This is a genomic window from Amycolatopsis sp. 2-15 (genome assembly GCF_030285625.1).
GTDB classification, from domain to species: Bacteria; Actinomycetota; Actinomycetes; order Mycobacteriales; family Pseudonocardiaceae; genus Amycolatopsis; species Amycolatopsis carbonis.
The window spans coordinates 4,312,501-4,425,627 of sequence record NZ_CP127294.1 but is presented as its reverse complement, the minus strand read 5'-3'; the positions used below and the strand labels follow the sequence as shown (position 1 = coordinate 4,425,627).

Annotated in this window: 104 protein-coding genes, 3 tRNA genes, 2 rRNA genes and 4 pseudogenes (2 of these 113 cut by a window edge); 52 read left to right on the top strand and 61 right to left on the bottom strand. The window is 70.1% G+C overall.

Annotation, left to right across the window (positions count from 1 at the left end):
* Positions 1-1,307: the 3' portion of an aspartate--tRNA(Asn) ligase gene (gene aspS, locus QRX50_RS21945; RefSeq protein ID WP_285973783.1), read on the top strand. The gene continues 76 nt to the left of window position 1, outside the view; the window shows 1,307 of its 1,383 coding nt (coding positions 77-1,383); the start codon falls outside the window, past its left edge; the stop codon is at positions 1,305-1,307.
* Positions 1,308-1,312: 5 nt separating this feature from the next.
* Here aspS and QRX50_RS21940 read toward each other — a convergent pair whose 3' ends face one another.
* Both QRX50_RS21940 and QRX50_RS21935 read right to left on the bottom strand, forming a co-directional pair.
* Positions 1,313-1,990 (bottom strand): MMPL family transporter, encoded by a 678-nt coding sequence (locus QRX50_RS21940; RefSeq protein WP_285973782.1) that lies wholly within the window; start codon positions 1,988-1,990, stop codon positions 1,313-1,315.
* Between the two features lie 108 nt (positions 1,991-2,098).
* Complete coding sequence (locus QRX50_RS21935; protein WP_285973781.1) at positions 2,099-2,551, bottom strand: MarR family winged helix-turn-helix transcriptional regulator; 453 nt, start codon at positions 2,549-2,551, stop codon at positions 2,099-2,101.
* A 154-nt stretch (positions 2,552-2,705) separates the two neighbouring features.
* On the opposite strand from QRX50_RS21935, the gene QRX50_RS21930 reads away from it, so the two are divergent.
* From QRX50_RS21930 to QRX50_RS49620, 3 genes and pseudogenes are all read left to right on the top strand, one after another.
* On the top strand, positions 2,706-3,476 hold the full coding sequence (locus tag QRX50_RS21930) for an SDR family NAD(P)-dependent oxidoreductase (RefSeq protein ID WP_285973780.1): 771 nt from the start codon (positions 2,706-2,708) through the stop codon (positions 3,474-3,476).
* 27 nt (positions 3,477-3,503) lie between these two features.
* On the top strand, positions 3,504-4,337 hold the full coding sequence (locus QRX50_RS21925) for an aldo/keto reductase (protein ID WP_285973779.1): 834 nt from the start codon (positions 3,504-3,506) through the stop codon (positions 4,335-4,337).
* An 81-nt stretch (positions 4,338-4,418) separates the two neighbouring features.
* Positions 4,419-4,763 (top strand): annotated as a pseudogene (locus QRX50_RS49620) (GNAT family N-acetyltransferase); the annotation flags it as partial.
* A gap of 130 nt (positions 4,764-4,893) precedes the next feature.
* Here QRX50_RS49620 and QRX50_RS21920 read toward each other — a convergent pair.
* The 4 genes from QRX50_RS21920 to QRX50_RS21905 all read right to left on the bottom strand — a co-directional run bounded on the left by QRX50_RS21920 (position 4,894) and on the right by QRX50_RS21905 (position 9,380).
* Positions 4,894-5,709: an SAM-dependent methyltransferase gene (locus tag QRX50_RS21920; RefSeq protein WP_285973778.1), complete on the bottom strand. Its 816-nt coding sequence runs from the start codon at positions 5,707-5,709 to the stop codon at positions 4,894-4,896.
* A gap of 96 nt (positions 5,710-5,805) precedes the next feature.
* Positions 5,806-6,906, bottom strand: coding sequence for a WD40/YVTN/BNR-like repeat-containing protein (locus tag QRX50_RS21915; RefSeq protein ID WP_285973777.1), 1,101 nt, complete (start codon positions 6,904-6,906; stop codon positions 5,806-5,808).
* Positions 6,907-7,218: 312 nt separating this feature from the next.
* Positions 7,219-7,779, bottom strand: coding sequence for a type 1 glutamine amidotransferase domain-containing protein (locus QRX50_RS21910; protein WP_285973776.1), 561 nt, complete (start codon positions 7,777-7,779; stop codon positions 7,219-7,221).
* Between the two features lie 59 nt (positions 7,780-7,838).
* Positions 7,839-9,380, bottom strand: coding sequence for a PP2C family protein-serine/threonine phosphatase (locus QRX50_RS21905; RefSeq protein WP_285973775.1), 1,542 nt, complete (start codon positions 9,378-9,380; stop codon positions 7,839-7,841).
* A 154-nt stretch (positions 9,381-9,534) separates the two neighbouring features.
* Here QRX50_RS21905 and QRX50_RS21900 point away from each other — a divergent pair, with 154 nt between their 5' ends.
* Positions 9,535-14,256, top strand: coding sequence for a HAMP domain-containing protein (locus QRX50_RS21900; protein WP_285974525.1), 4,722 nt, complete (start codon positions 9,535-9,537; stop codon positions 14,254-14,256).
* On the opposite strand, the gene QRX50_RS21895 is transcribed toward QRX50_RS21900, so the two are convergent.
* Positions 14,208-14,281, bottom strand: a tRNA-Gly gene (locus QRX50_RS21895). The two genes, QRX50_RS21900 and QRX50_RS21895, sit on opposite strands and share 49 nt — an antisense overlap.
* A gap of 120 nt (positions 14,282-14,401) precedes the next feature.
* Between QRX50_RS21895 and QRX50_RS21890 the strand changes: the two genes are divergently transcribed.
* A tRNA-Pro gene (locus tag QRX50_RS21890) sits at positions 14,402-14,475 on the top strand.
* A 100-nt stretch (positions 14,476-14,575) separates the two neighbouring features.
* Here the strand turns inward: QRX50_RS21890 and QRX50_RS21885 are convergent.
* Complete coding sequence (locus QRX50_RS21885; protein ID WP_285973774.1) at positions 14,576-15,118, bottom strand: tyrosine-type recombinase/integrase; 543 nt, start codon at positions 15,116-15,118, stop codon at positions 14,576-14,578.
* Positions 15,119-15,284: 166 nt separating this feature from the next.
* Here QRX50_RS21885 and QRX50_RS21880 point away from each other — a divergent pair, with 166 nt between their 5' ends.
* Positions 15,285-15,575: a hypothetical protein gene (locus tag QRX50_RS21880; protein WP_285973773.1), complete on the top strand. Its 291-nt coding sequence runs from the start codon at positions 15,285-15,287 to the stop codon at positions 15,573-15,575.
* Between the two features lie 47 nt (positions 15,576-15,622).
* On the opposite strand, the pseudogene QRX50_RS49615 reads toward QRX50_RS21880, so the two are convergent.
* Positions 15,623-15,781 (bottom strand): annotated as a pseudogene (locus QRX50_RS49615) (hypothetical protein); the annotation flags it as partial.
* 551 nt (positions 15,782-16,332) lie between these two features.
* Between QRX50_RS49615 and QRX50_RS21870 the strand changes: the two are divergent.
* From QRX50_RS21870 to QRX50_RS21850, 4 genes are all read left to right on the top strand, one after another.
* Complete coding sequence (locus QRX50_RS21870; RefSeq protein WP_285973772.1) at positions 16,333-16,464, top strand: hypothetical protein; 132 nt, start codon at positions 16,333-16,335, stop codon at positions 16,462-16,464.
* A 1,318-nt stretch (positions 16,465-17,782) separates the two neighbouring features.
* The gene (locus tag QRX50_RS21860; RefSeq protein ID WP_285973770.1) at positions 17,783-19,138 is read left to right on the top strand and encodes a purple acid phosphatase family protein; all 1,356 of its coding nucleotides are present in this window, start codon (positions 17,783-17,785) and stop codon (positions 19,136-19,138) included.
* Positions 19,139-20,881: 1,743 nt separating this feature from the next.
* Positions 20,882-21,562, top strand: a complete 681-nt coding sequence (locus tag QRX50_RS21855; protein WP_285973769.1) for a hypothetical protein — start codon at positions 20,882-20,884, stop codon at positions 21,560-21,562.
* A gap of 144 nt (positions 21,563-21,706) precedes the next feature.
* Entirely contained in the window at positions 21,707-21,838 is a 132-nt protein-coding gene (locus tag QRX50_RS21850) for a hypothetical protein (RefSeq protein ID WP_285973768.1), read from the top strand.
* A gap of 558 nt (positions 21,839-22,396) precedes the next feature.
* On the opposite strand, the gene QRX50_RS21845 is transcribed toward QRX50_RS21850, so the two are convergent.
* Together QRX50_RS21845 and QRX50_RS21840 are read right to left on the bottom strand one after the other, a co-directional pair.
* On the bottom strand, positions 22,397-22,840 hold the full coding sequence (locus QRX50_RS21845) for a hypothetical protein (RefSeq protein ID WP_285973767.1): 444 nt from the start codon (positions 22,838-22,840) through the stop codon (positions 22,397-22,399).
* A gap of 302 nt (positions 22,841-23,142) precedes the next feature.
* Positions 23,143-23,811: a class I SAM-dependent methyltransferase gene (locus QRX50_RS21840; RefSeq protein ID WP_285973766.1), complete on the bottom strand. Its 669-nt coding sequence runs from the start codon at positions 23,809-23,811 to the stop codon at positions 23,143-23,145.
* A gap of 1,334 nt (positions 23,812-25,145) precedes the next feature.
* Here QRX50_RS21840 and QRX50_RS21835 point away from each other — a divergent pair.
* The 3 genes from QRX50_RS21835 to QRX50_RS21825 all read left to right on the top strand — a co-directional run bounded on the left by QRX50_RS21835 (position 25,146) and on the right by QRX50_RS21825 (position 29,389).
* A complete protein-coding gene (locus tag QRX50_RS21835; RefSeq protein ID WP_285973765.1) occupies positions 25,146-27,878 on the top strand; it encodes an ATP-binding protein in 2,733 nt (910 codons plus the stop codon).
* 253 nt (positions 27,879-28,131) lie between these two features.
* A complete protein-coding gene (locus QRX50_RS21830) occupies positions 28,132-28,311 on the top strand; it encodes a hypothetical protein (protein ID WP_285973764.1) in 180 nt (59 codons plus the stop codon).
* Positions 28,312-28,963: 652 nt separating this feature from the next.
* Positions 28,964-29,389 (top strand): ATP-dependent DNA ligase, encoded by a 426-nt coding sequence (locus tag QRX50_RS21825; RefSeq protein WP_285973763.1) that lies wholly within the window; start codon positions 28,964-28,966, stop codon positions 29,387-29,389.
* Positions 29,390-29,447: 58 nt separating this feature from the next.
* Here the strand turns inward: QRX50_RS21825 and QRX50_RS21820 are convergent, their stop codons facing one another.
* Together QRX50_RS21820 and QRX50_RS21815 are read right to left on the bottom strand one after the other, a co-directional pair.
* Entirely contained in the window at positions 29,448-29,849 is a 402-nt protein-coding gene (locus QRX50_RS21820) for a hypothetical protein (protein ID WP_285973762.1), read from the bottom strand.
* The gene (locus tag QRX50_RS21815) at positions 29,843-30,052 is read right to left on the bottom strand and encodes a hypothetical protein (RefSeq protein WP_285973761.1); all 210 of its coding nucleotides are present in this window, start codon (positions 30,050-30,052) and stop codon (positions 29,843-29,845) included. Before QRX50_RS21815 ends, QRX50_RS21820 begins: the two co-directional genes overlap by 7 nt.
* A gap of 4 nt (positions 30,053-30,056) precedes the next feature.
* Here QRX50_RS21815 and QRX50_RS21810 point away from each other — a divergent pair, with 4 nt between their 5' ends.
* The 3 genes from QRX50_RS21810 to QRX50_RS21800 all read left to right on the top strand — a co-directional run bounded on the left by QRX50_RS21810 (position 30,057) and on the right by QRX50_RS21800 (position 32,554).
* A complete protein-coding gene (locus QRX50_RS21810) occupies positions 30,057-30,473 on the top strand; it encodes a hypothetical protein (protein WP_285973760.1) in 417 nt (138 codons plus the stop codon).
* A 273-nt stretch (positions 30,474-30,746) separates the two neighbouring features.
* Complete coding sequence (locus QRX50_RS21805) at positions 30,747-31,961, top strand: acyl-CoA dehydrogenase family protein (protein WP_285973759.1); 1,215 nt, start codon at positions 30,747-30,749, stop codon at positions 31,959-31,961.
* Positions 31,962-31,987: 26 nt separating this feature from the next.
* Complete coding sequence (locus QRX50_RS21800) at positions 31,988-32,554, top strand: flavin reductase family protein (protein ID WP_285973758.1); 567 nt, start codon at positions 31,988-31,990, stop codon at positions 32,552-32,554.
* Between the two features lie 91 nt (positions 32,555-32,645).
* Here QRX50_RS21800 and QRX50_RS21795 read toward each other — a convergent pair whose 3' ends face one another.
* The 5 genes from QRX50_RS21795 to QRX50_RS21775 all read right to left on the bottom strand — a co-directional run bounded on the left by QRX50_RS21795 (position 32,646) and on the right by QRX50_RS21775 (position 36,971).
* Positions 32,646-33,683, bottom strand: coding sequence for a maleylacetate reductase (locus QRX50_RS21795; protein WP_285973757.1), 1,038 nt, complete (start codon positions 33,681-33,683; stop codon positions 32,646-32,648).
* Between the two features lie 32 nt (positions 33,684-33,715).
* On the bottom strand, positions 33,716-34,573 hold the full coding sequence (locus QRX50_RS21790) for a dioxygenase family protein (protein ID WP_285973756.1): 858 nt from the start codon (positions 34,571-34,573) through the stop codon (positions 33,716-33,718).
* Positions 34,573-34,884 (bottom strand): antibiotic biosynthesis monooxygenase family protein, encoded by a 312-nt coding sequence (locus QRX50_RS21785; RefSeq protein ID WP_285973755.1) that lies wholly within the window; start codon positions 34,882-34,884, stop codon positions 34,573-34,575. The genes QRX50_RS21790 and QRX50_RS21785 overlap by 1 nt, the downstream gene beginning before the upstream one ends.
* 139 nt (positions 34,885-35,023) lie before the next feature.
* On the bottom strand, positions 35,024-36,052 hold the full coding sequence (locus QRX50_RS21780; protein WP_285973754.1) for a helix-turn-helix transcriptional regulator: 1,029 nt from the start codon (positions 36,050-36,052) through the stop codon (positions 35,024-35,026).
* 256 nt (positions 36,053-36,308) lie between these two features.
* Entirely contained in the window at positions 36,309-36,971 is a 663-nt protein-coding gene (locus tag QRX50_RS21775) for a peroxiredoxin-like family protein (RefSeq protein ID WP_285973753.1), read from the bottom strand.
* 126 nt (positions 36,972-37,097) lie between these two features.
* On the opposite strand from QRX50_RS21775, the gene QRX50_RS21770 reads away from it, so the two are divergent.
* Positions 37,098-37,730, top strand: coding sequence for a TetR/AcrR family transcriptional regulator (locus QRX50_RS21770; protein ID WP_285973752.1), 633 nt, complete (start codon positions 37,098-37,100; stop codon positions 37,728-37,730).
* A 135-nt stretch (positions 37,731-37,865) separates the two neighbouring features.
* Here the strand turns inward: QRX50_RS21770 and QRX50_RS21765 are convergent, their stop codons facing one another.
* The gene (locus QRX50_RS21765; protein ID WP_285973751.1) at positions 37,866-38,258 is read right to left on the bottom strand and encodes a hypothetical protein; all 393 of its coding nucleotides are present in this window, start codon (positions 38,256-38,258) and stop codon (positions 37,866-37,868) included.
* 82 nt (positions 38,259-38,340) lie between these two features.
* Between QRX50_RS21765 and QRX50_RS21760 the strand changes: the two genes are divergently transcribed.
* The gene (locus tag QRX50_RS21760) at positions 38,341-39,039 is read left to right on the top strand and encodes an alpha/beta fold hydrolase (RefSeq protein WP_285973750.1); all 699 of its coding nucleotides are present in this window, start codon (positions 38,341-38,343) and stop codon (positions 39,037-39,039) included.
* A gap of 69 nt (positions 39,040-39,108) precedes the next feature.
* Here QRX50_RS21760 and QRX50_RS21755 read toward each other — a convergent pair whose 3' ends face one another.
* The 3 genes from QRX50_RS21755 to QRX50_RS21745 all read right to left on the bottom strand — a co-directional run bounded on the left by QRX50_RS21755 (position 39,109) and on the right by QRX50_RS21745 (position 43,379).
* Positions 39,109-40,677, bottom strand: coding sequence for a cytochrome c biogenesis protein CcdA (locus QRX50_RS21755; RefSeq protein ID WP_285974523.1), 1,569 nt, complete (start codon positions 40,675-40,677; stop codon positions 39,109-39,111).
* A gap of 80 nt (positions 40,678-40,757) precedes the next feature.
* A complete protein-coding gene (locus QRX50_RS21750; RefSeq protein ID WP_285973749.1) occupies positions 40,758-41,942 on the bottom strand; it encodes an LLM class flavin-dependent oxidoreductase in 1,185 nt (394 codons plus the stop codon).
* A gap of 528 nt (positions 41,943-42,470) precedes the next feature.
* Positions 42,471-43,379, bottom strand: a complete 909-nt coding sequence (locus tag QRX50_RS21745; RefSeq protein WP_285973748.1) for a MerR family transcriptional regulator — start codon at positions 43,377-43,379, stop codon at positions 42,471-42,473.
* A 41-nt stretch (positions 43,380-43,420) separates the two neighbouring features.
* Between QRX50_RS21745 and QRX50_RS21740 the strand changes: the two genes are divergently transcribed.
* Positions 43,421-44,146 carry a maleylpyruvate isomerase family mycothiol-dependent enzyme gene (locus tag QRX50_RS21740; RefSeq protein WP_285973747.1) on the top strand — a complete coding sequence of 242 codons (726 nt, stop codon included), beginning with the start codon at positions 43,421-43,423 and terminating at the stop codon, positions 44,144-44,146.
* Here QRX50_RS21740 and QRX50_RS21735 read toward each other — a convergent pair.
* Both QRX50_RS21735 and QRX50_RS21730 read right to left on the bottom strand, forming a co-directional pair.
* Positions 44,112-45,485: an NtaA/DmoA family FMN-dependent monooxygenase gene (locus QRX50_RS21735; RefSeq protein ID WP_285973746.1), complete on the bottom strand. Its 1,374-nt coding sequence runs from the start codon at positions 45,483-45,485 to the stop codon at positions 44,112-44,114. The genes QRX50_RS21740 and QRX50_RS21735 overlap by 35 nt on opposite strands.
* On the bottom strand, positions 45,478-46,605 hold the full coding sequence (locus tag QRX50_RS21730; protein ID WP_285973745.1) for an acyl-CoA dehydrogenase family protein: 1,128 nt from the start codon (positions 46,603-46,605) through the stop codon (positions 45,478-45,480). Before QRX50_RS21730 ends, QRX50_RS21735 begins: the two co-directional genes overlap by 8 nt.
* Before the next feature lie 89 nt (positions 46,606-46,694).
* Here QRX50_RS21730 and QRX50_RS21725 point away from each other — a divergent pair, with 89 nt between their 5' ends.
* Positions 46,695-47,324: a DUF6000 family protein gene (locus QRX50_RS21725; protein ID WP_285973744.1), complete on the top strand. Its 630-nt coding sequence runs from the start codon at positions 46,695-46,697 to the stop codon at positions 47,322-47,324.
* Positions 47,325-47,522: 198 nt separating this feature from the next.
* Here the strand turns inward: QRX50_RS21725 and QRX50_RS21720 are convergent, their stop codons facing one another.
* From QRX50_RS21720 to QRX50_RS21710, 3 genes are all read right to left on the bottom strand, one after another.
* Positions 47,523-47,675, bottom strand: a complete 153-nt coding sequence (locus tag QRX50_RS21720) for a hypothetical protein (RefSeq protein WP_285973743.1) — start codon at positions 47,673-47,675, stop codon at positions 47,523-47,525.
* Between the two features lie 147 nt (positions 47,676-47,822).
* On the bottom strand, positions 47,823-48,263 hold the full coding sequence (locus QRX50_RS21715) for a nuclear transport factor 2 family protein (protein ID WP_285973742.1): 441 nt from the start codon (positions 48,261-48,263) through the stop codon (positions 47,823-47,825).
* Position 48,264: 1 nt separating this feature from the next.
* Complete coding sequence (locus QRX50_RS21710; protein WP_285973741.1) at positions 48,265-49,149, bottom strand: TIGR03619 family F420-dependent LLM class oxidoreductase; 885 nt, start codon at positions 49,147-49,149, stop codon at positions 48,265-48,267.
* A 142-nt stretch (positions 49,150-49,291) separates the two neighbouring features.
* Here QRX50_RS21710 and QRX50_RS21705 point away from each other — a divergent pair, with 142 nt between their 5' ends.
* The gene (locus QRX50_RS21705; RefSeq protein WP_285973740.1) at positions 49,292-50,101 is read left to right on the top strand and encodes a hypothetical protein; all 810 of its coding nucleotides are present in this window, start codon (positions 49,292-49,294) and stop codon (positions 50,099-50,101) included.
* Between the two features lie 130 nt (positions 50,102-50,231).
* On the opposite strand, the gene QRX50_RS21700 is transcribed toward QRX50_RS21705, so the two are convergent.
* Positions 50,232-50,996, bottom strand: a complete 765-nt coding sequence (locus QRX50_RS21700; RefSeq protein ID WP_285973739.1) for an SDR family NAD(P)-dependent oxidoreductase — start codon at positions 50,994-50,996, stop codon at positions 50,232-50,234.
* 70 nt (positions 50,997-51,066) lie between these two features.
* Between QRX50_RS21700 and QRX50_RS21695 the strand changes: the two genes are divergently transcribed.
* A complete protein-coding gene (locus QRX50_RS21695; protein WP_285973738.1) occupies positions 51,067-51,636 on the top strand; it encodes a TetR/AcrR family transcriptional regulator in 570 nt (189 codons plus the stop codon).
* 1 nt (position 51,637) lies between these two features.
* Here QRX50_RS21695 and QRX50_RS21690 read toward each other — a convergent pair whose 3' ends face one another.
* Positions 51,638-52,447 carry an Fpg/Nei family DNA glycosylase gene (locus tag QRX50_RS21690; RefSeq protein WP_285973737.1) on the bottom strand — a complete coding sequence of 270 codons (810 nt, stop codon included), beginning with the start codon at positions 52,445-52,447 and terminating at the stop codon, positions 51,638-51,640.
* On the bottom strand, positions 52,447-52,920 hold the full coding sequence (locus QRX50_RS21685; RefSeq protein WP_285973736.1) for a ribose-5-phosphate isomerase: 474 nt from the start codon (positions 52,918-52,920) through the stop codon (positions 52,447-52,449). Before QRX50_RS21685 ends, QRX50_RS21690 begins: the two co-directional genes overlap by 1 nt.
* 45 nt (positions 52,921-52,965) lie before the next feature.
* Between QRX50_RS21685 and QRX50_RS21680 the strand changes: the two genes are divergently transcribed.
* A complete protein-coding gene (locus QRX50_RS21680; protein ID WP_285973735.1) occupies positions 52,966-53,712 on the top strand; it encodes a 2-phosphosulfolactate phosphatase in 747 nt (248 codons plus the stop codon).
* Positions 53,709-54,512 carry an MBL fold metallo-hydrolase gene (locus QRX50_RS21675; RefSeq protein ID WP_285973734.1) on the top strand — a complete coding sequence of 268 codons (804 nt, stop codon included), beginning with the start codon at positions 53,709-53,711 and terminating at the stop codon, positions 54,510-54,512. The genes QRX50_RS21680 and QRX50_RS21675 overlap by 4 nt, the downstream gene beginning before the upstream one ends.
* Positions 54,513-54,516: 4 nt before the next feature.
* On the opposite strand, the gene QRX50_RS21670 is transcribed toward QRX50_RS21675, so the two are convergent.
* Positions 54,517-55,137, bottom strand: coding sequence for a mycothiol-dependent nitroreductase Rv2466c family protein (locus tag QRX50_RS21670; RefSeq protein ID WP_285973733.1), 621 nt, complete (start codon positions 55,135-55,137; stop codon positions 54,517-54,519).
* Positions 55,138-55,320: 183 nt separating this feature from the next.
* Between QRX50_RS21670 and pepN the strand changes: the two genes are divergently transcribed.
* On the top strand, positions 55,321-57,897 hold the full coding sequence (pepN, locus tag QRX50_RS21665) for an aminopeptidase N (protein ID WP_285973732.1): 2,577 nt from the start codon (positions 55,321-55,323) through the stop codon (positions 57,895-57,897).
* A gap of 99 nt (positions 57,898-57,996) precedes the next feature.
* Here pepN and QRX50_RS21660 read toward each other — a convergent pair whose 3' ends face one another.
* Positions 57,997-58,491 carry a DUF5130 family protein gene (locus QRX50_RS21660; RefSeq protein WP_285973731.1) on the bottom strand — a complete coding sequence of 165 codons (495 nt, stop codon included), beginning with the start codon at positions 58,489-58,491 and terminating at the stop codon, positions 57,997-57,999.
* The gene (gene ctaJ / locus QRX50_RS21655; RefSeq protein WP_285973730.1) at positions 58,478-58,732 is read right to left on the bottom strand and encodes an aa3-type cytochrome oxidase subunit CtaJ; all 255 of its coding nucleotides are present in this window, start codon (positions 58,730-58,732) and stop codon (positions 58,478-58,480) included. The genes QRX50_RS21660 and ctaJ overlap by 14 nt, the downstream gene beginning before the upstream one ends.
* A 285-nt stretch (positions 58,733-59,017) precedes the next feature.
* Here ctaJ and QRX50_RS21650 point away from each other — a divergent pair, with 285 nt between their 5' ends.
* Positions 59,018-59,407 carry a hypothetical protein gene (locus tag QRX50_RS21650; RefSeq protein WP_285973729.1) on the top strand — a complete coding sequence of 130 codons (390 nt, stop codon included), beginning with the start codon at positions 59,018-59,020 and terminating at the stop codon, positions 59,405-59,407.
* Between the two features lie 170 nt (positions 59,408-59,577).
* Here QRX50_RS21650 and QRX50_RS49605 read toward each other — a convergent pair whose 3' ends face one another.
* Positions 59,578-60,030: an HNH endonuclease gene (locus tag QRX50_RS49605; RefSeq protein WP_220246993.1), complete on the bottom strand. Its 453-nt coding sequence runs from the start codon at positions 60,028-60,030 to the stop codon at positions 59,578-59,580.
* Between the two features lie 398 nt (positions 60,031-60,428).
* On the opposite strand from QRX50_RS49605, the gene QRX50_RS21640 reads away from it, so the two are divergent.
* Genes QRX50_RS21640 through QRX50_RS21630 form a run of 3 tightly spaced genes read left to right on the top strand, consistent with a single transcriptional unit; the run spans position 60,429 to position 63,430 of the window.
* Positions 60,429-61,409, top strand: a complete 981-nt coding sequence (locus QRX50_RS21640; RefSeq protein WP_285973728.1) for a mechanosensitive ion channel family protein — start codon at positions 60,429-60,431, stop codon at positions 61,407-61,409.
* A 33-nt stretch (positions 61,410-61,442) separates the two neighbouring features.
* Positions 61,443-61,832 carry a globin gene (locus QRX50_RS21635; protein ID WP_285973727.1) on the top strand — a complete coding sequence of 130 codons (390 nt, stop codon included), beginning with the start codon at positions 61,443-61,445 and terminating at the stop codon, positions 61,830-61,832.
* The gene (locus QRX50_RS21630) at positions 61,832-63,430 is read left to right on the top strand and encodes a glycoside hydrolase family 13 protein (RefSeq protein WP_285973726.1); all 1,599 of its coding nucleotides are present in this window, start codon (positions 61,832-61,834) and stop codon (positions 63,428-63,430) included. The genes QRX50_RS21635 and QRX50_RS21630 overlap by 1 nt, the downstream gene beginning before the upstream one ends.
* A gap of 36 nt (positions 63,431-63,466) precedes the next feature.
* Here the strand turns inward: QRX50_RS21630 and QRX50_RS21625 are convergent, their stop codons facing one another.
* On the bottom strand, positions 63,467-63,655 hold the full coding sequence (locus QRX50_RS21625; protein WP_220242999.1) for a hypothetical protein: 189 nt from the start codon (positions 63,653-63,655) through the stop codon (positions 63,467-63,469).
* Positions 63,656-64,114: 459 nt separating this feature from the next.
* On the opposite strand from QRX50_RS21625, the gene QRX50_RS21620 reads away from it, so the two are divergent.
* Complete coding sequence (locus QRX50_RS21620) at positions 64,115-64,318, top strand: cold-shock protein (RefSeq protein ID WP_220243000.1); 204 nt, start codon at positions 64,115-64,117, stop codon at positions 64,316-64,318.
* A gap of 359 nt (positions 64,319-64,677) precedes the next feature.
* The gene (locus tag QRX50_RS21615; RefSeq protein ID WP_285973725.1) at positions 64,678-65,574 is read left to right on the top strand and encodes an acyl-CoA desaturase; all 897 of its coding nucleotides are present in this window, start codon (positions 64,678-64,680) and stop codon (positions 65,572-65,574) included.
* Here QRX50_RS21615 and QRX50_RS21610 read toward each other — a convergent pair.
* The 9 genes from QRX50_RS21610 to QRX50_RS21570 form a co-directional block, all read right to left on the bottom strand.
* Positions 65,561-65,962, bottom strand: a complete 402-nt coding sequence (locus QRX50_RS21610) for a DUF6292 family protein (protein WP_285973724.1) — start codon at positions 65,960-65,962, stop codon at positions 65,561-65,563. The two genes, QRX50_RS21615 and QRX50_RS21610, sit on opposite strands and share 14 nt — an antisense overlap.
* 232 nt (positions 65,963-66,194) lie before the next feature.
* Positions 66,195-66,464 (bottom strand): hypothetical protein, encoded by a 270-nt coding sequence (locus tag QRX50_RS21605; protein WP_285973723.1) that lies wholly within the window; start codon positions 66,462-66,464, stop codon positions 66,195-66,197.
* Positions 66,465-66,632: 168 nt separating this feature from the next.
* Positions 66,633-67,046, bottom strand: a complete 414-nt coding sequence (locus tag QRX50_RS21600; RefSeq protein WP_285973722.1) for an acyl-CoA thioesterase — start codon at positions 67,044-67,046, stop codon at positions 66,633-66,635.
* Between the two features lie 135 nt (positions 67,047-67,181).
* Complete coding sequence (locus QRX50_RS21595) at positions 67,182-67,826, bottom strand: DUF8010 domain-containing protein (RefSeq protein WP_285973721.1); 645 nt, start codon at positions 67,824-67,826, stop codon at positions 67,182-67,184.
* Complete coding sequence (locus QRX50_RS21590; RefSeq protein WP_285973720.1) at positions 67,819-68,241, bottom strand: acyl-CoA thioesterase; 423 nt, start codon at positions 68,239-68,241, stop codon at positions 67,819-67,821. Before QRX50_RS21590 ends, QRX50_RS21595 begins: the two co-directional genes overlap by 8 nt.
* Complete coding sequence (locus tag QRX50_RS21585) at positions 68,238-73,223, bottom strand: NAD-glutamate dehydrogenase (protein WP_285973719.1); 4,986 nt, start codon at positions 73,221-73,223, stop codon at positions 68,238-68,240. Before QRX50_RS21585 ends, QRX50_RS21590 begins: the two co-directional genes overlap by 4 nt.
* A 481-nt stretch (positions 73,224-73,704) precedes the next feature.
* The gene (locus QRX50_RS21580) at positions 73,705-76,344 is read right to left on the bottom strand and encodes a hypothetical protein (protein ID WP_285973718.1); all 2,640 of its coding nucleotides are present in this window, start codon (positions 76,342-76,344) and stop codon (positions 73,705-73,707) included.
* Between the two features lie 14 nt (positions 76,345-76,358).
* A complete protein-coding gene (gene ettA / locus QRX50_RS21575) occupies positions 76,359-78,035 on the bottom strand; it encodes an energy-dependent translational throttle protein EttA (RefSeq protein ID WP_285973717.1) in 1,677 nt (558 codons plus the stop codon).
* Positions 78,036-78,135: 100 nt separating this feature from the next.
* On the bottom strand, positions 78,136-80,154 hold the full coding sequence (locus QRX50_RS21570; protein ID WP_285973716.1) for a bifunctional copper resistance protein CopD/cytochrome c oxidase assembly protein: 2,019 nt from the start codon (positions 80,152-80,154) through the stop codon (positions 78,136-78,138).
* 63 nt (positions 80,155-80,217) lie between these two features.
* On the opposite strand from QRX50_RS21570, the gene QRX50_RS21565 reads away from it, so the two are divergent.
* A complete protein-coding gene (locus tag QRX50_RS21565; RefSeq protein WP_285973715.1) occupies positions 80,218-80,856 on the top strand; it encodes a histidine phosphatase family protein in 639 nt (212 codons plus the stop codon).
* Here QRX50_RS21565 and QRX50_RS21560 read toward each other — a convergent pair.
* Positions 80,830-82,011 carry an MFS transporter gene (locus tag QRX50_RS21560; RefSeq protein WP_285973714.1) on the bottom strand — a complete coding sequence of 394 codons (1,182 nt, stop codon included), beginning with the start codon at positions 82,009-82,011 and terminating at the stop codon, positions 80,830-80,832. The genes QRX50_RS21565 and QRX50_RS21560 overlap by 27 nt on opposite strands.
* Positions 82,012-82,094: 83 nt before the next feature.
* Between QRX50_RS21560 and QRX50_RS21555 the strand changes: the two genes are divergently transcribed.
* The 6 genes from QRX50_RS21555 (at position 82,095) to QRX50_RS21530 (ending at position 87,880) form a co-directional block, all read left to right on the top strand.
* A complete protein-coding gene (locus QRX50_RS21555) occupies positions 82,095-83,162 on the top strand; it encodes a LacI family DNA-binding transcriptional regulator (RefSeq protein WP_285973713.1) in 1,068 nt (355 codons plus the stop codon).
* Positions 83,163-83,330: 168 nt separating this feature from the next.
* Entirely contained in the window at positions 83,331-83,909 is a 579-nt protein-coding gene (locus QRX50_RS21550) for a peptidase inhibitor family I36 protein (protein ID WP_434533301.1), read from the top strand.
* A 1,947-nt stretch (positions 83,910-85,856) separates the two neighbouring features.
* Positions 85,857-85,933: transfer RNA gene (locus tag QRX50_RS21545), tRNA-Arg, on the top strand.
* Between the two features lie 281 nt (positions 85,934-86,214).
* Positions 86,215-86,511 (top strand): hypothetical protein, encoded by a 297-nt coding sequence (locus tag QRX50_RS21540; RefSeq protein ID WP_285973712.1) that lies wholly within the window; start codon positions 86,215-86,217, stop codon positions 86,509-86,511.
* 48 nt (positions 86,512-86,559) lie between these two features.
* Entirely contained in the window at positions 86,560-86,916 is a 357-nt protein-coding gene (locus QRX50_RS21535; protein WP_285973711.1) for a nitroreductase/quinone reductase family protein, read from the top strand.
* 103 nt (positions 86,917-87,019) lie between these two features.
* Positions 87,020-87,880, top strand: coding sequence for an alpha/beta fold hydrolase (locus QRX50_RS21530; protein WP_285973710.1), 861 nt, complete (start codon positions 87,020-87,022; stop codon positions 87,878-87,880).
* A 76-nt stretch (positions 87,881-87,956) separates the two neighbouring features.
* Here the strand turns inward: QRX50_RS21530 and QRX50_RS21525 are convergent, their stop codons facing one another.
* Positions 87,957-88,535: a TetR/AcrR family transcriptional regulator gene (locus QRX50_RS21525; RefSeq protein WP_285973709.1), complete on the bottom strand. Its 579-nt coding sequence runs from the start codon at positions 88,533-88,535 to the stop codon at positions 87,957-87,959.
* A 195-nt stretch (positions 88,536-88,730) separates the two neighbouring features.
* Between QRX50_RS21525 and QRX50_RS21520 the strand changes: the two genes are divergently transcribed.
* Positions 88,731-88,976: a hypothetical protein gene (locus tag QRX50_RS21520; RefSeq protein WP_285973708.1), complete on the top strand. Its 246-nt coding sequence runs from the start codon at positions 88,731-88,733 to the stop codon at positions 88,974-88,976.
* A 10-nt stretch (positions 88,977-88,986) separates the two neighbouring features.
* On the opposite strand, the gene QRX50_RS21515 is transcribed toward QRX50_RS21520, so the two are convergent.
* On the bottom strand, positions 88,987-89,601 hold the full coding sequence (locus QRX50_RS21515; protein WP_285973707.1) for an MBL fold metallo-hydrolase: 615 nt from the start codon (positions 89,599-89,601) through the stop codon (positions 88,987-88,989).
* A gap of 53 nt (positions 89,602-89,654) precedes the next feature.
* Positions 89,655-90,245, bottom strand: a complete 591-nt coding sequence (locus QRX50_RS21510; protein WP_285973706.1) for a TetR/AcrR family transcriptional regulator — start codon at positions 90,243-90,245, stop codon at positions 89,655-89,657.
* Between the two features lie 138 nt (positions 90,246-90,383).
* On the opposite strand from QRX50_RS21510, the gene QRX50_RS21505 reads away from it, so the two are divergent.
* The 4 genes from QRX50_RS21505 to QRX50_RS21490 all read left to right on the top strand — a co-directional run bounded on the left by QRX50_RS21505 (position 90,384) and on the right by QRX50_RS21490 (position 93,221).
* Complete coding sequence (locus QRX50_RS21505; protein ID WP_285973705.1) at positions 90,384-91,568, top strand: sialidase family protein; 1,185 nt, start codon at positions 90,384-90,386, stop codon at positions 91,566-91,568.
* 68 nt (positions 91,569-91,636) lie between these two features.
* Positions 91,637-92,377, top strand: coding sequence for a thioesterase II family protein (locus QRX50_RS21500; RefSeq protein WP_285973704.1), 741 nt, complete (start codon positions 91,637-91,639; stop codon positions 92,375-92,377).
* A 10-nt stretch (positions 92,378-92,387) separates the two neighbouring features.
* The gene (locus QRX50_RS21495; protein WP_285973703.1) at positions 92,388-92,855 is read left to right on the top strand and encodes a nitroreductase family deazaflavin-dependent oxidoreductase; all 468 of its coding nucleotides are present in this window, start codon (positions 92,388-92,390) and stop codon (positions 92,853-92,855) included.
* Positions 92,856-92,888: 33 nt separating this feature from the next.
* A complete protein-coding gene (locus tag QRX50_RS21490; protein ID WP_285973702.1) occupies positions 92,889-93,221 on the top strand; it encodes a YciI family protein in 333 nt (110 codons plus the stop codon).
* Positions 93,222-93,224: 3 nt separating this feature from the next.
* On the opposite strand, the gene QRX50_RS21485 is transcribed toward QRX50_RS21490, so the two are convergent.
* The 5 genes from QRX50_RS21485 to QRX50_RS21465 all read right to left on the bottom strand — a co-directional run bounded on the left by QRX50_RS21485 (position 93,225) and on the right by QRX50_RS21465 (position 97,127).
* Positions 93,225-94,142, bottom strand: a complete 918-nt coding sequence (locus QRX50_RS21485) for a sigma-70 family RNA polymerase sigma factor (RefSeq protein WP_285973701.1) — start codon at positions 94,140-94,142, stop codon at positions 93,225-93,227.
* 1 nt (position 94,143) lies between these two features.
* Positions 94,144-94,533 (bottom strand): SgcJ/EcaC family oxidoreductase, encoded by a 390-nt coding sequence (locus QRX50_RS21480; protein WP_285973700.1) that lies wholly within the window; start codon positions 94,531-94,533, stop codon positions 94,144-94,146.
* A gap of 59 nt (positions 94,534-94,592) precedes the next feature.
* Positions 94,593-95,822, bottom strand: a complete 1,230-nt coding sequence (locus tag QRX50_RS21475; protein ID WP_285973699.1) for an RNA polymerase sigma factor — start codon at positions 95,820-95,822, stop codon at positions 94,593-94,595.
* The gene (locus tag QRX50_RS21470) at positions 95,822-96,205 is read right to left on the bottom strand and encodes a YciI family protein (RefSeq protein WP_285973698.1); all 384 of its coding nucleotides are present in this window, start codon (positions 96,203-96,205) and stop codon (positions 95,822-95,824) included. Before QRX50_RS21470 ends, QRX50_RS21475 begins: the two co-directional genes overlap by 1 nt.
* Positions 96,206-96,383: 178 nt before the next feature.
* Positions 96,384-97,127: a TetR/AcrR family transcriptional regulator gene (locus QRX50_RS21465; protein ID WP_285973697.1), complete on the bottom strand. Its 744-nt coding sequence runs from the start codon at positions 97,125-97,127 to the stop codon at positions 96,384-96,386.
* A 97-nt stretch (positions 97,128-97,224) separates the two neighbouring features.
* Between QRX50_RS21465 and QRX50_RS21460 the strand changes: the two genes are divergently transcribed.
* Positions 97,225-98,769, top strand: a complete 1,545-nt coding sequence (locus tag QRX50_RS21460; protein ID WP_285973696.1) for an FAD-dependent monooxygenase — start codon at positions 97,225-97,227, stop codon at positions 98,767-98,769.
* 606 nt (positions 98,770-99,375) lie between these two features.
* Here the strand turns inward: QRX50_RS21460 and QRX50_RS21455 are convergent.
* A pseudogene (locus QRX50_RS21455) lies at positions 99,376-100,745 on the bottom strand (FAD-dependent monooxygenase).
* Positions 100,746-100,845: 100 nt separating this feature from the next.
* Between QRX50_RS21455 and QRX50_RS21450 the strand changes: the two are divergent.
* On the top strand, positions 100,846-101,406 hold the full coding sequence (locus QRX50_RS21450; RefSeq protein WP_285973695.1) for a TetR/AcrR family transcriptional regulator: 561 nt from the start codon (positions 100,846-100,848) through the stop codon (positions 101,404-101,406).
* A 2-nt stretch (positions 101,407-101,408) separates the two neighbouring features.
* Here the strand turns inward: QRX50_RS21450 and QRX50_RS21445 are convergent, their stop codons facing one another.
* The gene (locus QRX50_RS21445; RefSeq protein ID WP_220243032.1) at positions 101,409-102,029 is read right to left on the bottom strand and encodes an L-threonylcarbamoyladenylate synthase; all 621 of its coding nucleotides are present in this window, start codon (positions 102,027-102,029) and stop codon (positions 101,409-101,411) included.
* A gap of 73 nt (positions 102,030-102,102) precedes the next feature.
* Here QRX50_RS21445 and QRX50_RS21440 point away from each other — a divergent pair, with 73 nt between their 5' ends.
* From QRX50_RS21440 to QRX50_RS21425, 4 genes are all read left to right on the top strand, one after another.
* Positions 102,103-102,822 carry an MgtC/SapB family protein gene (locus tag QRX50_RS21440; RefSeq protein ID WP_285973694.1) on the top strand — a complete coding sequence of 240 codons (720 nt, stop codon included), beginning with the start codon at positions 102,103-102,105 and terminating at the stop codon, positions 102,820-102,822.
* Positions 102,823-102,941: 119 nt separating this feature from the next.
* Complete coding sequence (locus QRX50_RS21435) at positions 102,942-103,931, top strand: DivIVA domain-containing protein (protein ID WP_285973693.1); 990 nt, start codon at positions 102,942-102,944, stop codon at positions 103,929-103,931.
* 127 nt (positions 103,932-104,058) lie between these two features.
* Positions 104,059-104,775, top strand: a complete 717-nt coding sequence (locus QRX50_RS21430; RefSeq protein WP_285973692.1) for a CPBP family intramembrane glutamic endopeptidase — start codon at positions 104,059-104,061, stop codon at positions 104,773-104,775.
* Positions 104,776-104,853: 78 nt separating this feature from the next.
* Positions 104,854-105,135 (top strand): metal-sensitive transcriptional regulator, encoded by a 282-nt coding sequence (locus QRX50_RS21425; protein WP_220243036.1) that lies wholly within the window; start codon positions 104,854-104,856, stop codon positions 105,133-105,135.
* A gap of 61 nt (positions 105,136-105,196) precedes the next feature.
* Here the strand turns inward: QRX50_RS21425 and QRX50_RS21420 are convergent, their stop codons facing one another.
* Positions 105,197-107,431: a heavy metal translocating P-type ATPase gene (locus QRX50_RS21420; protein WP_285973691.1), complete on the bottom strand. Its 2,235-nt coding sequence runs from the start codon at positions 107,429-107,431 to the stop codon at positions 105,197-105,199.
* Positions 107,432-107,437: 6 nt separating this feature from the next.
* On the bottom strand, positions 107,438-107,644 hold the full coding sequence (locus QRX50_RS21415) for a heavy-metal-associated domain-containing protein (protein ID WP_285973690.1): 207 nt from the start codon (positions 107,642-107,644) through the stop codon (positions 107,438-107,440).
* Positions 107,645-107,756: 112 nt separating this feature from the next.
* Between QRX50_RS21415 and cobF the strand changes: the two genes are divergently transcribed.
* Positions 107,757-108,521, top strand: a complete 765-nt coding sequence (gene cobF / locus QRX50_RS21410) for a precorrin-6A synthase (deacetylating) (protein ID WP_285973689.1) — start codon at positions 107,757-107,759, stop codon at positions 108,519-108,521.
* 132 nt (positions 108,522-108,653) lie between these two features.
* On the opposite strand, the gene QRX50_RS50390 is transcribed toward cobF, so the two are convergent.
* On the bottom strand, positions 108,654-108,887 hold the full coding sequence (locus tag QRX50_RS50390) for an SbtR family transcriptional regulator (protein WP_434533300.1): 234 nt from the start codon (positions 108,885-108,887) through the stop codon (positions 108,654-108,656).
* Positions 108,824-109,057, bottom strand: a complete 234-nt coding sequence (locus tag QRX50_RS50385) for a TetR/AcrR family transcriptional regulator (RefSeq protein ID WP_434533355.1) — start codon at positions 109,055-109,057, stop codon at positions 108,824-108,826. Before QRX50_RS50385 ends, QRX50_RS50390 begins: the two co-directional genes overlap by 64 nt.
* A 200-nt stretch (positions 109,058-109,257) precedes the next feature.
* Between QRX50_RS50385 and QRX50_RS21400 the strand changes: the two are divergent.
* Positions 109,258-110,209, top strand: a pseudogene (locus QRX50_RS21400) (NADP-dependent oxidoreductase).
* 86 nt (positions 110,210-110,295) lie between these two features.
* Here QRX50_RS21400 and rrf read toward each other — a convergent pair.
* Together rrf and QRX50_RS21390 are read right to left on the bottom strand one after the other, a co-directional pair.
* Positions 110,296-110,412 (bottom strand): 5S ribosomal RNA (rrf, locus tag QRX50_RS21395).
* A 56-nt stretch (positions 110,413-110,468) separates the two neighbouring features.
* Positions 110,469-113,127: ribosomal RNA gene (locus QRX50_RS21390) — 23S ribosomal RNA — on the bottom strand (it continues 459 nt past the right edge of the window).

Genomic DNA, 113,127 nt, shown 5'->3' with positions numbered 1-113,127 from the left:
GCCGGCGCGCCCTGAAATCCGTGCCGTTCCTGGTGATCCGGGACCGGACGGGGCTGGCTCAGGTGGTGTTCAGTGCGCCGCCTCACCCCGGCCCGAACACGCCCCCGCCCTCCCAGGGGGGCGTCCCCGAGTCAATTCTATCGCCCACCCCCGACAAAAACGGGCACCAAGCCGAAATGCGCCCGAGTTGCCCACAACTCGGCGCGGGTGTGGACAAGTTTTCCGACGGCACCGAAATCGCGCAGCTGAGCGAAGAAACCGTTGTCGAGGTCACCGGACGAGTCGTAGCCAACAAACAGGCACCCGGCGGCATCGAGATCGTGGAAGCGACCATCGAAGTCCTTGCCACACCTGAGAAACGGCCGCCATTCGACCTCTACCGGCCGACGATTCCCGCCGCGTTGCCCACGGTGCTGGACAACGCGGCCGTCGCACTCAGGCATCCCGAGCTGAAGCGGCGCCACGAGATCGCGGCCCGAAGCGTCGCGGCGTTCCGGCGCGCCCTCGACCACCGCGGCTTCACCGAGGTTCACACACCCAAAATCGTGGCCACCAGCACGGAATCCGGCGCCAACGTCTTCCAACTCGACTACTTCGGCAAACCCGCCTACCTCGCCCAGTCACCGCAGTTCTTCAAACAGGCGTTGGTCGGCGTCTTCGAACGCTTCTACGAAGTCGGCCCGGTCTTCCGCGCCGAACCCCACGACACCGCGCGCCACCTCGCGCAGTACACGAGCCTCGACGCGGAACTCGGTTTCATCACCGACCATCGCGACGTGATGGCTGTGCTGCGGGACGTCATCGCCGAGATGGCCACCGCGGTCGGGCCCGAAGCGCCGGCCGTCCCCGCCGCGATCCCGACCATCTCCTACCCCGCAGCACAGGAGATCCTGCACAGCACCGAACCCGACCTCTCCCCCGAGGACGAACGCCGGCTCGGCGAATGGGCGCTGGACAACCACAACTCGGAATTCCTCTACGTCACCGGCTACCCCATGACCAAACGCCCCTTCTACACCCACCCCGACCCGAGCGCGCCGGAGCTGTCCAACAGCTTCGACCTCCTCTTCCGCGGCCTGGAACTGGTCACCGGCGGCCAACGGCTGCACCACCACGCCGATTACCTCGCCGCCCTAGGCCCGGAAGCGGAGCAGTACCGCGACTACCTGGCAACGTTCGCGCACGGCATGCCACCCCACGGCGGCTTCGCCATCGGCCTCGAACGCTGGGTCGCGCGGGTCCTGAAGGTACCCAACATCCGCGGCACGACGCTGTTCCCCCGCGACCTGCACCGACTGCGGCCGTAAGAGACCTAAGTGGACGGTGCCGACTCCGGCGAAGGCGAAGGAGTCACCGGCTTCGGCACCCCCTCAGGCTCAGGCTCGAGGTGCGGCAACAGCCGATCCAGCCAAGGCGGGATGCCCACAGACTCCGAGCGCAGGTCGCCGCTGCCGGGTTCGGCCGCCTTGCCGAGCGCGCCGCTGTAGTCGACCTGGACGCCGGTCGCGCGGACGGGGTCGGTGGCCTTGTCGATGCCGTCGACGAGATCGCCGCCGAGCGCGGCGGGCTTGTCGTCGAACTGGATGTTGGCGAAGGCGACGCGGCCGTCGGGCGCGGTGGTGCCCGGCGCGAGCGGATCGGACAGCGACACGACGTGGGGCACGGCACGAACCTGCGCCGCGGCCTGCTCGATGGCCGCGCTCTGGCCGCTCAGCGTGCCGGAGTCGATGGTGAAGACCAGACGTGCGCTGTTGGATCCGCCGACGATGCCGTGCTCGGCGAGCACGGTGCTGCCGCTTCCGGATTCGGCGTCGGGCAGGCTGAAGTCGTCACTGTATGTGCCGCCCACGAGGTTGTTGGCCACTGTCGAGCCGGCCAGCACGAGGATCCAGATCACGATCACCGGCCACGGGTGCCCGGCGCACCAGCGGCCGAGGCGCTCGAGGATTCCGGCGGGTGATTCTTCCGTGGTACGAGCGTTTTCCGTCATTTCGCCACTTGGCTTCCGGAAGTTTTCCCGGTTCAGCCTCACGCGGCGAATGGTGTAGGCCTAGGGCCGAAGGTCCTCGGACGGCCCCGGCCGGATGGTGACGGTGTGTTACTGCTTCGCGAAGGCGAGTGAACCCAGCGCGCCGACGAGGGGCGCCAGCTCCGGCAGCTCCTCGGCCTCGGCGAGCGCGGCCGACAGCGTGGCGTCGTGAGTCGGGCGGGCCTCGTCGAGCAGCTCGCGGCCGGCGACGGTCACCTCGGTGTAGATGCCGCGCCGGTCCGTCGGGCAGAGGTAACGCGACAGCAGGCCGCGATCCTCGAGCCGCGTCACCAGGCGGGTGGTGGCCGACTGGCTCAGCACCACGGCGTTGGCCAGCTGGTTCATCCGCAGGTGGAAGCCGTCCTGGCGGGCGAGCACGTCGAGCACGGTGTACTCGCTCACCGACAGCTCGTGGTCGCGCTCGAGCGCGCGCTGCAGCCGGTCTTCGATGCGCGCGTGCAACGCGGCCAGAGTGCGCCAGCCCTGCGCCCGGGCCTCCACGGCGTCGTCAGCCAGTGACACGGTTCACCCCTTCTCGCCGACACCCGCGGTTGCGGGCAGTTCACCCTTCGGGCACTATCGAGCGTGTGCAAATAACCGCGTGTGCAAGTATTGCTGACGCTCGTAATCGTCTGGTGTCACTGTACTCGCGAACGCAGGAAGGGGTATCCACCCGATGAACATCGACCTGAGCGGGCGCACCGCCCTGGTCACCGGGTCCACCGCCGGCATCGGCGAGGCCGCGGCCGCCGCGCTCGCCGCCGCGGGCGCCGACGTGGTGGTGAACGGTCGTGACGCCGACCGCGTCGACGAGGTCGCGAAGCGCCTGGGCGTGCGCGGGATCGCCGCCGACGTCGGCACGGCCGAGGGCGTGGCCGAGATCGTCGAGCAGCTGCCGGACGTGGACGTGCTGGTGAACAACGCGGGCGTCTTCTCGCCGATCCCGGTGTTCGAGATCAGCGACGCCGAATGGCTGCGGATCTACCAGGTCAACGTGCTCTCGGGCGTGCGCCTCACGCGGCACTACGCACCCAGGATGGTGAATCGCGGGTGGGGCCGGGTGATCTTCGTCAGCAGTGAATCGGCGGTTCAGCCGCCGACCGAGATGGTCCACTACGGTATGACGAAGACGGCCCAGCTGGCGTTGTCCCGCGGGATGGCGCAGGAGGTGGCCGGCACGGGCGTCACCGTCAACAGCGTGCTGCCCGGACCCACGCTCACCGAGGGCGTGCGCGAGTTCGTGCGCAGCCTGTACCCGGACCTCGACTTCGCCGAGGCCGAGCGGCGGTTCATGGCCCAGGACCGTCCGACCTCCCTGCTGGGCCGCCTGATCCGCCCGGAGGAGGTGGCGAACCTCATCACCTACGTCGCCTCCGACCAGGCCGCCGCGACCACCGGGGGCGCTCTGCGCGTCGACGGCGGGGTCGCGTCGGCGATCATTCCCTGAGTTTCTTTGCTACCGAAGGGTTTTGAGTTGACCAACGTTCCAGTCACCAAGTTGAACAACGGCGTCGAGATGCCGCAGCTCGGCTTCGGCGTCTTCCAGGTACCGCCCGCCGAGACGAAGACCGCGGTCAAGACCGCACTGGGCGCCGGCTACCGCAGCATCGACACCGCCACCGCGTACGGCAACGAAGCCGCCGTCGGCGAGGCGCTCGCCGAATCCGGCATCACCCGCGACGAACTGTTCATCACCACCAAACTGTGGAACAGCGACCAGGGCTACGACCAGACGCTGCGCGCCTTCGACGCCAGCGTCGCCGCCCTCGGGCTCGAGCAGCTCGACCTCTACCTCATCCACTGGCCGCTGCCCGCCCGCGACAAGTACGTCGCCACGTGGAAGGCGCTGGAGAAGCTGTACGCCGACGGCCGCGTGCGCGCCATCGGCGTGTCCAACTTCCAGCCGTCGCACTTGCGCCGCATCCTCGACGAGGGCAGCGTGGTGCCGGCCGTGAACCAGATCGAGCTGTCGCCGTACCTCGTTCAGCAGGAGCTGCGCGCCTTCCACGCCGACCACGGCATCGCCACGGAAGCCTGGAGCCCGCTCGCCAAGGGCGGCGACCTCCTGGGCGAGCAGGCCGTCGCCGAGGTGGCCTCGCGCCACGGTAAGACGCCTGCCCAGGTGGTGCTGCGCTGGCACCTGCAGCTGGGCAACGTGGTCATCCCGAAATCCGTCACACCCTCACGCGTGGCCGAGAACATCGACGTCTTCGGCTTCACCCTCACCGACGACGACCTCGCCGCCCTCTCGGCCCTCGACCGCGGCCTGCGCACGGGGCCGGACCCGGACACGTTCGACGTGGCGTGAGGTCGCCTTGACGTTGGCATGAAGTGAAACGGGCGGCTTCCCTCGTGGGGAGCCGCCCGTTTTTCTGTTCTACGGTGCGGTATGGAGATCGAGCTGCGGGACTGGCTGCCCGAGGACGCGGCGTGGTACGTCGCGCAGGTGCAGGACCCGGACACGCTGCGTTTCACCACGGAGCGGGCGACGCTGACGATCGCGGAGTTCCGGCGTGCACTGGAAGCGTTGCACCGCAACGAGAACGCGCTCGGCTTCGTCGCCATCGCCGCCGAGTCCGGCGAGCGGCTGGCCAACCTCGCCGCGGAGCGCGGCGGTGCCGTCGCCGAGGTCAGCTACTGGGTGGCAGCCCCCGCGCGACGCCGCGGAGTCGCGCGCCGCGCGCTCGCCGATTTGTGCCGGAGGGTGAGCGCCGTGTGGCCCGGCACCGAGATCCGCCTCTGGACGCACGCGGACAACGTCGCTTCGCAGCGAGCGGCCGAGCACGCCGGTTTCAGCCGAGTCGAAGGCCCGCCCACGAAAGAGGTCGGCGGCCAGGCCTGGCCGGTTTTCCACTACCGCCGGCTCACGGCTTCCTGGCCACTCCACCCAACGTCAGATAGTTCAAATCCCCCAACGGACTCATCCGCGGGCCGTCCGGCCACCACTCGTGCAGCATCCCCAGGCCCGGCTCCAGCAGCTCCAGCCCCGCGAAAAACGACTCGATCTCCTCCCGCGACCGGTGCACCGTGCCGAGCCCGGTGCCCTGGAACGTCGAGTCGATCAGGTGCGCCAGGGCCTGCCGAGGGGGGTCGGCCGGGGGTTGGTGGTGGTGGGTGAGCAGGAGGTACGAGCCGGGGGCCAGCTGGTCGACGTAGCTGCGCACGATGAACTGCGCGCGGTCGAGGTTGTCGATGTGGTGGACGATCGAGCAGAGGAGCAGGGCCATCGGGCGGTCGAAGTCGAGGTGGCGGTAGACGATGGGGTCGCCCAGGGTGGCGCCCGGGTCGGTGAGGTCGGCGCCGGAGACGTGGGTGCGGTCGTTGGTCTCCAGGACGGCGCGGCCGTGGACCTGGACGACCGGGTCGTTGTCGACGTACACGACGCGCGCGGCGGGGTTGTGGCGTTGGGCGACCTCGTGGGTGTTCTCCGCCGTGGGCATGCCGGAGCCCAGGTCGAGGAACTGGTCGATGCCGCGGTCGGCGGCGAGGTGACGGACCACGCGCATGAGCCATTCGCGGTGCTCGCGCGCCATGATCTGGGAGCCGGGGGCGACGGCGAGCAGGCGCTGGAGCATCACGCGGTCGGCTTCGTAGTGGTCGCAGCCGCCGAGGAGGGCGTCGGACAGGCGGGCCAGGCTGGGCCGGTCGTGGTCGAAGCGCGTCGAGGTCCCCGAAACCACCACTGCCCCCTTCGCACCACGGACAGTGCACAGCCTACGACACCGCGTTCACCGCGTGAACCCACTCCCGGCAGCCTGCCCCACCTGCAGTAATCCTCAGGAGAACGAGAGTTCTGCCCACGTGTTCCCGGCGTCGGTCGTCCGATACACAGCGGAGCCGCTTTCGGCGTCCGGCAGGCCGTCGACGACCACGCCGACGCCGTCGCCCACGAAAGCCAGATCCGAGAGCCCGACGCCGCGCTCGGACAGCACCGTGGTGGTCCACGTGCGGCCGCCGTCGGTGGTGTGGTGGAGGAAGCCGTCGCCGCCGCCCTCGGCCGCGACGGTCGCGGTGTCGGCGGTCGCGGCGCTGAAGCCCTGCGTGATGCCGACGGCCGGCGCGTCGGCCGTGCCGCTGAACGTGCCGCCCAGCTTCGGCGCGCGCCACATCCGCCGCTGCGACGAACCCGGCTGCGGTGAACCCGGGCTGCTGCTGCACAACGCGATCACCTGCCCGGCCCGCACGCCGCCCAGCGACGCCGTGGTCCCGGACGGGCACGGCGGCGAAGCGGGCGTGAACACCACCCCGTCACGCGAAGTCCAGTACTCCTCGGTGCGGTAGTCGGCGCCCAGCGCGATCTGCAGACCTCCCCCGGTGGCCACGTCGCCGTAGGTGATGCCGCCCGTGACCTCGAACCCCGGCAGCGGCGCCAGCACGGGCCCGCCCGCCAGGCCCGAATACACGGACGTGGTGTTGCCGTAGGAGCTGCTCGTGACCACGGCGAAAATCCGGCCGCCAGTCTCGGCCAGCGCGGACACGTAACGCTGACCGCCACCGGCCACCAGCACCGTGAACCAGTGCCGCCCGCCGTCGCGGGTGGCGAGGATGCGGGAGCCGTCGGTGACGTACAGGTGCTGGGCGCTAACGGCAACGAGCCGGACGTGGTTGTGGTTGTCCGGCAACGACATCGGCGGCGCGCCCAGCCGCCGCCAGCGCGCGCCGCCGTCGGTCGTGGCGAGCAGAACCGGGCACCAGCCCGGTTCGCCGCAGTCGGTGTAGCCGAGCACGAAGCCGTGCGCCGGCCCGGTCCAGCTCGTGGACGCGGGCGCGAAGCCGGCGGGAACAGCAGAAACATCAGCAGCAACAGCAGAGGCGGGGACGAGGGCCAGCACGGCGAGTGCGGCCGCGACGACGGCGGCGCACCGGGTGGGTTTCATGATCGGCAGGACGTGCGGCCCTCACCGAGGTTGCCCGCCTTCCCCCGGACAGCCCGGAATTCAGCCCTTCGGCTTCCGCGGCGACGGAGGCGCGGGCGGCCCCGGAGGTTCCGGCTGGGGAACCTGAACCTCTTTCACGGCCTTGTCCCCGGCGGGGGCGGGCGCGTCGAAGTGGTCCCGGCACCAACGGCCATACCGCCTCGAATGCACTGTCATCACGTCACCTCCTCCCGGACTGCTCGGCGCGGACCCCACCAGGGTCCCCCGCCGACCGGAAGTGCGCCAGTGCTTTGCGCGGCTCGGTGACGAGCCTCAGCCGACCGGGTGGCGCCCCTCGGCGAACTCCTCGATCACCTTCGCGCAGAAGGCCGGCAGGTCGTCCGGGTTCCGGCTGGACACGAGACCGTTGTCCACCACCACTTCTTCGTCGACCACGGTGCCGCCCGCGTTGCGGATGTCCGTGCGCACGCTGGGAAACGACGTCAGGGTGCGCCCGCGGACCACGTCGGCCTCCACGAGCGTCCACGGGCCGTGGCAGATCACGCCGACGGGTTTGCCGGCGCGCACGAAATCGCCCGCGAACCGCACGGCCGCCGGGTCGCGGCGCAGGTTGTCGGGGTTCATCGTGCCGCCGGGCAGCAGGAGGGCGTCGTAGTCGTCCGCGGAGACGTCGGCGACGAGCCGGTCGACCGGGAACGTGGCGCCCTTGTCGATGTCGCCGTTCATGGCCTGGATCTCGCCTTCCGAGAGGGAGACCAGGTCCACGGTCGCGCCTTCGGCGGTGACCGCCTTGCGCGGCTGTTCGAGCTCCACCTGCTCGACGCCGTCGGCGGCCAGGATGGCCACCTTGCGGCCCTGGAGTGCGTTCGCCATCGGGTTTCCTCCATCCGGGTCCAACTGACTCACCCCCGGCTACCCGCGTGGCCGACCGCTCAATCCGCGCGCGGCGCGGCTTCGATCGCGAGCACGGCGATGTCGTCGTGGCCGGAGTTGCCCAGCCACGCGCGCACGGCCTCGCGCAGCCGCGCCACGACCTTGTGCGCGGGCAGCCCGACGCAGTCGGCGAGGACGCTGTGGAAGCGCTCGTCGCCGAACAGCTCGGCCGATTCCGTGCGGTTGCGCGCTTCCGTGACGCCGTCGGTGTAGAGCAGGCAGACGTCGCCCTCGTCCAGGTGCACCGTCGCCTCGGCGAAGCGGGCCTGCGGCGAGATCCCGACGAGCGTGCCCGGCACGCTCACCTCCTCGACCCCGCCGTCGCGGCGCAGCACGAGTGGCGCCGGATGTCCGCCCGAGGCGAGCGTGACGTCGAGCCCCGATTCCGTCGGCGCGACCGAGCCGAGCACGAGCGTCGCGAAGCGGTTGGAGCCGCCGGCGATGAGCAGTTCGTTGAGCAGGCGCAGCATCGTGCGCCCGTCGCGTTCCACGAGCTGCAGCGCGGCCAGCGAATGCCGCACGCGGCCCGTGAGCGCGGCCGCCTCGGCGCCCTTGCCGCAGATGTCGCCGACCACCACAAACGCGCTGCCGTCCTCGCGCGCGAGGACGTCGTAGAAGTCGCCGCCCACCCCGAGAACACCGCCGGCCGGCTCGTACCAGAGCTCGAAGTTGGCGCCCTCGACCTCGGCCGGCGGGGTCGGCTTCAGCGTGGTCTCCAGGCCGCGCGTGGCTTCTTCCTGACGCGCGTAGCGCTGCGCGTTGGCCAGCGCCGTGCCAGCGGCCGTGGCGAACGCCTCGATCGCGCGCGGTTGCCCGGCGCCGAACGCCGGTTCCGTGCGCCGCCCGATCAGCACCGCACCGGTGACCCCGCCCTCGTCGACGCCCAGCGACACCACCGAAACCTCGGCGTGGCCGGAGAACCGCTCGGCCACCACGGCGGGCATCGTGGCCACCTCGGCGGCGGGCACCACGCGCACCTCGGGCGGGCCGACGGCCACGAACGTCTCGGCCACGGCCGGCGCGTGCTGCGCCGGCACCCGCCGGATGCGGCCGTGGCCGGGCGCGCCGTGGTCCTCGCAGCTCCACCACTCCCAGCGGCCACGGGTGGTGGGCAGCAGCACGAACACGCAGTCGCCCAGCGCCGACGCGGCCAGCTCGGCGATCACGCGCGCCGTGCCATGGCGGCCTCGGGCCGCGGCGAGTTTCGGACCGGCCTCGGCGAGGAACTCCTCAGGGCGACGAGGACTGTCGTCGACCACCGTCCACACGCGCCAGCCCTCCGGCAGCGCGCGCACGTGCGCGGCGCGGCGGACGTCGCCGAGGTCGACGCGGCCGGTGGTCTCCGTCACGGCGTCGAGCACGGGCGGCCCCTCGGCCGCGAGCGTGCGCGCGGCCGCGTTGGCCCAGCGCACAGCTCCGGCCGGGTCCTGCACGAACACCGGGTCCCGCACGTCTTCGAGCACCGAACGCCAGAAACCCCCGTACTCGGGCAGCTCGGCGCCGGGTGGCAGGGCCGACGCCGGAGCGGGCCGTGACACCATGCACGAACCTCCTGCCTCCGGGTCGACCGACTTGTCGTCAGTACAAGGTTGGCACAGCGTGAGCGGGCGGACTGGCTCGAAGTGTAGGGCGAACCGTGGCACGCTGGGTCGACGACCATGGCTGGCACACGCGTGGTGGAGAGGGTCGGCACACATGACAACCGGTTCCGAGCGGGACGAGATCACCGGTGGCAACGGCATCGCCGCCGGTGAGGCGGCCGCGCTGGAGCGGCTCCTGGCCGCCGTCCGTGACCTCGGCGAAGGCAACTTCCGCCGTCGGCTCGTGGCGAGCGGAGACGGGATCGCCGCTCAGCTCGCGGGCGCGTTCAACGACATCGCCGAGCGCAACCAGAAGCTCGTGACGGAACTCATGCGCGTGCGCGGCGCCGTCGGGCAGGAGGGCCAGCTCACCGAGCGCGTGCGCGCCGAGATCGGCCCCGGTGGTTGGACCACCGCCGTCGAGACGGTCAACGGGCTGATCGAGGACGTCAGCAAGCCCGTGGTGGAGCTCGACCGGGTGCTCGGCGCCGTGGCCGAGGGCGACCTCTCGCAACCGATGGCGCTGCAGCTGGACGGAAAGCCGCTGCAGGGCCAGTACGCCGACCTCGCGAAGACTGTCAACGGCCTGCTCGCACAGCTTTCGCGCTTCGCCGCCGAAGTGATCCGGCTGTCGCGCGAGATCGCCGGCGAGGGCCGCCTCGGCGGCCAGGCCGAGGTCCCCGGCGTCGCGGGCACCTGGCGCGACCTCACCGACTCCGTGAACTTCCTCGCCGACAACCTCACCGAGCAGGTCCGCAACATCGCCCAGGTCACCACGGCCGTGGCGCGCGGCGACCTGACCAAGAAGATCGACGTCGACGCCCGCGGCGAGATCCTCGAACTCAAGACCACCATCAACACGATGGTCGACCAGCTCTCGGCCTTCGCCGACGAGGTCACCCGCGTCTCGCGCGAAGTCGGCAGCGAGGGCCGCCTCGGCGGCCAGGCGCGCGTGCCGGGCGTCGCCGGCACCTGGCGCGACCTCACCGACTCGGTGAACCTGATGGCCGACAACCTCACCGACCAGGTCCGCAACATCTCGCAGGTCGCCACGGCGGTCGCGGCGGGCGACCTGACCAAGAAGATCGACGTCGACGCCCGCGGCGAGATCCTGCAGCTCAAGACCACGCTGAACACGATGGTCGACCAGCTCTCCGCGTTCGCAGACGAGGTCACCCGCGTCGCGCGCGAAGTCGGCAGCGACGGCCGGCTCGGCGGCCAGGCCGAGGTCCCCGGTGCGGCCGGCACCTGGCGCGGGCTCACCGACTCGGTGAACCAGATGGCCGACAACCTCACCGACCAGGTCCGCAACATCTCCCACGTGACCACCGCCGTGGCGAAGGGCGACCTGACGCAGAAGATCACCGTCGACGCCCGCGGCGAGATCCTCGAGCTCAAGACGACGATGAACACGATGGTCGACCAGCTGTCGGCCTTCGCCGACGAGGTCACCCGCGTCGCGCGCGAAGTCGGCACCGAGGGCATGCTGGGCGGCCAGGCGCAGGTACCCGGCGTCGCCGGCATCTGGCGCGACCTCACCGGATCCGTGAACTTCATGGCCAACAACCTCACCGCGCAGGTCCGCAACATCGCGCAGGTGGCCACGGCCGTCGCGCGCGGCGACCTGACCAAGAAGATCGCGGTGGACGCGCGCGGCGAGATCCTGGAACTCAAGACCACGCTGAACACGATGGTCGACCAGCTCTCCGCGTTCGCCGACGAGGTCACCCGAGTGGCCCGTGAGGTCGGCACCGAGGGCAAGCTGGGTGGTCAGGCGGCCGTGCCGGGTGTGGCCGGCACCTGGAAGGACCTGACGGACAACGTCAACTTCATGGCCAACAACCTCACCGACCAGGTGCGCAACATCTCGCAGGTCACCTCCGCGGTGGCGAAGGGCGACCTGACGCAGAAGATCAGCGTCGACGCGCGCGGCGAGATCCTGGAGCTCAAGAACACGCTGAACACGATGGTGGACCAGCTTTCCGCGTTCGCGGACGAGGTCACGCGCGTGTCCCGCGAGGTCGGCACCGAGGGCAAGCTCGGCGGCCAGGCCCGCGTGCCCGGCGTGGCCGGCACGTGGAAGGACCTCACCGACAACGTCAACGGCATGGCCGACAACCTCACCGAGCAGGTCCGCAGCATCGCCACCATGGCGAGCGCGGTGGCCAACGGCGACCTGTCGAAGAAGATCTCCATCGACGCCGCCGGTGAGGTCGCGGCGCTGGCGGCCACGCTGAACAGCATGGTCGAGACGCTGCGCGCGTTCGCCGACGAGGTCACGCGCGTGGCGCGCGAGGTCGGCACGGAAGGCATCCTCGGCGGTCAGGCGCGCGTGCCCGGCGTGGCCGGCACGTGGAAGGACCTGACCGAGAACGTCAACTTCATGGCGCACAACCTGACCAGCCAGGTGCGCAACATCTCGCAGGTGACCACGGCGGTGGCGCGAGGGGACCTCTCGCGCAAGATCGACGTCGACGCGCGCGGCGAGATCCTGGAGCTCAAGACCACGATGAACACGATGGTCGACCAGCTCTCCGCGTTCGCCTCGGAGGTCACGCGCGTGGCGCGCGAGGTCGGCACCGAGGGCAAGCTGGGTGGTCAGGCCGAGGTCGAAGGCGTGTCCGGCACGTGGAAGCGGCTCACCGAGAGCGTGAACCAGCTGGCCGGCAACCTCACCACCCAGGTGCGCGCGATCGGCCAGGTCGCCACGGCCGTGACCGCGGGCGATCTGACCCGCCACATCACCGTGGACGCGTCCGGTGAGCTGGCGGACCTCAAGGACAACATCAACCAGATGATCGCGAACCTGAAGTCGACGACTTCGGCGAACCGCGAGCAGGACTGGCTGAAGACCAACCTCGCGCGCCTCGGCGGGCGGATGCAGGGCCACCGCGACCTCGCGTCCGTGGCCACGCTCATCCTGTCCGAGCTGGCGCCGCTGGTGAGCGCACAGCAAGGCGCGTTTTTCCTGGCCCACGACGACGGCAGCGACCCCGGCCGCAAGGTGCTCGACTGCATCGCCGCCTACGGGCTCGCGCAGTCGCGCGCCGGCCTGCGGTTCACGCTCGGCGAGTCGCTGATCGGGCAGGCCGCCGTCGACCGGCAGACGATCCTTGTCCGTGAGGCGCCGCCGGAGTACGCGCTGGTGTCCTCAGGCCTCGGCTCGGCGCCGCCGGTGAACGTGATCGTGCTGCCCGTGCTGTTCCAGGGCGAAGTACTCGGGGTGCTGGAACTGGCGTCGGTCAACGAGTTCTCCGCCGTGCACCTGGATCTGCTGGAGCAGCTGCGCCACACCATCGGCGTCAACGTGAACACGATCCTGTCGAACTCGCGTACCGAGGCGCTGCTGACCGAATCGCAGCGGCTGGCCCAGGAACTGCGCGCGCGTTCGGAACAACTGCAGGCGCAGCAGGGCGAGCTGCGGCGCTCCAACACGGAGCTGGCCGAGAAGGCGGCGCTGCTGGCCCAGCAGAACCGCGACATCGAGGTCAAGAACATCGAGATCGAGCAGGCGCGCCAGGAGCTGGAGGAGCGCGCCGGGCAGCTCACCGTGGCGTCGCAGTACAAGACCGAGTTCATGGCGAACATGTCGCACGAGCTGCGCACCCCGCTCAACAGCGCGCTGATCCTCGCGAAGCTGCTGTCGGAGAACCCGGAGGGCAACCTCACGGAGAAGCAGATCCAGTTCGCCAAGACGATCTGGGCGGCGGGCAGCGATCTGCAGCAGCTGATCAACGACATCCTCGACCTCGCGAAGGTCGAGGCCGGGCGCATGGACCTGCAGATGTCCGACGTGACGCTGCCGGAGCTGGTCAACTACGTCGAATCCCTGTGCCGCCCGCTCACGTCGGACAAGGGGCTGGAGTTCGCGGTCCGCATCGATCCGCCCGTGCCCGGCAGCGTGCACACCGACGAACACCGGTTGCAGCAGGTGCTGCGCAACTTGCTGTCCAACGCCGCCAAGTTCACCGACGAGGGCGGCGTGCGGCTGCACATCCGCATGGCCTCGGCCGAGGAGGTCGAGCAGGAGGCGCTGCAGTCGGCGGCGGGGATCATCGCGTTCGCCGTGGAGGACACCGGCATCGGCATCCCCGAGGAGAAGCTGGCGATCATCTTCGACGCGTTCCGCCAGGCCGACGGCACCACCAGCCGCAAGTACGGCGGCACCGGCCTCGGGCTCTCGATCAGCCAGCAGCTCACGGAACTCATCGGCGGCGAGCTGCGCGTGCGCAGCGAACCGGGCAAGGGCAGCACGTTCACGCTGTACCTGCCCGTGGGCGCAGCGAACCTCATCGCGCCCGCCATCCCCGTGCGGCCCAAGCCGAAGCTGCCGGTCCTGCCGAGCACGATCACCGTGACCGAACCGGACAGCGCCCCGAAGCGTTTCAACGGCGAGAAGGTCCTCATCGTCGACGACGACCTGCGCAACGTCTTCGCCCTCGCGGCAGTGCTCGAACAGGCCGGCCTGGAGGTGATCTACGCCGACACGGGCGTCGCGGGCATCCGCGCCCTGGAACGCCACGAGGACACGGCGCTGGTGCTGATGGACGTGATGATGCCCGAGCTCGACGGCAACGCCACCATCGCGGCCATCCGCGCCGAGGCGGCCCACGAAGATCTGCCCGTGATTGCCGTCACAGCCAAGGCCACCGCCGAGGACCGCGCACGCACCCTCGCCTCGGGCGCCGACGAATACATCACCAAGCCGGTGGACACCGACCTGCTCCTGGACGTGATCGCCACCCGCCTCGAGGCCGACGCGGCCTCGTCTTCGCAGGTGAACGGATATGGAGCGGGTGACGGGAATCGAACCCGCGTAGCTAGTTTGGAAGACTAGGGCTCTACCATTGAGCTACACCCGCAGCGCCTCGTGGGGACCCAGTGGACCCGGAGGCGCGCTCAGCTTAGCGTGAGGGCTAGGCTGGTGCCGCACACCCCCTCCGGACCCCGGCTCGGCTCGGGTTTCGGCGGGTGGCGGGCATCGGGATGTGGCGCAGCTTGGTAGCGCATTCGCTTTGGGAGCGAAGGGTCGCAGGTTCAAATCCTGTCATCCCGACTCAGGCAATTGGTGTGACCAGCGAAAACGGCGGGGCTTCTCCGAGAGGAGAAGCCCCGCCGTCTCAGTTTCCGTCTCAGTACAAGCCGTTATACGGCGTTCAGACCACCGCGCGCAGCCCGGGCGGGTCGTCGCCATCGGAGTCGCGGCCGGACGATTTCGCGGCATCGAGGAGTTGCTGGAGCTGGTCGATCAGCGAGGCTGCGTCAGCAAGCGCCGCAGGGGGCGCCTGCTGTGGCGCTTCGCTCAAGAGGAAGTTGCCGACCTGGTCGGCGATTCCCGTGGCGACCTCCGTCGGCACGTGGACGTATCGCTTCGCCACTGCCGCATCGCCCCAGCCCATCACCTCCATGATCGCGGGCAGCGGCACCCGCAAGACGAGCAGCATCGTCGCTGCCGTGTGACGAGCATCGTGCAATCGGGCGTCGCGAACCTGAGCCTCGGCCAGCAACGTCTTCCACTCATCGTGATACGCCCGCGGATCCAGCGGCCGGCCGGTTGGCTGCGCGAACACCCAGCCCCCTTCCTGCCATTCGGTGCCGGCAAACTCGCGTTCCTGGTCCTGCTTCACCTTGTGCTTGCGCAGCAGCTCGAGGAGCGGTCCGGGAATGCCGACCGTGCGGCGGCCGGCTTTCGACTTCACGTCCACCTCCCGCAACCCGCCGCCATGACGTTCCGGACGAGAGCTGGCGTGCCGTACGCAGTCCGGCGGGCACTTCGCATGCCGGGTGCACCCGAGCGGGCACGGCTTCATTTTGTGGAGTCGCCCGCCGCAATTGTGCCGGGTCGTCGCAGCCGTGCTTCCACTTGTGGCGTTGAAGCTGTCGGGGCGTGCGGAGCAAACCGGCGTCCAGATCGATCCGCGACCACTTCAGCCCGAGCGCCTCACCGCGACGCAGGCCGAGCGCGAGAGCAATCACGAAGCGTATGCCGTTTCGCCGATTGCGGGCCGCTGCGAGTACCCGCCTGGCCTCCACCGCGGCCAGTGGAACGATCTCGTCCTCGTCAAGTCGTGGCGCCCTCGCCAGTTTCGCCGGATTGACAGCCAGGCGTCCGCGGTCGACCGCGACCGTGAGCCGGCCTTGGCCATCTTGACGTAGAGCTTCTCCAGGTGCTCAGGCTCCAGCTTGCGGAGCCGGTGCGCCCCAAGTCCGGGGATCAGGTCCTTGTAAACCGCAACCCGATACCCGGTCAGCGTGCTTTCCCGCACGGAAGGGGCTGCCACGTTCTCCACCCAGTGGCTCAGCCACTGCTCGACCGTCCATGCCTGCGAATCCTCCCGCTTCAGCGATAAGGCGCTCGACATACGCCGTCGGCTCATTGGCTGGCACTCGCCTGTGGCGGCCGACCAGGACGCTTGGCACAACCTCGGCCTTAATGAGGGCGAACATGGTGGTACGACTGACTGCGAGCCAATCAGCGGCCTGCTCGACCGTCAGCATCCGCCGCGGGCCAGCCGGGCCTTGACCCGAGCTCACCTCAGTCGCCATATGCAACTACCCGTGTTCTGCGTTCGACATGAAAAGAATCGTGCTTCAGATCCGAAGGACGGCGCCGGCCAATTGCAAGTTCATTTCTTCACTCTATTTTCATAATTTGCGCGCGTCGCACGTTTCGCTGACATTGCACAAAGAGGCTCTAATCACCGTAGCCGCCAGTCCTGGTCGCGCAAGAAGGGCCGCGACCAAGCGGTACGCCGGAAAGGGCGACGTACCCAGCTGCGCGGGGCTCGGATGAGCGCTAGCCTCACGGCCGCGGCGGGTCCGCCGAACACGATGAGCGCCACTTCACAGAGAAGACCGTGCATGGAGATCGAGACCAGAAGAGGCAGCCAACCGGCTGGCGATTAGCCGCAGTGTGATCTACGAGCCACTGAGGTCAGGTCAGCTTGAATCGGTGACCATCGGTCGCAATCGACGCGTGCCGGTTCTCGCCGTCGACGACTTCGTAGCGCGACTTCGCAGGGAGCAGCATGAACCGCCCCAGTAGATTGCTGACGGTCATGGAGGTACGCGACGAGTTACCCGTAGCCCGGAGCACCTTCTACGAGTGGCGCATGAAGAGGCGTGGGCCGAGGTGCATCAAGCTTCCGAACGGGGAGTTCCGGATCCGACGCGCCGACCCCGATCGCTGGATCGACGAGCGGGAGGAAGACGTAAAGTGGTGAGCACCGCCTTGCAAAAGCGCTGGTCAATACCAACTCCGACGTCCGCTGCTGATCAGCCGACCCGGCGGTTGCCTGAACTGGCTCTGATGCCCCCACCCGACGGGGTTTCGCAGTCATCATGACGGTCATTGATCAACTTCGACTCTCTGCGGCCTACCGCGACGCTCCATCCGACGATGATGATGGGCCCCTGCGGCCAGCGAGAACTCGGCGATCGTCTTCCAACAGCATCTGCAGCGCGAGCAGTAGCGAGCGTGCGGGGACAATTGGGTAGGAATCCGCGCGGATCCAGTCCTGCACGTCGACGTCCACCCGCGCGAGGTAGGCGTCGTCACGAGCCACGCACTCCGGCGGTGTAGCGGTCGTCGCGGTCACTGCGGGCAGCGATGTAGACGTCGCGAATGGTCATGCCGTCATCTGGTGAACCGCCGCGTGGCCGGACGCGCGGAATCAGCGGGAGTGGCTCGACACCTGCTACGCCCTGGGCAGGGCTCCACAGGAGCTGATCGTCGGTTCTGCGGGCGAGATCGAGGGTAGGGCCTCCGACGGGCCGAGGGGGAGGATGCCCGCCGGAGGCGCAGGAAAGGTAACAATCGGACCGGGCGTCCCGGCGGGTGGAGGGACCAGCCGTCGACGGAGTTGGAGTTCACGCCGGCGTTATCGCCATGGCAATGCATTCGCCGCAGACACAGCATCTGGTTGACCACGTAAACGATGTCGAGGACTTGGCCGGACCGAGTGTTGAAGGGATTCGCCGTGGTCGGCGAGGAAGCTGCCGCGGCCGGTGCCTGGTATGGGGTCGCTGGGAGTTTCGCGCCGGTCTTCGTGCGCCGTCTGGCTGTTGACAGCGACGGTGTTCGTGTCGACGATCCGACCTCGACACAAGGTGTTCACGGCGGTGGTTCTTTTCAGGCCACGGCCTCATGAGGTGCGATGTTGACGACCCCGGCGACTCGGACCGGGGAGACATTCCGGAGGCTGTGCGTGCCTGGTTGTGATGTGACCCGTCGAGACATTCTTCGCTGGAGCGCGATCGCGGCTGCAGCCATACCGCTGGCAAGCGTGGTCGATCCCGCTCGAAGCTCCGCGTCCACCGGCGCTGCCGGGACCGGTGAAGTCGTGCCGGTCAACCTGGAACTGGTGACACTGACGGAAGACCGGGCCGTGGTGACCTGGTACACCGGCGAAGCCGGCACGAACGATGGCACGGGCAGAATGGTGCCGCTGCCCGCTGACGGTGAGGTCTGGTACGGCACCAACCCCCGCCGGCTCAACCGCGTCGTCGGCCAGAGTGGTCCACTTACCCCCTACCACCACGTCGAGCTGACCGACTTGGAGCCGGGGCAGACGTACTACTACCAGGCGCGTTCCCGTGGGAAGCTGGCCGCTCCCATGGTGTTCACGCTCATCGCCGGCAACGCCGTCGGCACCAGCGACTACGGCCTCGGCACGCCGGGCGGCCCGTTCTCGTTCACCACGCCGCAGCCGCCGCCGGGGCGCTACCTCTTCTCCGTGGTGCTGTGCAACGACCTGCACATGGGCGAGACGCAGGCGGGGCTCGTCGGCGGGGACCCGTCGGTCATCCCGATCGTCCAGGTCCCGGGCGAGCCGCCGTATCCCGAGGTCATGCTGGAATCCCTGGTGCGCGACGTCCGGAGCTTCGACCCGACGTACCTCCTGGCCGCTGGTGACATTTCCGCCGAGGCGGTACCCGGCGACCTCAGCCGAGCCGGTCAGTTGCTGGACCGGTTCGGCAAGTACCGCGAGGACTACTTCGTCACGCGCGGCAACCACGACCGGGCGCACGTCGGTGACCCATACGCGAACTGCCGGGTCGGTCGCTGGCAGGGCAACGACTGCTTCCAGGACCGCTATTTCGCCGACGACGAGGTCGCCTTCTACTCGACCGATCTCTCCGGTCTGCACGTGATCGGACTCGACACCTACGACAAGGCCGGTGGCGGAGGCGACGCGGGTGCGCTGGCGGCGGAGCAGTACGCCTGGTTCATGAAGGACCTGGCCGAGCACAAGGAGCAGCCGACCCTCGTGTTCGGTCACCACCCGCTCGTCGTCCAGGAGTCGTCGAAGCCGATCAAGTCGAGCAGTTCACTGGACGCCGCCCAGGCCGCGTCGATCCTGGAGACCTACGCGAAGACTCCGGGCGTCTTCCTGCACCACGCGGGACACACTCACCGCAACCACCACACGGTCAGCCCGACCGCACCGCGGGTGACCCTGCAGGAGGTCGCCGCGGCCAAGGAGTACCCGGGAGGTTTCTCGATCCTCCGGCTGCACAGCGAGGGGTTCGCGCTGAACTTCCACAAGTCGCGCAGCGACCTGGCCCGCGAGTGGAGCGAGCGCAGCCGTCAGGAGCTCGCAGGCAGCTGGGGTCAGTTCGCGTTGGGGAACAACGTGGTGGACCGCAACATCGTCAAGAAGGTCGATCTCTCCGGCCTCCGGCGGCCCGAACGCGCCGGGGCCCGCTCGCGCGGTTGATGCGTCCTGCGGGATATGTGCTACAGCCGGCCCCGCTCGCACGTCCGCGATCTCGACCGCTTCGGCCGGGTAAGGGTTCCGCTCTTCCCGATCACCAACGAAAGATTTCTCGATCGACCTCGCGGACGTCCGGGGCCGGCGGATCCGGCTGGCCGCGCACCTGTACGACTGACTCGACCGGACTTGATCGCACTACCAGAACGGCAGCGTGGCGCTTCCCGCGATCTTGTCCACGTCGCGCAACGCAGGGCAGGTGGTCAAGCAGACGCCGTCGCTACTGCAGGCCTCGACGCGACATTGTTTGACCAGGTGAGCGGCGTTCGACGACGTTGCGGCTCCGGTAGTCAACAGGAGGGTTTCTCATTGTCTCAACCAGACGTGCGCCCGAAAGGATTCGGATCCCGACCTTCTGATCCGTAGTTCTAACGCTGGCCTGGGGATACGCGGAACCCCTGGTCGCCGCAGGCAGCAGTTACACCAAACTGGGCGTGTCCGGCATCGATGGGCAGCAGTTCGTGCACCAGAGCGTGGACCAAGATCAACCTCTGCCGGCGGTCCCGACCGCGATGCTACCGACGCGCGAGCAACCCCCTCAAGGTGTCTCTTCTCCGGTCGCTGCCGATAACGTTTTAGCGCGTGACGACAGAAGATGGCATCCACGAAAAGCTGACCTCTGTCGAACGTGAGTTGGTCGATCATGTCGAGCATGGCGAAGTTCTCGACCTGACTGCGAACGGACCCAAGGGCAAACTTGCCACGCAACCGTGGGGAGAAGAGCGGACGATTCGCGCATGGGTCGTGCGTGACATCGTCCGTGGTCGCCTCGCTCCCGACGCGGACCCGCACGGGCTACGTCTACGAGGGGCCCGCATCGCCGGCCGCCTGGACCTCGACAACATCACCAGCCCAGTTGCCCTCACGCTGACCGACTGCTGGCTGGAAGAGGGATGCTCAGCCAACGCCAGCGACCTGCCAGTCCTTGCCATTCCTGAATGCCGACTCGAACATCCCAGTAACCCACCGCTCACCGCCAACGGGGCGGTTACAACCACGCTCAACTTGAATCGAACAACAGTGCAAGCCCACAGCGCGCGCGGTGGTGTAAGCTTGATCACAGCTCAAATTGGTGAAGTCACTTGTGTTGGGGCCACCCTACGCAACGACTCAGGTCCGGCGCTGAGGGCAGACGGACTCCGCACCAGCGGTGCGGTGTTCCTATGCGTGGGATTCTCAGCAACCGGTGACGGAATACTCGGGGCGGTACGTCTACCCGCCGCCCATATCAGTGGGCCGTTTGATTGCCACGGGGCGACCCTACGCAACGACTCGGGCCCCGCCCTGATGGCCAATAACCTCCGAACCGATGGTCCCGTATTCCTAAACCGCGCATTCTCAGCGACCGGCGCCGGAGGCGGCGGGACAGCGGATCTAGCGGGTGCCCACATTGGTGGCCAGCTGGCCTGCGGCGGAGCGACGCTCCGCAACGACACAGGCCCCGCACTGATGGCCAATCACCTTCGGACCGACAGCTCTCTACTTCTGCGCGGCGGATTCTCAGCGACCGGCGCAGGAAAGGACGGAGCAGTACATCTACGCATGGTCCGCGTTGGTGGCCAACTGGAGTGTCACGGAGCGACGCTCCACAACGACACAGGCCCTGCCCTGGCTGCCGGCAAACTCCAGACCAACGGGCCCTTGTTTCTCGAGTGCGGCTTGTCGGCGAGCGGGGGCGGAGAGGGCCCGGTGCTGGATCTGACCGACCTTCGAGTCGGAGGGGCATTCTTTTTCGATCCGACGTTGTTACAGCACGTCGACGACATGCATGCTCGGCTGAAAGTCGACGGATTGGACTACACGGGGTTGCCGCGGGGTATCTCGTCCGACGCGTGGCTGAGGTTGCTGAGCGAGGCCACTCCGGCGTACGCAGCCCAACCGTACCGGCAGCTGGCCGCGGCGCATCGGGCGGCGGGGCATGACCGAGAAGCTCGGCGCGTGCTGATCGAGCAACGACGGGACCAGATCCGACGACGTGCGCTGACTGGACGAGCCGCGCGTACGTGGGCCCGTCTCACCGGGCTCCTCCTCGGCTACGGCTACCAGCCCTGGCGAGCGCTCGTGGGCCTGCTCGCCACGCTCATCCTCGCTGCCCTATTCACCACGAGTTTGGGAGCCCATGGCGGACTAGCGCGAACCCAAACGCCATCGACCCCGACACCAGCTGCGTGCACGTTTGTCGAACGCGTCGGAGTCGGACTCGACCTCGGCACACCGTTGATCTCAACCGGAACGCGCACACGCTGCGACACCACCAACAGCGCCACCGGCCAGACGCTCACCGTGCTGGGCTGGGGACTCCGGCTGCTCGCGTGGGGCTTCGCCACCCTCTTCATCGCAGGATTTACCGGCGCGGTCCGCAAGACATGACCCAGGTAGAAATAGGCTTCCGGCGTCCCAACCACTGACCCTTCACCTTGCAAAAGTGGGGGTCCGTCCCTTTCAGGCGCGCCTGTTACTGGTCAGACGGATCCGACGGTTGTCTGGACTGGCTCTGATGTCCCTGGCCGCCGCGTGCTCGCAGTCATCATGGCTGTCATTGATCAACTAAGTGGCCACCTGGGTAGCCGCACCCTCTCCGCTGAGAAGCTCGACCGCATCGCGAACCTCGACGTGCTCGGCCTCGCGACGGCACCTGCGATGTGATGTCGCACTGGTTCCGAACGAGAACATCGTTATCCGACGGAGACCTGCTTACCGTGGCTTCTCCCGCCGTTTTTTCAAGGAGAACCATGATCTGCATTGACTGCGCGACACAAGGCATGAGCGAACCGGCCGTCGGGGTCTGTGTGCACTGCGGCGCCGCCACCTGCCTTGTGCACGTGGCCATCCAGACGTTGTCGGCCTCGGCGCCGGGCGTCGTGGCACCTCGCCAGGCCCGGCGCATGATCACCTGCGCCCACTGCGGCGAACCCCGAACCACTCCAACCCGCGCCCGGCACAAGGCCACTGTGATCGACCGGTAAGTCTCGTCATGCCAGAACGACGGGAGCCGCTGCCGTCCAACCGGACACCGGCGGCTCCCGTCGTTCTGGCATGACACAAGAACACCTGACCGCCCAATCCGTAGTTCTAACGCTGACCTGGGGATACACGGAACGCCTGATCGCGACAGGCCGGAGTTGCGCGAACTGGGCACCTGTGAGCAGCAGTTCGTGGACCAGAGTGTGGACCAAGATCCAGAAGCTGAACGTACGTCTAGTGCTACGCCTCGGCGTGTGATCCAAGCCTCCGCAGTTCGTCCATACAGAGTCGCCCAAACTCACTGACAGTCCACTCATTGCCAAACATCAGGCCGCCCTCACCCTGCCCCGTGATCATGCCGAGCGTCTCCAACCGCGCAAATATCGCGTCGAGAACGTGGCCAACCTCCGGCAACTCGTCGGCGATGGCACGGTTCTGACCTGCAGCTTCACGCTTCTGCCAGGCCTGCCCAGCGACCATGTGCAGAAGAACCTTTAGATCCGAGGGGTCGAGCACGGCAACGCTCGAAAAGATCCGGTCCTTCTCGTCGACGACAGCCGTATCTGTTGCCAGCACACCCTCCGCCGCGATGCGCCCATAGAACCGCACCCGCTCCTCGTCGACCGTCCGCTGAGCAACTTCGAGCGCGCGACCGAGGAGCTCGAGCTTCCGGTCGTCATCCATCGCGGTGGCCAACAGTGCTCTGAGTTCTGGCCGGTCGCGCGCAGCGCCGCCTCGACCCGTGCTCGTCGTCGCACTACCAGACGTGTGAATGCCATCTCGGCGGTCTTACCCAGCCCTGCCGCAGCGCCTCCGATGGCGGCGGCAGACATCGGATCCATACCCGCGTACATCGCCATGGTTTCGCCGGCTCATTGGCGACGTTGCTAACGACGTCACCGGCAGCGATGCGCATTACGCTGGCGTTCCCCGTGAGTCCCCGCGTGCGCCCCGTTGATCGGCACGCGGGGGCGCGCGAGTCCGCGCTACTCGCCGCTAGCCTCCGGCAGTGCCGGGCGTCGCGCGGCGAGCAGCACCTGCGGGCGCTGCGGTGGCTGCGCAGGCATCCGCAGGTCGGCGATCAACTCCAGACCGGCGTCGGCCAGCATTCCGGCCAGCTCTTCGGGGCGGTACAGGTGAGTCGTCCAGGACACCGGCAGGCCGCCGTAGCCCTTGGTCCGCGGCACGTCGCCGTCGCCGACATGCGTGCCAACAAGGGCCTGACCACCGGGCACGAGCGCCTCAGCGAAGGTCTTCAGCACACCGGGTAGCTCCTCACGCGGAAGGTTGAACAGCGACCACCAGCCGAGCACGCCGCCGAGCGATGCCGGCGCGAGGTCGAGTTCGGTCGCCGAAGCGACAGAAAACCGCAGGTCGGGGTAAAGCCGCCGGGCGTGCTCGACCATGCGCGGAGACAGGTCGACACCCGCAGCGTCCAGCCCGAGCTCGGTGAGGTGCGCAGTGATGGTGCCCGGGCCGCAGCCGACGTCCAGGACCGGGCCGAGCCCGCGGACGGACTCGGCGAAGGCGGCAAGCGCGGCCCGTAGCCACGGCACCTCCTCCAACCGACCCACACCAAGCTCCACATAGACGTCGGCGACCCGGTCATAGGACTCACGGACCGGCAGAAGATCGGATGGCTGCACGGAGGGCACCCTATCGAGGCATGACAAACGCGAGCAGAGACGCTTGCCAGCCCCGAAGGGAGCAGAGATTCAAGGGCGCACGGCCTCGTACGCTCTTGAGAACCGGCCTTGAACCGGGGTTTTCGGTCAAGGGCGCAAGAGCGCACGGAGTCACAGGGCCCGTGCGCCCTTGCCTCACCCGGACTCCCGACCTGGCAACGTCGGCGCGGGGAAGTGGCGGGGAGCCGTCGCGCCGGAGAAGGATCTGCTTCCCCGGCTCCCCTCCCCCGCTCCGCTGTTGCCACCTGCGGTTTCTACACGGAAGGGGAGAAGGGGAACGAGGGGAACGGCCTCCCGCGGTCCCCGGTATCGGGTGGTTTCGCGGTCAGGGACGGACAGGTGGCCCTCCCCTCTCCCCTCGCGGTGAACCCGATCGCACCCCGCCGGCCACGTCGGCACAACTTCCGGCGGAAGGACGCGCACATCCCGGATGACGTGCACTTCCACGACCTCCGCCACAGCGGCAACGAGCTGGCCGCCGAAGGTGGCGCGACGGCGCGTGAGCTGATGGCCCGGATGGGCCACTCGACCACGCGGGCCGCGCTGCGGTACCAGCGTGCACAGCGCGAGCGTGACCACACGATCGCCGACTCGATGAGCCGCAACATCGAGTCCGCGCGCAAGCGCACGCAGGGCAAGCGCGCCCGTCGGCGGGGGCGCGGCTGGGGCGAGGGGCACGCAGGGGCAAGGCGGGAGGTACGGCCGCCTGATATGGCAAGGCCAGGTAAGAGGAAATGCCCTCTGACCTGGCCTTCGTCATGTCTACAGTGGAGTGGAGCTGAGGGGAATCGAACCCTGACCCCCGCCTTGCAAAAGCGCCGGCCAACACCATCCCCGGCGTCCTCTGCTGGTCAGACTGACCCTGCTGTTGTCTCCGCTGCCTCGCTGGATGGTGCAGACGTCGTTTCGCAGTCATCATGACCGTCATTGATCAACTTCGCCTCGTCGTGCTCGACACCCGCACGAACTTGGCTGCGCCGGCGCTGCCGGCCGCAGCACTGAGTAAGACCGCTGCGTCGACCGATTGGCCGGCACCGAACTGCCCCACGACAGCATCGAACTCGTCGACGGCGACGTCCCCTGCTCCCCCTGCCTGCTGCAGTTCATCCCCCGGGGCCCGCGGCCCCAACCCGGTGGAGCAGAGCTGGCGCGAATGGTGAGCCCTGCGACTGCGCGCGGAGATGTGAAAGCACACGGCGGGAATACGAGGGACGGAGTTATATTCAAGGGCCCACTGAGGTCGCCCCGGGGTCTGTCTGATCAGGCCGGCGTGGTGGCGGAGGAGCTGGGGGCGGTGGTGCGAGATGCTGCGAAACCGACACAGCGAGCGGGTTGAGTTCGACCGGTTGGTCGACGCCGTGCGGGCGGGCCAGAGCCGGGTCCTGGTGGTGCGCGGCGAGCCGGGTGTGGGCAAGACGGCCTTGCTGGAGTACGTCGCCGAGGTCGCCCGGGGGTGTCGGGTGGTGCGCGCGGCCGGAATCGAGTCGGAGACGGAGCTGGCCTTCGCGGGCCTGCACCAGGTGTGCGCGCCGATGCTGGATCGGCTGGCGTGGTTGCCGGACCCGCAGCGGGTCGCGCTGGAAACGGTTCTGGGGCTGGGCACCAGCGCGAGCCCGCCGGATCGGTTCCTGGTCGGGTTGGCCGTGCTGAGCCTGCTGGCGGAGGCCGCCCGCAGGCGGCCGCTGATGTGCCTGGTGGACGACGCGCAGTGGCTGGATCAGGCCTCGGTGCAGACGCTGGCGTTCGTGGCGCGGCGGCTGTCGGCCGAGTCGGTGGGCGTGGTCTTCGCCCTGCGAGAGTCGCACGAGACCGGAGAGCTGACGGGGCTTCCGGAGCTGGTGATCGGTGGTCTTCGCGACGAGGACGCGCGGGAGTTGCTGGACTCGGCGCTGCAAGGACCGCTGGACCCGCAGGTGCGGGACCGGCTCCTGGCCGAGACACGGGGCAATCCGCTGGCGCTGTTGGAGCTTCCAAGCGGGCTGAGCCTAGCCGAGCTGGCGGGTGGGTTCGGGCTGCCGAGCATCAAGGGGCTACCGAGCCGGGTCGAGGAGAGTTTCCACCGGCGGCTGGCGCTGCTGCCGCCCGAGACGCGGTTGCTGCTGCTGGTCGCGGCCGCCGAGCAGAGTGGCGAGCCGGTGCTGTTGTGGCGCGCGGCCGAGCGCCTCGGCACCGGAATCGCAGCGGCGGCGCCGGCGGAGGAGACGGGCCTGGTCACGTTCGGTCCGCGGGTGTGGTTCCGGCATCCGCTGGTGCGCTCGACCGTCTACCGGGGCGCCTCTCCGGAGGATCGGCGCCGCGTGCACGCCGCGCTGGGCGCGGTCACCGACCCGGAGCGGGAACCGGATCGACGGGCGTGGCACCGCGCCCACGCGGCCGCGGGGCCCGACGAGGAGGTCGCGGCCGAGCTGGAACGCTCGGCCGGGCGGGCCCAGGCCCGCGGGGGCGTGGCCGCGGCCGCGGCGTTCCTGGAACGGGCCACCGAACTGACCCTCGACCCGGTCCTGCGCGCCGAGCGAGCACTCGCCGCCGCGCAGGCCAAGCACCAGGCCGGCGCGCCGGATGCGGCGCTGGGACTGCTGGCCACTGCTGAGGCGGGCCCGCCCGACGAATTCCGCCGTGCCCGGTGCGAGCTGCTGCGTGCCCAGATCGCGTTGGTCAATAGGCGCGGCCGCGACGCTCCGCCGCTGCTGCTGAGGGCGGCCGTCCGGCTCGCGCCACTCGACGCGCGGCTGGCCCGCGACACCTTCCTTGGGGCACTGGAGGCGGCGGCTTTCGCCGGCCCGCTGGCCAGAGGCGGGGGAATCCGGGAGGTCGCCGAAGCCGCGCGGGGCGCGCCCCCGGCCCCGCAGCCGCCACGCCCCCTCGACCTGCTGCTCGACGGTCTGACCCTGCAGGTCACGGAGGGTTACGCGGCCGCCGTGTCGCCGCTGAAGCGAGCGCTTGACGCATTCCGCAGCCCGGACCTCGCCCCCGAGGACGGCCTTCGCTGGACGTGGTTCGCCCTGGTCACCGCCCGCAACCTGTGGGATGACGAGACATTCGACCTGCTCACGCGCCAGCACGTCCGGATCGCCCGAGACACCGGCACGCTCGCCGAGCTTCCCCTCGCCCTGCAAACGCGCGTGTGCGCACAAGTGGTCGCCGGCGAGCTGACCGCGGTCGCGCCGTTGCTCGAGGAGAGCGCATCGGCCGCCGAGGCGACCGGAACCGAGCTCCCACCCTACGGCGGCCTGCTGCTCAAGGCCTGGCAAGGGCGGGAAACCGAGTTCCACAACCTGAGCGAACCGGTCGTCGCGGGCGCGGCCGCGCGGGGCGAGGGCATTGCGCTGGCCGCTACGGCGTGGACGAGCGTGGTGCTGTACTTGGGGCTGGCCCGCTACGACAACGCGCTCAGGGCAGCCCAGCGGCTCATCGAGTCGGACAACCCGGGCCAGCGGTTCGTTTCCCAATGGGGTGCGGCAGAGCTGATCGAGGCGGCCGTCCGGACCGGGGCACGCGACGCCGCTGCCGAGACGTGGGCCTGGTTCTCGCCGCTGCTGCGGGCCGCCGGCACCGACTGGGCATTGGGCGTCGAGGCCCGCTCACGCGCGCTGCTCGCCGACGGGCCGGCCGCGGAGGACGCCTACCGCGACGCCATCGACCATCTCGGCCGCACCCTCGTCCGACCCGACCTGGCCCGGGCGCACCTGCTCTACGGCGAATGGCTGCGCCGGGAACGCCGCCGTCGCGACGCCAAAGACCAGCTGCGTGCCGCGCACAACCTGTACTCGACGATGGGCATGACCGGCTTCGCCGAGCGCGCCGCCCGCGAGCTGGAAGCGACTGGCGAAACCATCCGCACCCACGCCACCGAGACCAGCAGCGACCTCACCGCCCAGGAAGCCCAGATCGCCCACCTCGTCCAGAACGGCCACACCAACCCCGACATCGCCGAACGGCTGTTCCTCAGCCCCCGCACCATCGAACAGCACCTCACCCGCATCTACGACAAGCTCATGACACCACCGAAACCGCCGTCTCCTCCGGCGCCACCGTGACCGTCCTTGCCGCCGGCGACGGGGTCGGCGATCTTCTTCCGGTGCCAGGTTCAGGCCCCGCTTCTTGCCTATTCCCAGCGCCGTGCCGATCTCCGCGCCGGATCGGCCTGATCCACACGCGCGGGGCTTATACCCCCACTGACGCTGCGTACGTAACTCTTCCGTAGTTCTTCCGAAGCGAACCCCGAGGCCGCCAGCCACTCTGAATGGGTACGAAACACCCGCGCACGAGGAAGGAAAAGCGACGAACACCTTGAGTGAGCTCGGCGCGCTGCACCTGACCCGCCCAGGTACCGCCGCCGGGCCGGACACCTGGGCCGCCTGGCACGAGCGCCGCGCGCTCGTGCTGGACGCCCTGGCCGCCGAAGGCAGCACGCTCGCAGCTGCCTCCGCCGCGGCGGCACACCGCAAGGCAACCGAACTTAGGAAGTAATCGGCTGAAACCGGACGGAGCCATGGGCGGCGGCCCGAGGACCGTGCGTCGCACGGGCGGCGCGCGAGGGCGCTGCCGGTCAAGCAGTCGGCCGGCAGCGCCACCTCCACAGTTCTCAGCGACGGTTGCCACGGTCGCAGCCGGGCTGATCATTCGCGGCGCTGCGCACGATGGACGTCTCCCAGATCGACATCGCCCGATCCACATCGTCGACGGCGCCGACACCTCCTCCGCCCCGTAGGCCAGGTCCGCGGTGGGTGCCCCAGGGCCACCTCATCCTCGCTCTGGGCCACCCGCCGCGCGGCCGACCAGCCACCGCCAGCCTCGGGCGCGATCTGCGCGCCGCGACCGCGGCGCCCTGCCCCCTGACGACTGTCTGCACTGGTAGACGATCGTCGTTTGTGGACTGCCGGATCGCGGATTGGCGTTCGTCCTCGGGCCGGCGCCCCCGCCAACCATGGCATGGGCGGTACCCGCCCGGCGGTGCCGCAAAACCACCCGTCAGGGCTGGTGACCTGCACGTTTCCACCGGCGCCGGGCGGCCTGGCGGGTTAGGCTCGCGCCTAGTACTGCCGGGCGACCGGCAAGCCGGGGAGGTCGATGGCCACGCGCGCGGGACGACCGGTCTCTGGTGCCCGGCTATGTGGAGCCGATGCCGGCCATTGCGGACGGCGGTCGACTGCGCGACGACCCGAAGTACAGCTACGAGTTCAAGTGGGACGGCTACCGCTCCATCATGCGGGTCGCGGCCGACGGCACGACGGTGCTGACCAGCCGCAACAACAACGACTTCACCGGCCGGTTCCCCGAGCTCGCTGGTGCCCTGGCCGACGCGCTGCGCGGCCGGCGGGCAGTGCTGGACGGGGAGATCGTCGCCCTCGACGACGCGGGGCGGCCGGACTTCGGGCTGCTGAAGAACCGCGGCACCAACGCCGCCGCGGTCGCCTACTTCGTGTTCGACGTCCCCACACGACATGCGCTCGTGCTGTGTGACGTTCGCGGCTTTCCCGTCGCGGGCCGCAGAGGGTGCGCTAGCCACCCGTTGAGCGCACACGTGATTGTGACTGTGCACGCCTAGTTGTCACCAAGCGGCGTGAGCGACGCCGCGGTTTGGTCGTTCGTGTGCGGGATGGTTGTCACCGGATGTGCACGACTTCTGTCACCAGCTCCTGGGGCCGCCCGGCGAACGTCGTCGCGGTGAAGTCCACGTGCTCGGCGAACGACGTGCCGCTGAACCACGCACAGTCCAGGAACTTCGCCCCGTGGCAGCGGAAGTTGCCGATCAGGCGGCCGCTGCCGTGCTGGCGGCGGTGAAGTACTCGGCCGCCGGCCGGCGCGGTGGCGTTGGCGAGCTGGTCGCGAAACGCCGCGTACGCCCGGTCCTGGTCACGGTTGTGCGCCAGCTGCCCGATCACGGCGATCTGCACGACCAGGCACAGCATCAGCGCGCCGACGATCGACAGCGCCTGCCCGGTCACCCACACCGCCGCGGATTTCCCCGTCGGCGGTGCGGCGGTGACCATCTCGATGGTCACCATGTGCGGCGGGCGTCCGCCCTGCGGCGCCGGACCGCGATGAGCGCCACGGCGCCCAGCCCGATCAGCACGGCCGCGGCCAGAACGAAGAACCCGAGGTCGAAGCCGGTGTAAGCCAGCGTGCGACCGGGCACGGAGGTGCCGAGGTTCTCCCCCGCGCCGCCACCCGAGCCGGGCGTGCCGGTGTCACCGGGCGGGACGGTCACCGAAGTGTCGCTTGTGGACGTGCTCGACGACGCGTCGGTGGCCGAGGTCGTCCGGGTGTCGGAGACCGGACCCGAGGACGTCGTCGTGACGGTCGTCGAAGTCGGCGTGGTGGTGGTTCTGGGCGAGGTCGTCGACGTCCGCGGGGTGGTGGTCGTCGACGTGGGCGAGCTCGTCGACGTGCGGGTCGAAGTCGAGGTTGAGGTACCCGTGTACGCCGCAGGGAACACCGCGGCAGCTGTTTCGCCCTCGGAAGGGCGAGTTGTCATGCAGAGCTGCCAGCACGCGCTCCCGCAGGGGAAGTTCGCCGGGCACAACGTCGCTGCCGATCTTCTCGGTGAGGAGCTCGTGCGGTTCGAGCCGGTCCCGTACGTCACCTGTCTTTCTCTGGGACCGGCGGGCGCGGTGGTGACCTCGGGCTAGGACCGCGACGTGCGGATGACCGAGCACATCGCGAAGGAACTCAAGCGCACGATCAACGAACAGTGGATTTACCCGCGAGGCCAGGGCGCTTTTTCGCGGGCGTCCCACGGCCACCTTGGCGGCCACCCTGAGCCTCGTTGCGCATTCCGGCCGGCGGGTACGTGGAGCGGCTGGGCCGGTTCCGTTGCTCCTCCTAACTTCGTCGTCACGACCCGGTCCACGGTGGACCGGTGGTGACACGGTGGTCACCGCGCAGAACGGATAGAGGAAGCCATGACACTCACCAGCAATGCCGCTGAGTCCTCAGCGACCGCAGCCGGCCTGGAACGCGAACTCGTCGGGCGGGCGACCGAGCTCGTGCCGATGATCCGGGAGCACGCGGCGGAGTCGTCCGCCAACCGGGCCGTGGTGCCGCAGGTGATGAAGGCCCTGGAGGACGCGGAATTGTTCAAGCTCTTCGTCCCGAAGCGCTTCGGTGGCCACGGCGTCGGAATGCGGACCACGATGGAGGTCCTGTCGGAGATCGGCCGTGGTGACGGCTCGACGGCGTGGGCCGCGTCTTTGCTGAACGTGTGTACCTGGTTCGCCACGACCTTCTCGCTCCAGGCGCAGCACGATGTCTTCGGCGAGAACCCGAACGCGAAGGTCTCGGGCATCTTCACCCCGGGTTCGAAGGCCGAACGCGTCGACGGCGGTTACCTCCTCAGTGGACGGTGGCCCTACTCCTCGGGCTCGTTCGCGGCCGACTGGGCGGCACTCGGGATCGCGTTGTCGGTCGAACCCGGCCAGGACCCGAGGGCGCTGGCGCTCGTGCCGAAGGAAGCGTGGACGATCGACCCGACCTGGTACGTCGCGGGCATGCAGGGCTCCGGCAGCGACACGATCGTCGTGGAAGACCACTTCGTGCCCGATCACCGGATCCAGCCGTTCGCGGACATGCAGCAGGCCCGGTACCTGACCCCGTACCAGGCCGAAGAGCAGAACTCCAACATGGCCTTCATCGCGGTCGCCGCACTGGTTCTCATCTCACCGCAGCTGGGCCTCGCCCGGCACGCGCTGGAGATCACGCGCAAGAAGCTCGGGGGCAAGCCAGTCGCCTACACCGTGTACCGGGAGGCACGGAACTCCCCCGCGCACCAGCTCGGCGTGGCGAAGGCGGCGACGAACATCAACCTCGCCCACCTTCTCGCGAGGGCGGCCGCCGACGAGATCGATGCCTGGGCCGCCGACCGTCGTCTGCCCGACATCGAGACCCGCGCACGAATCCGGAACGACACGGGCGTCGTCGCGGAGCTGGTGAACTCGGGGATCGACTCGCTGATGACGGCCAACGGCGCCGGCTCGTTCGCGGACGTCAACGTGCTGAACCGGATCTGGCGCGACGCGGCCATCGGCGCCCGGCACGCCTACGTCACCCCCGAGGTCGGCAAAGAGGTCTACGGCCGGGTCCTGCTGGGCACCGAAGACGCGCTCACGATGGACATCTGACGCCGACCCACCTTCCAGGAGATCCCATGGACGCACGAACTGTGCCGCCGGACGGGCCCGCGCACTCCGGTCCCGGCGAACCGCCGGCGACCGGGGTGTCGGTCGAGGAGCTGAAAGCGGCCTTCCGCAACCATCCGGCCGGGGTCGCGGTCATCACCGCCGACGCGGGTGACGGGCCGGTCGCGATGACTTCGAGCTCGGTCGCGTCGGTGAGTGCCGACCCGCCCCTGATCATGTTTTCGGCGTCTGCCCGGTCCTCCAGCACGCCCACGATCCTGCGGGCGAAGACGGTGGTGATCCACCTGCTGGCCGCGGAGCAGCTCAGCCTCGCGAAACTCGCGGCCACCAGCGGGGTGGACCGGTTCGACGGCACGATCCCGTGGAGCCGCCTGCCCACCGGCGAGCCGCACTACCACGGCGTTCCGGTGCGGATCAGGGCTCGCGTTGTGAGCACCGTGGCGGCGGGAAGCTCCACGGTCGTCGTGGCGCAGGCTCTCCAGGCCGACCTCTCGGTCACGGCACAGGCACGAGGAGCGCTCGTGTACCACGACCGTGCGTGGCACGAGCTGAGCGGTCGCTCTCGCGTGGCTTGACACCCCGGAGATGACACCTGCTGCGAAAGAAGTGCTGGGCACCGTGGTTGCGGTGCCCAGCACTTTCGTGTTCGAAGCCGTGCGGCGAACCTCATCCTGAAGCCTGGACTGGCGTGCCCCTCAGCGCTGCGAGCAAGAGGCCGCGGACCTCATCCGGCCACAGCCGGCGCGGGTTCGCGTACGGCTGCGAGAAGACCTGCCGCATCACTTCGTCGAGGTCGCTTTCCGCGAGTCCCAGCTCGCCCAGTGACGGGGCGGCGCCGGCGAGCGCGCCGAGGCGTGCCAGTTCCGATGCGGGCGCCGCCACGCCGAGGGCGCGGGACATCGCGGCATCGGCCGCCGGCGCGGCCGGCAGATTGAATGCGGCCACGTACGGCATCAGGATGCTGTGGGTTTCCGCGTGCGGCAGGTCGAAGGTGCCGCCGAGGATGTGACACAGCTTGTGGTGCAGCGACATCGTGGTCTGGCCCAGGCAGAGGCCGCACAGCCAGGAGCCGCGAAGCGCCAGCGTGCGTGCGGGGAGATCGCCCGGTTCGTCGATCAGGATCGGCAGCGCTGTCGCTAGGGCTCGGGTGCCCTCCTCGGCCATCAGTGACGTGACCGGCGACGCGTCCGGGGCATACAGGGCCTCCATCGCGTGCGCGATGGCGTTGAGGCCGCTGAGTCCCGATACTCGCGGCGGCAGCCGCCGCGTCAGCTCCGGGTCGTAGACGACGCTGCGCGGCAGAACCCCGATGTCGCGTCCGGTGCGTTTCCGGCCGTCTTCGGTGATTCCCCAGATCGGGGTCATCTCCGAGCCCGAGTACGTGGTCGGGACCACGATCACGGGTAAACCGGTCCGTCGGGCGACGGCCTTGCCCAGCCCGATGACGGAGCCGCCGCCGATCGCGACGCAACCGTCCGCGCCGAGGCGGCCGACCTCCTCGCACGCCGCCCGCACCACCGATGCCGGGACGTGCATGCGGGCGTCTTCGAAGTGTCCGGCGACCCGGCGCCCAAGGAGCGTGGACACCAGCTTCACGTCCTCGGCACGTCCGGGCGTGCCGACGACGACGAGGCGGTCAAGGCCGAACCGATCCGCCTCGGCCGGCAGCTCGGCCACCCGGCCCGCACCGAACACCACGCGCACGGGTAGCGGCTCGTAGGTGAAACCGGGCGTGCTCACGGCTTCCTCTGCAGCACGAAGTCGACCTCGGCGTGGGTGAAGGGCGCGGCCACGCCGAACCGCTTCGCGGTCGCTTCGTCGCGCTTCACCGCGAAATCGGTGAGCAGACTGCGTTTCACCGCGAACACGGCGTCGGACTCGACGTAGGGGCTGTTCCTGACGAACGCGTGCGTGGTGACTTCTTCGTGGCCTTCGGCCCGGACGATGAAGTGGACGTGCGCGGGCCGGAACGGATGGCGGTTCGCCTTCTCCAGCAGCACGCCCACCGGACCGTCGGTCGGAATCGGATAGTGGCTCGGGACCACCGAACGGAACCAGTACCGCCCTTCGGCGTCCGCGTGGAAGAGGCCCCGCCCGTTCCCGGCGGGCTGCACGTCCGGCTGCTGGACGTCGTAGAACCCCTCCTCGTTGCACTGCCAGACATCGATCTCCGCGCCGGGGAGCGGAGTGCCGTCGCTGCCGAGGACACGGCCGGACACCACACACTGATCGGGGCCGTTCATCAGATCGATCGAGTCGCCCAGCGCACGAGCGGGCGACTCGGTCAGATGAAACGGCCCGAGGACCGTGCTTTCGGTTCCTTCCTGCTGGCCGTTGAGCGTCTCCACCATCATCGACACCCCGAGCACGTCCGAGAACAGGATGACCTCTTGCCGGGTGTCGGTGCACGTCTTTCCCAGCGCGGTAACGAATTCGACCGCGGCGTTCCACTCCGCCATGGTCGGCTTCACCTCGCGCACGAAGTCGTGCAGGTGCCGCACCGCGCTCTCCATGATCTCCCGCAACCGGCGGTCAGGAGTGTCCCGAAAGCTGTCGATCACCGCCGAAGTCGCCGTCTCCCAGGAGAAGTCCATCAGGCCGCGCCCCGAACGGAACGGTCGGTGCTCTCGAAGTGGCGGACCTCGGGCTCGTCGGCGAAGAAGCCCGCGACGTGTTCGGCGAACCGTTTGCCCGCGTCGCTCGCGGGAAAAGCCACCAGGTGGTCCTCGAGCCGCTCCCAGCCGACGCGGAGCAGATACGTCGAGCGATGCTCCGCGTCGCGGAAGAGTTCCACGCTCGTGCAGCCCTGCGCTTGCGCGAGCAGGGACCTGGCTGCGCGGAACGCCTCTTCGAAGTCGCTCTCGCGTCCGCCGGCGATCCGCAGGTAAGCCTGCTCCACCACCATTGTCACTCCATTCCGTCCGGCGGGCTTCGGCCACCCGCGCGCGTCGACCGTAGGACAGCCGTCGGTTGCGGCGTGCCCTGATCGCGACGGCGCAGGACGGATCGCGAAACCTTTGCCGGGAACGGAACAGCGGCCCGGTCTACCGCGCGTTCCGCAGCGTGGCCGACGGTGTTTCGCCGAACTGCTCGCGGTAGGCGCGGGAGAAACGCCCGAGGTTCGAGAACCCCCAGCGGTTGGCGATGTCGCTCACGGAACCCGAGCTCGCCCGCAGGTCCTGCCGTGCGCGTTCGAGGCGGACGCGCCGCAGATAGGTCATCGGGGTCATACCCAGGTGTTCCTGGAAGCCCTGCTGCACTCGCCGGCCGCTGACGCCGGCGTGGCGGGCCAGGTCGGCGAGCGACCAGGACCGCTCCGGCTCCGCGTCGAGGACGTCCAGCACTCGCTTGATCGTGCGCGGACGGGCCGGTGGCCGCGGTTCGTACAGCTCGGCCGAGTAGTTGTGGAGGTGGGCGAGCACCAGGCCGTCGACGACCATGGATTCCAGGTGCTCGCGATGCCGCTCCGAGCGGTGGACCAGGCTTTCCGGATCGGCCAGCTCGGACAGCAGGAGCTTCACTGTGGACAACCAGCTTCGCCCGGCGCCCGACGTGAGGGAGAAATCGAGATCGAACCCGACGGAGGTGCCCACCGGGTGACCGAGGAGGCCCTCCAGCTCCGCCTCCAGAGCCCGGGTGGAGATCTTGACGCAGATCTGTTCGGCGTCGGCCGCCCAGCGCGGCAGGTACGTGTGCTCCGACGGGGTGAACACCGCGGCGTGCCCCGGTGTCGCGATCATCCCGCGCGGCCCGCAGTGCGACTCGATGGCCCCGAACGTCGGGATGTTGACGTGGTAGGCACCCAGAGCCCCCGGGTCGACGCTGGTTTCGGTTCCGAAACAGACGTACCCGACGGTGAGGTGCTTCAGCTCCGCCGCGCTGAGGTGGGAGCTCGGGAGCACCGGGGCGGCGTGTTCCCGCACTTCGACTTTCGCGGGGTAGAAGACGCTGTTCAGATTCTCGCGGAAGACCTCGAACCCAGTCGCCCGGCACAGCTGGCGCAGACTCCACCGCCCCGAGTCGTCACCTTCGACTCGCGGGGCCGGATCGGTCTTCGCCGCTGTGTGGTCCATCGGCGCGCTCCTTTGCGCTGGTCATCGGCCGGAGGCACTCGCCATCGTAGGTCACGCCCAGGGCGCCGCTGTCCTCGTCGCGCAGCGTTCGGCCCAAAAGCGAAACCCGCGCTTCGCGAACCGGACACCCGGACGGCGCGCACGAAGCGGGTCTTCCCCCGCGCACAGGACGCGGCGAACACCCCAGGGTCCCTCGTGCTTCGTGATACGTCCGGTGGAAAGTGCGCCACGCACCGCGCGGCGCACTTTCCGCCGTTCAGAGCAGTTCGAGAGCCGCGACGATCGCCGACGTCTCGGTGCGCGTGGTGTAGTCGGGGTGGACGTCGATCCAGCGGATGGTGCCCTCGGCGTCGACCAGGACGACGGTGGGCATCGGGATGCCGCGGGTGCCGTCGGCGTTGAGGTCGGCCAGGTCGAGGCCCAGGGACTGCTGCGCGGCGCGGACCTCGTCGGTCGGGGCGGTGAGCACGCCCAGGCCCGCGGCGATCTGGTTGCCCGGGTCGGACAGCACCGTGAAGGTGAGCTCGTTCTTCTCCGCCATGGTCAGCGAGCCGTCCGGCTTCTGCGGGCTGACGGCCACGAGCTCGACGCCGCGGCCGGCGAGCGCGGGCACGAGCTGCTCCTGGTAGGCGCGCAGCGCGACGTTGCAGAACGGGCACCAGGCGCCCCGGTAGGTCACGACGACGGCAGGCTTGCCGGCGCGCGCCGCGGCCAGCGTGGTGGCGGTGCCGTGCGCGTCGAGCAGGTCGCCGTCGGGCATCGCCGCGCCGGCGGACAGCACGCCCGCGGGCATGCCGGCCGCGACGAGCCCGGCCTGCTCATCGCCGAACGCCGTCGCGACGTCGGCCGGCAGCTGCCCGGCCATGCCCGCCTGGAGTACCTCGACCCGCTCGGCGATGGTGGTGTTGATGGTCGTCACATCAAACCTTTCGACGTCCTGGGAGTGCCGGGACAACCGGCGAGAACTGGATTGCTCAATCCAGTAGTACTCACGCCGGACTGGATAGTCAAATCCAGTCTGCGAGGATCTCCGTAGACTGGGGGCATGAGCGAGACGGCGGCCGCAGCGACGACTCGGCTGACCGCGCGCGGGCTCGCCACCCGGGAGCGGATCGTGACCGCGGCGGCGCAGCTGATGTTCGAGCGCGGCGTGGCGGGCACCAGCACCCCGGACGTGCGCGACGCCGCTGGGGTCAGCTCTTCGCAGATCTACCACTACTTCGCGGACAAAGGCGCCCTGACCAGGGCCGTCATCGAGCTGCAGACGACCAGGATCATCGGGGGCCAGAGCGAGCTGCTGTCCCGGCTCGACAGCTTCGCCGCCCTGCGCGCGTGGCGCGACGCGATCGTGGGGATCCAGCACGACCTGCAGTGCCAGGGCGGCTGCCCCCTGGCGACCCTCTCGGGCGAGCTAGCCGAACACGACGCCGCCGCGCGCGCCGCCATCGCCCGCAGCTTCACACTCTGGGCCGAAGCGATCCGCAACGGGCTCCAGCACATGATCGAGCACGGCGTGCTGCGCGAGGACGCCGACGCGCACCACCTGTCGCTCGCCATACTGGCCGCACTGCAGGGCGGGCTCGTCCTCGCCCAGGCGCAGCGCAACACCGAGGGCCTCGAAGCCGGTCTCGACGCGATGATCGAGCTCGTCGAGCACTACGCCACGGCGCGGAAGTAGCCAGAACCGCCCACAGTGGACTGTCTGTGGGCTGGGTGGAACCCCAACCGGAATCCCTTCGCGGAAAACATTTCGGCAGTGTACGGCTTACCATCGCCTTACGAATTTTCGTGGGCCTCGACTGGTTCAGCAACGTCATCGCGAAAATACTCGGCCAGAACCACTTCGACTGGGATTCTTCGATTTCAACCTCGTGAACCAGGACACCGCATTCTCCAGCAGGCCGTAAGCAGCACGCACATCGCGCCGCTGCACTGGTTCTACGGCAGCGTCGTCCTGCCGAACTTCGGCTTCTTCGAAGGGTTCCTGCCCCTGGCGGAACTCGGCGTGGCCCTCGGCCCCACCTTCGGGCTGCTGACGCGCATCGCGGTCATCGGCGGCCTGCTGGCCGCTGTGACCGAGATCAGACCCGCCGGCTTCCGGCGCCGCGCCGACCGGCGGATCGCCCGGGTGCACGGCCTGACCCGAACCCATCGACAATTCCTTCCGATAGCGCAGAAACTCCACATGGACCGAGTCGGCGGCCACCCGCCTTCCCCGGAATAGCCCCGAAATCGGCTAGGTTGCAGTCGATCACCACGTTTCGAATCCCCCGAGCCGAGGAGCACGAATGTCTTCCGACCCCACCGTTGTACTGGCCCACGGCGCTTGGGCCGACGGTTCCAGCTGGAGCAAGGTGATCGACCAGCTTGAACAAACCGGCGTGCGGGTTCTCGCGGCGTCGTTGCCGCTCACGACGTTGGCCGGCGACACAGAAGCGCTGGACCGCGCACTGGAGCACGTGGGCGGCCCGGTCGTGCTGGTCGGGCACGCTTACGCCGGCGGTGTCCTCGGCGGGGTGACGGCGCCGAACGTCAAAGCTCTGGTCTACGTCGCCGCGCTGGCCCCGGACGAAGGCGAGACCGTCGGCGACGTCTTCGGCCGAGGCACGCCCCATCCGCAAGCCCCGGCGCTGGCCCCCGATTCACACGGCTTGATCTGGCTGCCCGACGAAGCCTTCGCCGCCGCCTTCGCGCCGAACGCCACGGCCGAAGAACAGGTGCGCCTGCGGGCGTTGCAGCGGCCGATTTCCGGCGCCTGCATCACGGTCCCGGTGAACCGGCCACGGTGGCGCGGCGTGCCCTCGTGGTACTTGGTCACCGAACAGGACCGCATGATCCCGGCCGAAAACCAGCGGTTCATGGCCGAGCGCATGGGCGCCGAGATCCGCGTGCACGACGTCGACCACACGCCATCGGTGACGGCCCCCGGCGTGGTTTCCGACCTGCTCCGCGAAGTGGTCGCGAAGGTCAAGGCGAACCAGGCGTAGCCGCTCGAGGTCACCACCGGCCGCCCGGTCCCGCGCGGCCGGTGGTGACCTTTCGACCGTGCTCGAACCTCAGCCGAACGTGAACGAGTACGCCTGAAGGCCCGGGCTCAGCTTCAGCGTCACCGTGCCCTGTTGGGGCGTCGGGGTCTGGACGACGGCGTGGATGTCCGGGCTGCCGGAGACCGGGATCGTCTTCGTGACACCGCCGGCGGTCACCGTGACGGTGCCCGTGCCACCGACGTCGAGGTAGACCGTGGAGGCGTCGTAGGTGAGCGTGAGGGAGGCGTCGTCGCCGGCGGTGAGGTATTCGGGGGTCGTGGTCCACTTGCCCTGGAGGTCGACGGGGGCGCCGCCGGCGCCGCCGCGCTCGGATCCGAGATAGGTTTCCGGGCTCTGCAACGGGTTCGTGGGGGTGTCGTCGGCGACGTCGGTGCGCGGGGGCAGCGTCTGGGCCGGGTTGGCGGTGGTCAGCAGTTCGCGGATGAGCGACTCGGTGCCGTCGTAGTCACCCTCGCCGATGGAGACGTGGCGGACGTGCCCGGTGGCGTCGGCGAGGTACTCGGCGGGCCAGGACTCGTTCTTGAACGCGTTCCAGGTGGCGTAGTCGTTGTCGATCGCCACGGGATAGGTGATGTGCTGGCGGGCGGCGCCGGCCGCGACGTTGGCGGGCACGTGCTCGAACGCGTACTCCGGCGTGTGGACGCCGACGATCTCCAGGCCCGCGTCGTGGTAGCGCTGGTACCACGCCTCGACGTGCGGGATGGCGCGCTGGCAGTTGATGCACGAGTAGGCCCAGAAGTCGTAGAGCACGAATTTCCCTTGCAGCGCCGCCGGTTTCCCGCCGGGCGTGTTCAGCCACTGGTTGATCCCGACCAGCTGGGGCGCGGTACCGCAGTCCTGCAGCTCGTCGGACGGGTCGCACGCCTGCAGGCCGCCGCCCACCTTGTCCGCGCCGAGGGCCTGGTTCAGCCCCGCGGTGTAGTCGGGGATGGCGCGCTGCAGCGCGTCGGTGACGTTGAACGTGAGCGCGACGGCCAGGCCGATCACCACGATCCCCGCGGCGATGCGGACCTGCCGCTGCCGGTCGCGGAACGCCTTCACCCGCTCGGCGACGCGGTTGCCGGCCATCGCGAAGAACAGCAGCGGAATCGCCGTGCCGACGGCGAACGCGATGGTGAGCGCGACCGTCGACGCGCCGATCGTGTGCGTCGCGCCGGCCACGGTGATGGCCGCGAGCACCGGCCCCGCGCACGGCACGTAGACGGTGCCGAGCGCAAGCCCGAGCACGAACGCACCGCGGTCGCCGGGCACGGATTTGCGGCCCAGGCGGACAAACGGGCGTTCCAGGAGGTCTTGCACGCGCGGGAACATCATCGCGACGCCGAGCACCACCAGCACCACGAGCCCCGCCCAGCGCAGCACGTCGCCGGGCAGGTGCAGCGCCGCCAGCACGAGCGTGCCCAGCAGCGTGACGAGGCTGAAGCTCAACGCCAGCCCCGCGACGATGAGGAACGGCCGGCGACGCGTGGGTGCGGCCACCACGCCGCTCGCCCCGCCCGTCATGAACAACACCGGCAGAACCGGGAGAACGCAGGGCGAAATGCCGGTGATCAGCCCGCCCACCAGGCCGATCAGCACCAACGTGATCAGGGTGACCTCCTCTGTCTTCGCACAGAGTAGGCCGGGTCCGGCCGCGGCGGCCGGTCCCGCGTGGACAGTCAGGGATTCGTAACACTCTTGCGCAGCCCGGCCTCTTCCAGCAGCGGCACGATCTGGGTGCCGAAGAAGTCGAGTTCGGGCTGGTAGTCGTAGAACGTCAGCTGAACGCCGTCGATGCCCGTTTCGTGCAGCCGGTGCAGCTTGTCCGCGACCTCCTCGGGCGAGCCGACGATGTGCAGGTGCCCGCCGACCGCGCGGCCACGGGCGGAGTGCTCGAGCCACGACTGGCTGTCGCCCGCGGTGTGGCGGTCGGTGAACGCGCCGATCGCGCCGAGGTCGGCGTGGTCCATGATCGCCTGGTAGCGCGCGTGCGCCTCAGCGCTGGTGGGCGCCGAGACGACCGTGGGATTGATCACCACACGCACTTCGCGGCCCTGATCCCGCGCCGCCTGCTTGACCTTTTCCACGTGCGCCGGCAACGCCTCCAGCGCGCGGTCGATGTTCTCGCCCGCCGGGCTGGAGATGAACACGAGGTCGGAGTTGCGGCCCGCGAACGCGAAGCCCGCCGGGGAGCCGCTGGCGGACACCAGGATCGGGCGCCCGTACTTCGGCCGCGGCGAGGCGTAGGCCTCCTGCAGCGAGTAGTGCTCGCCGTGGAACGTGAGGTTGTCCTCGCCCGCCCAGAGATCCTTGCACACGGCGACGAACTCGTCGGCCATCGCGTAGCGCTTGTCGTGCTCGGGCTTGAGCTGGCCGAACATCGCGGGCTCGGTGTCGGCGTACCCGGTGACGATGTTCGCGCCGAAGCGCCCACCCGAGATGTGGTCGGCCGTCGCGAGGAACTTGGCCAGGTGCAAGGGGTGCCACGGCCCGTAGAGCACGTGCACCGTGCCCAGCAACAGGATCGACTCCGTCGCCGACGCGAGCGCGATCGCCGAGACGAACGGGTCGAGGAAGTTCTCGCGGTAGTGCGTCTCCCCGCCGAACCCGCCCTTGGGCAGCCACTGCGACAGCCCGAACGCGATGTCGAACCCGAACTTCTCCGCCTGCTGCGTCAGCGCGCGGTTGTAGTCGAACGTCCAGTCCGTCCCGCGCGGCAACGTCGACTGCGACCACCCACCCGTCTGCAGCGGCAGGAACACACCCAGCAGCAACGGCTGTCGCAACACGCGGCTCAACGGGCTGTCCGGGAAATCCTGCGGTTGCGCCGGCTCCGCCAGCCCGGCCCGATCACGTACGGACATGCACCACTCCTCGCCCTCGTCCGCCGCGACAATAGGTTGGACGTCAGACGTCTGGCGAGTCTGTCCAAGATCTGGGACTCACCGCCGAGCGAGAGCGGCGACCAGGTCGGGACATCGGACACGTCGAGCAGCACGGTCGGGGTGGGCCGCCGCGAAAGCGTGTGCAGCGTCACCGGAATCGCAGCGCCGGCCCCGCACGACGACCAGCGCACCGTCCTCCCCCCAGCCCTCGCACCGCCTCTCCGAACCACCGCGCCCCCTCGTCCGCACACGCACCGGCCCGATCCGCGTCGAGCAGCAGGATCGGCAGCTTCCGCACTGCCGCGGCGGTGGTCACCACGGCCCGGACTTCCTCGGAGGCCGTCGCCGCGGGCTGCGCGATCAGCGTGGCCGCCGGTCTCGTGGCGATCCGCGTCCGGATCGAATCCGTGCGCGGGCCGGGCGGCGCTGTCCGCACGCGGCGAGCAGCGCGACAACCGGCGCGAGCAGCGCCACCTTCGGGGTCACCTGCACCGGACGGCGCACCGTTCAGCCGGCCGAAGCGTTCAGCGCGTCCAGTAGCCAGGTGTGCGTGACGCCCATCGGAGCCGGTTCGCCCGTGACCTGGCCGGCCAGGGTCCAGTAGGCGCGCACGCGCGGGTCGCGGTCGGGGGCGGTGCGGTGGTTGAGGGCGCGGCGGAAGGCCGGGGTGTCGGTGGTGCCCACGGCGGCCGCGTGGGCGGCGACGAAGCGGTCGAGGGCCGGGCCCGGCGCCGGGCGGGTGCCGGACGTCACGGCGGGGAAAGCGAGCTCGCAGGCCTGCGCGACCTCGGCATGGAGGGCGGCGAGGTCGGGGATCCGGTCGTGGTTGACCAGCGTGCTGGTGCGCAGGGCATCGACGAACGAGCGGTCCGAGGCGAGCAGCACCAGCGACGCGTAGGCCACGACCTGCGCGGGCGTCGGCAGCTCCGGGGGCGGCGGGGCGCTGATGTCCAGGAACATGCGGGCCGAGTCCGCAGGGACAGGGCCGGTGGTCATGGGGCGCCAGAGGCGGACGAGGACGTCGCGGGCGGCGTACCCGTCCTCCACGGCGGACAGGAGCTCCAGCCGCGCGGGCCGGTCGAGCGGGGTCGCGTCCTCGACGGCGCGCAGGACGGACCGTCGCCAGGCCAGCGTGGCGACCTCGCGGTCGAGGGCGGCGCGTTCGGCGGCCACGGCGTCGGCCAGGGAGCGGCGGCCGGCGAGGACGTCGGTGATCAGTGGCAGCCCCAGGCCCAGGCCGCGCATCCGGCGGACGAGCGTCAGCCGCTCGACTGCGTCCTCGGCGAAGCGGCGGTGGCCGCCCGCGCTGCGGGTGGGTTCGAGCAGGCCTTCGTCGCAGTAGAAGCGGATCGTGCGCACGGGCACGCCGGTCCGTCGCGCCAGGTCGCCGATCCCCAGTGTGACCCCGGTCACCATCGGTAGAACCTCCAGCCGGATGGAGTTCCTACGGTACGGCCATGGACACCGCCCGACTCGCCGACGCTCTCCAGCACCACACCGCCGCCCTCGCGAAAGCCGCGGCCGGAGCCGACCCCGACGCCCGCGTGCCGACGTGCCCCGACTGGCCGCTGCGCGTGCTCGTCGGGCACGTCGGCCAGGCGCACCGCTGGTCGGCGAGCATCGTCCGCTCAGGCCCTTCGCCCGTGCCCGACCCGTTCGACGCGGACCCCGGTGACCCGGCCGGCTGGTCCGGCTGGCTGCAGGCCGGAGCCGCGGACCTCGTCGACGCGGTGTCCACCACCGACAGTCCCGTGTGGACGTTCTTCGGTCCGGGACCCGCCACGTTCTGGTTGCGCCGCATGCTCAACGACACCATCGTCCACCACGCCGACGCCGCCGGCCGCGCGTTCTCCGTCGCCCCGGAGCTCGCCGAGGACGCGATCACCGACTGGCTCGAACTGCTCGCGCACCCCGCCACGCAGACGCTCAAACCCGACGTCGCCGAGCTGCGCGGCACCGGTCAGACCCTGCGACTCCTCCCCGACCACGCCGAGGGCTGGCACCTCACCCGCACCCCGGACGGCATCGAATGGACCCGCGGCACCGCCGACGCCGAAGTCACACTTGCCGGCCCGCTGACCGACCTCCTGCTCGTCTTCACCCGCCGCCGGCTCGCCGACGACGTCACGATCACCGGCGATCGCCGCCTCATCGACCACTGGCTGGCCCACAGCGCGGCCTGAGCTCCCACGCCGGGTGATCCCGCGGCGGCCGCGGGCCACCGCCCGGGAAAAGCTTCTCGCGCAACGTCCCCGGCCGGTACTCGCGCTGCATCAGGCCGCGGGCCTGAAGCAGCGGCACGACGTGGTCCACGAACTCGGTGAAGCTCGTCGGCGAGATCACGTACTCGAGGTTGATCCCGTCGACACCCGCGTCGCGCCAGCGCGCGATGTTCTCGACGATCTGCTCCGGCGTCCCCACCACACGTTTGTTGGTACGGCTGAGGATCAGCTCGCCGAGCGTCCAGTCGTCACGCGTGGTCGTGGCGAGGAGCTTGCGCACGGGCTCCGACACCTCGCGCCGGCGCAGGTCACCGACGAGCGCGTCCGGGGCGTCGAGACCGAAATCGTGCCCGGCGAACACCGACGCGCGCGCCAGGTTCCCCTCCACCGTCTGGCGCTCCAGCAGCTCGGTGTGGCGCCGCCGGGCCTCGGCCTCGGTGCCGGCGAGCAGGTACGACTGCGGCACGAAAACCTTGATGTACGCCGGGTTCCGGCCCGCGGCGGCCGCCGCCCGGCGCACGTCGGCGACGATCGGGGCCGCCTCGGCGGGGTCCTGGGAGTTGATGAACAGGCACTCCGCGTACCGGCCGGCGAACGCGCGGCCGGTCGGCGAGACGCCGGCGTTGAACAGCACCGGCACCCGCTGCGGCGACGGCTCGCTCAGGTGTGGCCCGTCGAGCTGGTAGCATGGTCCATTGTGGACAATTGCGTGCACCTTGGCCGGATCCGCGAACTCGCGCCGCGCACGGTCGCGCAGCACCGCGCCGTCTTCCCAGCTGTGCAGCCACAGCTTCAAAGCCGCCTGCGTGAAGTCCTCGGCGCGGCCGTAGCGTTCCTCGTGGCCCGGCAGCCCGCCGTACCCGAGGTTCCGCCCGGCGCCCGGCAGGAACGACGTGACGATGTTCCACGCCACCCGCCCGCCGGTCAGATGGTCCAGAGTGGACACTTTGCGGGCGAACGGGTACGGGTGCTCCTGCAGGATGTTCTGCGTGAACGTGTACCCCAGGTGCTCCGTGTGGTAGGCGAGCAGCGGGATCAGCACCGAGGGATCACCGGTCGGGAACTGCATCCCCTCGCGCACCGCCGCGTCGCGCGAGCCGCGGTAGGTGTCGTACGGCGCAAGGACATCGGCGAAGAAGAGCGTGTCGAACCGGCCGCGCTCCAGCGTCCGCGCGAGGTCGAGCCACATCGCGGGATCGGTGTAGCCGAGCTGGCGGCTGTCCGGCTCGGCCCACAACCCCTGCGCGTGGTGCGAAACGGCGAACATGTGGAACGCGTTGAACAACATCCGCTCAGGCATCGTCGCCCAGCACCTGCGCGCCGATCACGTCCTTGCAGATCTCGGCGGAGTAGGCCATCAGCCAGCCCGCCTGCGCGTCGCGGAACCAGCGCTCGATCGGCGACGTCTTCAGGTACCCCGATCCGCCGCCCACGCGCACGCCGAGGTCGGCGATCTCGCGCGCGATCTCGTTGGCCAGCAGCTTCGCACGCACCGTCGCGGACAGGAAATCGGGCGAGTTCTCGTCGGCGAGCCAGCACATGTACTGCGCGAACATCGCGGCGGCCTGCAGCCGGCTCTCCAGCTCGCCGACGCCGAAGCGCACCCACTGCTGCTCCGCCACCGTCCCGCCGCCCGGCAGCACCTTCCGGGCGCGCGCGTGCTCCCGCAACGCGGCCAGCGCGCCGTCGGCCACCCCGAGCGACAACGCCGCCACGCCCGCCCCGATATGGTTGGGGCGCCGCCGTTTCGACGGCGGGCAGCGGCGTTCGTGCGGCAGGAGCGTGCCGTCGAAGCGGATCAGCTGGCTGCCGCTCGCGCGCAGCCCCATCGCGTCCCAGCTCGGGAGGAACGTCATCGTCGCCGGGTCGGCGTCGAGCCCGAAGAACGTGGAGACGCCGTCGACCTTCGCGTTGACGAGGAAGTGGTCGGCGATCTCGCACCCGGAGGAGAAGCGCTTCTCCCCGCTCAGCCGGAACCCGCCTTCGACCGCCTCCGCAGGCTGCTGCGACTGCAGGAACAGGTTCCCGCCCGCCGGCTCGCTCAACGCGTTCGCGAACCGCGCCCCGTCCCCCAGCCGCTCCGCGAAGAACCGCGCCACGTCCGGCTCCGACATCTCCACCAGCCCCGCCACCGCGCCGATGTGCATCACCCACACACACGCCGTCGACGGGCACGCCGCACTCAGCACCCGGACGATCGCGCCGTAGCTGCGGTAGCTGAGGTCCTGGCCGCCGTACTCCGCCGGCAGCACCGCGGCGTCGAGCCCGCTGGCGTTGAGCCTGCGGAGATTCCCGACGGGCAGCTCACCGGTCCGGTCCCGCTCGGCGGCGGTCCGCGCGAACTCCCCGGCGAGCCGCGCCGCGAGGTCCACCCAGTGCTGCTCGTGAGCCGGCGGGCCGAGCGGATGTGCAGCAACCATGACGCCTCCCCTGTTCGGCAGCTCCCGATCGGCGATCTTGCCAGGAAAAGGCCTTCGTGGTCAGGCGCTCTCGCGGGCAGAATCCTCGCATGCGCATCCACCGGCACGAGCCCGCGCTCAACGCCGTCGTCGAAACGTACGTCACGCCGGGCCGTAGGTACCTGCAGCTGGTCAACACCCCGTTTCTGAGCGACCCGGCGGTGCGGCAGCCTTTCGGCCGCGCGCTGGCCGAGGACGCAGTGCGCGTCACCGACGGCGAGCTCGAGCTGCTGCTCGGCTACGAATGGCGCGCGCAGCTGACGGCTTCGTGGCTGGTCGCGTTCGCTCGGCGAGCGGCGCACCGCGAACGGATCGGCGAACTGCTGCTCGCGAACGAACGCGCCTACGCCGGCCGCGGGTTCTGCTTCGCGCTGGCACGACTCGGCACGGAGGCGGACGCGCGCGTGCTGGTCGACTACCTCCACGCGTTCCTGCCCCGCACCGACCGCGGCGAGCAGGACTCGGCCATGGGCGCGCTCACCTACCTGGACGGGCTGCTCGGGACCGACCACGCGGCCCAGTTCCTGGCGGACAACGGCCCCTGGGCCCGCTGGTTGCACGCGAGGTTCCCACTTGATCTCGCCGACGTACCGGTGTCGCTCGACCAGTCCCGTGACCTCATCGCCGACCAGTGCTCGTATGCCGACCAGTGCATGAAGGCCCTGCCCTCCGCCCCGTAACGGGTCAGGGCGTGAGCTCCGCCGCCGCCGCGTGCAAGGCCAGCAAGCCCGGCACCGTCTCAGGTGGGCGCCGGCCGAAGCCGCATTCCGTGGGATGCCGAAGGAGTCCACAGTGGATAGTGCGGCGGCGATGCGTTTGCGGGAGCCGAAACACACCGCCGAAGCGGGACCGGCCGGCCGGTACTGGGGCGTGCTGCTTTACTCGCCGCGGTGGACCTCGTCGGTGACCAGGCCGGGGGTGCGATCGAACTCCGCCCGCTGCCAGAACGTCCAGTTCGACCGGACACCCGTCTCGCCGCCCGTCACCCGCCGCACGAACTTGCCGACGTGCGACGAGACCGCGCGGAACACCGTTTCCGAGTCCCGAGCGGCACGCTGCCGACGAGGTGCACACCACGAGTCACGATGCGCTCACCGTAAGCCGGCGCGCCGGCGTCCCGGAGGGGCCGCGCGCCGAACAGTGGCCGGTCGGCCGGCCCGCGGAGGGGATCGGGCAGCTCAGACCTGGCGCGCCGTCGCCATCGCGCGGTCGGTTTCCCAGAAGGCGCGCATCGACGTGATCAACCCGTCGCCGCCCACGCGGTAGACGAAGACGCCGTCGGTGTCGACGCGGTAGCTGCCGGGCAGGTACGTGGTGATGGTGCCGACGTTCGCGCACTCCGCACCCGCCGCGAACGAGTCGCGGATCACGAACTCGAAGCGTTCCACGTGCGCGATCGTCAGGTCCCAGAACGCGCCGATGCCCTCGTGGCCGCGGTGGCCCTTGCCCGGCTCGTCGAACATCGACGGGCCCACCGGGTCTTCCACCACGGCGTCCGGCGCGAACAGCGCCAGCCAGGCGTCCTTGTCGCCCGCCGCGACCGACGTCATCGATCGGAACGACGCGAGGCGAGCCGGCGGCTGGTCCGCGTCGACGTCCCAGCTGACCTGGACACTCATGTCACTCCCCCGATTCGCGGAACTTCGCGATGACCTCGACGCCGAACTTGCGGATCGCGTCGACCTTCGGGCCCACTGCGGCGTCGAACCCGAGGCCCTCGAACACCCACGGCATGGTGATCGCGTCGGTCACGCCCACCTCGGCCTGCTCGCGGAAGCCGTCGAGCCCGAACCGGTCGACGCACACCGCCTGGAACTCGAACGGATCGGCCTCGCGCCCGCGTTCGGCCAGCAGTTCCTTGAGCCGCTTGATCGTGTCGCGCAGCTGGTCGAGCGTCATCATCGCCGACGACCAGCCGTCGCCCACGCGCGCGGCCCGGCGCAACGCGATGTCCGTGTGCCCGCCGATGTAGAACGGCACGCGCTTCGGCGGCGTCGGGCTCATGCGCAGCTTGTCGAAGTCGAAGAACTCGCCGTGGAACTCGACCATGCCGCCGTCGAGGATCAGGCGCAGCACCTCGATGGCCTCGTCGAAGCGCTTGCCGCGCCGCTCGTACGGCGCGCCGCACCACTCGAACTCCTCCGGCGACCAGCCGATACCGAGCCCGAGACCGAACCGGCCGCCGGTCAGCGCCGCCACCGAGTTCACCTGACGCGCCAGCAGCACCGGATTGCGCGAGCCGAGCTTCAGCACGGACGTGTAGAACTCGAGCCGCTCGGTCACCGCGCCCATCGACGCGGCCGCCACCAGCGGGTCGACCCAGGGCGTCTCCTCGGTCCAGAACCGGCTGCCGTCGGGCGTGTACGGGTAGTCCGCCGACACCTTCTCCGAGTAGAACAGCGAATCCGGCAGGACGATCGAGGAAAATCCGGCCTCTTCGGCGGCGCGGGCGAGCTCGCCCAGCTGATCGAGGGGGTTCATCGCGATCGACAGGGCGAACTTCATACCCCGACTGTAACGTGTTCTACTTTGCCCGGCCAGGGGTGCTCCCCGTCACCTCCCGGGAACCCTCAGCGTACTGTCCGCGTTGTCCGGTTCAAAGGCGGCCGCGGGGCCGCCGAGACAAGCTCACCACGTGGAGTGACCAATGGGCACCGCGATCCTGCTGATCGTGCTCGTCGTCGTGATCGTCGGAGGCGGGCTGTACTTCGCCCGGTCGCAGGCCGCTTCGCGGCAGCGGCAGCTCGACGACGCGAAGGCCGACGCGCGCCGCCTCGTCGAACGCCTCGGCGGGCAGGTCCTCAACATCTCCGGCACCGACACGGCCTCCCAGCAGGCGATGGCCGACGCCAGCGAGCGCTACAACGCCGCCGGCTCCCAGATGGAACAGGCCAAGACCGTGGAACAGGCCCGGCTGGTGAAGGACACCGCCGTCGAGGGCCTCTACTACGTCCGCGCCGCCCGCACGGCCATGGGCCTCGACCCGGGCCCGGCGCTGCCGGACGAGGCCGAGCGCGAGCGCGCCGGCAAGGTGACCGAGCACCGCAAGGTCGACGTCGAGGGCCAGCACTACGAGGCCTCGCCCGACCCCGGCCAGGACACGCCGTACTACTACCCCGGCGGCCGCGTGGCGGGGCGCCCGGTGCCGCAGGGCTGGTACAGCGAGCCGTGGTGGAAGCCCGCGCTCGTGGCCGGCGCGTGGGGCCTGGGCTCGATGTTCCTGTTCAGCGCCATGTTCTCCGGCATGGGCGGCATCGCGAGCGCCTCGGCCTGGGAGTCGGGCTACGACGCCGGCCAGCAGGACGCCATCGAGTCCGGCGACCAGGGCGGCGACGGCGGCGATGGCGGTGACGGCGGCGGCTTCGACGGAGGCGACGGCGGCGGCCAGGACTTCGGCGGCTTCGACGGCGGCGGCTTTGACGGCGGCGGATTCGGCGGCGGCGGCTTCGACTTCTGACCCGCGCACGAACAAGAGCTCGACACGGTGAAGGGCGTCTCGAAGTTCATCGAGGCGCCCTTCACCGTTTCCCGTGATCCGCACAAACCGAAGCGCGCCAACCAGTTCGTCGACAGAGTCCACATCGGACTCACCCGGTGATCGGCCGGATCCCCACCAGAGTGCCCGACAGGTGCTCGGCCGCCGGGCTGCACAGGAAGGCCGCGAACGGCACGATGTCCTCCGGCTGACCGACGCGCCCGCCCGGATACCGAGCGCTCACCCGCGCGATGTGGTCCTCGCTGGCCGCCACGCGCATGCCCGGCGTGACCGTGAGCCCGGGGGCCAGCGCGACCGTGCGGATGCCCTGGTCCGCCAGCTCCTGGTGCACCACGTTGCTCAGCAGGTGCACGCCGGCCTTCGACGCGCCGTACGCGCCGGAGCCGGGACCGGCCTGGGTGCCGACCATGCTGCCGACGTAGATGATCCGCCCGCCGCCCCCGCGGATCATGATCGGCGCGAAGTGCTTGGTGACGAGGAAGCAGCCGACGAGGTTGCTGTCGAGGATCCGTCGCAGATCGGCCAGCTCGAAGTCCAGCACGCGCATCGTGCCGGCGGGTGGCATCCAGCCGGCGTTGCTGATCAGCGCGTCGACGCGGCCCCAGCGCGCGTCGACGGCCTCGGCCGCAGCGCGGACCTGGTTCTCGTCGGACACGTCCGCCACCACGGCCATCGGCTTCGGTGCGTCCGGCGCCGAAGCGACGATCTCGTCCACGGTGCCCGCCGCCTTCGCCGAGCTGCGCGCGAGCACCGCGATCCGCGCGCCCTCGCGCGCCAGCCCCAGCGCGAGCGTGCGGCCCAGCCCCTGCGCCGCGCCGGTGATGACGATGACCTTGTCGCGGATGTCCACCTGCATGTGCACTCCTTCAAAGTGTGGTCTCCAGCCTAAGTTTAGTCTCAAGTCCAAGTTTCGGTACGCTGGTGCCGTGACTGGACGACGGGAGGCGAACCGGGCCCGGATGCGGGCGCGCCTGCTCACGGCCGCGCTCAAGCTGTTCGAGGAGGGCGGCTACGAAGCGACGACGATCGACCACATCGCCGCGGAGGCCGACGTCGCGCGCCAGACGGTGCTCAACCACTACCCGCACAAGCGCGATTTCCTCGTCGAATGGGGCCAGGACCGGCGCGACCGCCTGCGCACCGTCGTCGATTCCGACGAACCCGCACGCACGAGGCTGCACCGCTACTTCGCCGCGCTGGCGGCGATCAACGAGCGCGAACGCACCCTGACCCGCATGCTGCACGTGAGCCTGCGCCACGACGAGGTCGTCGCCCACCAGCACCCCGTGCCCGACGCGACGATCGACGCGATCCGCCAAGGCCAGGACCGCGGCGAACTGCGCGCGGAACTCCCGCCGCGCACGGTCGCCGAAGTGGTCACCGCGATCTACGGCGACACCCTCCGCCGCTGGCTCACCGACGACGCGCCGCCGTTCGACCTGGCCGCCGCGCTGGCCGAACGACTCGACCTGCTGCTGGACGGCCTCACCGCGTGACTCAGGCGGGCTGGCAGGACGGGCACCAGTACAGGTTCCGCCCCACGAGCTCCTGGTGCGCCACCGGCGTGCCGCACACCAGGCACGGCATCCCGGCGCGCCGGTAGACGTACACCTCGCCGCCGTGCCGGTCGTCGCGCGGCGCACGGCCCTGCGCGGCCGGCATGTGCTCCGGGGCCACCGTGTCGATGCGGCCGATGCGCACGCCGTGGCGCATCAACGTCACCAGGTCGGCCCACATCTCGTCCCACAGCCCGCGGTCGAGCGCGCGGCCGGGCACCATCGGGGCGACGCCGTGGCGGAAGAGCACCTCGGCGCGGTACACGTTGCCGACCCCGGCGAGCACCGCCTGGTCCATCAGCAACGCGGCCACCGACGTGCGCGAACGCGAGATCCGGTCCCACGCGAGGTCGGGCTTGGCGTCGCGGCGCAACGGGTCGGGCCCGAGCCGCGCCTTGATGGCGTCGACCTGGGCCGCGTCGAGCAGCTCACACCGGGTCGGGCCGCGCAGGTCGGTCCAGTGCGTGCGCCCGATCAGGCGCATCCGCACCTGGCCCACCGGTTCGGTCTCGGGCAGCGCCGTTTCGCCGAACGTGCCGTACAGGCCGAGGTGGACGTGCACCGTCCCGTGTGGACCGTAGTCGTGGAACAGGTGCTTGCCGTACGCCTCGGCCGACTCCAGCACCTGCCCGTCGAGCTTCGCCGCTTCGTCGGCGAACCGGCCCTGCGGGCTGGACACCGAGACGGGCGCGCCGGCGTACCGGAGTTTGTGCAGACGGGCGAGGCGGTGGAGGGTGTGCCCTTCGGGCATCAGGCTTCCGGCAGGGGCGGCGGCGTGCCGGTGCGCTCGTAGTCGAGCAGCTGCTGGATCCGGCGTCCGTGGCGCTCCTCCGGCGAGGGCTCGGTGGCCAGGAAGGCCTCGACGATCTCGACCGCCTGCTCGACGGTGTGCATCCGCGCGCCGACGCCGAGTACCTGCGCGTGGTTGTGCTCACGGCACAGCTTCGCCGTTTCGACGCTCCAGCCGAGACCCGCCCGGATGCCGGGCACCTTGTTGGCGGCGATCTGCTCGCCGTTGCCCGAGCCGCCGATCACGATGCCGAGGCTGCCCTCGTCGCCGGACACGCGCAGCGCCGCGGCCACGCAGTAGGCGGGGTAGTCGTCGACCGGGTCGTAAGTGTGCGGACCGACGTCAACGACTTCGTGTCCCTGACCCGCGAGGTGGCTGGCCAGGTGGTTCTTCAGCTCGAAACCGGCATGGTCGGATCCCAAGTAGACACGCACAGCGGCGAGTCTGCCATCACCGCCGGTGGCGGGCATGCTCTGGGGGTGGACACGTGGGCGCAGCCGGGAAACGGCGTCCGGCTCGAATGGGGTGCCGAAGGTGTCACGGCGCTCGGCGATGCGTGTGCGGTGCTCGTGGTGGTCGACGTGCTTCCCTTCTGCACCACCGTGGATCTCGTCACCGCGCGCGGCGGACGGGTGCTGCCGGTGCGCTGGCGCGACGAACGCGGTGTGGCCGAAGCGCGGGCCGCGGGGGCGGTCGTCGCGGGTGAGAAAGCGTGGACGTTGCGGCCTTCCTCTGTGACGGACATCCCTTCCGGCACACTGCTCGCGCTGCCCTCGCCCAACGGCGCCACCCTGACCGCCGCGGCCGCCGCCACCGGCGCCCATGTGCTGGCCGGCTGCCTGCGCAACGCCTCAGCCGTCGCGGTGAAGGCGCTGGAGCTGGCGGCCGGGCGGCCCGTCGGCGTGATCCCGGCCGGCGAACGCTGGGGCATCGACCTGCTGGGCGAAGGCCGGAACTTCGGACCGCTTCGCCCGTGCGTGGAAGACCAGCTGGGCGCGGGCGCGATCGTCGCGGCCCTCGACCGCCACGGCCGCACGCTCTCGGCGGAAGCCGCTCTCGCAGCAACGGCCTACGCGGGCACCGACGTGGCCCAGGCCCTGCGCACGTGCTCGTCCGGCCGCGAACTGGCCGCGGCGGGCCACCCCGGCGACGTCGAGCTCGCCGCGCAAACGGACGTCAGCACCACCGCGCCCACCCTGCGCGGGAAAACCCTGGAGGCGGAATGACCTGGACCGAAGTGGCCGAAGGTGTGCACGCGCGCCGCTACGAAGAGCTCGACCTGACCACGGGGCTGGTGATCGGCGCCGAGCGCTGCCTGGTGATCGACACGCGTGGTGACGTCGACCAGGGCGCGGAGCTCGCCGCGGCCGTCCGGGAGCTGACGGACCTGCCGTGGAGCGTCGTTTACACCCACTCGCACTTCGACCACAGCTTCGGCACCACGCCGTTCCTGCCGTGCGACGTCTGGGCCCACGAACGCTGCCTGCGCGAGCTGCTGGACCACGGCGAAACCGCCAAAGCCAAGTGGAGCGCGCGCTACCGCGCGGAAGGCAAGCCGGAGATCGCCGACGCCCTCGACCGGACCGGCCTGATGCCGCCCGACCGGCTCGTGACCGACCGGGCGGAGCTCGACCTCGGCGGCCGCACCGTCGCGCTCGTGCACCCCGGCCGCGCGCACACCGACCACGACCTGGTGGTGCACGTGCCCGACGCGGGTGTCGTGTTCGCCGGCGACGTGGTGGAGCACGGGCCCGAGGGCTTCACGGAGTACTCGTTCAGCGACGAGACGCACCTGGGCGAGTGGCCGGGCGCGCTCGAAGCGATCCTCGCGCTCGGCCCGCGGATCGTGGTGCCCGGGCACGGCGAGCCCGTGGACCCCGGGTTCGTCCGGGAGCACCGCGACGGGCTGCGCCGGCTCAACGAGCTGAAGGCCGCCGTGGCGGCCGGCGCCAGCGGGGCGGACGAAGCCGTGGCGGCCTCGCCCTACCCCGCCGGCGTCACGAGGGCCGCGTTCGCGACCCCGTGAGACCTCAGTCGAAGTTCAGCTCGCCCGTGCGCGTGCGCTTGAGCTCGAAGAAGTCCGGGTAGCTCGCCATCGCGACCGCGCCGTCGAACACCTTCAGGGCGGCGTCACCGCGCGGGATCGAGCTGAGCACCGGGCCGAAGAACGCGACGCCGTCGACGTGGATGGTCGGCGTGCCGACGTCCATGCCGACCGGGTCCATGCCCTCGTGGTGGCTCTTCTTCAGGGCCTCGTCGTACTCGGTCGAGTCGGCGGCCTCGATCAGCTCGGCCGGCGCGCCGACCGCTTCGAGGGCTTCCTTGAGGACGACGTCGAAGTCCTTGTTGCCCTCGTTGTGGTAGCGCGTGCCGAACTCCGTGTAGAAGTCGCGCAGCACCTCCTGGCCCTTCGCGGCGGCCAGCGCGGTGGCCACGCGGACCGGGCGCCAACCCTTGTCCATCAGTTCCTGGTAGCGCTCCGGCAGCTCTTCCCGGCCCGAGTTGAGCACGGACAGGCTCATGATCCGGAAGTTCAGGTCCAGCTCGCGGTGCTTCTCGACCTCGAGGATCCACCGCGAGGTGATCCACGCGAACGGACAGATCGGATCGAAGTAGAAGTCCACCTTGGTGGGCTGGGACGCAGCGGTCATCTCAACGAGCTCCTCGCGAGGTTCGACATCGGCAGGCATGCCTTTTGCAGAGGGGGGTATCCCCCCAATCACGGCCAACGCGCGCGACAGGCCCGGTTGTTCCCCGTCGCTCGAGGACCGCTTCGCATGATTGGATGCTCGACAGCCCGAAAACCGCAACGGAATCGAAGACCAGAGGTGCCCGTGCCCGCCCCCAACCTGACTCGTGACGAAGCCAAGCAGCGCTCCGGCCTGCTGGATGTCGCGTCCTACGACATCGTGCTGGACCTGACCGACGGCCACGGCGGTCCCGGTGAGAAGACCTTCCTCTCCACCACCACAGTGCGCTTCTCCGCCACCCGGCCGGGCGAGTCGTCGTGGATCGACCTCGTCGCCGAGGGCGTCCGCTCCGCCGTGCTCAACGGCACCGACCTCGACGTGAGCACCTACGTCGAAGACAAGGGCATCGCGCTGCCGGAGCTCGCTTCGGACAACGAGCTCGTGGTGACCGCGGACTGCCGGTACATGAACACCGGCGAAGGCCTGCACCGCTTCGTCGACCCGGTCGACAACGGCGTGTACCTCTACACGCAGTTCGAGACCGCGGACGCCAAGCGCATGTTCGCCTGCTTCGACCAGCCCGACCTGAAGTCGGTGTACAAGCTGACGGTTCACGCGCCGCGCGACTGGAAGATCGTGTCCAACGCGCTCGTCGAGACCGAAGAGGACACTGCCGACGGCGCCCGCGTGACGAACTTCGCCGTGTCCGAGCGGATCTCGACGTACCTGGTCGCGCTCATCGCCGGCCCGTATGCCGAGTGGCGCGACGAGTTCTCCGACGCCCACCGCACGATCCCGCTCGGGATCTACTGCCGCGCGTCGCTGGCGGAACACATGGACGCCGACCGCTTGTTCGTGGAGACCAAGCAGGGCTTCGGCTTCTTCCACGAGAAGTTCGCCACGCCCTACCCGTTCTCCAAGTACGACCAGCTGTTCGTGCCGGAGTTCAACGCGGGCGCGATGGAGAACGCCGGCGCCGTGACCTTCCTGGAGGACTACGTCTTCCGCAGCCGCGTCACGCGTTACGCCTACGAACGCCGCGCCGAGACGCTGCTGCACGAGATGGCGCACATGTGGTTCGGCGACCTGGTCACCATGCGCTGGTGGGACGACCTGTGGCTCAACGAGTCGTTCGCGACCTTCGCGAGCGTGTTCGCGCAGGCCGAGGCCACCGAGTACAAGAACGCGTGGACCAGCTTCGCGAACATCGAGAAGTCGTGGGCCTACCGCCAGGACCAGCTGCCCTCCACCCACCCGATCGCGGCCGACATCGTCGACCTCCACGCGGTCGAGGTGAACTTCGACGGCATCACCTACGCCAAGGGCGCGAGCGTCCTGAAGCAGCTCGTGGCCTACGTGGGCATCGAGCACTTCCTCGACGGCCTGAAGGTCTACTTCGGAAAGCACGCGTGGGGCAACGCCACGCTGGCCGACCTGCTGGCCGCGCTGGAAGAGGCGTCCGGGCGCGACCTGTCGTGGTGGAGCGCGCAGTGGCTCGAGACGACCGGGCTCAACTCCCTCAGCCCGCGCTACGAGGTGGCGGCCGACGGCACGTTCGCGTCGTTCGCCGTGGTGCAGACGGGCGCGAAGCCGGGCGCCGGTGAGCTGCGCACGCACCGCGTCGCGGTGGGCGTGTACGACGACGGTGTTGGTGCCGGCGCCGGCAAGGTCGTGCGCACCGAGCGCGTGGAGCTGGACGTGTCGGGCGAACGCACCGAGGTGCCCGCGCTGGTGGGCAAGCCGGCGGGCAAGCTCGTGCTGGTCAACGACGACGACCTCACCTACTGCCGCATGCGCCTCGACCCGGCGTCGCTGACCACGCTGATCGACCGGATCGCCGACATCGACGAGCCGCTGCCCCGCACGCTGTGCTGGTCGGCCGCGTGGGAGATGACGCGGGAGGCCGAGCTCAAGGCGCGCGACTTCGTCACGCTGGCGGCTCGCGGCATCCACGCCGAGAGCGAGGTCGGCGTGGTGCAGCGGCTGCTGCTGCAGGCGCAGACGGCGCTCAACTCGTACGCGGACCAGAAGTGGGCCGCCGAGCAGGGCTGGCCGGCGTTCACCGGGCGGCTGCTGGAGCTCGCCCAGGGCGCCGAGGCCGGGTCCGACCACCAGCTGGCGTTCGTGAACTCGCTGGCCGGCGGCGTGCTCGACGAGGCGACGCTGGGTGTCGTCGCAGGCTGGCTCGCCGGCTCCGCGCCGCTGCCCGGCCTCACCGTGGACACCGACCTGCGCTGGCGCCTGCTGCAGGCGCTCGTGGCCCACGGCAAGGCCGGCACCGCGGACATCGAAGCCGAGCTCGCCAAGGACGACACGGCCGCGGGCCGCCGGCACGCCGAGCGGTGCCGCGCGCTGCAGCCGACCGCTGAGGCCAAGGCCGACGCGTGGCAGCGCGCCGTCTACGACGACGAGATCCCCAACGCCGTCAGCGACGCCCTCATCTCGGGCTTCTCGCACCCGGGCCAGAAGCAGCTGCTCGGCAGCTACGTCGAGCGCTACTTCGAGGTCATCGACGAGGTCTGGACGCGCCGCTCCAGCGAGCGCGCCCAGCCGACCGTGATCGGGCTCTACCCGTCGTGGGCCGTCGAGCCCGCCACGGTGGCGGCGTCGGACGAGTGGCTCAAGGGCGAGCACCCGGCCGCGCTGCACCGGCTCGTGTCCGAAGGCCGCGCCGGCATCGTCCGCGCACTCGCGGCGCGGGAGTTCGACAGCCAGGCCTGAACCCGGGTGGGCCGCTCATGCGTGGCGGCCCACCCGGAAACGTCGACGGGGGCCTCCTCGACTTCTCGAGGAGGCCCCCTTCGGCGCGTCAGGAAGACGTCAGTGCTTCGGCTCCGGGCCGGCCTGGTCGCTCAGCATGCGCAGGGCATTGACGAGGCCACCGACCAGGTCACCCTCCTTGAACGACGCGACCATGCTCGCCACGGCCAGGTTGGCGCCGCGGTCGGGCAGGCGAACGTGCGAGCGCTCGCCGATCACGATCTCGATCGCGCGCTGCGCGGGCGAGACCGCGAGGACCACGGAGTTGGCCGGGTCCTCGGTCGAGGCCAGCAGCTTCTCGGCGCCGGCGCGGGTGTCCTCGCCGAGGTCGCCGAGGTAGACGCTGAAGGCGACGCCGGACTCGCGTGTCGCGAAGGTCAGCGCCTCGTCCAGGCGGGCGAGCTGCTGGACCGAGAACGGGCTGGTGGGCTCGCTCGGCTCGTACATCTTGGCCGCCGAAAGGCGACCGCTGTTCGTGATGACCTCGCCGAAAGCGAGGTCCTTCTCGGCTACCTCGACCGCAGTGGCCGAGTGCGCGAGTTCACCACTTGCCACGTGCGCCTCCGGCAGCAGTCAAGGCGCCCGAGGGCACCACAGAGCCCGGATCGACGGCGTGGTGGCCCGCACCGACACCCTCCGGGTTGGCGGTCCACCACATCGCGGGGTACTCCCACGGCTGTCCCGGCCGGTACCGCGGCGTCCCCGAGAACTTCTTCCGCAGGGTGGCCGCACCGACCACCAAGTAGATGGCCAGGGGGATGACCGCGTAGACCAGGATCGTCTCGACAACGTTCACGCCGGTGAGCGTATCGGATGGCCCTGGTGGCCACCGCGCGGCGCCGCGCCGGGAGGCGACCGCTCGTCGTGCGGGAGCGCCCGTCCGCCGCTTGGCTCGCGCGCGCTGGAACGTTGGGGCGAAGCCGGGCGGGCCGAAAGGTTGCAACTCAACGTACAGGCGGCCGTACCAGTCGCCCTTGTCTTGTCGGCGCACTGAAATGCTCGTAGCTTTTTCACCTGTACGGGCCTTGCGGTCCGCTCCTCAGCCCCAGCAGGTCACGCACCGGTCCCAGGAGGCCACCTCATGCAGAGCGTCCAGCCCCCCGCCCAGGCGATCATCGAGCCCATTTCGTCACCCAGCGAGACCGAATTCCTGACCGGAACGCGTGTGACGTCCGGCACAAGGGTTACCCGCGGTACTCGGGTCACTCGCGGTACCCGCGTCACCGGCGGCACGCGAGTCACGCGCGGCACCCGGGTCACCCGCGGCACGCGCGTCACCAACGGCACCCGCGTGACGGCCGGCACCCGCGTCACGAGGGGCACCCGCGTCACGAGGGGCACCCGCGTGACCCGTGGCACCCGAGTCACCAACGGCACGCGCGTCACCTGCGGCACCCGGGTCACCCGGGGTACGCGTGTCACCCGCGGCACCCGCGTGACCTCGCAGGCCGACTTCGCGCTGGCCGCCTGAGAAAAGCAGAACGCGCGCACCCATGAGAAGGGCGCGCGCGTGAAGCTGAAGCCGCCGCGCGGACCACGCGCGGGCAGGGTTCAGCGACTCATCGGCTCGCCCCGGCCGCCGCACAGGCAGCCGGGGCGCCGACGTGTCAGAGCCTTCCGACGAGCCCGTCAGACAGTCCGTCAGGCCGCGGAACCCAAGTACGGCCGCCACAGCGGGTCGGCCTCCTTGGAGTGCGCCAGCAGGCGCCAGTGCGGGCCGTGGGGCGCCCTCGGCACCACGCGCAGGCGCCAGCCCAGCTCCGAGAGGAGCTTGTCGGCCTTGCGGTGGTTGCACTTGGCGCAGCAGGCCACGCAGTTGGTCCAGCTGTGCGGTCCGCCGCGGCTGCGCGGCAGGACGTGGTCGATCGTCTCGGCCCGGCCGCCGCAGTAGGCGCAGCGGTACCGGTCGCGGTGCATGAGCCCGGCCCGGGTCAGCGGCACCTTCGCGCGGTACGGCACGCGCACATACGTGCTGAGCCGGATCACGGACGGGACGGGCAGCGACACCGTCGCGGCGTGCAGCTCCACGCCACCCGGGTCACCGTGGACGACTTCCGCCTTGCCGCACATCACGAGCACCACCGCGCGCCGCATGGGCAACGCGGTGAGGGGCTCGAAGGTGGCGTTCAGCAGCAATACGCGACGACGGCCCCAGGGCGGGGTCGCCGGGTCCCGGCCTCTACGCTGTCCGGGCGGACGGGAAACTCCCCCTGGTCGGGTCCCCGGCCCGGCCGGGTTCGTTCCGCCGGGTGCGGAACCTCCCGGGCAGGCGCGCAGGACCGTCTCCGGCGACTGCTCGGCCATGGCTTGGCCGGCGCCGCCGAGGGGGACGGGTTGTCGGTCTGGCACTCGACCACCTCCACCGGTGCAGGCATAGTCGACCACACATCAGCCCCAAAGTGCACGTGTGTTACGTGACGTGTCACGTGCCCGCGACCCAACATCCACTTGCCGTTGGGTGAACCGAAGCGACGGAAGGACTGTTCCACCCCGTGAACGCCGTGCTCAGCGCCCCGCCAGCGTGCATCTCCGACCCCAGCACGTGGTGCTCGCAGGTCTTTTCGATCACGCACAACGAGTGGCTCGCCGGTTCGGCGGGCTGGCTCGTGACCAAGCCGCTGCGGATCATCCTGATCCTGGTCCTCGCGTTCGTGGTGCGGTATCTCACACGCCGGGTCATCGACCGCGTGACCACGCTGCCGCGCGGCGGCAACGGCAAGCTGCCGGCCCTGTTGAGACCGCTGCGCGAACGCGCCCCCGACGTGCTCGGCCCGGCCGTGGTGGAGCGGCGCCGGCAGCGGGCCACGACCATCGGCTCGGTGCTGAAGTCGATGGCCACGTTCTTCACCTACGGCCTGGCGTTCATCCTCGTGCTGGGTGAGCTGGGCATCGATCTGGCGCCGATCATCGCGTCGGCGGGCATCGTCGGGGTCGCCCTCGGGTTCGGCGCGCAGAACCTCGTGCGCGACTTCCTGTCGGGCATCTTCATGATGATCGAGGACCAGTACGGCGTCGGCGACGTGATCGACATCGGCGCGGCGACCGGCACGGTCGAGGCCGTGGGCCTGCGCATCACCACGCTGCGCGACCTGCAGGGCACCGTCTGGTACGTGCGCAACGGCGAGGTGCTGCGCGTCGGCAACTCCAGCCAGGGCTTCGCCGTGGCCGTGGTCGACGTGCCGCTGGGCTACTCCGCCGACGTCGACCTCGCCACGACCGTGCTCACCAACGCGGCCACGAAGGCGGCCGAGAGCGACGCGCTCTCCGTCAACGTGATGGAGCCGCCGGAGATGCTGGGCGTGGAGAAGGTCACCCCGGAGGGCATCCAGCTGCGGCTGACGGTGAAGGTGCGGCCCGGCAAGCAGTGGGCCGTGCAGCGGGCGCTGCGCGCGCACCTGCTCGCCGCGCTGGAGGAGGCGGGCTTCGAGCCGCCGCTCGGCCGGTACTTGTCCGCACCGGGCGCCGACAAGTAGCCGCGGTAAGGGCAAGATGGAGGGGTGTCGACTGTGAGTGGCTCCGAACCCGCGAACCTGTACGAGGCCGTGGGCGGTGAACCGACGTTCCGGCGGATCGTCGCGCGCTTCTACCAAGAAGTGGCGACCGACGAGATCCTGCGCCCGCTGTACCCGGAGGAGGACCTCGGCCCGGCCGAGGAGCGCTTCCGGCTGTTCCTCATCCAGTACTGGGGCGGCCCGCACACCTACTCCGACCGCCGGGGCCACCCGCGGCTGCGGATGCGCCACGCGCCGTTCAAGATCGGCCCGATCGAGCGCGACGCCTGGCTGCGCGCGATCCGCGTGGCGGTCGACGAGGAGAACCTGCCCGAGCCGTACCGCGAGCAGCTGTGGGCCTACCTCGAGATGGCGGCCAACAGCATGATGAACAGCTTCGTCTGATGAGACGCGGGGTGGCGGGCCACCGCCGGCCGCCGGAGGACCCGCCCCGCCCGGCGTGGTGGGCCGACGCCGTCTTCTACGAGGTCTACGTGCGCTCGTTCGCCGACTCCGACGCCGACGGGGTCGGCGACCTCGAAGGCATCCGCAGCCGGCTGGGGTACCTGGAGCTGCTCGGTGTCGACGCGCTGTGGCTCACGCCGTTCTACCGCTCCCCCATGGCCGACCACGGCTACGACGTGTCCGACCCGCGTGACGTGGACCCGATGTTCGGCACCCTCGGCGACTTCGACGTGCTGCTCACCGAGGCGCACAAGCGCGGCATCAAGGTGACCGTGGACATCGTCCCGAACCACACCAGCAACCGGCACTCGTGGTTCAAGTCCGCCATGGCCGCCGCGCCCGGCAGCCCCGAGCGCGACCGCTACGTCTTCCGCGACGGCCGCGGCCCCGACGGCTCGGAACCGCCCAACAACTGGGTTTCCGTGTTCGGCGGGCCCGCGTGGACGCGCGTGCCCGACGGGCAGTGGTACTTGCACCTGTTCGCGCCGCAGCAGCCGGATCTCAACTACGCCAACGCCGACGTGCGCTACGACCTCGAGCGCACGCTGCGCTTCTGGCTCGACCGCGGCGTCGACGGCTTCCGCATCGACGTGGCCCACGGCATGGCCAAGCCGCCCGGCCTGCCCGACATGGACCCGCGCGCGGCCGGGTTCGGCGGCGGCGAGCACTACGACCCGCGCTTCGACGACGACGGGGTGCACGAGGTCCACCAGATGATCCGCAAGGTGCTCGACGAGTACCCGGACACGATGGCCGTCGGCGAGATCTGGGTGCACGATGACGAGCGCCTCGCGCGCTACCTGCGGCCCGACGAGCTGCACCTGGCATTCAACTTCCGCCTGGTGCTCACGCACTTCGACGCCGACGCGATGCGCACGTCGATCGAGCGGTCGCTGGCCGTGCCGCGCGCGGCCGGCGCACCCGCCACGTGGACGCTGTCCAACCACGACGTATGGCGCACGGTGAGCCGGTACGGCGGCGGCGCGGCCGGGCTGCGGCGCGCGCGGGCCATGGCGCTCGTGGAGCTGGCGCTGCCGGGCGCGGTCTACCTGTACAACGGCGAAGAACTGGGCCTGCCGAACGTCGAGACCCCGCCCGAGGCGATGGCCGACCCGCGGGCGCGCAGCCAGGGCCCGCAGTTCAGCCGGGATCCCGAGCGCGCGCCGATCCCCTGGGAGGGTTCGCTGCCGCCGTTCGGCTTCTCGCGCAACCCGCGCACGTGGCTGCCGATGCCGCCCGAGTGGGCCGGGCTCACCGCGGAACGCCAGCTGGAAGACGCGTCGTCCACGCTGTCCCTGTACCGGCGGGCCGTCGAGCTGCGCAAGACGCAAGCGGCCTTCCGCGTTGGTGACGAGCTGGAGTGGTACGGCGCGCCCGCCGGCTGCTTCGCGTTCCGCCGCGGCGGCAAGGGCGGGCTGATCTGCGCGCTGAACACGTCGGCGAGCTCGATCGCCCTGCCGCCCGGCGAGCTGCTGTTGTCCAGCAGCCCGCTCGTGGACGGCAGGCTGCCGCCGGACTCGGCGGCGTGGCTCGTCTGAGCCTGGTCGAGAGGGAAGGTCAGTGGAGCGGGAAAGCTAGCCGCGGGCTCCGGCCTCGAGTCCCAGCATGGCCAGCAGGCCACGCAGGTCGTCCACGTCGCGAGCACGGCCGGCGACGGTCCGGGCGGCCTGGTCGCGCTGGTGGCGCAGCCCCAGCTCCGCGGAGACGCGGGCTCGGGCGAACTCACTGGTGTCGGGGGACAGCGGACGACGTTCCGAGCGCATCAGGCTCCTCTGTGAAATGCAGTCGTCGAGAGACAGGTGGGACGACGGCCGGACCGAGCAGCCGGCTCGGGCCTCGCGGTCGGCCGAAGACGACGCCGGCTCTGCTGCCGGCGCGCGGGAGAACTCTCTCGACGTGACCGACGCTACACGACGTGCCCCCACGAGCACAATGAAGCACTGGTCAGCACCAGCGCCGGTCCACCTTTTGTCCACAAGGGACAGACAGGGTTGACTGGTTCCAGCCACCGTGGCCCACCTGATCAGCGGGCTGGTGCGACCGCGTCCGACATGGTTAACTGGCCGCGGTCATATTTTGTGTTCGTGCGGTGGGTACTCCCCGCAGCCACGCTCGCAAGATGCGCGGGCGTAGTGGTTCTCCGTCACCGGAAGATCAAACCGTCGGTCTTCGACCCGGGTGCCGAAGTGGTACCTCGATCGTTTTCAGTGGTGGAGACATTTATGACGCAAGGCACCGTGAAGTGGTTCAACGCCGAAAAGGGCTTCGGCTTCATCACGCCGGACAACGGCGGTGGCGACGTGTTCGTGCACTACTCCGAAATCCAGGGCAACGGTTTCCGTAGCCTGGAGGAGAACGCGCGCGTGGAGTTCGAGATCGGCCAGGGCCAGAAGGGGCCGCAGGCCACTTCCGTCACGATTCTCTGACGTCACAACGGTTTCTCCGAGGGGTCGGTGCCACGTGCACCGGCCCCTCGGCCGTTCTCGGGGAAGTACCGGGGAACCTCCTGAGGAACATCGCCGGGAACCTCGCGGGCGAGCGGTTCGTTGAACGAGAAGGTCGTGGCCGGCCCTCGAGGCCGGACCGCACGAACGGTGTGTACCCCAGACTGGCATCGCTGCCCGGGCACACCGTCGAACCGGCCTCGGTCCTGCAGGGTGCAGCGACCGGACCAGCTCGACAGGAGCGTTCCAGCATCGACACCCCTCGCGCCACCCTTCCCTCCCCTGCCCCAACCGCGTCGAGCACGGCGACAGCCGTCCGTGAACGGCCCGCGCCCGAGCCCATGCTCGCCGGCCGCAAGACGGGCACCGAAGCCTTTCTCGTGAAGCTGTTCGCCGTGGTCCCCCTGCTGGCGGTCGTCGCCGCGGTGCCCCTGGCCTGGGGCTGGGGGCTCAGCTGGCTCGACATCGGCCTCGCCGTCGGTTTCTACTACCTCACCGGCCTCGGCATCACGATCGGTTTCCACCGGTACTTCACCCACGGCGCCTTCCGCGCCCGTCGCGGCCTGCGGATCGCGCTCGCCGTGGCCGGCAGCATGGCGATGCAGGGCCCCGTGATCGCGTGGGTCGCCGACCACCGCCGCCACCACGCCTACTCCGACCGCGACGGCGACCCGCACTCCCCGTGGCGCTTCGGCACCACGCCCGCCGCGCTGGCCAAGGGTTTCTGGCACGCGCACATGGGCTGGCTGTTCGACCGCGACAAGACCAACTCGCGCCGCTTCGCTCCGGACCTGCTCGACGATCCGGACATCCGCCGCATCGACGGCCTCTTCCCCGTGCTGACCGCCGTGACGCTGCTGGCGCCGGCGCTGATCGGCGGCCTCGCCACGATGAGCTGGTGGGGCGCGCTCACGGCGTTCTTCTGGGCCGGGCTCGTGCGCGTGGCGGCGCTGCACCACGTGACGTGGTCGGTGAACTCGTTGTGCCACATGATCGGTGAGCGCCCCTTCGAGGCGCGGGACCGCTCGGCCAACTTCTGGCCGCTGGCGATCCTGTCGTTCGGCGAGTCGTGGCACAACTCCCACCACGCCGACCCGACCGGCGCCCGCCACGGCGTGGGCCGGGGCCAGCTGGACACGTCGGCTCGGCTCATCTGGCTGTTCGAGAAGCTGAACTGGGCGTCTCAGGTTCGCTGGCCCCGCCCGGAGCGGCTGGCGCGAAAGCTCAAGACCGCCTGACGACGGGGCGGACACGTCGTTCCAGCCGGGCCGCCAGCTCGCCCCGATCGGCGGCGCGGCTGGGCGGCGTGGTCCACGCGCCGTTGTCGGGGGCCGAGACGACCTCGACGACGAACCGGCCGACGAGGGCGGGCTCCGGGACGACGTCTCCACCCAGACGCGCGACGACGAGCGGCGGCTCGGCCGGCCGCGTCTCCACGGAAAGCGTCCAGCCCTGCCGGGAGTTCCAGAGCAACATCAGGTCACGGCCGGGGTAGCGCGGCGAGCGGCGGCTCAGTGCCACGTAGGCCGTGACCGTGTCGGCGACCTCGCACGACGTCCCCTCCACGGAGACGTCCACGGCTTCGGCCACCGCGCGCACGTAACCGACCAGCGCGCGTCTCAGCACCAGTGGGTCTTCGTGTACGGCTTCGGTTGTCAGACGATCGGGACCGGACAGGAGCATGGGTCTCCCCTCCACCGTCGGCAATTCGGCTCTGGCGGGCGGAAACGGCCTGCGGCCCGCGTGCGCGCAAAAAGTCACGACAACCGGCGGTGCGGTGTTCGAGGTCGCGCCGAATCGGACATCGGCGGCTGATCCGGCACCGACTCTACCCGGAGTTTCGGTCCACGGGGACCACCTAACCGCTCTGACCTCCGTTCATTCCACCCGAACCGTTGCCGGAATCGGCCACTGACGTGGCGATCCACGCCGCGAACAATGCGGCCTGCACATATGGAGCGGCCTCACCCACGGCTCGGCCGACCCTCGAAAAACGCCCTCGCGTGATCTGCTGCCCCACGCCTTCGGGCTCCTCGGCGTCCACCGGGCGGTCGGTACGCCACGGGATCTGCTCGGCGCGCACGTCGGCGAGGAATTCCGCCGTCGGGTCGCCGTCGGAGTCGGTCATCCACCCACCCTCGCACCACAACTGTGAAAGCACCACGGCCACAAGAAAATCACAACAATTCGAGGAGAGAAGGGGCAATGCCACCTGCCTGAATCGGCGTCATTCCAGACAAAGTGACAGACACGATGACCGGGCGAGGCACGCGAAAAGGTCTGCTTCGCCCGCGAGTCAGCCGAATGTCTTCGTGAAAAACTGCCCCTCGGCCGGCGTGATCCGCCGGGGCCGGTGCGTGACGGTGTCGAACGGCGCGATCAACGTTTCCGCCGTCACGGCCACCGGGTCCGATTCGTCCGGCCCCGTGTGCAGTCGGTAGGCCAACGTGAGGCTGGCGGCCCGCAGCCGGGTCAGCGTGACCTCGACCCGGGCCGGTGTGCCTGCCTCGACGACGACCGGGCGCCGGTAGTGCACTTCGAGTTTCGCGACCACGATGCCCTTGGTCATCTCGACGAGCCCCAGCGCGGCCGCCTCGGGAAACACCTCGATCCGCGCCTCTTCGAGCATCGTGACGATTTTGGCGTGGTTGACGTGTCCGAAGGCGTCCATGTCCGACCAGCGCGGCCGGATGTGCGTGACGTGACTCATCGGACCGGTCTTCCGGCAAGAGCCAACACGGTGGCACTGAAGTTCGTCGAGCAGTAATTACCGTCGCTGACGATCATGGTTCCACGATGATCGTCAGCAACGGCAGGCACCACGTCTGCCCGGGAATCGGGCATATCAGAAGAGAAGGGGCAACAACGCGTGCCTTCTCTTCAGTACTGCCCCATATCGGGCATCCAGCCGGAGCCACGAGTCCGTGGCTGTCACGCGGACCACGTCGCCGGCGATGGACGAGTCGAACAAGCCCATCCCGGACAAGGCGAACAGGCAGCGCAGCTGCACCTTCACCTCGAGCTCGCCGCCGGTCACGGTGAGCACGGTCTGATCCATCAGGGACGCCGGCGGCGTGCCGTGCGGGCCGACGTTGTCGCGGGCGAGCGTGACGCCGCGGTCGGCCAGGTCGGACACCACGCCGACCGGCAGGTCGTCCACGAGCTGCCAGCGGCCGGGCGCGGGCAGCTCCGCGTGCCAGAGCAGATCGCGCGCGGGACCGGGGTCCATGACCTCGCCGCCGGCGACCGTGAGGGCCGCCAGCAGCTCGTTGCCCGACACGGTGATATCGGCCGGGGTCACGGTCCCCGCCACCGCGCGGGTGGCGAGGACCTCGAACGGCGTGGCCGTCCACGCTTCGACAACGCCACCGTCGCCGGAAACCCGGTTGCGCAGCCGTACCGCGGTGTTGCCGTCGAGCCGCACCGCGCGGGCGACGAACGCGCCGAGCGTGTCTCGGTCGCCCGCGTCGGGGATGCGCAGCTCAGGCATCGGCGAACACTTTCTTCAGGAACTCGGTCTCCTCGGCGGAAAGGCGCCGCGGCCGCAGCTTGACGGTGTCGTACGGCGCCAGCACGGTCTCCGCGGTCGCGGCCACCGGGTCCGACTCCTCGGGCCCGGTGTGCACGACGTAGGCCAGCGTGACGGTGGCCGCCTTCATCTCGGTGAGCGTGATCTCCACCCGCACCGACGTCTCGGGCGTGACGACGATCGGCGCGCGGTAGTGCACGCCGAGCTTCACCACGATCACGCCTTTGGGCAGCTCGGTGAGCCCGGCTTTCACCGCGTCACCGAACAGCACCGGGATCCGCGCCTCTTCCAGGAGCGTCACCATGTTGGCGTGGTTGACGTGCCCGTACAGGTCCATGTCCGACCAACGTGGCCGGACGTGCGAAACGTAGGTCAACGGACTGTGCTCCTGATCTGGCGCGCCGCCACCGACAGGGTCGCGAGGTCGAGGCGCCCGGAGCGGGTGATCTCGTCGAGCGCCACGCGGGCGCGCGACAGCCGCGACGCGTTGGTTTTCTCCCACTGCGCGATCTTCGCGTCGGTGTCCACGTCCAGGTCGCTGTGGCGCAGCGCGTCGAGCGTGATGGCGCGCAGCGAGCCGTACACGTCGTCGCGCAGCGACAGGCGCGCGAGGGCGTGCCAGCGGTTGCCGCGTTCGAGCGCGCTGATCTCGGTGAGCATCTTGTCCACGGCCAGGTGGTCCGACAGCGCGTAGTACAGCTCGGCGGTGTCGGCCGGGCTGTGCATCGCGTCGAGCCCCACCTGCTGCTCCGCCAGCTCGGCGACCTCGACGACGTCGAGCAGGCCGTAGCTGTGCAGCAGCAGCGCCACACGGCGGGCGAGATCGGCGGGCACGCCGTCGGCGACGAGCTTGCCGGCGTGCTCCTCCACCGACTCCAGCTCGCGGCCGCGCAGCAGGTCGCCCAGCTTCGGGCCGAGCTCCGCGACGACCGGGCCGAACCGGTTGATCTCGGCCAGCGGCGCGAGCGGCTGCGGGCGGTTGGTGAGGAACCAGCGGGCGGCGCGGTCGAGCAGCCGGCGCGTCTCCAGCACCATCGCGTCGGCGACCGCGGTGGGCACCACGTTGTCGAGCGCGTCGATCTCGGCCCACAGCTTCGGCAGGTCGTAGACGTGGGTGACCACGGCGTACGCGCGCACCGCGTCGGTCGCCGTCGCGTTCATCTCCTCCATGAGGCGGAAGACGAACGAGATGCCGCCGCCGTCCACGAGCTCGTTGGTCACGAGCGTGGTGATGATCTGGCGGCGCAGCGGGTGCTGCGTGATCGCGTCGGTGAACTGCTCACGCAGCGGCTTCGGGAAGTACTCCGGCAGCCGGCGCGTGAACACCTCGGAGTCGACCAGCTCGCTGGCCAGCAGCTCGTCCTTGAGGTCGAGCTTCACGTGGGCCAGCAGCGTCGCGAGCTCCGGCGACGACAGGCCTTCGCCCGCCTTCTCCAGCGCACGGAACTCCGAGGACGAGGGCAGGGCTTCCAGCTTGCGGTCGAAGGCACCCTTCGCGACGAGCGACGACACCTGGCGCGCGTGCACCGACACCATCGGGCCGGCGTGGGCCCGGCTCACGCCGAGCACCGCGTTCTGCCGGTAGTTGTCGGCCAGCACCAGGTCGGAGACCTCGTCGGTCATCTCCTCCAGCAGCGAGTTGCGCCGCGTGTGCTCGAGGTCCCCGGTCGCCACGAGGTGATCCAGCAGGATCTTGATGTTGACCTCGTGGTCGGAGCAGTCGACGCCGGCGGAGTTGTCCAGCGCGTCGGTGTTGATCTTGCCGCCGGCCCGCGCGAACTCGATACGGCCGAGCTGGGTCAGGCCCAGGTTGCCGCCTTCGCCCACGACCTTCACGCGCAGCTGGTTGCCGTTGACGCGGATCGCGTCATTGGCCTTGTCGCCCGCGTCGCCGTGGGTTTCGGTCTCCGCCTTGACGTAGGTGCCGATGCCGCCGTTCCACAGCAACTCGACCTGCGCCAGCAGGATCGCCTGGATGAGCTCCATCGGCGGCAGGTGCGTGACGCCTTCGGCGATGCCGAGCGCCTCGCGCACCTGCGGGCTGATCGGGATCGTCTTGGCCGAGCGCGGGTAGATGCCGCCGCCCTCGCTGATGAGCGAGCGATCGTAGTCGTCCCACGAGCTGCGCGGGAGGTCGAACAGCCGGCGCCGCTCCGCGAACGACGACGCGGCGTCCGGGTTCGGGTCGAGGAACACGTGCATGTGGTTGAACGCAGCCACGAGGCGGATGTGCTCGCTGAGCAGCATGCCGTTGCCGAAGACGTCGCCCATCATGTCGCCGATGCCGACGGTCGTGAAGTCCTCGGTCTGGGTGTCCTTGCCCAGCTCGCGGAAGTGCCGCCTCACGCTCTCCCACGCGCCCTTGGCGGTGATGCCCATGGCCTTGTGGTCGTAGCCGACCGAGCCGCCGGAGGCGAACGCGTCGCCGAGCCAGAAGCCGTACTGGCCCGAGACCTCGTTGGCGATGTCGGAGAACTTCGCGGTGCCCTTGTCGGCCGCGACGACGAGGTAGCTGTCGTCGGCGTCGTGGCGCACCACGCCCGGCGCGGGCACGGTCTTGCCCTCGACGCGGTTGTCGGTCAGGTCCAGCAGGCCCGAGATGAACATGCGGTAGCACGCGATGCCCTCGGTCAGCTGCGCGTCGCGGTCGAGGCTCGCGTCGCCGGTGGGAGCCGGCGGGCGCTTCACCACGAAGCCGCCCTTCGCGCCCACGGGCACGATCACGGCGTTCTTCACCGCCTGCGCCTTGACCAGGCCGAGCACCTCGGTGCGGAAGTCCTCACGCCGGTCGGACCAGCGCAGGCCACCGCGCGCGACCTCGCCGAAGCGCAGGTGCACACCTTCCACACGCGGCGAGTACACGAAGATCTCGAACTTCGGCCGCGGTTCCGGCAGGTCCGGCACGCCGCTCGGGTCGAGCTTGATCGCGAGGTACGGCCGCGAGGCGCCGTCCGCGTCCGTCACGTGGTAGTTCGTGCGCAGCGTCGCGTTGATCACGTCCATGAGGCGGCGCAGGATGCGGTCCTCGTCGAGGCTCGTGACCTCGTCGATCATCGCGGTGATCTCGCCGACGAGCGAGTCCTCCCGCGTCTTGCGGTCCACATCGGACAGTTGCGGGTCGCAGCGCGTCTCGAACAGGTTCAGCAGCCGCATGGCCACTTCGGTGTGCTCGAGCACCGTGTTCTGGATGTAGGACTGGGAAAACGGGCTGCGGGCCTGCTGCAGGTAACGCGAGTACGCGCGCAGCACGGCCGCTTGGCGCCACGTGAGGCCGGCGCGCAGCACGAGGCCGTTGAAGCCGTCGACCTCCGCGTCGCCGCGCCACGCCGCGTGGAACGCGTCCTGGAACCGCTCGCGCAGCGCGTCGAGCGCGACGGTGCTGCTCTCGTCGAGGTACTTCGCCTCGATGCGCAGGCCGAAGTCGTAGATCCAGCTGGCGCCGCCGTCTTCGCGGAACAGCTCGTACGGCCGTTCGTCGACGACCTCGACGCCCATGGCCTGCAGCACCGGCAGGACCTTCGACAGCGTCACGCCTTCGCCGCGCAGATAGAGCTTGAAGCGGCGCTCGCCCGGCTCGGCGTCGGCGGGCAGGTAGTACGACAGCGCGAGGTCGCCCTCGTCGGCCAGCGTGTCGAGCTTGCGCAGGTCGGCGAGTGCCTCGTCGGCGGTGAAGTCCTCCTTGTAGCCCTCGGGGAACACCGCGGCGAAGCGCTGGCCCTGGTCGACGGCGGACTCCTCGCCCATCACGCCGACCGGCTGGCCGTCGCCCGCGCGCTCGCGGCGCTCGGCGAGGATCGCCTCGACCATGCGGTCGTCCCAGCTGCGCACGACGGTGTTGAGCCGTTCCTGGATCCGCAGCGTGTCGGGCTCGATCCGGTGCGCGGGGTCGGTGTGCACGATGAAGTGCACCTGCGCGAGCACGGTCTCGCCGATGCGCGCGCTGTACTCGAGCTGAGTGCCTTCCAGCTCCTCCAGCAGCACCTTCTGCATCGCCAGCCGCGAACGCGTGGTGTAGCGGTCGCGCGGCAGGTAGACCAGGCAGGAGTAGAAGCGGCCGTACGGGTCGCGGCGCAGGAATAGCCGCAGCCGGCGGCGGTCTGAAAGCGTGATGGCGCCGGTCGTGGTGGCGTAGAGCGAATCGGTGTCGGCGGAGAACAGGTCGGCGCGCGGCCAGTTCTGCAGCACCTCCAGCATCCGCTGACCGGAGAACGACTCCATCGGGAACCCGGCGCGGTGGATGACCTCGCGCACGCGCTTGCACACCACGGGAATGTCGAGCACGTTCTCGTGCAGCGCCGTGGTGGTGAACATGCCGAGGAACCGGTGCTCGCCGGTCACGTTGCCCTCGTCGTCGAACGTCTTCACGCCGACGTAGTACGGGTACACCGGCCGGTGCACGGTCGAGGGCGCGCTCGCCTGCGTGAGCACTAGCAGGGTCGGGGAAAGCGCGTTGGCGTAGTCGTCCGGGCCCGCGGTGAGGCTGCGGGCGGCGAGGCTGTCCTGGCGCAGTACACCGAGGCCCGACGCGAGGACCGCGCGCAGCGCCGGCTCGTCGGAGTCGGGGTGCGGATTCTCCACCAGCTCGTAGCGGCGGTAGCCGAGGAAGGTGAAGTGACCGTCGGCGAGCCAGCGCAGCAGCCGGGCGCCCTCGTCGACCTGCGCGAGGTCGGGCAGCTTCGGCGGGTTCTGGTCCAGGAACTCCGCGACGGAGACCGCCGTCTGCGCCATCTTGTCGGCGTCCTCGACGACCTCGCGGACGTCACCCAGCACGGAGGCGAGCCGGTTGTCCAGCTCGCGGGCGCGGTTCGGGTCGGTGACGAGGTCGATCTCGAGGTACATCCACGACTCGGCCGCCGACATCGCCGGCGGGTTCGCCGGGTCTGCGTCGGGGTGCAGGCCCGCGAGCTCGCCCGTGACGTCGCGGCTGACCACGACGATCGGGTGGACGATGCGGTGCACCTGCACGCCGTCGCGCGCGAACTCGGCCGCCACGCTGTCGACGAGGTAGGGCATGTCGTCGGTGACCACCTGCACGACGGTGGCCTCGCGGGTCCAGCCGTCCTGCGCCGCGGTGGGGTTCAGCAGCCGGACCGCCGGGCGTCCCGGCATGCGCTGCTTCGCCAACTGCAAGTGCGAGCGCACCGCGCCGACGAGCGCCACGGGGTCGTCACCGACGATCTCCTCGGCCGGGATGTGGCGGTAGTACAGGCGGATCAGGTCACCGATCTCGGGCGCCAACGCCGCGGCGGCGTCGATCAGCTCGTCCCGGAGCTGCTCCGGGCTGGCCGAGCGACGCAACGCGCCGACCTCGGCACCGACATCTGTTCCGGGCGGGGACGAGACTCCCGTCGAGCTCATGTGAGACAACTCTCCAGTTTCGAGATCGAGACGCGTCCGTCACCACAACGTGGCGGACACCCCCACACTAATCCGACCCCGCCGGGCCCGTGACAAAGACCAGGAGTTGTCCAGACTTACGTTTGCCTTACAGGACGAGGACTTTCGGCGTTGATCGGTTCAGCTACCCGGGAGTCGGGTGATACCCGTTCACGGGGGAATCCCTTGGCACTGGGCGCGCCCCGGGTGTCCGGTGGTGCCGGACCGGGTTCGTGATCGGTTCAGTCCGCGAGCGGCCGCACGGAACCGCGGCGGCCAGACCGGAAAAGGTTGCCTTCCGGCACTGCGAGGATCCCCACACCGAAACCGCCCGGACGGGCGACCCCGATGCCGTGATCCGACGGAGAGGTGCCCCGAAGCCGGCGTCGTCAAACCCGGTGGAGCTCATCGGTTTTCGGGTACGCCAAAGGTGCGTTGCGCGGACAGGGGTTCGGAGCCGGCCTCAGTCGCCGTTGCGCTTGCGCTCCCCCGACGCGTGCCCGTTGACCGGACGGCGCTTGTCGTCGTCTTCGGAGCCCAGCCGCTTCACCAGCGCGGCGGCACTCGCCGTTCCCGCCTGGTGTTCGGCCAGCGCGCGGGCCAGCAGCTCGGCCAGCCCGGCGTCCGGCGGCGGCTCGTCCTCGGCGATCGCCCGCGCGTAGCTCTCCGGGAAGGGCTGCGACGTCGGCGTCCACGAGTCGAAGTCCTCGAGCGGATCCAGAGCCGGCGGCATCCGCAGCCGGGGCAGCCACGGGTCCACGGCTTCCTCGGACACCGCTTCGTCACGCGGCGCCGGTGCCAGGTCCGGGGTCTCGCGCTTCCACGGCGGGTCCGTCACGTCGGAGACGGCCTCGGGCTCCTCCGTGCGCGCGGTTTCCTCGCGCGCGCCGGCCTCGTCCGCGCGCCGGCGACCGCCACCGCTGCCCCCGGAGATCCCCAGGCGGTCCAGCACGGACCGCGCGGCGACCGAACCGTGTTCCGCGTCGTGCCGGGTCTTGCGGCCGCGGGAGACCTCGTCACGGCGCGCGCGTTCCTCACGGGCCCACTCGTCGCTCTCCCAGAGCGGCGCGGCGGGCTCCTCCGCGGGCGCGGGGGCCATCGGCAGTTCGGGCAGAATGTCCGACAGGTCCGGCAGCGACAGGCGCGGCAGGTCCTCGGCCACGGCCGGGGGCTGCGGGGCCGGCTCTTCGCGCACGACCTCGGCGACGGGTTCCGGCTTCGGTTGCGGAGCCGGCACGGCTTCGGGCTTCTTGAACGGCTTGACCCAGCCCGGCAACGCCGCCGGCCGTTCGGGTGCCGCCCGGCGGCCGGTTCCCGCGGATGCCTGGCGAGAAGACGAGTGCGACCCGTTCACGGGCCGCTTGGCCGGTGGCGCGGGCGGCTCGGCGACGCGCGGTCGTTCCGGAGCCTCGGCCCGCGGCGCGGACAGCGTGAAGCGAGCGACCTGTTCGGCCGGGGCATCGGTCCGTTCGGCGGGCGCCGCGGGTTCCGGCTCGTCGCGGATCACCGGGATCACCGACGTCCGCTCGACCTCCGACTCCGCGGCCCCTCGCCCGAAGGACCACGTCGGCGTGTTCGGCGCGGATTTCTCCGGCTTGCGAACAGGTTTCTCCGACTTGCGAACGGGCTTCTCCGGCACCGAACCGGCCGCGCGCACATACGTCGTCTCTGCCGGTGCGGCGGGCCGCGGCCGTGTTTCCGGACGCGCCGGGGTTTCCGCCGGCGACCGGATTTCCTTCTGCGGCTGGGTTTCCTTCTGCGGCTGGGTTTCCGCACGCCGAGCGGTCGCCACGGCTGGCTTCGCAGCGGCCGGCTTCGCGGCCGCCGGTTCCGGGGCAGTCCGTTCCGGGGCAGCCGGTTCCGCCGGGATCGCCCGGATCAACGCCGTCGTCTCGACGTCGCGCACCGGCGGCTCCACGGCCATCGGCACCGGACGGCCGCCCTGCGGCGCCGAGCGCGCGATCACGTCGTCGAGGTCCAGCGGCGCCACCGTGTCGGCGCCGAACTCGCCCGCGAGCAGCCCGCACGCCTGGCGGCGAGCCCGCGAGTGGACGTGTTCCGCCGCACGCGAGCGGTGCAGGCACGCGATGGCTTCCTCGGCACTGCCGAACCGTTCCTCGATCTGCGCCAGCTCCAGCCAAAGCCGCGCGGTGATCGCGGACAGCCCGTGGCGATCGGTGCTCGCCACAGCTTCGCGCACCAGCTCCGACGCGGCGTCGCCGGCACCCGCCGGCAGGTGAATCCGCGTGGCCACGGCCAGCCGCAGCCACGCCGTGGGCGCGACCCCCGCCGCCCGCACGGGCTCGTTCAGCATGGGTTCGGCGATGTCGTACGCCATGCCGGTGTCGCCGCGGTCGAGCAGCGTGCTCACGAGCTGCAGCACGAGCCGCACGCGCACGAGGCCGCCGTCGTCGCCGGGTTTGTCCAGCTTCTCCAGGAAACCGAGGCCGGTACGGGCGGCGTCGGCGGCCGCGGTGAGGTCACCGTGGCGGCGCCGGTGGGCCGCGGCTCCGTTGCGCAGCAACGCTCGCACGAGCAGCCGGGTGTCGGCGTCGAGTGACTCGTCGGCGACCACCAGCTTGTCGGCCTCCACGAGCACGCGGTCGAGCTCCGGCTTGCGGCCGAACTGCGCGAGGCAGCCCACGAGGTGGCACAGCGCCTCGGCGCGGTGCACGGCCGAAACCGCCGGCTCCGACAGCACGGGCCGCAGCGCCGCGAGCCCGGTCAGCGGCGTGCCGAGGCTGCGCGCGCACACCGCCAGGTCGATCCGCAGCCGCGCGGCCGTGTCGGTGTACCCGGCGTGCTCCGCGGCTCGCAGCGCGGCGACCGCGCGCCCGACGGTCGAGGTGCGACCGCCGAGGCGCACGCGCGCGGCGACCACGAGGCTTTCGGCGCGGATCCACTGCTCGTCCGCGCCCGCGGCCTCGGCGAGCGCGGCCGCGCGCTCGCCGAGCACCAGGGCTAGTTCGGGCGCGCGCAGGTGCAGCGCGTCCGCCCGCTCGATCAGCCGCCCGAGGTCGGAGAGGGTCGCCCCGCCGGCAGCAGCGAGCCGCCCGCCCGCGGGTGCGGGCGAGCTCGACCGGTTGTGCCTGCTGGCTTCCACTCCGGCCCCCGGCGTCAGTCGCGCTTCAGCTTGCGATGAGTGACCCGGTGCGGCCGCGCCGCTTCGGCGCCGAGGCGCTCGACCTTGTTCTTCTCGTAGCCCTCGAAGTTGCCCTCGAACCAGAACCACTTCGCCGGGTCTTCGTCCGTGCCTTCCCACGCCAGGATGTGCGTGGCGACCCGGTCGAGGAACCACCGGTCGTGGGAGATGACCACGGCGCACCCGGGGAACTGCTCCAGCGCGTTTTCCAGCGAGCCCAGGGTTTCCACGTCCAAGTCGTTGGTCGGCTCGTCCAGCAGGATCAGGTTTCCACCCTGCTTGAGCGTCAGCGCCAGGTTCAGCCGGTTGCGCTCACCACCGGAGAGCACGCCCGCCGGCTTCTGCTGGTCCGGACCCTTGAAGCCGAACGCGCTCACATACGCGCGCGAAGGCATTTCGGTCTGCCCGACGTGGATGTAGTCGAGCTTGTCCGACACGACCTCCCACACCGTCTTTTTCGGGTCGATGCCGGCGCGGTTCTGGTCCACATAGGACAGTTTGACCGTCTCGCCGATCTTGACCGAGCCGCCGTCCGGCTCCTCGAGCCCCACGATCGTCTTGAACAGCGTGGTCTTGCCGACGCCGTTCGGGCCGATCACGCCGACGATGCCGTTGCGCGGCAGGTCGAACGACAGCCCGTCGATGAGCACGCGGTCGTCGAAGCCCTTGCGCAGCTTCTCGACCTCGACCACCACGCTGCCCAGGCGCGGGCCCGGCGGGATCTGGATCTCCTCGAAGTCGAGCTTGCGGTGCTTGTCGGCTTCGGCCGCCATCTCCTCGTAGCGGTCGAGGCGCGAGCGCGACTTCGTCTGGCGCGCCTTGGCGTTGGACCGCACCCACTCGAGCTCGGTCTTGAGGCGCTTGGCGAGCTTCGCGTCCTTCTTGCCCTGGACCTCGAGGCGCTCGCGCTTCTTCTCCAGGTAGGTGGAGTAGTTGCCCTCGTAGCCGACGACGCGGCCGCGGTCGAGCTCCATGATCCACTCGGCGACGTTGTCCAGGAAGTACCGGTCGTGGGTCACGGCCAGGACGGCGCCGGCGTAGTTCATGAGGAACTGCTCCAGCCACAGCACGCTTTCGGCGTCCAGGTGGTTGGTGGGCTCGTCGAGCAGCAGGAGGTCGGGCGCGGACAGCAACAGCTTGCACAGCGCGACCCGGCGGCGCTCACCACCGGAGAGGTGGTCGACGGGCTCGTCCGGCGGCGGGCAGCGCAGCGCGTCCATCGCCTGCTCGACCGTGGAGTCGAGCTCCCACGCGTCGGCGTGGTCGAGCTCCTCCTGGAGCTTGCCCATCTCCTCCATGAGCTCGTCGGTGTAGTCGGTCGCCATCTGCTCGGCGATCTCGTTGTACCGGTCGAGCTTCTGCTTGGTCTCGCCGAGGCCTTCCTCGACGTTCTGGCGGACGGTCTTCGTCTCGTCCAGCTGCGGCTCCTGCATGAGGATGCCAACGGTGGCACCCGGCTGCAGGAACGCCTCGCCGTTGCTGGCCTGCTCGATCCCCGCCATGATCTTGAGAACGGTGGACTTACCGGCACCGTTCGGCCCCACCACGCCGATCTTGGCGCCGGGGTAGAACGCGGTGCTGACGTCGTCGAGGATGACCTTGTCCCCGACGGTCTTGCGCACCTTCTTCATGGTGTAGATGAACTCGGCCATACAAGCGATCGTAGAGTGGCCCGATCCGCGCCCTGACGGCGGTCACCACCGCGCTACCGAGGGTCATGCCCACATCACGCGGACGACATCATCCGCGCGGTCATTCCGCCCGTTTGCCGTCGGCCAGGTTCTTGAGCATCGCGTTGTAGGCGGCCAGCTCTTCGCCGCCGGTGTTCTCCTCGCGGCGGTCCTTGCGCTTGGCCTCGCGCTCGTCGGCGCGCGCCCACTGCACCAGCAGCGCGATCAGCACCAGCAGCACGGGCACCTCGCCCGCGGCCCACGCGATGCCGCCGCCGAGACGCTGGTCGGTGAGCAGGTCGCCGACCCACGGCAGGCGCAATGAGGTGTAGAACTCCTGGCCGATCACGGCCTGCATGTTCATCAGGATCACGCCGAAGAACGCGTGGAACGGCATCGCGGCGAACATCATCCCGAGCCGGCCGACCGGCGGGATCTTGCGCGGCGCCGGGTCGACGCCGATCACCGGCCAGTAGAAGACGTAGCCGGCGAGCAGGAAGTGGGCGTTCATCGCCAGGTGCGCCCAGTGGTAGTTCAGGGCGGAGTCGAACAGGCCGGAGAAGTACAGCGCGTAGAACGAGCCCACGAACAGCAGCAGCGCCACGACGGGGTGCGTCAGGAACCGGGAGACGGGCGAGTGCACGGCCGCCAGGAGCCACTCACGCGGCCCGGGCGGCGCGCCGGCACCGGCGGTCGGCAGGGCGCGCAGCGCGAGCGTCACCGGGCCGCCCAGCACCAGCAACACGGGCACGACCATCGACAGCAGCATGTGCGTGCCCATGTGCACGCTGAACATCGCCGGCGAGTAGCGGCCGATGCCCGACGACGAGGCGATCAGGAGCACCAGGCAGCCGGCGAGCCACGCGACGATCCGGCCGGTGGGCCACGTGTCACCGCGCTTGCGCAGCCGCCGCACGCCGGCGAGGTAGAGCCCGGCCAGCACGATCGCGGCCGTGCCGTAGACCAGGTCGAACCGCCAGTCGGTGAGCAGGCGCCAGAAGGTGGGCGCGCCGTCGAGGTTGTACCCGATCAGCAGCTCGGTGGTGGAGGGCTGCGTGACGGCGTCGGCCGGGGGTGGTGTGCGGGCGAGGCCGGACGCGATGCCGAGCGTCACGAACATGATCAGCACCTCGACGGCCGCCAGCCGCAGCAGCTGGCCGCCGCCCTTGCCGTCGACGAGGTCGCGCACACCGCGCTGGCGCTGCTGGTGACCGAAGACGCCGAGCAACAGCAGCGCGACGACCTTCGCGACCACGAGCAAGCCGTAGTCGGTGGTGAACAGGTCACCGAGGTTGATGCGCACCAGCGCGTTGATCACGCCGGAGATCGCCATCACGACCCAGCAGACCAGGGCCAGCTTGGAGAACCGCCGGGCGGCCAGCGAAAGGTGCGCACCCCGGCGCCAGCCGAGAGCGAGCAGCGCCACGAGACCGCCGACCCACACCGCGGCGGCGATCAGGTGGAACAGCAGGCTGTTGGTGGCCATGTCGTGCGAGCCGCCGCTCGCGGAGTGCCCCGTGACGGCAACCGGCACCAGGCCCGCGACGGCCACGAAGAACAGCACGGCCGTCCAGCCCCACGTGAGCACGAGCCGGCAGCCGAGGGCGAGCAGCACCGCGATGAGCGCCGTCCACAGCCAGGCCTTGGGCTGCTCGATCGCGTCGACGAGGTCCAGCAGCGTCTGGGGCGAAAGGACTTCCAGGAACGGCTTGCCGGCGCCGTCGGCCGCGGTGAAGGCCACCGAGAGCAGCGACGAGGCGAACCACACCCATGCGGCGATGCCGGCCGCGCGCACAGCGGCGTAGCCCTCGGGGCCCAGCGTGCCGGACTTCTGCGGCGGCACCAGGAACGCGGCCAGCAGCAGCGCGCCGACGCAGACCACGGACGCGGCTTCGGCAAGCACCCGGACGGCCGTGATGCCGTAGCGCGTGACCAGCCCCGGGTCGGGCAGACCGGCGATCAGGTACCCGGCACCACCGGTGAGCGCCACGAGCCCGACCGCGACGACGGCGGCGATCACCACGCCCACTGAGAGCAGCGGCAGCACACTGGTCCTGCGCCGCGCCGTGGGTTCGGGTTTCGTCACTGCGTCCGTGCTCACCGTTCGAGACTAGGCCGGTCCCGTTTCCCGCGGCACGGGGGTGCGGACGGGCATGATGGTTTCGTGCGGATCATCCTGCTGCGTCACGCCGAGTCCCTTGGGAGCGTCGACCAACTCGCCTACACCCGGATCCCGGACCACGCGATCCCGCTGACCGAGAAGGGCCGGGCGGAGGCCGCCGCGGCGGGGTCGGTGATCAAGGAACTGCTGCGCGGCGAGCGCCCTGCCGTGTACGTGAGCCCCTACCTGCGCACCCGCGAGACCCTGCGGCAGCTGGACATCGAGAGTGACTGCGACCGGGTGGTGCAGGAGCCGCGGCTGCGCGAGCAGGACTGGGGCAACCTCCAGGACCCGCAGGACCAGGAGGTGCAGCGGCAGCGGCGGCACGAGTTCGGGCACTTCTTCTACCGGCTGCCCTTCGGCGAGTCGGGCGCCGACGTGGACGACCGGGTGGCCGGTTTCCTCGCCGAGCTGCTGCACAGTGGCGGAACTCACCCCCGCAGCGTGCTGATCGTCTCCCACGGCCTCACCTTGCGGCTGCTGTGCCGCCGGCTGTTCGGCTGGAGCGTGGACCTGTTCGAGTCGCTGTCGAACCTGCGCACGTGCGAATACCGCGTGCTGGAGCACGACGGGGACAAGTGGGCGCTCGACCGGCCGTTCAGGCAGTGGCGCGAGTCACCGGACGGGGAGACCCAGGGCTAGTTCCTCACGCCGCCGCGCGCGGGCCGCGACGAGGGCGGCCGGCACGATCAGCGCGGCGATGAGGCCGACGACCACGAACGACACGGAGTAGGACGTCGCCTGTGCGATGCCGCCGATCATCGGCGGACCGGCGAGGAAGCCGGAGTAGGCGATGGTGCTGACGAACGCCAGCTCGCGTTCGCCGCCTCCGCCGTCGGCGCGCTTCCCGGCGCTGCCGGCCAGGCTCAGCGCCAGCGGGAACGCCGCGGCGAGGCCGGCGCCGGCCAGCGCGAAGCCGACGTATGCGAAGGCGGCCGGCGTGAACACGGCGGTGCCGATGAGACCGATCGCCGCCACGCCCGCGCCGACAGCGAGGGAACGCGTGGCGCCGAAGCGTTCCTGGCTCCACGCGCCACCGAGCCGGGCCAGGGCCATGGCGAGCGAGAACCCCGAGTAGGCCAGCGCCGCCGCGCCCTGGCCGACGCCGTGGACGGTCACCATGAGCAGGGCCGACCAGTCGGAGCTCGCGCGCTCGGCGATCGCCGAGCACAGCGCGACGGCCGCGAGCAGCCACAGGGCGGGCCGGCGGATCGGCGCTTTCCCGCGTTCCGGCGGCGTGGTCTCCTTCGGCGGCCGGTCCCCCGGCACGGCCTTGAGCACGGCGACGAGCACGACCAGGGCGGTTACGGCGGCCACGGAAAGGTGGCGCGCGGGCGACCAGCCGTGGCCCGCGGCCAGCCCCGCGAGCAGCGAGCCGGCGAGTGCGCCGAAGCTGAACCCGGCGTGCAGCGTCGGCATCACGGCGCGGCCGGTGCGGCGCTCGACGGCGACGCCCGCGATGTTCATGGCGACGTCGAGGGACCCCACGCCCGCGCCGAGCACGAACAGGGCGCCGGCGAGCAATGGCACGTTCGGCGCGAAGCCGACGAGCGCGAGCGCGACGGCGGCCACCACGGTGCTGCCCGCGACGGCCGCGCGGGCACCCACGCGTTCGGTGATCCGGCCGGAAACCGGTGCGGCACGCAGCATCCCGACGCTCGCGCCGAGCAGCGCGAGCCCGAAGACGCCCGGCACGGCGTGCACGTGGGCGGCGATGGCGGGCGTGCGCGGGGCCCACGAACCGAGGGCCGCCCCGTTGAGCGCGAAGACCGCGAACACCGCCGTCCGGTCGCGCATCAGTCACCCCTTCGTCGACGGGAGCCCTTGGCCCAGAATGACTTAAGCGCTTCAGAGGGTCAAGGCCGCGCTATGCTCCGCCGATGACGAGCACCCGGCGCCGGCGTCCGACGCTGGACGACGTCGCCGAAGCGGTCGGGGTGTCCCGCGCGACGGTCTCGAACGCCTACAACCGGCCTGACCAGCTGTCGGCGCAGCTGCGGGAACAGGTGCTGCGCGCGGCCAAGGAGCTGGGGTATCCGGGGCCGAACCCGACCGCGCGCAGCCTCGCCACGAGCCGGACGGGCGCGATCGCGTTCCTGCTCGACGCGTCGCTGTCGGCGGCGTTCTCGGACCCGGCGCTGTCGATCACGCTCGACGCGCTCGCGAAGGCGGTGGAGCCGACCGGCCACGCGCTGCTGCTCTTGCCCGGCGGCGAAGCGCACGGCGGGCCGGCGTCGGAGCGCGTGCTGGCGGCGCAGGCGGACATCGCCGTGGCCTACTCACTGGCCGACGGCAGCCCCGCGCTGGAGGCCGTGCACGACCGCGGCTTGCCGCTCGTGGTCATCGACCAGCCCCTGCTGCCCGACACCGCCCGCGTCGGCTGCGACGACCACGGCGGGGCCGTCCTGGCGGCGCGGCACCTGCTGGAGCTGGGACACCGGCGGTTCGCGATCCTGTCCGCGCCCCGGCTGTCGCCCGAGGGCCCCTCCGGCCTGGAGTCCGCGCGGGCGAGCTCATTCCACGGCACGCGCGAGCGCCTGGCGGGCTACCTGTCGACGCTCTCCGCGGCCGGCGTGACCGACGTCGCGGTGGCCGAGGCGCCGTGGCTGTCGGCGGACACCGCCCGGGCGAGCGCCGCGGAACTTCTGACCGCCACCCCTCGGCCGACGGCGCTGCTGTGCATGTCCGACCAGCTGGCGCTGGCCGCCGTCGCCGCCGCCCGGCAGCTGGGCCTGCGCGTGCCCGACGACGTCTCGGTGGTCGGCTTCGACGACACCCCCCAGGCCGCCTGGGCGGAGCCGCCGCTGACCACCGTCCGCCAGGACCTCGCCGGCAAGGGCCGCACCGCGGGCGAGCTGATCCTGCACTTGCTGGCCGGCGACAATCCGCCTCCGCCGGTGGTGCTCCCGGTGTCGTTGATCCGCCGAAACAGCACAGCCGCCGTTTAGCAATACCGTTCACCGATCTGTGGACAACTCGCGCCATTCGAGCGACGGAATACTACTTGTCCACAGACGTAGGAATGCGGGCAGACAAACCCACCCCCACCCGCCATCGTAGAACTCACACATTCCACGGCGGCCCCTTCGGCCGCCACCGAGGGGGGAGTTCCCACGATGTTCCGACGCCTGATGCCGAAGCTGCCCGCTTTCCCCGGCCACTCCGGATGGCCCACCACACCGTCGCGCCTGCCCGGCTTGCCGGCGCGCCTGCCGCGCGTGCTCCTGCTGGCAACAGCGGGCCTGCTGGCGGGGACGGGGATGGCTTCTGCTGCGCCTTCCTCGCAGGCCGCCTCTGCTATGCCTTCAGCCCAGCCTGCGCACGCCTCTGCGTCTCCGTCGACTCACGCCTCTCCGACGGCCCATCACCTCGCCCCTTCGGCTCCCGGCCCGGCACTCACCCATCCGGCTACTTCGGACCCGGCTTGCACCGTCGGCGAACTGTGCCTCTGGACCACCGAAAGCTACTCCGGCACCACTCAGCACTACGACCTCCGCACCGCGAATCCCGAAGACTGCATTCCCCTGCCCGAGGGATTCGAAGGGCATTCCTTCGTCAACCGCCTGACCCGCGACGTCACCATCTACCAAAGCGAAGAATGCACGACCGAGGGAGACTTCACCACCTACCCGGGTGGCGGCACTTACGTTCCGCAATCCCCCTTCGTGGTGCGCGCCATCAAAATCTGGAACTGACGCGCCCGCCGCACCCCGGGGCCTCAAGCACCCCCGCCTGTCACCCCGGGGCGCACCCACTCCGTGGCGCACCCTCCCGCCTCGCAGCCGCGGGCCGCACTCACCCGGCTTGCCGACTCCTCGGCGCTCTCACCAACGAGATCTCCTCGTGGCGAGCTCCCTGGGCTGGCTGTCCGCGGGGCTTCGCAACCAGCGAACCCACCCCGCGGCAGCCCGCCCGGCTCGCTCCCCACGGGGCGCACCCAACCAACAACGCCGCCGCGGCACACCCATGCCCCGCCCGGGCTTCCGCTCCTCCAGGGCTTCGCAACCAGCGAACCCACCTCGCGACTGCCCGCCCACCCCGCTCACCTCGAGGCGCACCCAACCAACAACCTCGCCCGCGACGCCCATGCCCCACCGGGCTTGCTGCCCTCGGAGACTTCGCAACCAGCGAACCCACCTCGCGACTGCCCGCCCGGCTCACTCACCTCGGGACCCTCCCAACCAGCAACCTCACCCCGCTACCCTCCGGCCTTGCTCTCCTCCGGGGCTTCGCAACCAACGAACCCACCCCGCTACACCCATGCCCCGCCGGGCTTCCCTCCCGGAGCTTCGCGACCAATGAACCCACCTCGCGACTGCCCGCCCGCCCCGCTTACCGCGAGGCGCGCCCAACCAGCGACCTCACCCCACTGCGCCCATGCCCCACCGGGCTTGCCGTCCTCGGAGACTTCGCAACCAGCGAACCCACCTCGGGACGCCCGCCTGCCCTGCTCACCGCGAGGCGCACCCAACCAGCGACCTCACCCCACTGCGCCCATGCCCCACCGGGCTTGCCGTCCTCGGAGACTTCGCAACCAGCGAACCCACCTCGGGACTGTCCGCCCGACTCGATCACCGCGGGCACTCCCAACCAGCGACCCCATCCCGCTACGCATGTGTCCCACCGGCCATCCGTCGTCCGGGGCTTCGCAACCAGCGAACCCACCTCGCGACTGCCCGCCCGCCCCGCTCACCGCGAGGCGCACCCAACCCAGCAACCTCACCCCGCTACACCCGGCCTCAACATCACCGAAGCCACCGCACTCTGCCCACCAACCCCGGCGGCACGCACACCACCGTGCCCCGGGACCTGCCACCACCTCGACCAGCTGACCGGGACCGGCTGATCGGTCATCCCGCGGCCCCACCGCGCCGCCCCACCGATCACCGGCCCCTGGGGCCGTCCCCGAGCGGCCCCACCCCCGTGGGCGCGCGCCACCTTCCCCGTGTCCAGCGCGCCCACGGGGCCCCTCCCCCTCCCCGCCCTCCGCCGGGCCAGATCCGCTCCGGCCTCAGAGACCACTCCGCCCATCACCGCTGTCCCGACCGCTACCCAGCCACCGATGCCAAGATCTCCGCCCGTCTCCCTCCCCGCGTTTCGGCCGTGCGTCCCACCGCGTCCTCAGCAGCGCTGCACCGCGTTGGCCGACGAGCCCCAGCCCCACTCCGCCGCGGCCGCGGCGGAGCACCCTGATCGACCGCCGCGACCGTCTCGAACGCGCCAACCCGGTGCACCCGGCAAGCCCACCGATCCATCACGTCTGGCCGAAGTCCCGACCCCACCCCGTAAGGAGCCCTCCATGCACCCCCACCCACACCCACCGACCTGCCAAAACCACGCCTCTCGCCACCCCGCCGAGACCGCAGCCGCGAGGTGGTGGCGATCCCACCCATTCGAGCGGGATGTCGTGGGCAGGCAACGGCCGCGCGGAACCCCGGGCGCCTGATGAACCCCTGGTGAACGCGCCGCCGGCGCACCCCCGCGGCAACGAGCAAGATCACCCGCGTGGGGACCGGGCAGGCGCACGGCATCCGGCGAATCCGGCGAACGAGACCTGAAACGATTCGACGGTGTCGAACGATCGAGAGGATGGCGACGACTAAGCTGCCGGTGCTGGAGATCGGCAACCGTCGTCGACCCGGGCCCTCGTAGCTCAGCTGGATAGAGCAAGAGCCTTCTAATCTCTAGGTCGCAGGTTCGAGTCCTGCCGGGGGCACCACCAGCGGAAATGCCGCGCGCGGTCGGCGCGCGGCTTCCGCCGGGGCCGAGAAATCGGCGCCACGCCACGGGTCGTGTCGGCGGAGCCGGAAGCGCCCACTGTGGACGGCCCGCGCCGGCCGTTGATCTTCCACGCGACCGGACGCCGGATCGCGCAGCGGCCGAATGGGGCAACAGCTCCAGGCCGAGTTCCACTTGAGACAAGCTTGTTATCTGGCGCCGTCACGCGGAATGCGCGACGGAGCGGTCACGCGCAGCCACAGACGACCCCATCGAGGACCCGTGGACCACAACGAATCACGAAACCGGCGGCGCGCCGGGAACCGGGTGGCGCGCGCGTGGTTCGACGAGGCGCGGCGCGCCGGGCTCGTGCGGCGGCACCTGCTCAAGCTGCGTTACCTCGCCGATCATCCGCAGCAGCACGGTGAAAGCGCGGTCGCGCCGTTCCCGCTCGGCGGCACACCGCGCAGACGGCGCCGGGCACCACCCGCAGTTCAGCTGGTGTTCGACTTCGGCCCGGAAGAAGAACCGAACAGCGACAGGACAACCACCGGACAGTCCACATCGGACGCCGCCTGACGCCCGACCGTAGGCGAACCGTATCTTCGAGTGACGAAGGGAGGGGCCGTGGACGTCGAGCAGGTGCGGGAAGCCGCCGTCGAACCGTACGCGGACGGGGTGCCGGTGCTCAGGGTCGTCGACGTCGTCGGGCGGCGGTCCGGGGAGTCGCGGCCCGTGGTGCTGAACGTGACGGAACGGGGCGGCCGGCAGTACGTGTGCGCGCCCGAGGGCCGCGGCTGGGTGCGCAACCTGCTCGCCGCCGGGTACTGCCGCGTGGAGCGGGACGGGCCGCGAGGCCGGGACACCGTCCGGCGCGTGCGGCGCGTCGGCGACGAGGAAGCGCAGCCCGTGCTCAAGGCTCAGGTCGCGAACTTCCCGGACGGCCGGCCCACGACCGTGCTGCGCCTGGAGCCCCTGGACTAGGTCGAAGCACCCCGTTTAGGTGATGGACGTCATCTATCACTCTCAAATAGATGAGGTACATAATCTAAACAAGGAGATCGACCCAGTCGAAGGAGTCCCGGAGATGTCGCAGACCACCGTCCCCAGCCAGCTGACCACCCCGAACCTCACCGTCGAGGCCGGCAAGGGCGTCACCTACGCCTACCGCCGCTTCGGCAACACCGAGCGCGACGTGCGCCCGCTCGTGTTCCTGCAGCACTTCCGCGGCAACCTCGACAACTGGGACCCGCAGCTGGTCGACACGATCGCGGCCGAGCGCGAGGTCATCCTGTTCGACAACACCGGCGTCGGCGGCAGCTCGGGCGCCACCCCGCGCACCGTCACTGCCATGGCGCACGACGCGCTGGCCTTCCTCGACGCGCTCGGGCTCACCGACATCGACGTGCTCGGCTTCTCACTCGGTGGGTTCGTCGCGCAGGAACTCGTCCTCATCCGGCCCCTGCTGGTGAACCGGCTCGTGCTCGCCGGCACCAGCCACGAAGGTGGCTCCGGCTTCCACACCTGGACCGGCGAGACCGGCAACGCCGCCACGGCCGACGAGCCCGCCGCCGAGCACCTGCTGCACCTGTTCTTCGCGAAGACCCCGACCGGCGTCGCGAAGGGCTGGGAGTTCGTGCAGCGCATCTTCACGCGCACCGAGGACCGCGACGAGGGCGTCTCGCTCGCCACCCGCGACGCGCAGCTCGACGCGATCAGCGCGTGGGGCATCCCGGACCCGAGCCGCCTCGCGCGCCTCGCCGCCATCACGCAGCCGACGCTGGTCGCCAACGGGGACAACGACATCATGGTCCCCACACCCAACTCGAAGGTCCTGGCGGACCACCTGCCCAACGCACGCCTCGCCCTCTACCCGGGCGCCGGGCACGGCTTCCTGTTCCACTACGCGGCCGAGTTCGCCGGCGACGTCAACGCCTTCCTCGGCTGATCCTCCACAACGGACAATGGTCCGGCACCACCGTGCCGGACCATTGCCGTGCGCTCAAAGCAAATCCACAAAGGACTCACTCGTGCGAGGTCTCGACCACCCGCCGGCGCGCGGCTTCCAGGATCTCGTCCGACAGCGGATCCCCCGCCGTCCCCCGGGCCAGGTACAGCGCGCCCACCAGCGTCGCCAGCGTCGCCATGTGGTCCTCCCGCGTGGCGGACTCACCGTCGAACTCGGCGAGCACGTCGAGGAACGTCCGCACGCCGTCGGCATACGACTTGCGCAGCGGGCTCCCCTGCTCGTCCCGTGCCGCTTCGCCGCCGAGCGCCGTGGCGGGGCAGCCTTCGCCAGGCGCATCGCGGGATTCCTGCGACATGTACGAAGCCGCCAGCTCCGCGCGGCGCTCGCTCACCGGCGCCTCGGGGATCCGCCGCAACTGCGCCGCGAGCTGCTCGAACGCCTCCGCCGCCGCTTCCCCGGCCAGCGCCTCCTTCGACGCGAACTGCCGGTAGAACCCGCCCTGCGTGAGGCCCACTTCGCCCATCAACTCGGCCACACTGACGCCGCCGACGCCCCGCTCGCGGAACAGCCGCGCGGCTGCCGTGACGACCTCACTGCGATGCCGATCGGCCTCGGCTCGCGACACGCGTCCCATGCGTCCTCCTCGGGGGAAATCTCCGTCCATAATATATGACGACTGTCATCTTTTTCCCGTCGGCGAACCGTGATGCCCGCGACAGGCCAGCTACGGCTCCAGTGACACGTTGGGGTGACTCAAGGGGTGGGACCACCGGAATCCGGGCATTTCCCGAAAGCGGAAACCCCGCATTCGAAGGAAAGGACGGCGAAGATGAAAACCCGAATCGCTTCCTGGGCCACAGCCGGCGCACTCGTGTGCGGCGGACTGGTGGCCACGGCTCTGCCCGCGGCGGCCGACCAGGTGCCCGGCAACCCGGACCGGTTCTACGCCTACTGCTCCATCGACGTACTCGGTTTCCCCTTGGCCTGCACGGAAACCGACGCCACCCACGCCTCGCACGAATGCTCCTACGTGCTCTACGGCGTGGACCTCACGATCGCCTGCGAAAGAATCTGACTGCGACCGCTCAAATCTGCCCGGCCCACGATTCCACGCGTTCGGTGCCGATGTCCGTGTCGTATCCGTGGCCCGGGTGCACCACCGTTTCATCGGGCAGCACGAGCAATTTCCGGCGCACCGAATCGTGCAGCGTCGACCGGCTCGACATCACGTCGCCGGTCATGCCCGGGCCGCCGGACAGGAGCGTGTCGCCGCTGAAGAGCAGGCCTTCGTCGGGCAGGTGCAAACACACCGAACCCGCCGTGTGACCCGGGGTGTGCAGGACGACCACCGGTGAGCCGGCGACGGTGAGCACCTGCCCGTCGGCCAGCTCGGCGTCGGGGCGGCGGCCGGGGTTGACCGTGGCCCACAGCTTGGCGTCGCCCGGGTGCAGGAGCACGGGCGCGCCCGTCGCGTCGGCCAGGGTGAGCGCGGCGTCGGCGTGGTCGTTGTGCGCGTGGGTGCACAGGATGCCCAGCACGTCGCGCCCGTCGATCGCGGCGGCGATGGCGGTCGCGTCGAAGCCGGCGTCGACCACCAGCACCTCCTCCTCGTCGCCGAGGAGCCAGATGTTCGTGTCGACGGCGAACGACACCCCGTCGAAGCGGTAGTTCCCGGCGGTCACGGTGAGATCGACGTCCACGCCCGGGACGATCGCACGCACCACGAGCCGCGGCGGTCTCAAATAGCGACAGCTCAGCGCGACCTCAGCCCGTCGACGAGCGTCGCGATGGTCTCGTCCACCAGCTGCGCCACCGGCCGTGCCCCGCTCATGCCGCTGGTCACGAGCGACGCGAGCCCCTGCAAGGTCGCGAAGATCGCGTACTCCACGTGCTCACCCGCCACCACGTCGCCGCCCGCCTGCGCGCGGGCGATCATCGCCGACGTCGCGGCGAACGTCCGGTCCGCCACCGCCCGCAGGTCACGGGCGTCCTCGCGGTTCTTCGCCGCGAACATCAGGTCCAGCAGTGCCGGCCGGCGCGTCGCGAACCCCACCCACGCACGCGCGAACGCCAGCAGCGCGGCGGCGAACGGCGCACCGTCGTCGGCGCGCGCCGCCTCGAGCTCGTGGCCCAGCTGCTCGAAACCCCGCTCCGCGAGGGCGTCGAGCAGCGCCCGCTTGTCCGCGAAGTGCTGGCGCGGCGCCCCGTGGCTCACCCCGGCGTCGCGGGCCAGCTGCCGCAGCGACAGCTCGTCGGGCCCCGACTCCTCCAGTACCCGCTCGGCGTTCTCGAGCAGCACCGCCCGCAGGTTGCCGTGGTGGTAGCTGGTGCGCGCCTCCGTCATGCCCGCACCTTACTCGGGTGTAGGCAGCGACAACACCTTGACGAACCCCGCACCGCTCCCTAGGTTGTCCGGACATAGGACGTCGGACATCCCACGTCCTGCGTCTCTCCCCCATCCCCACTGACGAGGAGGCGGAACGTGTCACCGATCCGCAGGTTCGGGACGACTCTTCTCGCGGCAGCCGCACTCGGGCTGTCGTTCACCCCCGCGGCCACGGCCGCACCCGCGCACCACGGCTGCACGTCGTCGGTGCCCTTCACCTCCGGCTCCGAGGGCTACGACACCTTCCGCATCCCCGCGGTGGTGCGCGCCGCCAACGGGTCGCTGGTGGCCTTCGCCGAAGGCCGGCGCGACTCGGCCGGAGACTCCGGCGCCATCCAGACCGTGTCGAAAACCTCGCGCGACGGTGGCTGCACCTGGGGCCCGCTGACCGTGGTGGACAGCAACGGCGACAACACCGCCGGCAACCCCACCCCGGTCGTCGCGCGCGACGGCGAGCTCGTGCTGCTGACCGTCCACAACGGACCGGTCAGCGAAGCGCAGATCATGTCCGGCACCGCGTCCGCGCAGGACACCCGCCGCGTGTTCGTGTCCAGCAGCCGCGACAACGGCCGCACCTGGACGTCGGCCCGCGACATCACCACCGAGACCAAACTGCCCACCTGGCGCTGGTACGCCACCGGTCCGGGCCACGCCACGCTCCTGCGTCACGGCCCGCACGCCGGCCGGATCGTGGTGCCCGCCAACCATTCCAGCGCTCCGCCCGCCGGCTCCACCGACATCGGCACGGAGGCGAAGTACTACGGCGGCCACGACCTCTACAGCGACGACAACGGCCGCACCTGGCACATCGGCTTCACCGACGACCGCACCGACGGCGTGATCGCCGCCAACGAGACGTCGATGACCGAGCTGCCCACGGGCGCGCTGTACTTCACCAGCCGCAACCAGGGCTCCGCCGCCGACCACCGCGTCGACGGCTACAGCTTCGACGGCGGCAAGACGCTCGTGCGGCCGTACCAGGTGCAGCCGGGGATCTCCGGGACGAAGGTGGAAGGCAGCGTGCTGCAGACCACGATCCCCTGGCTGCTGGTCTACTCCGGCCCGGCCGACCCGGCCACCCGCGCGGTCATGCGGCTGCGGCTCAGCTCCGACGGCGGGCGCACGTGGAGCGCGGGCCGCACGCTGACGAGCAACCCGGCGGGCTACTCCGACCTCGTGCAAGCCGACCCGGCGACCGCCGGCCTGCTCTACGAGACGGGGACCGCCGGCCCGTACGAAAGCGTGGTGTTCCAGCGCATCCCGCTTTCCGACGTGCGCTGACCCACACCTCGGTCCTGCCGTGCCTGGGGGTGCGGCAGGATCGGGACGGGGCAGAAGGGGGCACGGCGATGACCGAAGACCGGTGGATCCGGCGCTACCACCCGGCCGACGACGCACCGGCGCGTCTGGTGTTCCTGCCGCACGCGGGCGGTTCGGCGTCGTTTTTCCACCCGTTCTCGAAGGCGCTCTCACCCGACGTCGACGTGCTCGCCGTGCAGTACCCCGGCCGCCAAGACCGGTTCGGCGAGCCGGCGCTCACGCGGGTCCCGGACCTCGCCGACGCCATCACGCAGGCGGTGCTGCCGTGGCTCGACGTGCCCGTCGTGCTCTTCGGCCACAGCATGGGCGCCACGCTCGCCTACGAAGTCGGCCTCCGGCTGGAAGCGCGGGGCTCCGGGCCGCACGCGGTGGTCGTCTCCGCTCGCCGCGCCCCGTCCCGCCCGGGCGACGACACCAAACATCTGCTCGACGACAACGCCTTGCTCGCCGAAGTCGCGAACCTCAGCGGCACCGACCCGCGCGTGCTCGCCGACGAAGAACTGCGCGCCCTGGTCCTGCCCGCGCTGCGCGCCGACTGCACCGCCGTCGAGACCCACACCCATCCCGACACCCCGCCGCTGGCCGCGCCGATCCACGCGCACGCCGGCGCCGACGACCCGCGGGTGACCCCCGAAGACGTCCGCGCCTGGGCCGCCCACACCACCGGCGGCTTCGACTTCACGGCGCACCCCGGCGGCCACCTCTACCTCACCGAGCGGCTTCCGGACGTCGTGGCAGCACTGCGGAAGACCCTGGTGATCACCCAGTAAGGTGCGCGAAATGGGACTGCGAAAGCTCCTCACCGGGTTCGGCAAGACCCCCGCGTTCGCCGCGCTCGGGCGGGCGCTCGTCCCCGCCGACCGCGTGATGTTGCGCGTGACCGGCGGACGTCTGGGTGTCGGCACGCCGCTGGGTCTGCCGGCCCTGCTGCTGACCACGGTCGGGCGCACGAGCGGCGAGCCGCGCCAGGTGCCGCTGCTCTACGTCGAACGTGACGGGGGCTACGTCGTGATCGGCTCCAACTGGGGCGGCGAGAAGCAACCCGCGTGGTCGGCGAACCTGATGGCCCAGCCCGAGGCGACCGTCAGCATGCGCGGGCGCACCACTGCGGTCCGCGGCCGGCTCCTCGAAGGCGACGAGCGCCAGGAGATGTGGGACGCTGTCGCCCGGTATTGGCCCGCCTACGACACATACGCCGTGCGCGCCGCTCATCGTGAAATCCGCGTGTTCCTCCTCTCGCCCCGGTAGCTTGGGCCATTCGGCCGAGCGAAGGAGAGGCGGATGCCGCACTACGCGATCCTGATCTACGAGCGCGAGACGCCCGGCGGCGTCGCGGATCTCCCGCCCGAGCTGCTCGAAGAGCACGCCCGCGTCGAGGACCGCATCACCGCTTCCGGCGGCACGCTCATCGCCGGGTACGCCACCCAGCCCTCGGCCAAGACGCGGTCGCTTCGCGGCGCAGCGGTCGCCCCCGGCGCCTTCGCGGTGAGCCCGGAAGCCATGGCCGGCTTCTTCATCGTCGACGCGCGCGACCTCGACCACGCCGTGGAGATCGGCGGGTTCGTCCCGGTGCTCGACGGCGGCGTCGAGGTCCGGCCGCTGCTCGGCGGCTGACCCTCAGCGCGTGAGCACCGGCGCCAGGCCGAACACCTCGAACACCGCGGGGTCCTGGAACACGACGGTGTGCGCCACCCGGCCGTCGGCGATCGAGAACACCTGCAGCGTGTGCAGGTGGAAGTCCGAGCCGTCCCAGCAGTAGGCGGCGAAGGCGGGCTGGCCGTTGGCGTGCGTGCGCTGCAGCTGCCAGCGCGTGCCGCGCATCTCGAACACGCGGGCCATGAAGCGGGCGTAGTCGTCGCGGCCGCGGTACCAGAGCGGGACGGGCGGCATCTCCAGCACGACCTCGTCGGTCAGCAGGGCCACCAACGCGTCGACGTCCGCCTCCTCGAACGCACGGACGTAGTCGTCGATGACCTCTTCGCCCGATTCGGTGAGCTCGTCGGCCGACACGCCGGCGACGCCGCTTCGCGCGCGTTGCAAAGCGCTGTTCACCGAGGCCGTGGTGGTACCGAGCAGATCGGCCACCTCAGCGGCGCTGAAGTCGAGCACGTCGCGCAGCACGAGCACAGCGCGTTGCCGCGGCGGCAGCAGCTGCATCGCCGCGACGAAGGCGAGCCGCACGCCCGAGCGCGCGGCGGTGACGGCGGCCGGGTCGTCGGGCAGCGGCTGCAGCCACGGCACGTCGAACGCCGGCACGAGCCGCTGCAGCGGATCTTCGCTCGGGCCGCCGAGGCCCGTCGGCAACGGACGCCGGGCGCGACCTTCGAGCGCGGTGAGGCACGCGTTGGTCGCTATGCGGTAGAGCCAGGTCCGGATCGAGGCGCGCGTGCTGTCGTAGCGTTCCCACGCGCGCCAGGCGCGCAGCATCGTCTCCTGCACGAGGTCCTCGGCCTCGTGCACCGAGCCGAGCAGGCGGTAGCAGTGCACCACCAGCTCGGCCCGGTGCGGACCGGTGCTCGCCGCGAAGTCGGGCACGTCAGTGCGCCGGGGCGTTGCTGTAGGCGGCGACCGACCACGAGCCGGCGGCCCGGGTCAGGACCCAGGTGGCGATGCGCTCGCGTTCGGCCGGCAGCGAGTCCGCGCCGGCGAACAGGATCCCGGCGCGGCTGACGACGATCGCGGTGTCGCCGTCGACACGCACGTCCTGCGGCTCGTCGACGCCGCGCGAACCCTTGAGCGGGCCGGCGAACGCAGCGCCCATGTACTCGCGCACGGCGGCGCGGCCCTGGTGGAAGACGCCGGGCATCACCACGGTCGCGTCTTCGGTGTACCGCGCGGCGAAGGCCGCGGCGTCGTTCTCGGCCCAGGCGGCGTAGAGGCCGGTCAGCAGGTCGCGGATCTCGGCGGGGGTGGCGGTGGTAGTCATCGTGGCGGTCCCTTCCGTGAAGTGGTTTCGCGGGGACATACCGGCGGGCCGCCCGGAACTCATCGCTGGAGCGGCAGAAACTTTTCGGCTCGCGATTGCAGGTAGCGGCGCTCAGGCAGGCTCGACGTCCGTTTGGCCGCGCGCAGGTAGTGCGCGTGGGCCGCGGCGGTATCGCCGGCGAGCTCCAGCAGGTGGGCGCGCACGGCGTCGAGGCGGTGGCCCTGCTTGAGCCGGCTGTCGTCCGCCACGGTGGCGAGCAGGGCCAGCGCGGCGGCCGGCCCGTCGACCATCGCGACGGCGATCGCGCGGTTGAGCGTCACGACCGGGCTCGGCGCGAGCTCCGCCAGCACGTCGTAGAGCTCGACGATCTGCGGCCAGTCCGTGGTCTCGGTGCTCGCCGCGCGGTCGTGCAGCGCGGCGATCGCGGCCTGCACCTGGTACGGACCCACGGGTCCGCGCCCGAGCGTGCGGCTCACCAGCTCCACGCCTTCGACGATCAGCGGCACCGTCCACAAGCGACGGTCCTGGTCGGCCAGCGGCAGCAGCGCGCCCTCGTGCGTCCGCGCGGGGCGGCGGGCGTCGGCGAGCAGCATCAGCGCGAGCAGGCCCGCGACCTCACCGTCGTCGGGCAGGAGCGTGCGCACGGCGCGTGTCAGCCGGATCGCTTCCGCGGTGAGCTCCACGCGGTGCAGTTCCTCGCCCGAAGACGCGGTGTAGCCCTCGTTGAAGATCAGGTAGAGCACATGGAGCACGACCTGCAGCCGATCAGGCCAGTCCTCGGCCGAGGGCTCGGCGAACGTCGACCCCGCGGCCGCGATGCTCTCCTTCGCGCGCGTGATCCGCCGCGTCATCGTGGCCTCGGGCACCAGGAACGCGGTCGCGATCTCCGCCGTGGTCAGGCCGCCCACCGCGCGCAACGTCAGCGCGACCTGCGAGCTCGGCGTCACCGCCGGGTGGCAGCAGAGGAACAGCAGCGTCAACGTGTCGTCGTGCTCCGGCCCGCGGTCCTCGCCCGGCCCCGGCACCACCTGCGTGACCTCTTGCCCGGCCACGTTCTCTTCGCGCCGGCGCCGAGCGCTCTCGCTGCGCCAGAGGTCGGTGAGCCGCCGGGTCGCGACGGTGAGCAGCCACGCGCGCGGGTTGTCCGGCACGTCCCCGTCGGCCCACTGCTCGACGGCCGCGAGCAGCGCCTCCTGCACGGCATCCTCGCAGGCCTCGAACTGGCCGTACCGGCGCACCAGCGCCCCGAGTACCTGCGGTACGAGCGGCCGGAGCAGTTCGACGTCCATCAGCCGGGCTCGGGCTCGCCCTCGGCGCCGGCGAAGAACGCGACCGGGCGGACCTCGATGCCGAGGCCCTCGATGCCGGCGTCGGGGATCATCGCGGCGACCTCGAGCGCGCGTTCCCGGTTCTCGCACTCCACGAAGTAGAAGCCCGCGAGGAACTCCTTCGACTCGGTGAACGGCCCGTCGGTCACGACCGGCACCCCGCTGCGCACGTGCACCACGGCGCTGTCCGCGGGCGCGCCGAGCGCCTGGGTGTTGATCATCTCCCCCGACGCGCGGATCTTCGCGATGAAGTCCCCGTGCCCGGTCATGACCGCGTCCTTGGTCTCCTCCGAGAGCCCATCCCAGACTTCGGGGTTCATGTGCATCGTCAGCAGGAACTTCATGTCGTCCTCCCCAGGGGCCGGATCCTGACCGGCCCCAACCTAGCGGACGCGAGCGGGTGCGGAAGCGCTCGGCGGTAGGTTCGCCGGTCCTGACGGCGAGTGCGCACGCGGCGTTGAGATCGGGACTGTCCACAGTGGTCTGCGTGGTGGTGGGCCGGGCGTTGAAGGGACGCGAGCGTCAGAGCCGGGTGGAGATGCCGTCGAGCAGGCAGTCGAGCCCGAGCGTGAACTGAACGTCCTCGGCGGGGGTGGCCGGGGCGTGGGGGTCGGCGTTGAGGAAGTCCTTGACCACGCGTTCGAGCAGCGGGAAACGCGGCGCCGCGTCGCTGCCGACGTCGACGAACCAGGCGCCGGCGAGCTCCTGGACGTCGTCGAGCCCGCGGAAGCCCTGCCGCTGCCACATCTTCTTCTCTTCGATCCGCTGCAGGGCCTGGCCGACGACGTAACCGTCGAGCAGCCGGTGATAGGAAACCGCGGCCGAGAGGCCCTGGCCCAGGCCGACGAAGGTGCTCAGCACGAACTCCTGGCGACGGCTCGCGTTCGGCCCGGCGGGCGGGCGCTGGTGCACGAGCTCGGCGAACCAGGGGTGGCGTTTCATCATCGTCCACGAGTCGTGCGAGACCCGGGTGAGATCGGCACGCCAGTCCTCACCCGGCTGCTCGGGCGTGGTGACCTCGGCGTTCGCCGCGTCGAGCATGAGGTCGACGAGGCCGTCCTTGTTGTGCACGTAGCGGTAGAGCGACATGGGCGTGGACGAGCCCAGCTCCTTCGCGACGGCGCGCATGGTGAGCGCGTCGGAGCCGCCGGAGTCGGCGATCGCGATCGCGGTCTTCACGATCTCCGCGCGGCCGAGGCCCCACCGCCGTTCGGGCGGTTCGGGCAGCAGCCAGATCGGCGGGGTCGGGGTTCCCTGAGCGCTCAAGCGACCTCCTGTCGGTTGCGTCGATCCTACTCGACGTGTACAAGGTACATAGAGTGTACGACGTACACATCCGAGGTCGGTCTGGTTGGGGGTTGTCATGAACGAACGGACGCAGGTGCTGATCAGCGGCGGTGGGGTCGCCGGGTTGACGGCGGCGTTGCTGCTGCAGAGCCACGGTGTGCGGGCGGTGCTGGTGGAGAAGCACGCGAGCACGTCACCGCAGCCGAAGGCGCGGCGGTTCAACCATCGCAGCAACGAGGTGTTCCGCGCGCTCGGCATGAGCGACGCGGTGGCGGAGGCGAGTGCGCCGCTGGCGTCGTTCGCGGGGATGCTGACGGGGCCGACGCTGGCCGAGGCGAAGTGGCCGGAGATCACTCCGGCGATGCAGGCGGGCATCACGCAGTACGGCCGGATGAACGACCAGAGCCCGGCGCCGAGCGTGCTGTGCCCGCAGGACGTGTTGGAGCCGGTGCTGCGGCGGGCCGCGGAGGACCGTGGCGTTTCGGTGCGGTTCTCGACGGAACTGGTGTCGTTCACGCAGTCGCCCTCGGGAATCACCGTGGCGCTGCGTTCCGCCGGGGGCGAGGTCTCGGAAGTGGCGGCCGATTACCTGATCGCGGCCGACGGGGCGCGCAGCCCGGTCCGCGAAGCGCTGGGGATTCCGCGCAGCGGCTACGGCCGCCTCGCGGACAACCTGGATATCGCGTTCCGCGCCGATCTCACGGACCTGGTGCGGGACAAGAAGTTCAACCTGTGCCAGATCGAGAATCCGGCGGCGTCGGGCGCGTTCGTGTCGGTGAACGGCACCGACCGTTGGCTGTTCTCCACGTCGGACTTCGCCGGCTCCGCGACCTTGGGCGACGACGGCTGGCGCGACCTGCTGCGCACCGTCGTCGGCGTGCCGGACCTCGACGTGGAGGTACTGAGCCTGATGCCGTGGGAGTCGGGCATGTACGTCGCCGACCGCTACGCCGAGGGCCGCGTCTTCCTCGCCGGAGACGCCGCGCACGCCATGCCGCCTCTGGCCGCGGCCGGCGCGAACGCCGCGATCGGCGACGTCCACAACCTGGCGTGGAAGCTCGCGGCCGTCCTCGCCGGGTCGGCGTCACCCGCGCTGCTCGACACCTACCACGCCGAACGCCACCCCCTGGGCTACGCGACGGCCGAGTTCTCCAGCCGGGTCAGCGGCCACCTCGGCACCATGATCGCCTCCGTCACCAGCGGCGAAGTCCCCGTCGACCCGGTCGCAGCCCTTTTCGGCGTGCAGTACGACGAAGGCGCCTTCGCCCCCGACACCCGCGGCCCTGCCCCCTCCGACCACTACGCCCCCGGCGGCCGCCCCGGCACCCGCGTGCCCCACGCCTGGGTCTCGCCAAGGGTGTCCACTGTGGACCTGGCCGGCCCGGACTTCGCCCTCCTGACCTCCCCCGGCGAGACACACTGGACCGCGACAGCCCACCTCCTCGGCCTCCGCACGGTCCCGGTCCCCGACCCCACCTGGCTCGCCTCCGTCGACCTCTCACCCGACGGCGCCCTCCTCCTCCGCCCCGACGCGATCGTGGCGTGGCACTGGTCGTCCGACATCCCCCTCTCCGACGCGTGCGCCCGCATACTCGGCCACCCGGCGGCCGTCGGTGGGTGAACTCTCGCCCGGGATGGGCGTCGATGGCGGTACGCCCACCCCCGCTCGGCCGGGCTCAGCGGCCGAGGTACTGGGCCGGGCCCTCTGCCCCGCCGACATACGCGGTGGGCCGGACCAGCACCTCCCGGCACCCGCGCCAACACCACGTGGTCCAGCCGGCTCGGGAGGCGGTGGTCACCCGACGTAGACGAAACGGCCACCCCCGCAACTGCGCACACAAGCGGCCGCCCAGGAGCCGGCTCACCCGCCGAAGTACCCCACCGGATCCCCCACCCAGCCAACATGCGCATCCGGCCGCACCAACACGTCACGACGGCGCGGCGCGAACACCACCCGCTCCGGCAACCTCGGAAGCGGTGGTCATCGACGCAAGTGACTCCCGCGCACTGCCCGCACACGCGGCCACACACGAAGCGCAGCGCACTGGCGAGGGCACCCCACCGGATCCCCACCCAGCCAGCAAGCGCATCCGGCCGCACCAGCACGTCGCGACGCCCCGGCGCGAACACCCCCCTTGCTCCGGCAACCTCGGAAGCGGCGGTCATCGACCCAAATGAAGTGGCTCCCGCGCAACTGCGCGCACAACCGGCCCCCAGGAGGCCCAGCTCACCGACCGAAGTACCCCACCGGATCCCCCACCCAGCCAACATGCGCATCAGGCCGCACCAACACCTCCCCGACACCCCGCGCGAACACCACCCGCTCCGGCAACCCGGCCGGCCGGCGGCCACCGATGTAGACAAACCGGCCACCCCGCAACTGCTCATACAACCGGCCCGCAGGAAGCGCGCGGTCCTCAGCGCGGGCTCCGACAAGACGACCAGCACCCACCGGAGGCGCGTACCGGATACCGACACCCGAGATCACGCCCGCGACGCGGCGGGAGAGCGGGCCTGCGGACAGGGCGGCGCCGAGGAGCCGGTTGCGGGCTTCGCGGAGCGCGAGCGGCTTGATCATCGCCAGGCGGATGATCGCGCCGCTGCTGCGGAGGACGAGGCGGCCGACCGGGTGGCGCTCGGCTTCGTACGTGTCGAGCAGGGTTTCCGGCAGGCGGCCGGCCAGGACCTCGGCGAGTTTCCAGCTCAGGTTGGCCGCGTCCTGCAGGCCGGTGTTCATGCCCTGGCCGCCGGCGGGCGAGTGGACGTGGGCGGCGTCGCCGGCGAGGAAGACGCGGCCGGAGCGGTAGTGGGGGGCCTGGCGCTCGTCGCTGTGGAAGCGGGAGAGCCAGCGGGCGTCGTGCATGCCGAGGTCGGTGCCGAGGGAGCGGCGGGTGACGTCGCGGACCTCGTCGAGTGAGAGCGGCGCGTCGTCCGGCATTTGGGAGCGCCGGTCCCAGGCGAACACGCGGTAGTAGCCGTCGCCGAAGGGGGCGACGAACGCGAAGCCGTCGCCGACGCCGTTGACCATGAGGAGGTCTTCGGGTGGCGAGGCGAGCCGGACGTCGGCCAGCATGATCGACTTCAGTACCGAACGGCCGGGGAAGGGCAGGCCGAGTTGCCGGCGCACGACGCTGTGCAGCCCGTCGGTGCCGACGAGGTAGCGGGCGCGGTAGCGCGCCGGCCGTCGGCGGTGGTGACGTCGACGCCGTCGTGGTCCTGGGCGAGCGTGTGCACCTCGGCGCCCCACACGAACTTCGCGCCAAGCCGCTCGGCGCGCGAACGCAGGATCTCCTCGGTGTGGGTCTGCGGGGTGATCAGCAGGTAGCCGTAGCGCGAGGGCAGCTTCGCGAGGTCGATCTCGACCCGGTCGAACAGCCGCAGCTCGCGCAGCCGCGCGCCGGTGGCGATGAGCTCGTCGGCGACGCCGCGCACGTCGAGGTGCTCCAACGTGCGGGCGTGCACCCCGAACGCCCTGGTCAGGTTCGATCCCGTGGTCCGCCGTTCGAGCACCGTCACGGCCACGCCGGCTTCGGCGAGATCCCCCGCGAGCAGCAGCCCGACGGGTCCGGCTCCGACGACCAGCACTTCCGATTCCATGTCGACCCCCAAGTCAACATCCGTTTGCCAACACCTGTTGGCATCCAGTAGACGCCCAGGTGCCAGCCCTGTCAACACCCGTTGGCCTACAGTTGTTGGCATGACCTCGGCCCGACCCCGGCGCTCCGACGCGACGCGCGCCGCCATCCTCGACGCCGCCCGCGAACGCTTCGCCGCGGACGGGTACGAGCGCGCGACGATCCGCGCCATCGCGGCCGACGCGGCCATCGACCCGTCGATGGTGATGCGCTACTACGGCTCCAAGGAAAAGCTCTTCGCGGCCGCGGCCCACTTCGACCTGCGCCTGCCCGACTTCACGCAGCTGCCGCTCGAAGACGCCGGCACGCTGCTCGCGCGGCACGTGCTGGCGCGCTGGTCGAATGACGAGACGCTGTTCGCGCTCCTGCGCGCGGGCGTCACGAACGAGACGGCGGCCGAACGCATGCGCTCGATCTTCGCCGACCAGCTCGGACCGCAGGTCGCGAAGGTCTGCCCGGATCCCGCCGAGGCGCCGGTGCGCGCCGGGCTGATCTCGTCGCAGGTGCTGGGCCTGGCGCTGTGCCGGTTCGTGCTGCGGCTACCGCCGATCGCGGAGATGACCGAGGACGAGGCCGTGCGCTGGCTCGGGCCGACGCTGCAGCGCTACCTCGTGGGGTACTGAGCTCACTCGAACCGCGTCGCGTCGCCCGCGCCGTAGCGGACGATCTCCGCCTCGCCGGACGAGAAGTCGACCACCGTGGTCGGCTCGACGCCGCAGTCGCCGGAATCGAGCACCGCGTCGAGCTGGTGATCAAGCTCTTCCTTGATCTCCCAGCCCTGGGTGAGGGGCTCGCCGGAGTCGGGCAGCAGCAGCGTGCTCGACAGGATCGGCTCCCCGAGCTCGGCCAGCAGCGCCTGCGTGACCACGTGCTCCGGGATGCGCACGCCGACAGTCTTCTTCTTCGCGTGCATCAGCCGCCGCGGCACTTCCTTGGTCGCGGGAAGAATGAACGTGTACGGCCCGGGCGTCGTGGCCTTGATCGCCCGGAACACCGTGTTGTCCACGTGCACGAACTGCCCGAGCTGGGCGAAGTCCTGGCAGACGAGCGTGAAGTGGTGGCGGTGGTCCAGCTTGCGGATCGCCCGGATCCGCTCCATGCCCTCCTGGTTGCCGAGCCGGCAGCCGAGTGCGAAGCAGGAGTCGGTGGGATACGCGATGAGCCCGTCTTCGCGAAGCAGGTCCACGACCTGGGCCAGCGAGCGCCGCTGGGGGTTCTGCGGGTGCACGTCGAAGTAGCGGGCCATGCGCCGAGCTTAGGGGTGATCCACCTCGGGGGCCGGGCGGGCGCGCCAGCGGGCGGCGAGGCAAAGTGTCGGCGTGCACGCTCTCTGGTCCACGGACGAACAGTGGTCACTGCTGCTCCCCGTGTTGCTCGCCCTGGTGCTGAGCACGGCGATCGGCCTCGAGCGCGAGGTCGGCAACAAACAGGCCGGCCTGCGCACGCACACCCTGGTGGGCGTGGGGTCGGCGGTGTTCATGCTCGTGTCCAAGTACGGGTTCGCCGACCTGCTGAACACCGAGCACGTGGCGCTCGACCCGTCGCGGATCGCGGCGCAGATCGTCTCGGGCATCGGGTTCGTCGGCGGCGGGTTGATCTTCGTGCGCCGCGACGCGGTGCGCGGGCTCACGACGGCCGCGACGGTGTGGCTCGCGGCGGCCGTCGGCGTCGCGTGCGGTGCGGGGCTGCCCGTGCTCGCGGCGGCGACGACCGTGGGACTGATCGTGATCACTCGCGGTTTCCCGCCGCTTTCCCGGTTCGTGGCGCGGCATCGGCGTGAACCACCCATTCTGCGGCTGAGCTACTCCGATGGGCACGGAGTTTTGCGAAACGTTCTCGCGAGCTGTACCGAACGCGGCTGGGTGGTCCACCAGGTGGCGGTCGACAGGGAGACGGTTTCCGAAGAGGGGCAACGGATCGCGGTCGTCACGCTGCGATTGCAGGGCCGCGGTGATCTTGCGGAACTGACGGCGGAACTCGCGGAACTGCCCGGTGTGCGGAGCACCGCGACGGGCGCGGAAGATCCGCTCGAAGATTGATCGCGTGCCTGTCCCACAGCGGCCCGGTCTTCGGGCACACTGGACGGCACACGGAAACCTCGGTGCGGCAAAGGAAAAAACGCGCCCGGGGAGAAACCATCCAAATGGGAGGTGAGGCCATGGCCCCCGAAAGTGGCGAGGACCTGATGTCCGTCGAGCCGCGTTTCGACCCGGCTTGGCGCGGCTATCACCGAGGCCAGGTCAAGGAATTCGTGGCCTGGGCCCAGGAAGAGCTCCACCGGGTGGCGGCCGAACGCGACGCGGCGATGCGGCGCGTGGCCCGGCTGGCGGAGCACAACCGCGAGCTGCACGCGACGATCGACCGCATCAGCCGCACCCCCATAGAAGCCGACGCGCTCCAGGAACGATCACGGCGCATGATCGAGCTGACTCGCGAAGAAGCTTCGGAAATCATCGCGCGGGCAAAGGAAAAGGCGGAGCAGACGCGGCTCGACGCCGAGGCCGAGGCCGTGCGGCTCACCGAGAAGGAACGCGCGCTCGTCGCCGCGACCGAGGAAGATCGCCGTCGCCAGCGTGCCGCGCACGAGGAATTCATGCGCCGGGCGGCCGCCGAACGCGCCGCCGCCGATGAAGCCGCCGCGAAGCAGCGCCGCCACATGGAGGAAGACCTCACCGTGGCCCTGCACCAGCGCCGCACCGCGACGATCACCGAACTGGACACCCAGCGCACCAAAACGCTGCGCGAGCTCGACGCCCACCGCACGGAAACGTTGCGCAAGCTGAACGCCCAGCGCACCGAAACCGAGCGTGCCCTGGCTGCCCAGCGCACGGAAACCCTGCGTGACCTGGAGAACCAGCGCACCGAAACCCACCGCGTGCTCGCCGCGCAGACCGTCGCGGCGCAGACGGAGGCCGACACCCGGGTCCGCCGCGCGACCGAGCACGCCAACGACATCGTCACCCGGGCCGACGATCGCGTCGCCGAGCTGACGGCCATCCACCACCGCCTGAAAACGGCGCTCACCGGCACCCGCGAACTCCTGGCGTCGGCGACCGCCGCGCTGGACCCGCAACCCGACGACACCGACACCCCCGTGCCCGTCCAGCGCCGCAAACCGGCGCTCACCGAGGCAGCCACAACCGGCTGACCTGCGATTATCTCACTCGCGCAACTTCTGCCGGGCGCCTGAGCACGGCTTGCCGGGGCCCGGCTTTTCACCCCGGCCCCGGCGTGGAGCGCGCCGCCGAGATCACGTGCGCCCCTAAGTTGGGGCCATGACCATCACCGGGCCGAGGACGTCGACGCGGTTGCTGCTCGTCGTCGTGTGTGTGGTGGTGCTGGCGACCGCGACCACGCTCGCCAACCGGGTCCTGCCGGGCTGGGCGTACCCGGTGTGCGGCGCCGTGACGGCGGCGGTGCTGCTCGCGCTGGCGTTCGGCGCCGGGTACACACCGGCCGACCTCGGCGTCAGCCGCGCGACGCTCGGGCGAGCGGCCGTGACGGGGCTGGTCGGGGCGGCGTTCTTCCTGGTCGTCTTCGGCATCGCGGCCGTCGTACCGGCGTTGCGGACCGTCTACGACGACGGGCGCGTCGGCGACCCCGACCTGCTGCAACTGCTGTGGCTCACGCTCGGGCGGATCACGTTCGGCACGGTGATCGTGGAGGAGATCGCGTTCCGCGGCGTACTGCCCGCGCTGCTCGGCGCGCGCGACGACCGCTGGCGATGGGGGCCGATCCTCGGGGCGTCGGCGTTCTTCGGGCTGTGGCACTTCCTTCCGGCGCTGGCCGTCGGGCGCAACGCGGCCGTGCATGCGGCGCTCGGCGGCATTCCGACGCAGCTGCTGCAGGTGCTCGCGATGGTCGCCGCGGCCGCGGCGGGCGTCTTCCTGTACGCGTGGCGGCACTTCGGCCGCGGCGTGCTGGCATCGGTGCTGGTGCACTTCACGACGAACGTCGGTGGGCTCGTCATCGCGGTGGCCGTCCGGGCGTGAATACACATACCCCGTATCGGATACGTGGGGTGGGTATACTGGACGACGTACAGGTGCGAACGAAGGGGACGATGCGCGATGACGGGCTACGGCAACGAGCGGGATGCCTATCTGAAGCGTCTGCGCCGCATCGAGGGACAGATCCGAGGCCTGCAGCGCATGGTCGAGGAGGACAAGTACTGCATCGACATCCTCACGCAGGTGTCGGCGGCCACGAAGGCGCTGCAGTCGTTCTCGCTGGAGCTGCTCGACGAGCACTTGGCCACCTGCGTCGTGCAGGCCGCCGCGGCCGGTGGTGAGGAAGCCGACCTGAAGGTCCGTGAGGCCTCCGACGCGATCGCGCGGCTGGTCCGCTCGTAGGCTCGAACAGTGAAAGAGGAGCGCCCCGGCTGCCGGGCGCTCCTCTTTTTTGGTGCGCGGTTCAGCGTGCGGCGCGGAAGCCGCGCAGGCGGAGGCTGTTCGAGACCACGAACACCGACGAGACGGCCATGGCGGCGCCGGCGATCATGGGGTTGAGCAGGCCGAACGCCGCCAGCGGCAGGGCCGCGACGTTGTAGGCGAAGGCCCAGAACAGGTTGCCCTTGATCGTGCCGAGCGTGCGCCGAGCGAGGCGGATGGCGTCGACGGCGGCGCGCAGGTCACCGCGGACGAGGGTGAGGTCGCCGGCCTCGATCGCGGCGTCGGTTCCAGTGCCCATGGACAGGCCGAGGTCGGCTTGGGCGAGGGCGGCGGCGTCGTTCACGCCGTCGCCGACCATCGCGACCACGCGGCCCTCGGACTGCAGCCGCTTGACCACCGCGACCTTGTCTTCGGGCAGGACCTCGGCGATGACCTCGTCGATGCCGGCGGCTCGCGCGATGGCCTGAGCGGCGCCCGCGTTGTCTCCGGTCAGCAGCACCGGCGTGAGGCCGAGGGCGCGGAGTTCGGCGACGGCTTGGGCCGAGGTGGGTTTGATCGTGTCGGCGACGACCAGCACGGCTTGGGCCGCGCCGTCCCACGCCACGAACACCGCGGTGGCGCCCTGCCGCTCGGCCGCCGCCTTGGCGTCGGCGAGCGGGCCGTCGACGTGAATGCCCCAGTCGGCCAGGAACGCGGCACGGCCGGCGAGGACGGCGGTGCCGTCGACGAGGCCGGTGACACCGAGGCCCTCGGTCGAGCGGAACTCCTGGACCGCGGGCAGCTCGCCGAGGCGCTCGCGAGCGCCGGTCCCGATAGCCTTGGCGATGGGGTGCTCGGAGGCGTCTTCGACGGCTCCGGCGTAGCGCAGGACCTCGGCCTCGGTGATGCCGTCGGCGGGGTGGACGCCGGTGAGGCTCATGCGGCCGGTCGTGACGGTGCCGGTTTTGTCGAGCACGACGGTGTCGACGCGGCGGGTGGACTCGAGCACCTCGGGGCCCTTGATCAGGATCCCGAGCTGGGCGCCGCGGCCGGTGCCGACCAGTAGCGCCGTGGGCGTGGCCAGGCCGAGCGCGCAGGGGCAGGCGATGATCAGCACGGCGACCGCGGCGGTGAAGGCTTCGGCGACGTCGCCGCCGCTGGTCAGCCACGCGACGAGCGTGATCAGGGCGAGCATGAGCACGATGGGGACGAAGATCCCGGAGACCCGGTCGGCCAGCCGCTGGACGGCGGCCTTGCCGTTCTGGGCTTCCTCGACGAGGCGCGCCATCTGGGCGAGGCGGGTGTCGTCGCCGATCCGGGTGGCTTTCACGACCAGGCGGCCACCGACGTTCACGGTCGCGCCGGTCACGACGTCGCCGGAGGTGACTTCGACGGGCACGGACTCGCCGGTGATCATGCTGACGTCGACCGCGGAGCTGCCTTCGGTGATCACGCCGTCGGTGGCGATCTTCTCGCCTGGGCGGACGACGAACAGATCACCGACCTTGAGCTCACCCACCGGGACCCGGCGTTCGGTGCCGTTCCGCAGGACGGTGACGTCCTTCGCACCGAGCTCGAACAACGCGCGCAGAGCGGCGCCGGAGCGGCGCTTGGCGCGGGCTTCGAAGTAGCGGCCGGCGAGGATGAACGTGGTCACGCCGGAGGCGACCTCGAGGTAGATGCTGTTCGTGCCCATCCCCGGCGTCACGGTCAGGGTGAAGGCGTCGCGCATCCCGGCCATGCCGGCGGTGCCGAAGAACAGGGCGTAGAGCGACCAGAGCGTGGCCGCGGAGACGCCGAGGGAGATCAGGGTGTCCATGGTCGCGGCGGCGTGGCGCAGGTTGGTCCACGCGGCGCGGTGGAACGGGAACGCGCCCCACACCACGACCGGCGCGGCCAGCGTGAGCGAGAGCCACTGCCAGTTGCCGAACTGCAGCGCGGGGACCATCGCGAGCAGGATCACCGGCACCGTCAGCAGCGCCGAGTACACGAGCCGGTCGCGCAGGGGGCGCGTCTCGTCCTCGGGCTCGGGCCCTTCGGGCTTCTCGGGTTCGGGGCGTTGCGCCGTGTAGCCGGTGGCCTCGACGACGCCGACCAGGTCGTCGACCGAAATCGTGGCGGGGAACTCGACGTGGGCCTTCTCGGTGGCGTAGTTGACGCTCGCCGTGACCCCGTCGACCTTGTTCAGCTTGCGCTCCACGCGGGCGGCGCACGAAGCGCACGTCATCCCGCCGATGACGAGCTCGACCGTCTGCGGAGCGTGTGTCGTCGTGGTCATGGCGGCCTACGCGACGAGCCGGTAGCCGGCTTCGGTGACCGCCGCCGAGACGGCGTCCACGGTCAGCGGCTGCTCGCTGACGACCTTCACCGCACCCGACGCGAGATCCACGTCGACTTCCCGGACACCGGCGAGCTCCCCGACCTCTTCGCGAACCGCGCCGACACAGTGCGCGCAGGTCATACCCTCGACGGTGTAGGTGGCTTCGGTCATCACCGGCTCCTTCGTGCTGTGGCGTTCCTGACTCCTTTATACCCCTTGGGGGTAGGGGTTCACCACGCGGGCCGCCTGCGGGACCCGTTACCCGGCGCGGCAGACTGCGGTGATGCGGAAGCTCTACGCGATCGGGATCGGCGCCGGCGACCCGGAACACCTCACCGTCCAGGCGATCGACCGCCTCAACCGCGTCGACGTGTTTTTCGTCCTCGACAAAGGCTCCGCGAAGGCCGACCTCGTACGACTGCGCCAGGACATCCTGTCGCGCTTCGTCACACGCCCCGGCTATCGCGTGGTCACCGCCACCGACCCCGACCGCGACCGCGCGCCGTCCGACTACCGCGCCGCCGTGGCCGACTGGCACGAGCTCCGCACGGACGTCTACGAGCGGCTCATCCGCGACTCCCTCGGCCCCGACGACACCGGCGCCTTCCTCGTCTGGGGCGACCCGTCGCTCTACGACAGCACCATCGCCCTCATCGAGGCGGTGCTCGCGCGCGGCAACGTCGCTTTCGACTACGAAGTGGTCCCCGGCGTGAGCAGCATCTCCGCCCTGGTCGCCCGCCACCGCACGACGATGAACCAGATCGGCCGCGCCGTCCAGCTCACCACCGGCCGCCGCCTGGCCACGGGCTGGCCCGCGGACGCCGACGACGTCTTCGTCCTGCTCGACGCACACACCACCTTCAACCAGTTCACCGACCAGGGCCTGCACATCTACTGGGGCGCGTACGTGGGCACTCCGGACGAGATCCTGCTGTCGGGCCCCCTTGACGCCGCCCTGGCGGCCCGCATCAGCGCGGTCCGCGCGGAGGCGCGGGAGAAGCATGGCTGGATCATGGACACCTATCTGCTGCGCCGCCCCCAGCGATAGCCCGGCTCCAGGACCGGCTCCACACCCTGGGCGACACCGGCACAGTGGCCGGCCCGCCGGTTCGAGGCGGCTCAGCCCGGCGGTGGCCGGAGGCCGCCCATCAGGAGGGTCAGCAGGCGGCCGGCCTTGGCCTCATCTTCGAGCCGGGGGGCCACGGTAGATGCCGATGAGGGCGGCGGCGATGTCTTCGGCGGTGACGTCGGAGCGGAGGTCGCCCGCCGCGCGGCCGGCGTCGAGGATCGTGGTGATGGCCGCCAGCAGTTCGGTCCGCGTCTGCGCGTGGGCGATCTCGCCCGACTCGATCATCGCGAGCAGCGTGTCGAGCATCCCGTTCTTGGTCGCGATCCAGTCTCCGAACAAGTCCATCCAACGCCGTATCGCCGCGGCCGGGGCAGCCGGGCGAGCAGTTCACGAGCGCCAGTCGTCAGCCGCACGACCTGGTCCCGATAGACCGCCTCGACCAGCGACTCGCGGGTCGGGAAGTGCCGGTACAGCGTGGCGATGCCGACCCCGGCCTCACGGGGGATCGCGCGCATCGACGGCTCGACGTCAGCCGACACGAACACGCGAGTCGCCACCGCGAGCAGCTGCTCGCGGTTGCGGGTTGCGTCCGCCCGTAGCGCACGCATCTCCGCCTCAGCCAAAACGGATCACGCTCCGATTGTGTTGGAGTCGTCCACGCAAACGAAGCATGGTCCGTTTCACTGCGTTCCCTCGTCCGAGGAGCAAGGCAGACATGGGGCAACAGAGCGATCACTTGCCTACGGGCAGGAGCAGAGCGGTGCAGCTCGATTCGTTCGGCTGCCCTGAGGTCTTGGACGTCGGTGAGATTCCCGCTCCGCAGGCCGGCTCGGGACAGGTCCGGGCGGGTCACCGCGGCCGGTCTGAACCCGATGGACTGGATCACGACCGCCGACGCGGACACCGCCGCCCGGTTCGGCTTGCGCCTCCCGGCCGGATACGGGACCGACTACGCGGGGGTGGTCGACCAGGTCGGTGCCAGGGTGACCGGCTTCGCGCCCGGTGACCGGGTGTTCGGATGCGCTCTATCGCGCGCAGTCGCCGACTTCGCGGTGATCGACCCCGCCGGGGCGGCCGCGGCGAACGAAGCCCACCCACACTCCCGAGGGCGTCGACGACCGCACCGCCACCCTCACCATCGCCGGCCGCACGGCTTTCGCCGCCCTCGCCTCGGTGGCGCCCGGCCCGGACGACACGGTGCTGATCGGCGGGGCGGGCGGCGGGGTCGGGGTCTTCGCCGTCCAGCTGGCGCGGATCGCCGGAGCGCGCGTGATCGGTACGGGATCAGCGGCATTGTCTGAGTTCCTGCGCGAGCTCGGAGCGGAACCGGTCACCTACGGCGACAGCCTGGCCGACCGGGTCCGAGCCCTCGCTCCCGGCGGTGTCACCGCCGCCATCGACCTGTACGGGACAGAGACACTCCACGCCGCGAAGGAACTCGGTGTGCCGGACAGCCGCATCTGCACCATCGCCACGAAAGTCGACGGTGTGCCGGCGGCCAACGGCGCGAACGCTGCTCCCGGCACCCTGGAAGACATAGCGCGCCTGGTCTCGGCAGGCCGGCTCCGGGTGCCGATCGCGGCGAGTTCCCGATCGAGCAGATCCACCGCGCGACCGAGCTGCAAGCCGACCGGCACGTGCACGGCAAGATCGTCATCGATCTCTAGATCGAGGCCATAAAGGTGCCGAAATAGGGTTAGGCCCCGGGAGAATCGCTTGCGCGTTCTCAACCGGGGCCTAACCCTTACTTTTAGTTCGGCGGCGTCCTACTCTCCCACAACCCTTCGGTTGCAGTACCATCGGCGCTACCAGGCTTAGCTTCCGGGTTCGGAATGGGACCGGGCGTTTCCCTGGCGCTATAACCACCGAAACACTACGAAACACGCGTGGTGTTTCAGAACCGTAGAGTGGATGCGTAACATCTTTGTAGGCAAGTCCTCGGCCTATTAGTACCAGTCAACTCAACAACACATTACTGTGCTTCCATCTCTGGCCTATCAACCCAATCGTCTCTTGGGGGCCTTAACCCACATGGGGTGGGATACCTCATCTTGGAACAGGCTTCCCGCTTAGATGCCTTCAGCGGTTATCCCTTCCGAACGTGGCCAACCAGCCATGCCCCTGGCGGGACAACTGGCACACCAGAGGTTCGTCCGTCCCGGTCCTCTCGTACTAGGGACAGCCTTCCTCAAGTATCCTACGCGCGCGGCGGATAGGGACCGAACTGTCTCACGACGTTCTAAACCCAGCTCGCGTGCCGCTTTAATGGGCGAACAGCCCAACCCTTGGGACCTACTCCGGCCCCAGGATGCGACGAGCCGACATCGAGGTGCCAAACCATGCCGTCGATATGGACTCTTGGGCAAGATCAGCCTGTTATCCCCGGGGTACCTTTTATCCGTTGAGCGACACCCCTTCCACCAGGTGGTGCCGGATCACTAGTCCCGACTTTCGTCCCTGCTCGACATGTCTGTCTCACAGTCAAGCTCCCTTGTGCACTTGCACTCAACACCTGATTGCCAACCAGGCTGAGGGAACCTTTGGGCGCCTCCGTTACTCTTTAGGAGGCAACCGCCCCAGTTAAACTACCCATCAGGCACTGTCCCTGAACCAGATCATGGCCCGAGGTTCAGATTCCCAATTCGACCAGAGTGGTATTTCAACAATGACTCCACAGTAACTAGCGTCACCGCTTCACAGTCTCCCACCTATCCTACACAAGCCGAACCGAAAACCAATACCAAACTATAGTAAAGGTCCCGGGGTCTTTCCGTCCTGCCGCGCGTAACGAGCATCTTTACTCGTAGTGCAATTTCGCCGGGCCTGTGGTTGAGACAGCCGGAAAGTCGTTACGCCATTCGTGCAGGTCGGAACTTACCCGACAAGGAATTTCGCTACCTTAGGATGGTTATAGTTACCACCGCCGTTTACTGGCGCTTAAATTCTCAGCTTCACCCCCGAAGGGATTAACCGGTCCTCTTAACGTTCCAGCACCGGGCAGGCGTCAGTCCATATACATCGTCTTGCGACTTCGCATGGACCTGTGTTTTTAGTAAACAGTCGCTTTCCGCTGGTCTCTGCGGCCACCACTCCCTAGCCTGTAAAAGGCCTCAAGAGCACTGGCCCCCCTTCTCCCGAAGTTACGGGGGCATTTTGCCGAGTTCCTTAACCACAGTTCACCCGATCGCCTTGGTATTCTCTACCTGACCACCTGTGTTGGTTTGGGGTACGGGCCGTGCATGCACTCACTAGAGGCTTTTCTCGGCAGCATAGGATCACCCTCTTCGCCTCAAACGGCTACGCATCACGTCTCAGCCTATAGCCATGCGGATTTACCTACATGACGGCCTACACGCTTACACCAGGACAACCATCGCCTGGCGGAGCTACCTTCCTGCGTCACCCCATCGCTTGACTACTACAGAATCAGATCCCACGCTCCACAACACAGCTCCATCCGAAGACTTCACCATGCGCTTTGGGTGGTTAGTATCAACTGCCTCATCATGGGCGCACATGCTCGGGTACGGGAATATCAACCCGTTGTCCATCGACTACGCCTGTCGGCCTCGCCTTAGGTCCCGACTTACCCTGGGCGGATTAGCCTGGCCCAGGAACCCTTGGTCATCCGGCGGCAGAGTTTCTCACTCTGCATTCGCTACTCATGCCTGCATTCTCACTCCCACACCCTCCACCACTGGTTTCCACCGTGGCTTCCCTGGATGCAGGACGCTCCCCTACCCATCAACACGACTACACGCGCTCCTCAAGGGAACACGCGGATCTATTGTGTCAATGACACAGCTTCGGCGGTGTGCTTAAGCCCCGCTACATTGTCGGCGCAGGACCACTTGACCAGTGAGCTATTACGCACTCTTTCAAGGGTGGCTGCTTCTAAGCCAACCTCCTGGTTGTCTGGGCAATCCCACATCCTTTCCCACTGAGCACACACTTAGGGGCCTTAGCTGGTGTTCTGGGCTGTTTCCCTCTCGACGACGAAGCTTATCCCCCGCCGTCTCACTGCCACACTCTCACACCACGGTATTCGGAGTTTGGTTGATTTCGGTAACCCGGTAAGGCCCCTAGACCATCCAGTAGCTCTACCCCCGTGGTGAAACATGTGACGCTGCACCTAAATGCATTTCGGGGAGAACCAGCTATCACGGAGTTTGATTGGCCTTTCACCCCTACCCACAGCTCATCCCCCAGGTTTTCAACCCTGGTGGGTTCGGGCCTCCACGACGTCTTACCGACGCTTCACCCTGGCCATGGGTAGATCACTCCGCTTCGGGTCTAGACCACGCGACTATGACGCCCTATTCAGACTCGCTTTCGCTACGGCTACCCCACACGGGTTAACCTCGCCACGCAGCACTAACTCGCAGGCTCATTCTTCAAAAGGCACGCCATCACCTATTACAGCTCTGACGGCTTGTAGGCACACGGTTTCAGGTACTCTTTCACTCCCCTCCCGGGGTACTTTTCATCTTTCCCTCACGGTACTCGTCCGCTATCGGTCTTCAGGAAGTATTTAGGCTTACCGGGTGGTCCCGGCAGATTCACAGCAAATTCCACGAGCTCGCTG

Bases quoted from the DNA above. Each gene is read 5' to 3' on its own strand.
- QRX50_RS21475 (WP_285973699.1), bottom strand. From the start codon at position 95,822: ATGGACGTCGAACTGCTCCGGCCGCTCGTACCGCAGGTACTCGGGGCG.
- QRX50_RS21820 (WP_285973762.1), bottom strand. From the start codon at position 29,849: ATGGTGACCATCGAGATGGTCACCGCCGCACCGCCGACGGGGAAATCC.
- QRX50_RS21560 (WP_285973714.1), bottom strand. From the start codon at position 82,011: ATGCGCGACCGGACGGCGGTGTTCGCGGTCTTCGCGCTCAACGGGGCG.
- QRX50_RS21845 (WP_285973767.1), bottom strand. From the start codon at position 22,840: ATGGATGACGACCGGAAGCTCGAGCTCCTCGGTCGCGCGCTCGAAGTT.
- QRX50_RS21550 (WP_434533301.1), top strand. From the start codon at position 83,331: ATGTTCCGACGCCTGATGCCGAAGCTGCCCGCTTTCCCCGGCCACTCC.
- QRX50_RS21700 (WP_285973739.1), bottom strand. From the start codon at position 50,996: ATGCAGGTGGACATCCGCGACAAGGTCATCGTCATCACCGGCGCGGCG.
- QRX50_RS21915 (WP_285973777.1), bottom strand. From the start codon at position 6,906: ATGAAACCCACCCGGTGCGCCGCCGTCGTCGCGGCCGCACTCGCCGTG.
- QRX50_RS21530 (WP_285973710.1), top strand. From the start codon at position 87,020: ATGTCGCAGACCACCGTCCCCAGCCAGCTGACCACCCCGAACCTCACC.
- QRX50_RS21910 (WP_285973776.1), bottom strand. From the start codon at position 7,779: ATGGCGAACGCACTCCAGGGCCGCAAGGTGGCCATCCTGGCCGCCGAC.
- QRX50_RS21425 (WP_220243036.1), top strand. From the start codon at position 104,854: ATGACGGGCTACGGCAACGAGCGGGATGCCTATCTGAAGCGTCTGCGC.
- QRX50_RS21630 (WP_285973726.1), top strand. From the start codon at position 61,832: ATGAGACGCGGGGTGGCGGGCCACCGCCGGCCGCCGGAGGACCCGCCC.
- QRX50_RS21615 (WP_285973725.1), top strand. From the start codon at position 64,678: ATGCTCGCCGGCCGCAAGACGGGCACCGAAGCCTTTCTCGTGAAGCTG.
- QRX50_RS21705 (WP_285973740.1), top strand. From the start codon at position 49,292: ATGGGCACCGCGATCCTGCTGATCGTGCTCGTCGTCGTGATCGTCGGA.
- QRX50_RS21905 (WP_285973775.1), bottom strand. From the start codon at position 9,380: ATGGTGTCACGGCCCGCTCCGGCGTCGGCCCTGCCACCCGGCGCCGAG.
- QRX50_RS21415 (WP_285973690.1), bottom strand. From the start codon at position 107,644: ATGACCGAAGCCACCTACACCGTCGAGGGTATGACCTGCGCGCACTGT.
- QRX50_RS21495 (WP_285973703.1), top strand. From the start codon at position 92,388: ATGGGACTGCGAAAGCTCCTCACCGGGTTCGGCAAGACCCCCGCGTTC.
- QRX50_RS21715 (WP_285973742.1), bottom strand. From the start codon at position 48,263: ATGAGTGTCCAGGTCAGCTGGGACGTCGACGCGGACCAGCCGCCGGCT.
- cobF (WP_285973689.1), top strand. From the start codon at position 107,757: ATGCGGAAGCTCTACGCGATCGGGATCGGCGCCGGCGACCCGGAACAC.
- QRX50_RS21420 (WP_285973691.1), bottom strand. From the start codon at position 107,431: ATGACCACGACGACACACGCTCCGCAGACGGTCGAGCTCGTCATCGGC.
- QRX50_RS21525 (WP_285973709.1), bottom strand. From the start codon at position 88,535: ATGGGACGCGTGTCGCGAGCCGAGGCCGATCGGCATCGCAGTGAGGTC.
- QRX50_RS21605 (WP_285973723.1), bottom strand. From the start codon at position 66,464: ATGACCGACTCCGACGGCGACCCGACGGCGGAATTCCTCGCCGACGTG.
- QRX50_RS21900 (WP_285974525.1), top strand. From the start codon at position 9,535: ATGACAACCGGTTCCGAGCGGGACGAGATCACCGGTGGCAACGGCATC.
- ettA (WP_285973717.1), bottom strand. From the start codon at position 78,035: ATGGCCGAGTTCATCTACACCATGAAGAAGGTGCGCAAGACCGTCGGG.
- QRX50_RS21670 (WP_285973733.1), bottom strand. From the start codon at position 55,137: ATGACCGCTGCGTCCCAGCCCACCAAGGTGGACTTCTACTTCGATCCG.
- QRX50_RS21725 (WP_285973744.1), top strand. From the start codon at position 46,695: ATGCGCATCCACCGGCACGAGCCCGCGCTCAACGCCGTCGTCGAAACG.
- QRX50_RS21595 (WP_285973721.1), bottom strand. From the start codon at position 67,826: ATGCCTGAGCTGCGCATCCCCGACGCGGGCGACCGAGACACGCTCGGC.
- QRX50_RS50390 (WP_434533300.1), bottom strand. From the start codon at position 108,887: ATGGACTTGTTCGGAGACTGGATCGCGACCAAGAACGGGATGCTCGAC.
- QRX50_RS21735 (WP_285973746.1), bottom strand. From the start codon at position 45,485: ATGCCTGAGCGGATGTTGTTCAACGCGTTCCACATGTTCGCCGTTTCG.
- QRX50_RS21785 (WP_285973755.1), bottom strand. From the start codon at position 34,884: ATGGTGGTGGAGCAGGCTTACCTGCGGATCGCCGGCGGACGCGAGAGC.
- QRX50_RS21940 (WP_285973782.1), bottom strand. From the start codon at position 1,990: ATGACGGAAAACGCTCGTACCACGGAAGAATCACCCGCCGGAATCCTC.
- QRX50_RS21750 (WP_285973749.1), bottom strand. From the start codon at position 41,942: ATGTCCGTACGTGATCGGGCCGGGCTGGCGGAGCCGGCGCAACCGCAG.
- QRX50_RS21740 (WP_285973747.1), top strand. From the start codon at position 43,421: ATGGACACCGCCCGACTCGCCGACGCTCTCCAGCACCACACCGCCGCC.
- QRX50_RS21510 (WP_285973706.1), bottom strand. From the start codon at position 90,245: ATGACGGAGGCGCGCACCAGCTACCACCACGGCAACCTGCGGGCGGTG.
- QRX50_RS21690 (WP_285973737.1), bottom strand. From the start codon at position 52,447: ATGCCCGAAGGGCACACCCTCCACCGCCTCGCCCGTCTGCACAAACTC.
- QRX50_RS21625 (WP_220242999.1), bottom strand. From the start codon at position 63,655: ATGCGCTCGGAACGTCGTCCGCTGTCCCCCGACACCAGTGAGTTCGCC.
- QRX50_RS21555 (WP_285973713.1), top strand. From the start codon at position 82,095: ATGACGAGCACCCGGCGCCGGCGTCCGACGCTGGACGACGTCGCCGAA.
- QRX50_RS21445 (WP_220243032.1), bottom strand. From the start codon at position 102,029: ATGGCCCGCTACTTCGACGTGCACCCGCAGAACCCCCAGCGGCGCTCG.
- QRX50_RS21430 (WP_285973692.1), top strand. From the start codon at position 104,059: ATGACCATCACCGGGCCGAGGACGTCGACGCGGTTGCTGCTCGTCGTC.
- QRX50_RS21745 (WP_285973748.1), bottom strand. From the start codon at position 43,379: ATGGTGACCGGGGTCACACTGGGGATCGGCGACCTGGCGCGACGGACC.
- QRX50_RS49605 (WP_220246993.1), bottom strand. From the start codon at position 60,030: ATGCGGCGCGCGGTGGTGCTCGTGATGTGCGGCAAGGCGGAAGTCGTC.
- QRX50_RS21930 (WP_285973780.1), top strand. From the start codon at position 2,706: ATGAACATCGACCTGAGCGGGCGCACCGCCCTGGTCACCGGGTCCACC.
- QRX50_RS21480 (WP_285973700.1), bottom strand. From the start codon at position 94,533: ATGACTACCACCGCCACCCCCGCCGAGATCCGCGACCTGCTGACCGGC.
- QRX50_RS21835 (WP_285973765.1), top strand. From the start codon at position 25,146: ATGCTGCGAAACCGACACAGCGAGCGGGTTGAGTTCGACCGGTTGGTC.
- QRX50_RS21825 (WP_285973763.1), top strand. From the start codon at position 28,964: ATGCCGGCCATTGCGGACGGCGGTCGACTGCGCGACGACCCGAAGTAC.
- QRX50_RS21730 (WP_285973745.1), bottom strand. From the start codon at position 46,605: ATGGTTGCTGCACATCCGCTCGGCCCGCCGGCTCACGAGCAGCACTGG.
- QRX50_RS21500 (WP_285973704.1), top strand. From the start codon at position 91,637: ATGACCGAAGACCGGTGGATCCGGCGCTACCACCCGGCCGACGACGCA.
- QRX50_RS21520 (WP_285973708.1), top strand. From the start codon at position 88,731: ATGAAAACCCGAATCGCTTCCTGGGCCACAGCCGGCGCACTCGTGTGC.
- QRX50_RS21620 (WP_220243000.1), top strand. From the start codon at position 64,115: ATGACGCAAGGCACCGTGAAGTGGTTCAACGCCGAAAAGGGCTTCGGC.
- QRX50_RS21710 (WP_285973741.1), bottom strand. From the start codon at position 49,149: ATGAAGTTCGCCCTGTCGATCGCGATGAACCCCCTCGATCAGCTGGGC.
- QRX50_RS50385 (WP_434533355.1), bottom strand. From the start codon at position 109,057: ATGCGCGCGATCCCCCGTGAGGCCGGGGTCGGCATCGCCACGCTGTAC.
- QRX50_RS21790 (WP_285973756.1), bottom strand. From the start codon at position 34,573: ATGGACTTCTCCTGGGAGACGGCGACTTCGGCGGTGATCGACAGCTTT.
- QRX50_RS21675 (WP_285973734.1), top strand. From the start codon at position 53,709: ATGACCTGGACCGAAGTGGCCGAAGGTGTGCACGCGCGCCGCTACGAA.
- QRX50_RS21490 (WP_285973702.1), top strand. From the start codon at position 92,889: ATGCCGCACTACGCGATCCTGATCTACGAGCGCGAGACGCCCGGCGGC.
- QRX50_RS21760 (WP_285973750.1), top strand. From the start codon at position 38,341: ATGTCTTCCGACCCCACCGTTGTACTGGCCCACGGCGCTTGGGCCGAC.
- QRX50_RS21770 (WP_285973752.1), top strand. From the start codon at position 37,098: ATGAGCGAGACGGCGGCCGCAGCGACGACTCGGCTGACCGCGCGCGGG.
- QRX50_RS21435 (WP_285973693.1), top strand. From the start codon at position 102,942: ATGGCCCCCGAAAGTGGCGAGGACCTGATGTCCGTCGAGCCGCGTTTC.
- QRX50_RS21805 (WP_285973759.1), top strand. From the start codon at position 30,747: ATGACACTCACCAGCAATGCCGCTGAGTCCTCAGCGACCGCAGCCGGC.
- QRX50_RS21800 (WP_285973758.1), top strand. From the start codon at position 31,988: ATGGACGCACGAACTGTGCCGCCGGACGGGCCCGCGCACTCCGGTCCC.
- QRX50_RS21460 (WP_285973696.1), top strand. From the start codon at position 97,225: ATGAACGAACGGACGCAGGTGCTGATCAGCGGCGGTGGGGTCGCCGGG.
- QRX50_RS21450 (WP_285973695.1), top strand. From the start codon at position 100,846: ATGACCTCGGCCCGACCCCGGCGCTCCGACGCGACGCGCGCCGCCATC.
- QRX50_RS21650 (WP_285973729.1), top strand. From the start codon at position 59,018: ATGCAGAGCGTCCAGCCCCCCGCCCAGGCGATCATCGAGCCCATTTCG.
- QRX50_RS21600 (WP_285973722.1), bottom strand. From the start codon at position 67,046: ATGAGTCACGTCACGCACATCCGGCCGCGCTGGTCGGACATGGACGCC.
- QRX50_RS21470 (WP_285973698.1), bottom strand. From the start codon at position 96,205: ATGAAGTTCCTGCTGACGATGCACATGAACCCCGAAGTCTGGGATGGG.
- QRX50_RS21585 (WP_285973719.1), bottom strand. From the start codon at position 73,223: ATGAGCTCGACGGGAGTCTCGTCCCCGCCCGGAACAGATGTCGGTGCC.
- QRX50_RS21780 (WP_285973754.1), bottom strand. From the start codon at position 36,052: ATGGACCACACAGCGGCGAAGACCGATCCGGCCCCGCGAGTCGAAGGT.